Origin of the sequence: Streptomyces sp. NPDC001933 (genome assembly GCF_042890955.1) — a bacterium.
Taxonomy (GTDB): Bacteria; Actinomycetota; Actinomycetes; order Streptomycetales; family Streptomycetaceae; genus Streptomyces.
Genome location: NZ_JBIASS010000006.1, coordinates 249,401 through 363,783, shown reverse-complemented (window position 1 = coordinate 363,783; position 114,383 = coordinate 249,401). Strand labels below are relative to the sequence as shown.

General features: G+C 70.2%; 98 protein-coding genes, 4 tRNA genes and 1 riboswitch (1 of these 103 cut by a window edge). Of the genes, 50 read left to right on the top strand and 52 right to left on the bottom strand.

From position 1 onward, the window contains the following. The 3 genes from ACFYY7_RS18065 to ACFYY7_RS18055 form a co-directional block, all read left to right on the top strand. Positions 1 to 2,348, top strand: partial view of an MFS transporter gene (locus ACFYY7_RS18065; RefSeq protein ID WP_388662515.1) — the 3' portion only. Its footprint begins 142 nt before the window's first position; the window shows 2,348 of its 2,490 coding nt (coding positions 143-2,490); the start codon falls outside the window, past its left edge; the stop codon is at positions 2,346 to 2,348. A 165-nt stretch (positions 2,349 to 2,513) separates the two neighbouring features. Then, positions 2,514 to 3,329 carry a YceI family protein gene (locus tag ACFYY7_RS18060; RefSeq protein WP_388662513.1) on the top strand — a complete coding sequence of 272 codons (816 nt, stop codon included), beginning with the start codon at positions 2,514 to 2,516 and terminating at the stop codon, positions 3,327 to 3,329. A 105-nt stretch (positions 3,330 to 3,434) separates the two neighbouring features. Beyond that, positions 3,435 to 3,905 carry a PPOX class F420-dependent oxidoreductase gene (locus ACFYY7_RS18055; protein ID WP_351260263.1) on the top strand — a complete coding sequence of 157 codons (471 nt, stop codon included), beginning with the start codon at positions 3,435 to 3,437 and terminating at the stop codon, positions 3,903 to 3,905. A gap of 137 nt (positions 3,906 to 4,042) precedes the next feature. On the opposite strand, the gene ACFYY7_RS18050 is transcribed toward ACFYY7_RS18055, so the two are convergent. Beyond that, positions 4,043 to 4,801, bottom strand: coding sequence for a TetR/AcrR family transcriptional regulator (locus ACFYY7_RS18050; RefSeq protein ID WP_388662511.1), 759 nt, complete (start codon positions 4,799 to 4,801; stop codon positions 4,043 to 4,045). Between the two features lie 100 nt (positions 4,802 to 4,901). Continuing rightward, entirely contained in the window at positions 4,902 to 6,431 is a 1,530-nt protein-coding gene (locus ACFYY7_RS18045) for an MFS transporter (protein WP_388662510.1), read from the bottom strand. Positions 6,432 to 6,697: 266 nt separating this feature from the next. On the opposite strand from ACFYY7_RS18045, the gene ACFYY7_RS18040 reads away from it, so the two are divergent. Further along, entirely contained in the window at positions 6,698 to 7,456 is a 759-nt protein-coding gene (locus ACFYY7_RS18040) for an endonuclease/exonuclease/phosphatase family protein (protein ID WP_388662683.1), read from the top strand. A gap of 3 nt (positions 7,457 to 7,459) precedes the next feature. On the opposite strand, the gene ACFYY7_RS18035 is transcribed toward ACFYY7_RS18040, so the two are convergent. The 6 genes from ACFYY7_RS18035 to ACFYY7_RS18010 form a co-directional block, all read right to left on the bottom strand. Then, the gene (locus ACFYY7_RS18035) at positions 7,460 to 9,640 is read right to left on the bottom strand and encodes a glycosyltransferase family 39 protein (RefSeq protein WP_388662508.1); all 2,181 of its coding nucleotides are present in this window, start codon (positions 9,638 to 9,640) and stop codon (positions 7,460 to 7,462) included. Continuing rightward, complete coding sequence (locus ACFYY7_RS18030; RefSeq protein WP_388662506.1) at positions 9,637 to 10,980, bottom strand: glycosyltransferase; 1,344 nt, start codon at positions 10,978 to 10,980, stop codon at positions 9,637 to 9,639. The genes ACFYY7_RS18035 and ACFYY7_RS18030 overlap by 4 nt, the downstream gene beginning before the upstream one ends. 26 nt (positions 10,981 to 11,006) lie before the next feature. Continuing rightward, positions 11,007 to 12,575 carry a sensor histidine kinase gene (locus tag ACFYY7_RS18025; RefSeq protein ID WP_388662505.1) on the bottom strand — a complete coding sequence of 523 codons (1,569 nt, stop codon included), beginning with the start codon at positions 12,573 to 12,575 and terminating at the stop codon, positions 11,007 to 11,009. After that, positions 12,568 to 13,308, bottom strand: a complete 741-nt coding sequence (locus ACFYY7_RS18020; protein ID WP_351260251.1) for a response regulator transcription factor — start codon at positions 13,306 to 13,308, stop codon at positions 12,568 to 12,570. Before ACFYY7_RS18020 ends, ACFYY7_RS18025 begins: the two co-directional genes overlap by 8 nt. A gap of 87 nt (positions 13,309 to 13,395) precedes the next feature. Further along, the gene (locus tag ACFYY7_RS18015; protein WP_388662503.1) at positions 13,396 to 14,274 is read right to left on the bottom strand and encodes an amidohydrolase family protein; all 879 of its coding nucleotides are present in this window, start codon (positions 14,272 to 14,274) and stop codon (positions 13,396 to 13,398) included. A 77-nt stretch (positions 14,275 to 14,351) separates the two neighbouring features. Beyond that, the gene (locus ACFYY7_RS18010) at positions 14,352 to 15,239 is read right to left on the bottom strand and encodes a DUF2797 domain-containing protein (protein WP_388662501.1); all 888 of its coding nucleotides are present in this window, start codon (positions 15,237 to 15,239) and stop codon (positions 14,352 to 14,354) included. Between the two features lie 134 nt (positions 15,240 to 15,373). Here ACFYY7_RS18010 and ACFYY7_RS18005 point away from each other — a divergent pair, with 134 nt between their 5' ends. From ACFYY7_RS18005 to gap, 3 genes are all read left to right on the top strand, one after another. Beyond that, positions 15,374 to 15,940 (top strand): hypothetical protein, encoded by a 567-nt coding sequence (locus ACFYY7_RS18005; RefSeq protein WP_388662499.1) that lies wholly within the window; start codon positions 15,374 to 15,376, stop codon positions 15,938 to 15,940. Between the two features lie 72 nt (positions 15,941 to 16,012). After that, complete coding sequence (locus ACFYY7_RS18000) at positions 16,013 to 16,966, top strand: GlxA family transcriptional regulator (protein WP_388662498.1); 954 nt, start codon at positions 16,013 to 16,015, stop codon at positions 16,964 to 16,966. A gap of 107 nt (positions 16,967 to 17,073) precedes the next feature. Further along, the gene (gap, locus tag ACFYY7_RS17995; RefSeq protein WP_388662496.1) at positions 17,074 to 18,072 is read left to right on the top strand and encodes a type I glyceraldehyde-3-phosphate dehydrogenase; all 999 of its coding nucleotides are present in this window, start codon (positions 17,074 to 17,076) and stop codon (positions 18,070 to 18,072) included. A gap of 113 nt (positions 18,073 to 18,185) precedes the next feature. Here gap and ACFYY7_RS17990 read toward each other — a convergent pair. Together ACFYY7_RS17990 and ACFYY7_RS17985 are read right to left on the bottom strand one after the other, a co-directional pair. Continuing rightward, a tRNA-Arg gene (locus ACFYY7_RS17990) sits at positions 18,186 to 18,258 on the bottom strand. A gap of 228 nt (positions 18,259 to 18,486) precedes the next feature. Next, positions 18,487 to 18,577: transfer RNA gene (locus tag ACFYY7_RS17985), tRNA-Ser, on the bottom strand. Positions 18,578 to 18,809: 232 nt separating this feature from the next. On the opposite strand from ACFYY7_RS17985, the gene ACFYY7_RS17980 reads away from it, so the two are divergent. Both ACFYY7_RS17980 and ACFYY7_RS17975 read left to right on the top strand, forming a co-directional pair. Further along, complete coding sequence (locus ACFYY7_RS17980; protein ID WP_388662681.1) at positions 18,810 to 19,283, top strand: SSI family serine proteinase inhibitor; 474 nt, start codon at positions 18,810 to 18,812, stop codon at positions 19,281 to 19,283. A gap of 180 nt (positions 19,284 to 19,463) precedes the next feature. Next, positions 19,464 to 23,399, top strand: coding sequence for a PAS domain-containing protein (locus ACFYY7_RS17975; protein WP_388662494.1), 3,936 nt, complete (start codon positions 19,464 to 19,466; stop codon positions 23,397 to 23,399). A gap of 78 nt (positions 23,400 to 23,477) precedes the next feature. Here the strand turns inward: ACFYY7_RS17975 and ACFYY7_RS17970 are convergent, their stop codons facing one another. The 8 genes from ACFYY7_RS17970 to ACFYY7_RS17935 all read right to left on the bottom strand — a co-directional run bounded on the left by ACFYY7_RS17970 (position 23,478) and on the right by ACFYY7_RS17935 (position 31,477). Next, positions 23,478 to 25,127: a long-chain fatty acid--CoA ligase gene (locus ACFYY7_RS17970; RefSeq protein ID WP_388662493.1), complete on the bottom strand. Its 1,650-nt coding sequence runs from the start codon at positions 25,125 to 25,127 to the stop codon at positions 23,478 to 23,480. 146 nt (positions 25,128 to 25,273) lie between these two features. Beyond that, positions 25,274 to 25,972, bottom strand: a complete 699-nt coding sequence (locus tag ACFYY7_RS17965) for a SigE family RNA polymerase sigma factor (protein WP_388662491.1) — start codon at positions 25,970 to 25,972, stop codon at positions 25,274 to 25,276. A 196-nt stretch (positions 25,973 to 26,168) separates the two neighbouring features. Next, entirely contained in the window at positions 26,169 to 27,335 is a 1,167-nt protein-coding gene (locus tag ACFYY7_RS17960) for a lipid-transfer protein (RefSeq protein ID WP_388662489.1), read from the bottom strand. Next, the gene (locus tag ACFYY7_RS17955; protein WP_376417827.1) at positions 27,332 to 27,727 is read right to left on the bottom strand and encodes a MaoC family dehydratase; all 396 of its coding nucleotides are present in this window, start codon (positions 27,725 to 27,727) and stop codon (positions 27,332 to 27,334) included. The genes ACFYY7_RS17960 and ACFYY7_RS17955 overlap by 4 nt, the downstream gene beginning before the upstream one ends. Before the next feature lie 2 nt (positions 27,728 to 27,729). Beyond that, positions 27,730 to 28,779, bottom strand: coding sequence for an acyl-CoA dehydrogenase family protein (locus ACFYY7_RS17950; RefSeq protein WP_388662488.1), 1,050 nt, complete (start codon positions 28,777 to 28,779; stop codon positions 27,730 to 27,732). A gap of 1 nt (position 28,780) precedes the next feature. Next, positions 28,781 to 29,743, bottom strand: a complete 963-nt coding sequence (locus ACFYY7_RS17945; protein WP_388662486.1) for a bifunctional MaoC family dehydratase N-terminal/OB-fold nucleic acid binding domain-containing protein — start codon at positions 29,741 to 29,743, stop codon at positions 28,781 to 28,783. Next, the gene (locus tag ACFYY7_RS17940; protein ID WP_388662484.1) at positions 29,740 to 30,939 is read right to left on the bottom strand and encodes an acyl-CoA dehydrogenase family protein; all 1,200 of its coding nucleotides are present in this window, start codon (positions 30,937 to 30,939) and stop codon (positions 29,740 to 29,742) included. Before ACFYY7_RS17940 ends, ACFYY7_RS17945 begins: the two co-directional genes overlap by 4 nt. Before the next feature lie 226 nt (positions 30,940 to 31,165). Then, positions 31,166 to 31,477 (bottom strand): hypothetical protein, encoded by a 312-nt coding sequence (locus ACFYY7_RS17935; protein WP_351260222.1) that lies wholly within the window; start codon positions 31,475 to 31,477, stop codon positions 31,166 to 31,168. A gap of 335 nt (positions 31,478 to 31,812) precedes the next feature. On the opposite strand from ACFYY7_RS17935, the gene ACFYY7_RS17930 reads away from it, so the two are divergent. After that, positions 31,813 to 32,694 (top strand): bifunctional DNA primase/polymerase, encoded by an 882-nt coding sequence (locus ACFYY7_RS17930; protein ID WP_388662482.1) that lies wholly within the window; start codon positions 31,813 to 31,815, stop codon positions 32,692 to 32,694. On the opposite strand, the gene ACFYY7_RS17925 is transcribed toward ACFYY7_RS17930, so the two are convergent. Beyond that, positions 32,691 to 33,275, bottom strand: a complete 585-nt coding sequence (locus ACFYY7_RS17925; RefSeq protein WP_388662480.1) for a DinB family protein — start codon at positions 33,273 to 33,275, stop codon at positions 32,691 to 32,693. The two genes, ACFYY7_RS17930 and ACFYY7_RS17925, sit on opposite strands and share 4 nt — an antisense overlap. 5 nt (positions 33,276 to 33,280) lie before the next feature. Here ACFYY7_RS17925 and ACFYY7_RS17920 point away from each other — a divergent pair, with 5 nt between their 5' ends. After that, entirely contained in the window at positions 33,281 to 33,409 is a 129-nt protein-coding gene (locus ACFYY7_RS17920) for a hypothetical protein (protein ID WP_388662478.1), read from the top strand. A 33-nt stretch (positions 33,410 to 33,442) separates the two neighbouring features. Here ACFYY7_RS17920 and ACFYY7_RS17915 read toward each other — a convergent pair whose 3' ends face one another. The 6 genes from ACFYY7_RS17915 to ACFYY7_RS17890 form a co-directional block, all read right to left on the bottom strand. Then, positions 33,443 to 35,035, bottom strand: a complete 1,593-nt coding sequence (locus ACFYY7_RS17915; protein WP_388662476.1) for an ABC transporter substrate-binding protein — start codon at positions 35,033 to 35,035, stop codon at positions 33,443 to 33,445. 434 nt (positions 35,036 to 35,469) lie between these two features. Next, complete coding sequence (locus tag ACFYY7_RS17910) at positions 35,470 to 35,937, bottom strand: SAM-dependent methyltransferase (RefSeq protein WP_388662474.1); 468 nt, start codon at positions 35,935 to 35,937, stop codon at positions 35,470 to 35,472. Positions 35,938 to 36,001: 64 nt separating this feature from the next. Further along, positions 36,002 to 36,331, bottom strand: coding sequence for an SCO4225 family membrane protein (locus tag ACFYY7_RS17905; RefSeq protein ID WP_388662472.1), 330 nt, complete (start codon positions 36,329 to 36,331; stop codon positions 36,002 to 36,004). A 112-nt stretch (positions 36,332 to 36,443) separates the two neighbouring features. After that, positions 36,444 to 36,884 (bottom strand): hypothetical protein, encoded by a 441-nt coding sequence (locus ACFYY7_RS17900; RefSeq protein WP_388662471.1) that lies wholly within the window; start codon positions 36,882 to 36,884, stop codon positions 36,444 to 36,446. 173 nt (positions 36,885 to 37,057) lie between these two features. Then, a tRNA-Ser gene (locus ACFYY7_RS17895) sits at positions 37,058 to 37,144 on the bottom strand. Positions 37,145 to 37,270: 126 nt separating this feature from the next. Further along, the gene (locus tag ACFYY7_RS17890) at positions 37,271 to 38,719 is read right to left on the bottom strand and encodes a S1C family serine protease (RefSeq protein WP_388662469.1); all 1,449 of its coding nucleotides are present in this window, start codon (positions 38,717 to 38,719) and stop codon (positions 37,271 to 37,273) included. A gap of 245 nt (positions 38,720 to 38,964) precedes the next feature. Between ACFYY7_RS17890 and ACFYY7_RS17885 the strand changes: the two genes are divergently transcribed. The 3 genes from ACFYY7_RS17885 to ACFYY7_RS17875 all read left to right on the top strand — a co-directional run bounded on the left by ACFYY7_RS17885 (position 38,965) and on the right by ACFYY7_RS17875 (position 41,622). Further along, on the top strand, positions 38,965 to 39,798 hold the full coding sequence (locus ACFYY7_RS17885) for a glycerophosphodiester phosphodiesterase (protein WP_388662468.1): 834 nt from the start codon (positions 38,965 to 38,967) through the stop codon (positions 39,796 to 39,798). Between the two features lie 53 nt (positions 39,799 to 39,851). Beyond that, positions 39,852 to 40,532, top strand: a complete 681-nt coding sequence (locus ACFYY7_RS17880) for an ATP-binding protein (RefSeq protein ID WP_388662466.1) — start codon at positions 39,852 to 39,854, stop codon at positions 40,530 to 40,532. 124 nt (positions 40,533 to 40,656) lie between these two features. After that, on the top strand, positions 40,657 to 41,622 hold the full coding sequence (locus ACFYY7_RS17875; protein WP_388662465.1) for a DUF5926 family protein: 966 nt from the start codon (positions 40,657 to 40,659) through the stop codon (positions 41,620 to 41,622). A 724-nt stretch (positions 41,623 to 42,346) separates the two neighbouring features. Here ACFYY7_RS17875 and ACFYY7_RS17870 read toward each other — a convergent pair. Beyond that, the gene (locus tag ACFYY7_RS17870) at positions 42,347 to 43,024 is read right to left on the bottom strand and encodes a bifunctional DNA primase/polymerase (protein ID WP_388662463.1); all 678 of its coding nucleotides are present in this window, start codon (positions 43,022 to 43,024) and stop codon (positions 42,347 to 42,349) included. A gap of 632 nt (positions 43,025 to 43,656) precedes the next feature. On the opposite strand from ACFYY7_RS17870, the gene ACFYY7_RS17865 reads away from it, so the two are divergent. After that, positions 43,657 to 45,048, top strand: coding sequence for a PP2C family protein-serine/threonine phosphatase (locus ACFYY7_RS17865; RefSeq protein ID WP_388662461.1), 1,392 nt, complete (start codon positions 43,657 to 43,659; stop codon positions 45,046 to 45,048). Between the two features lie 139 nt (positions 45,049 to 45,187). After that, a complete protein-coding gene (locus ACFYY7_RS17860; RefSeq protein WP_328512409.1) occupies positions 45,188 to 46,651 on the top strand; it encodes an aminopeptidase P family protein in 1,464 nt (487 codons plus the stop codon). 64 nt (positions 46,652 to 46,715) lie between these two features. Here ACFYY7_RS17860 and ACFYY7_RS17855 read toward each other — a convergent pair whose 3' ends face one another. Then, positions 46,716 to 47,261 carry an ATP-binding protein gene (locus ACFYY7_RS17855; protein ID WP_388662458.1) on the bottom strand — a complete coding sequence of 182 codons (546 nt, stop codon included), beginning with the start codon at positions 47,259 to 47,261 and terminating at the stop codon, positions 46,716 to 46,718. Between the two features lie 307 nt (positions 47,262 to 47,568). On the opposite strand from ACFYY7_RS17855, the gene ACFYY7_RS17850 reads away from it, so the two are divergent. The 9 genes from ACFYY7_RS17850 to ACFYY7_RS17810 all read left to right on the top strand — a co-directional run bounded on the left by ACFYY7_RS17850 (position 47,569) and on the right by ACFYY7_RS17810 (position 57,604). Further along, entirely contained in the window at positions 47,569 to 48,372 is an 804-nt protein-coding gene (locus tag ACFYY7_RS17850; RefSeq protein ID WP_388662457.1) for a hypothetical protein, read from the top strand. 148 nt (positions 48,373 to 48,520) lie between these two features. Beyond that, positions 48,521 to 49,264: a YcnI family protein gene (locus tag ACFYY7_RS17845; RefSeq protein ID WP_351260195.1), complete on the top strand. Its 744-nt coding sequence runs from the start codon at positions 48,521 to 48,523 to the stop codon at positions 49,262 to 49,264. A gap of 45 nt (positions 49,265 to 49,309) precedes the next feature. Continuing rightward, on the top strand, positions 49,310 to 49,963 hold the full coding sequence (locus ACFYY7_RS17840; RefSeq protein ID WP_358940829.1) for an SCO family protein: 654 nt from the start codon (positions 49,310 to 49,312) through the stop codon (positions 49,961 to 49,963). Next, positions 49,960 to 50,409, top strand: a complete 450-nt coding sequence (locus ACFYY7_RS17835) for a copper chaperone PCu(A)C (protein ID WP_388662454.1) — start codon at positions 49,960 to 49,962, stop codon at positions 50,407 to 50,409. The genes ACFYY7_RS17840 and ACFYY7_RS17835 overlap by 4 nt, the downstream gene beginning before the upstream one ends. 14 nt (positions 50,410 to 50,423) lie before the next feature. Next, positions 50,424 to 52,439, top strand: a complete 2,016-nt coding sequence (locus ACFYY7_RS17830) for a copper resistance CopC/CopD family protein (RefSeq protein WP_388662452.1) — start codon at positions 50,424 to 50,426, stop codon at positions 52,437 to 52,439. 44 nt (positions 52,440 to 52,483) lie between these two features. Next, positions 52,484 to 53,797, top strand: coding sequence for an iron uptake transporter deferrochelatase/peroxidase subunit (gene efeB / locus ACFYY7_RS17825; protein ID WP_388662679.1), 1,314 nt, complete (start codon positions 52,484 to 52,486; stop codon positions 53,795 to 53,797). Positions 53,798 to 53,824: 27 nt separating this feature from the next. After that, positions 53,825 to 54,760, top strand: coding sequence for a prephenate dehydratase (gene pheA / locus ACFYY7_RS17820; RefSeq protein ID WP_351260187.1), 936 nt, complete (start codon positions 53,825 to 53,827; stop codon positions 54,758 to 54,760). Between the two features lie 754 nt (positions 54,761 to 55,514). Next, complete coding sequence (gene serS, locus ACFYY7_RS17815) at positions 55,515 to 56,804, top strand: serine--tRNA ligase (protein ID WP_388662450.1); 1,290 nt, start codon at positions 55,515 to 55,517, stop codon at positions 56,802 to 56,804. Beyond that, positions 56,801 to 57,604: an HAD family hydrolase gene (locus ACFYY7_RS17810; protein ID WP_266731258.1), complete on the top strand. Its 804-nt coding sequence runs from the start codon at positions 56,801 to 56,803 to the stop codon at positions 57,602 to 57,604. The genes serS and ACFYY7_RS17810 overlap by 4 nt, the downstream gene beginning before the upstream one ends. A gap of 88 nt (positions 57,605 to 57,692) precedes the next feature. Here the strand turns inward: ACFYY7_RS17810 and ACFYY7_RS17805 are convergent. The 6 genes from ACFYY7_RS17805 to ACFYY7_RS17780 form a co-directional block, all read right to left on the bottom strand. Then, positions 57,693 to 57,780: transfer RNA gene (locus ACFYY7_RS17805), tRNA-Ser, on the bottom strand. 364 nt (positions 57,781 to 58,144) lie between these two features. After that, complete coding sequence (locus tag ACFYY7_RS17800; RefSeq protein WP_388662448.1) at positions 58,145 to 58,843, bottom strand: hypothetical protein; 699 nt, start codon at positions 58,841 to 58,843, stop codon at positions 58,145 to 58,147. A gap of 292 nt (positions 58,844 to 59,135) precedes the next feature. Then, positions 59,136 to 59,855: an ABC transporter permease gene (locus ACFYY7_RS17795; RefSeq protein ID WP_388662446.1), complete on the bottom strand. Its 720-nt coding sequence runs from the start codon at positions 59,853 to 59,855 to the stop codon at positions 59,136 to 59,138. A gap of 30 nt (positions 59,856 to 59,885) precedes the next feature. Further along, a complete protein-coding gene (locus ACFYY7_RS17790; protein WP_388662444.1) occupies positions 59,886 to 60,797 on the bottom strand; it encodes an ABC transporter ATP-binding protein in 912 nt (303 codons plus the stop codon). Then, positions 60,794 to 61,702, bottom strand: coding sequence for an ABC transporter permease (locus ACFYY7_RS17785; protein ID WP_388662442.1), 909 nt, complete (start codon positions 61,700 to 61,702; stop codon positions 60,794 to 60,796). The genes ACFYY7_RS17790 and ACFYY7_RS17785 overlap by 4 nt, the downstream gene beginning before the upstream one ends. Beyond that, the gene (locus ACFYY7_RS17780) at positions 61,692 to 62,720 is read right to left on the bottom strand and encodes an ABC transporter ATP-binding protein (RefSeq protein ID WP_388662677.1); all 1,029 of its coding nucleotides are present in this window, start codon (positions 62,718 to 62,720) and stop codon (positions 61,692 to 61,694) included. Before ACFYY7_RS17780 ends, ACFYY7_RS17785 begins: the two co-directional genes overlap by 11 nt. Before the next feature lie 276 nt (positions 62,721 to 62,996). Here ACFYY7_RS17780 and ACFYY7_RS17775 point away from each other — a divergent pair, with 276 nt between their 5' ends. The 6 genes from ACFYY7_RS17775 to ACFYY7_RS17750 all read left to right on the top strand — a co-directional run bounded on the left by ACFYY7_RS17775 (position 62,997) and on the right by ACFYY7_RS17750 (position 69,306). Continuing rightward, entirely contained in the window at positions 62,997 to 63,848 is an 852-nt protein-coding gene (locus tag ACFYY7_RS17775; RefSeq protein ID WP_388662440.1) for a M24 family metallopeptidase, read from the top strand. Continuing rightward, positions 63,845 to 65,626, top strand: coding sequence for an SDR family oxidoreductase (locus ACFYY7_RS17770; protein WP_388662438.1), 1,782 nt, complete (start codon positions 63,845 to 63,847; stop codon positions 65,624 to 65,626). The genes ACFYY7_RS17775 and ACFYY7_RS17770 overlap by 4 nt, the downstream gene beginning before the upstream one ends. Next, entirely contained in the window at positions 65,623 to 66,600 is a 978-nt protein-coding gene (locus ACFYY7_RS17765) for a MerR family transcriptional regulator (protein WP_388662436.1), read from the top strand. The genes ACFYY7_RS17770 and ACFYY7_RS17765 overlap by 4 nt, the downstream gene beginning before the upstream one ends. A 169-nt stretch (positions 66,601 to 66,769) precedes the next feature. Further along, a complete protein-coding gene (locus ACFYY7_RS17760) occupies positions 66,770 to 67,312 on the top strand; it encodes an RNA 2'-phosphotransferase (RefSeq protein WP_388662434.1) in 543 nt (180 codons plus the stop codon). A gap of 55 nt (positions 67,313 to 67,367) precedes the next feature. Then, a complete protein-coding gene (locus tag ACFYY7_RS17755) occupies positions 67,368 to 68,279 on the top strand; it encodes an LLM class flavin-dependent oxidoreductase (RefSeq protein ID WP_388662433.1) in 912 nt (303 codons plus the stop codon). A gap of 160 nt (positions 68,280 to 68,439) precedes the next feature. Next, complete coding sequence (locus ACFYY7_RS17750; RefSeq protein WP_388662431.1) at positions 68,440 to 69,306, top strand: Cof-type HAD-IIB family hydrolase; 867 nt, start codon at positions 68,440 to 68,442, stop codon at positions 69,304 to 69,306. Between the two features lie 77 nt (positions 69,307 to 69,383). On the opposite strand, the gene ACFYY7_RS17745 is transcribed toward ACFYY7_RS17750, so the two are convergent. The 5 genes from ACFYY7_RS17745 to hisC all read right to left on the bottom strand — a co-directional run bounded on the left by ACFYY7_RS17745 (position 69,384) and on the right by hisC (position 78,801). After that, the gene (locus ACFYY7_RS17745) at positions 69,384 to 71,087 is read right to left on the bottom strand and encodes a GAF domain-containing sensor histidine kinase (protein ID WP_388662429.1); all 1,704 of its coding nucleotides are present in this window, start codon (positions 71,085 to 71,087) and stop codon (positions 69,384 to 69,386) included. Positions 71,088 to 71,180: 93 nt separating this feature from the next. Beyond that, positions 71,181 to 74,804 (bottom strand): thiol reductant ABC exporter subunit CydD, encoded by a 3,624-nt coding sequence (gene cydD / locus ACFYY7_RS17740; protein ID WP_388662427.1) that lies wholly within the window; start codon positions 74,802 to 74,804, stop codon positions 71,181 to 71,183. A gap of 107 nt (positions 74,805 to 74,911) precedes the next feature. Beyond that, entirely contained in the window at positions 74,912 to 75,913 is a 1,002-nt protein-coding gene (cydB, locus tag ACFYY7_RS17735) for a cytochrome d ubiquinol oxidase subunit II (protein ID WP_388662426.1), read from the bottom strand. 18 nt (positions 75,914 to 75,931) lie between these two features. Beyond that, a complete protein-coding gene (locus ACFYY7_RS17730) occupies positions 75,932 to 77,440 on the bottom strand; it encodes a cytochrome ubiquinol oxidase subunit I (protein ID WP_388662424.1) in 1,509 nt (502 codons plus the stop codon). 281 nt (positions 77,441 to 77,721) lie between these two features. After that, positions 77,722 to 78,801 carry a histidinol-phosphate transaminase gene (gene hisC / locus ACFYY7_RS17725; protein WP_358940812.1) on the bottom strand — a complete coding sequence of 360 codons (1,080 nt, stop codon included), beginning with the start codon at positions 78,799 to 78,801 and terminating at the stop codon, positions 77,722 to 77,724. A gap of 370 nt (positions 78,802 to 79,171) precedes the next feature. On the opposite strand from hisC, the gene ACFYY7_RS17720 reads away from it, so the two are divergent. The 3 genes from ACFYY7_RS17720 (at position 79,172) to ACFYY7_RS17710 (ending at position 82,522) form a co-directional block, all read left to right on the top strand. Next, the gene (locus ACFYY7_RS17720; RefSeq protein WP_266731277.1) at positions 79,172 to 80,284 is read left to right on the top strand and encodes a LacI family DNA-binding transcriptional regulator; all 1,113 of its coding nucleotides are present in this window, start codon (positions 79,172 to 79,174) and stop codon (positions 80,282 to 80,284) included. Between the two features lie 173 nt (positions 80,285 to 80,457). Beyond that, complete coding sequence (locus ACFYY7_RS17715) at positions 80,458 to 81,516, top strand: metallophosphoesterase (protein WP_356081934.1); 1,059 nt, start codon at positions 80,458 to 80,460, stop codon at positions 81,514 to 81,516. Positions 81,517 to 81,697: 181 nt separating this feature from the next. Then, positions 81,698 to 82,522 (top strand): hypothetical protein, encoded by an 825-nt coding sequence (locus tag ACFYY7_RS17710; RefSeq protein WP_388662422.1) that lies wholly within the window; start codon positions 81,698 to 81,700, stop codon positions 82,520 to 82,522. A 123-nt stretch (positions 82,523 to 82,645) separates the two neighbouring features. Here ACFYY7_RS17710 and thiC read toward each other — a convergent pair whose 3' ends face one another. Next, entirely contained in the window at positions 82,646 to 84,421 is a 1,776-nt protein-coding gene (gene thiC / locus ACFYY7_RS17705; protein ID WP_388662420.1) for a phosphomethylpyrimidine synthase ThiC, read from the bottom strand. Then, positions 84,414 to 84,547: riboswitch (TPP riboswitch) on the bottom strand. Its footprint overlaps the gene before it by 8 nt. Positions 84,548 to 84,578: 31 nt before the next feature. On the opposite strand from thiC, the gene ACFYY7_RS17700 reads away from it, so the two are divergent. Further along, on the top strand, positions 84,579 to 85,940 hold the full coding sequence (locus ACFYY7_RS17700) for a YibE/F family protein (RefSeq protein ID WP_388662418.1): 1,362 nt from the start codon (positions 84,579 to 84,581) through the stop codon (positions 85,938 to 85,940). A gap of 79 nt (positions 85,941 to 86,019) precedes the next feature. Here the strand turns inward: ACFYY7_RS17700 and ACFYY7_RS17695 are convergent, their stop codons facing one another. The 4 genes from ACFYY7_RS17695 to ACFYY7_RS17680 all read right to left on the bottom strand — a co-directional run bounded on the left by ACFYY7_RS17695 (position 86,020) and on the right by ACFYY7_RS17680 (position 88,251). Next, positions 86,020 to 86,457 carry an SsgA family sporulation/cell division regulator gene (locus ACFYY7_RS17695; RefSeq protein WP_072488197.1) on the bottom strand — a complete coding sequence of 146 codons (438 nt, stop codon included), beginning with the start codon at positions 86,455 to 86,457 and terminating at the stop codon, positions 86,020 to 86,022. A 101-nt stretch (positions 86,458 to 86,558) separates the two neighbouring features. Further along, on the bottom strand, positions 86,559 to 87,329 hold the full coding sequence (locus tag ACFYY7_RS17690; protein WP_388662416.1) for an IclR family transcriptional regulator: 771 nt from the start codon (positions 87,327 to 87,329) through the stop codon (positions 86,559 to 86,561). A gap of 243 nt (positions 87,330 to 87,572) precedes the next feature. After that, the gene (locus tag ACFYY7_RS17685; protein WP_266731284.1) at positions 87,573 to 87,785 is read right to left on the bottom strand and encodes a DUF5326 family protein; all 213 of its coding nucleotides are present in this window, start codon (positions 87,783 to 87,785) and stop codon (positions 87,573 to 87,575) included. Between the two features lie 148 nt (positions 87,786 to 87,933). Next, entirely contained in the window at positions 87,934 to 88,251 is a 318-nt protein-coding gene (locus ACFYY7_RS17680; RefSeq protein WP_326766660.1) for a cupin domain-containing protein, read from the bottom strand. Between the two features lie 68 nt (positions 88,252 to 88,319). Between ACFYY7_RS17680 and ACFYY7_RS17675 the strand changes: the two genes are divergently transcribed. From ACFYY7_RS17675 to ACFYY7_RS17660, 4 genes are all read left to right on the top strand, one after another. Next, positions 88,320 to 88,697 (top strand): phage holin family protein, encoded by a 378-nt coding sequence (locus tag ACFYY7_RS17675; RefSeq protein ID WP_124719910.1) that lies wholly within the window; start codon positions 88,320 to 88,322, stop codon positions 88,695 to 88,697. Between the two features lie 82 nt (positions 88,698 to 88,779). Then, positions 88,780 to 89,910, top strand: a complete 1,131-nt coding sequence (locus ACFYY7_RS17670) for a cystathionine gamma-lyase (protein WP_388662414.1) — start codon at positions 88,780 to 88,782, stop codon at positions 89,908 to 89,910. A 190-nt stretch (positions 89,911 to 90,100) separates the two neighbouring features. Beyond that, a complete protein-coding gene (locus ACFYY7_RS17665; RefSeq protein WP_388662412.1) occupies positions 90,101 to 90,997 on the top strand; it encodes a LysR family transcriptional regulator in 897 nt (298 codons plus the stop codon). Between the two features lie 63 nt (positions 90,998 to 91,060). After that, positions 91,061 to 91,540, top strand: a complete 480-nt coding sequence (locus tag ACFYY7_RS17660; RefSeq protein WP_266731296.1) for an NUDIX domain-containing protein — start codon at positions 91,061 to 91,063, stop codon at positions 91,538 to 91,540. A gap of 80 nt (positions 91,541 to 91,620) precedes the next feature. Here the strand turns inward: ACFYY7_RS17660 and ACFYY7_RS17655 are convergent, their stop codons facing one another. Next, on the bottom strand, positions 91,621 to 92,802 hold the full coding sequence (locus ACFYY7_RS17655) for a globin domain-containing protein (protein ID WP_388662410.1): 1,182 nt from the start codon (positions 92,800 to 92,802) through the stop codon (positions 91,621 to 91,623). Positions 92,803 to 93,127: 325 nt separating this feature from the next. On the opposite strand from ACFYY7_RS17655, the gene ACFYY7_RS17650 reads away from it, so the two are divergent. The 4 genes from ACFYY7_RS17650 to ACFYY7_RS17635 all read left to right on the top strand — a co-directional run bounded on the left by ACFYY7_RS17650 (position 93,128) and on the right by ACFYY7_RS17635 (position 96,403). After that, complete coding sequence (locus ACFYY7_RS17650; RefSeq protein ID WP_376626110.1) at positions 93,128 to 93,655, top strand: DUF2269 domain-containing protein; 528 nt, start codon at positions 93,128 to 93,130, stop codon at positions 93,653 to 93,655. Positions 93,656 to 93,660: 5 nt separating this feature from the next. Continuing rightward, complete coding sequence (locus ACFYY7_RS17645; protein ID WP_388662409.1) at positions 93,661 to 94,530, top strand: GNAT family N-acetyltransferase; 870 nt, start codon at positions 93,661 to 93,663, stop codon at positions 94,528 to 94,530. Positions 94,531 to 94,755: 225 nt separating this feature from the next. Further along, entirely contained in the window at positions 94,756 to 95,208 is a 453-nt protein-coding gene (locus tag ACFYY7_RS17640) for a GNAT family N-acetyltransferase (protein WP_388662407.1), read from the top strand. A gap of 31 nt (positions 95,209 to 95,239) precedes the next feature. Next, positions 95,240 to 96,403: a winged helix DNA-binding domain-containing protein gene (locus tag ACFYY7_RS17635; RefSeq protein WP_388662405.1), complete on the top strand. Its 1,164-nt coding sequence runs from the start codon at positions 95,240 to 95,242 to the stop codon at positions 96,401 to 96,403. A 42-nt stretch (positions 96,404 to 96,445) separates the two neighbouring features. Here the strand turns inward: ACFYY7_RS17635 and ACFYY7_RS17630 are convergent, their stop codons facing one another. Both ACFYY7_RS17630 and dnaB read right to left on the bottom strand, forming a co-directional pair. Further along, a complete protein-coding gene (locus tag ACFYY7_RS17630; RefSeq protein ID WP_388662403.1) occupies positions 96,446 to 97,828 on the bottom strand; it encodes a serine hydrolase domain-containing protein in 1,383 nt (460 codons plus the stop codon). Positions 97,829 to 97,933: 105 nt separating this feature from the next. Then, the gene (gene dnaB / locus ACFYY7_RS17625; RefSeq protein WP_206433546.1) at positions 97,934 to 99,394 is read right to left on the bottom strand and encodes a replicative DNA helicase; all 1,461 of its coding nucleotides are present in this window, start codon (positions 99,392 to 99,394) and stop codon (positions 97,934 to 97,936) included. Between the two features lie 477 nt (positions 99,395 to 99,871). On the opposite strand from dnaB, the gene ACFYY7_RS17620 reads away from it, so the two are divergent. After that, positions 99,872 to 101,209: an MATE family efflux transporter gene (locus ACFYY7_RS17620; protein ID WP_388662401.1), complete on the top strand. Its 1,338-nt coding sequence runs from the start codon at positions 99,872 to 99,874 to the stop codon at positions 101,207 to 101,209. Between the two features lie 163 nt (positions 101,210 to 101,372). Here ACFYY7_RS17620 and rplI read toward each other — a convergent pair whose 3' ends face one another. The 4 genes from rplI to rpsF form a co-directional block, all read right to left on the bottom strand. Continuing rightward, positions 101,373 to 101,819, bottom strand: coding sequence for a 50S ribosomal protein L9 (gene rplI, locus ACFYY7_RS17615; protein WP_266731309.1), 447 nt, complete (start codon positions 101,817 to 101,819; stop codon positions 101,373 to 101,375). An 18-nt stretch (positions 101,820 to 101,837) separates the two neighbouring features. Beyond that, the gene (gene rpsR, locus ACFYY7_RS17610) at positions 101,838 to 102,074 is read right to left on the bottom strand and encodes a 30S ribosomal protein S18 (protein ID WP_003967857.1); all 237 of its coding nucleotides are present in this window, start codon (positions 102,072 to 102,074) and stop codon (positions 101,838 to 101,840) included. 43 nt (positions 102,075 to 102,117) lie between these two features. After that, a complete protein-coding gene (locus ACFYY7_RS17605; RefSeq protein WP_329820054.1) occupies positions 102,118 to 102,720 on the bottom strand; it encodes a single-stranded DNA-binding protein in 603 nt (200 codons plus the stop codon). Between the two features lie 74 nt (positions 102,721 to 102,794). Next, positions 102,795 to 103,085, bottom strand: a complete 291-nt coding sequence (gene rpsF, locus ACFYY7_RS17600; RefSeq protein WP_072487610.1) for a 30S ribosomal protein S6 — start codon at positions 103,083 to 103,085, stop codon at positions 102,795 to 102,797. A 276-nt stretch (positions 103,086 to 103,361) separates the two neighbouring features. Between rpsF and ACFYY7_RS17595 the strand changes: the two genes are divergently transcribed. The 3 genes from ACFYY7_RS17595 to ACFYY7_RS17585 all read left to right on the top strand — a co-directional run bounded on the left by ACFYY7_RS17595 (position 103,362) and on the right by ACFYY7_RS17585 (position 106,191). Then, positions 103,362 to 103,676, top strand: a complete 315-nt coding sequence (locus tag ACFYY7_RS17595) for a hypothetical protein (RefSeq protein WP_388662400.1) — start codon at positions 103,362 to 103,364, stop codon at positions 103,674 to 103,676. A gap of 217 nt (positions 103,677 to 103,893) precedes the next feature. Next, the gene (locus ACFYY7_RS17590; protein ID WP_388662398.1) at positions 103,894 to 105,012 is read left to right on the top strand and encodes a lipid II:glycine glycyltransferase FemX; all 1,119 of its coding nucleotides are present in this window, start codon (positions 103,894 to 103,896) and stop codon (positions 105,010 to 105,012) included. Positions 105,013 to 105,159: 147 nt separating this feature from the next. Next, positions 105,160 to 106,191: an alanine racemase gene (locus tag ACFYY7_RS17585; RefSeq protein WP_124719891.1), complete on the top strand. Its 1,032-nt coding sequence runs from the start codon at positions 105,160 to 105,162 to the stop codon at positions 106,189 to 106,191. Positions 106,192 to 106,255: 64 nt separating this feature from the next. Here the strand turns inward: ACFYY7_RS17585 and ACFYY7_RS17580 are convergent, their stop codons facing one another. Both ACFYY7_RS17580 and ACFYY7_RS17575 read right to left on the bottom strand, forming a co-directional pair. Further along, entirely contained in the window at positions 106,256 to 107,755 is a 1,500-nt protein-coding gene (locus ACFYY7_RS17580; protein WP_388662396.1) for a glycosyltransferase family 87 protein, read from the bottom strand. Positions 107,756 to 107,858: 103 nt separating this feature from the next. Then, a complete protein-coding gene (locus ACFYY7_RS17575) occupies positions 107,859 to 110,570 on the bottom strand; it encodes a transglycosylase domain-containing protein (protein ID WP_388662394.1) in 2,712 nt (903 codons plus the stop codon). A gap of 388 nt (positions 110,571 to 110,958) precedes the next feature. Here ACFYY7_RS17575 and ACFYY7_RS17570 point away from each other — a divergent pair, with 388 nt between their 5' ends. The 3 genes from ACFYY7_RS17570 to ACFYY7_RS17560 all read left to right on the top strand — a co-directional run bounded on the left by ACFYY7_RS17570 (position 110,959) and on the right by ACFYY7_RS17560 (position 114,204). Then, positions 110,959 to 111,666, top strand: a complete 708-nt coding sequence (locus ACFYY7_RS17570) for a helix-turn-helix transcriptional regulator (protein WP_388662392.1) — start codon at positions 110,959 to 110,961, stop codon at positions 111,664 to 111,666. A 62-nt stretch (positions 111,667 to 111,728) separates the two neighbouring features. Next, positions 111,729 to 112,811, top strand: coding sequence for an inositol-3-phosphate synthase (locus ACFYY7_RS17565; RefSeq protein WP_266731319.1), 1,083 nt, complete (start codon positions 111,729 to 111,731; stop codon positions 112,809 to 112,811). 124 nt (positions 112,812 to 112,935) lie between these two features. Continuing rightward, positions 112,936 to 114,204, top strand: coding sequence for an MFS transporter (locus tag ACFYY7_RS17560; RefSeq protein WP_388662390.1), 1,269 nt, complete (start codon positions 112,936 to 112,938; stop codon positions 114,202 to 114,204). Positions 114,205 to 114,383: the final 179 nt, after the last annotated feature.

Here is a 114,383-nt window from a genome sequence, read left to right as displayed (position 1 = left end):
TCCTGTCGTCGACCGTCGTCTCGAACGCACTGCCCGAGATCATCTCCGACCTCGGCGGCGGCCAGAGCGCCTACACCTGGGTGGTCACGGCCTCGCTGCTGGCGATGACCGCCACCACCCCCCTGTGGGGCAAGCTCTCCGACCTGTTCAGCAAGAAGCTGCTGGTCCAGATAGCCCTGATCATCTACGTCGCGGGCTCGGTCGTCGCCGGTATGTCGACCAGCAGCGGCATGCTGATCGCCTGCCGTGTCGTCCAGGGCATCGGCGTCGGCGGTCTCTCCGCCCTCGCGCAGATCGTGATGGCGGCGATGATCGCCCCGCGTGAGCGCGGTCGCTACAGCGGATACATCGGTGCGGTGTTCGCCGTCGCCACCGTCGGTGGACCGCTGCTCGGCGGTGTCATCACCGACACCAGCTGGATGGGCTGGCGCTGGTGCTTCTACGTCGGCGTCCCGTTCGCCGTCATCGCGCTGATCGTGCTCCAGAAGACGCTGAAGCTCCCGGTCGTGAAGCGTGAGGTCAAGGTCGACTGGTGGGGCGCGTTCTTCATCAGCGCCGCCGTGTCGCTGCTGCTCGTCTGGGTGACCTTCGCGGGCGACAAGTACGACTGGCTGTCCTGGCAGACCGCCGCGATGGTCATCGGTTCCCTCGTGCTCACCGGGATCTTCGTCGCCGTCGAGTCCAGGGCCAGCGAGCCGATCATCCCGCTGCGCCTCTTCCGTAACCGCACCATCACGCTGGCCTCGCTGGCCTCGCTGTTCGTCGGTATCGCGATGTTCGCGGGCACCGTCTTCTTCAGCCAGTACTTCCAGCTGGCGCGCGGCAAGTCGCCGACGATGTCGGGCGTCATGACGATCCCCATGATCGCGGGTCTGTTCGTCTCCTCGACCGTCTCCGGCCAGATCATCACCAAGACCGGCCGCTGGAAGGCCTGGCTGGTCAGCGGTGGCTTCCTGGTCACCGCCGGGCTCGGGCTGCTGGGCACCATCCGGTACGACACGGAGTACTGGCACATCGCGGTCTACATGGCCGTCATGGGTCTCGGCATCGGCATGATGATGCAGAACCTGGTGCTCGCCACGCAGAACCAGGTCGCCCCGTCCGACCTCGGTTCGGCCAGCTCCGTCGTGACCTTCTTCCGTTCCCTCGGTGGTGCGATCGGCGTCTCGGCGCTGGGCGCCGTCATGGCGAACCGCGTCACCCACTACGTCAAGGACGGTCTCGCGGAGCTCGGCCCCAAGGGTGCGGCCATGGGCCACGGCGGTACCGGCGGCGGGGGCATCCCCGACCTGGACAAGCTGCCCGCGCCGATCCGTACGGTCGTGGAGAGCGCCTACGGGCACGGTGTCGGCGATGTCTTCCTGTACGCCGCTCCGGCAGCGCTGATCGCCTTCCTGATCACGATCTTCATCAAGGAGGTCGCCCTGAAGACCAACGCTTCGAGCGAGGCCCCGGCCACGGCCGAGACCCCGGCCATCGAGGCGGTCGAGGCTCCGGCCGCCGTCGCGCCGGTCTCCCAGGCGGCCGCCACCGCCACGGCCACCTCGGTCGACACTCTGGAGGCCCCCGTCGCCACCCTGCACGGCACGTCCGTGCGCGGTGTGGTGCGCGGTGCCGAGGGCGCGCCCGTCGCACGGGCCGCCGTCACGCTGATCTCGCTGGCCGGCCGGCAGCTGGGGCGCTCCGTCGCCCAGGCCGACGGCAGCTACGGTCTGGACGCGCCGGGCTCGGGCTCCTACGTCCTGATCGCCTCCGCCGACGGCTTCCAGCCGCAGGCGTCCACGGTGGTCGTCGGTGACGAGCCGCTCGTGTACGACATCCTGCTCTCCGGTACGAGCGGACTGGCCGGCGTCGTGCGCGCCGCGGAGACCGCCGCCCCGGTGGACGGCGCCATGGTCATCGTGACCGATGTGCGCGGCGATGTGCTGGCCACCGGCAAGTCCGGCGAGGCGGGCGAGTTCACCTTCGGCGAGTTGGTCCCCGGTTCGGTGACCGTCGCGGTGAACGCCGCAGGCTTCCGTCCGCTGGCGCTGCCGGTGGAGATCGGCGGCCAGGGCGTCACCCGGATCGAGGCCGCGCTGCAGTCCGGCGCGCTGGTCCAGGGTGTCGTGCGGGCCGGTTCCGCGCGGCGGCCGCTGCCGGACGCCCGGGTCACGCTGGTCGACGCGGCGGGCAATGTGGTCGCCACCTCGACGACCGGGGAGGACGGGGCGTACGCCTTCACCGACCTGGACGCGGGCGAGTACTCGGTCATCGCGACCGGCTACCCGCCGGTGGCGAGCGCGCTGACCGTCGCCGGTCGCGGTGCCGACGGCCACGACATCGAGCTCGCTCACCCCGGCGAGTGATCAGCGAGTAATCACAGACCCCTGGCGGGTCGGCGTTTCGAGCGGAGACGCTGTACCGGCCGGTGGAAATGGGCCCCGGTGGCGGGGACGGCAGGCAGGGGACGGCCTGCCGTCCCCGCCCCGGGGCCCGACTCATTGAGTCATTGAGCAAGGAGAGAGAACGGGATGGGACTTCGCGCACAGGTACGGACGCGGGACGGCTGGGCGGTCCAGCACGCCGTCGTGACGGTCACCGACATGACCGGCACGCAGGTGCTGCGGGCCAGTGCCGACGAGGACGGGGCGGTGCGGACCGACACTCCGCTCCAGGCCGGCGCCTACACGGTGATCGTCACGGCGGTCGGGTACGCCCCCGCCGCCTCCACCGCCCTCGTCACGGCGAGCGGGCGGGTCGAGGCCGGCACGGTGGTGCTGGCCCGCCAGGGCGGCGTGGAGCTGCCGCCGCCGGGCGCCTGGTCGCTGGACCCGGCGCACTCCTCGGTGGCCGCGGTCGCGCAGCACCTGGGGATCTCCAGCGTGCACGGCCGGTTCACCGAGTTCAGCGGCCGGATCGAGATCTCGGAGGAGGTCCACCGGTCCCGGGTCGACGCCGTCATCAGCGCGGAGAGCATCGACACCGGCAACGGCATGCGCGACAAGCACCTGCGGTCGCCCGACTTCCTCGACTCGGACCGCTTCCCCGAGATCACGTTCCGCTCCATCGGGCTCACCCCCGCCGGCCCCGACCGCTGGACCGTCCACGGCCAGCTGTCGATGCACGGGGTCGAACGCCCGGTCGACCTGAACCTGAGCTACCTCGGCACGGGCCCGGACCCGTGGGGCGGGGTGCGTGCGGCCTTCAGCGCCACGGCGGAGCTGCGCCGCGAGGACTTCGCCATGAACTACAACCAGGTGGTGCAGGCGGGCATCTCGGCGATCGGTACGACGCTGCGGGTGGAGCTCGACATCCAGGCCGTGCAGGGCGAGTCCCTGCCGTCGTAGCCGGCGTGCGGGGTGAGTCCCGGCCGCTGCGCTCGCCGCGCGGGGTGATGCCCTGCCGTCCTGGTCGGCGTGCGGGGTGGGTGACTGCCGTCATAGTCTGCGGACATGGCACCCAATATCGCGACGAACACGGCCGTGGAACTCGACGAGTTGCTGGCCTTCGTACGGCCCAGGCACCGGGCGATCCTGCTGACCACCCGGTCCGACGGCCGCCCCCAGGGCTCCCCGCTGACCTGCGGGGTGGACGACGCGGGCCGGATCGTCGTCTCGACGTACCCCGAGCGGGCCAAGACCCGCAACGCGAAGCGGGACGCGCGGGTCAGCGTGATCGTGCTGTCGGACGACTGGAACGGGCCGTGGGTCCAGGTCGACGGGTCGGCCGAGGTGATCGACTCGCCGGAGTCGGTCGAACCTCTCGTCGAGTACTTCCGGAACATCTCGGGTGAGCACCCGGACTGGGACGAGTACCGGGCGGCGATGGTGAAGCAGGGGAAGTCGATCATCCGGATCACTCCGGAGCGGTGGGGGCCGATCGCCACCGGCGGCTTCCCGGCCCGTCTGGCGTCCGACGGCTGACCACGCGGGCAGGAGATCAAGGAGAAGGGGCGGGGGGGGGGGGGGGGGGGGCCCCCCCCCCCCCCCCCCGCCCCTCGGCCGTCCCGCGCGGCCCCTCAGCGATCCCGCGGCGCCACTCAGCGGTCCCGCACCGCCCCTCAGCGGTCCCGCATCGCCTCGATGCCCGCGATCAGCAGGTCCAGGGCGAAGGCGAAGTCCCGGTCGCGCATCTCCTCGACCGTGTCGCCGCCGCGCGCGTCCATCACTTCCTGCGAGGACGCCATGATGTCGCTGAGATGCGGCTGGTCGCGGATCGTGGCCATCGCCTGCTGGTAGTACTGCTCCTGGCTGAGTCCCGCAGCCGCGCTGCGCTGCGCGAAGTGGCCCTCGACCGTGCCGAATCCGTACACGAACTGGAAGACCGCGGAGAGCGCGCCGGTCTGGCGTTCCAGCGGCAGGCCGGTCGCCCGGATCACGTCCTGGACGGCGTACGACATCAGCATCGCGTGCGGGCCGATGTTGAGGAAGTGCCCGGCGAGCATCGACACCCAGACATGCCGGACGAGCAGCTCCCGGTACTCGGTGGCCAGCCCGCGCAGCCGGTCGTGCCAGTGAGCGTCCTCCTTCGGAGGCGTGAACTCGCTGTAGACCGAGTCCAGGGCCAGTTCCAGCAGGTCGTCCTTGGTGTCCACGTACCAGTACAGGGACATCGCGGTGACGTCGAGCTCGGCGGCGAGCCTGCGCATGGAGAACTTGGCGAGCCCCTCGGCGTCCAGCAGCCGGACCGAGGTCGCGGTGATCCTCTCCCGGTCCAGGCCCGCCGCCTGGTCCGGTTTGCGGGTGCGCGACGGTGTCCGCTGATCCAGCCACACGCTGGTCCTGGCGGGGTTCTTCACACGGTCGGCCGCGGACACCATGGCGCACTCTCCTCGTCTTGCCGGCGGGGCGGACCGGCCGCGTACGCGTGAACCGCGCGCGGAACGGATCCGTTACGGTCCGGCGCGCCCCTCCCCGATGCTATGCCGCCGCGTCGGTGCCGGTGGTGTCCGCACGGGTGGATTCCGTCCGCTCCGCACGGCGCAGCAGCACGGCGGCGAGCAGGCCGCCGACCAGCACCGCGACCGCTCCGAAGAGCTGGCTGGTCTCCAGCCCCGAGGCGAAGGCGTCGGTGATCCGGGCCTTCTCCCCGGCGTCGGCCGCCGAGGCGAGCGCGGCGGGCAGCGAGGCCGCCCCGACCGCCGCCGGCACCAGCGCCGCGAACCGCGAGTTGAGCACCGCGCCGAGGACGGCGACCCCCAGGCCGTTGCCGAACTCGGCGAGGGTGCCGTTGACCCCGGCGCCCACCCCCGCCTTCTCCGGCGGAATGGCGCTCATGATCGCGTTGGCCATGGCGGGCATGGCGAGCGCGATGCCCGCGCCCATGACGACCAGGCCGAGCAGCATGCCGCCGTAACCGTCGCCGCCGAGCAGCGCGATCGCGGCCAGGCCCGCGGCCAGCAGGCTCATCCCGGACGCGATGGTGACCGGCGTTCCCAGCTTGGGCACCAGCCTGGCGCCCAGTCCGGTGAGGTTGAGCGCGACGACGCTCAGCGCCAGCGGAGCTGTGCGCAGACCGGCCTCCAGCGGCCCGTAGCCGAGCACGAACTGGAGCTGCTGGGTGAGCAGGAAGAGCGAGCCGCCCATCCCGAAGGCGACCAGGATCGCGCCCGCGACCGCCCCGATGAACTTCTGGTTCCGGAAGAAGTGCATGTCGAGCATCGGGTACGGGATGTGCAGCTCCCACAGCACGAATCCGGTGAGGACGGCGACCCCGACGAAAGCGGTCAGCAGCACCTGCCCCGACGTCCAGCCGTGTCCCGGGCCGGAGATGATCGCGTACACGACGGATGCCATGCCGATGGTGGACAGCAGCGCGCCGAACAGGTCGGGGCGCTCGCCGCCGGCACTCCTGGACTCCGGGACGAGCCGGGCCACGGCGACCAGTCCGACGACCGCGACCGGGATGTTGATCAGGAAGATCGCGCCCCACCAGAAGTGGTCGAGCATCACTCCGCCGATCAGCGGACCGACGGCGAATCCGAGCGAGCTGACGGTCGACCAGATGCCGATCGCCTTGACGCGCTCGGTCTCGTCGAAGATCTGCACGACGACGGCGAGCGTCGTGGTCATGAGCAGCGCACCGCCGATGCCCATGCCCGCGCGGGCGGCGATCAGCTGTGCGGACGTCTGGGCCAGCCCGGCCACCAGCGAGCCGATGCCGAACAGGGCGAGCCCGGCCATCAGCATCTTCTTGCGGCCGTAGCGGTCGGCGGAGCTGCCGGCCGTGAGCAGCAGGCCCGACTGGACCAGCGAATAGGCGTTGATCATCCACTGCACATCGGCGGTGGATGCGTCCAGCTCCCGGGTGAGGGAGGGGATCGCGACGTTGAGAACGGTGTTGTCGAGCAGCACGGTGAGCTGCGCGAGACAGATGACGCCGAGGATCAGCCAGCGTTGCGGATGGCTCGGCGACGAGAGGTGGTTCTGCTCGGCGGCGGTCGCCGTCATACGGACTCCTGATCCCTTATACGGTGTACGGGTAGCAAGCGCTGTACACCGTATAGCTAGTCCTGTACGGCGTACAACACAATTTCGCTTTCCGCTCCGTACGGCCGTGGTGCGGTCGCGGTACGGTGCTCGCCGCTGATCCGACAAGGGCTGGAGTGGTATGACACTGCGTCGCCGTACGGTGGAAGTGCTGGTCGCGGCAGGGCTGTTGGGGGGGCGTCCTCGTGCCGCCCGCGACGGCGGCGGGCCAGGGGCACGGGCAGTCGGTGCCGCTGCGGGTGGCCACGTACAACATCCATGCGGGCGCCGGCATGGACAACGTCTTCGATCTCGACCGGCAGGCCGCCGAGCTGCGCTCGCTGGACGCCGATGTGATCGGGCTCCAGGAGGTCGACGTCCACTGGGGCGATCGCAGTCAGTGGCGCGACCTGGCGGGCGAGCTGGCCGAGCGGCTGGGCATGGCGGTGTCGTTCGCCCCGATCTACCGCCTCGATCCGGCGGCGCCGGGTGCGCCGATGCGGGAGTTCGGCGTCGCGGTGCTGTCCCGGTACCCGATCGTGAGCGCCGAGAACCACGACATCACCCGGCTCTCCACCCAGGACCCGAACCCGGTCCCGGCACCCGCGCCCGGCTTCGGTGAGGTGGTGCTGCGGGTGAAGGGGCTGCCCGTGCACGTGTACGCGACGCACCTCGACTACCGCGGCGACCCGTCCGTCCGGATCGCCCAGGTGGCCGACACCCGCCGGATCATGGCCGAGGACCGGGCGGCGGGACGGAAGCCGGTGCGGCAGATCCTGCTCGGCGACCTCAACGCGGCACCGGCCGCGCCGGAACTCGCCCCGCTGTGGCAGGAGCTCACGGACGTGGAGCCCGGCGGTCCCACGTACCCGGCACTCGATCCGGTGCAGCGGATCGACTACGTGGCGGTGTCGAAGGACACGGTGCGGGTACGCGACGCGGCGGTGGCCGAGACGCTTGCCTCGGACCACCGCCCCGTCGTCGCCGACCTGTCGCTGCGGCGCTGAGCCTCAGCCGTTCTCCTTCGACCGGGTCAGGTCGTAGAAGGTGGCGCTGCCGGCCGTGACCTCCTTGAAGTTCTTCTCCACCCAGGAGGAGATCTGCGAGGAGGTGCCGTTGCCGCCGCCTCCCCCGCCCATGCCGCCCGCGATGAAGTAGTGGATCCTCCCGTCCTCGACGTACTGCTTGAACTGGGCGAGCGTCGGGGACGGGTCGCTCCCGTTGAAGCCGCCGATCGCCATCACGGGGTCGCCGGTGGCGAGTTGGTAGCTGGCGGCGTTCTGCGAGCCGATGGCCGCGGCGGCCCAGGTGTAGTCCCCGGAGTTCTCCTCCAGGAGCTTCTTGGCCTCGGTGCCGACGGACGCGCCGTTGAGCAGCCCGCCCATGCCGCCACCCTGCTCGCCGCCGCCCCCGAAGCCTTCGCCCATGCCGGGCACGGCGGGCACGGCACCGGGCTGCTGCCCGTTCTGCGAGGTGCCGGGCCCGCCCTGCATCCGGCCCTGGCCGGGCGGGGTGCCGGTCGGGGGCTGCCCCATGCCGCCGCCCCGCTGATTGCCCTGCTGGCTCGCCTGCCCCGGGGGCCGCATCCCGCCGCCGGGACCGCCGCGTCCGCCCCCGCCCATGCCGCCGGGGCCGCCCATGCCGCCGCCCGACGGGCCGGCCGTGACGATCGAGCCCTGGTGCCCGGTGTTCAGCGTGCTCACGGCGTACGCGGTCGGCCCGGCCAGCGACGCGGCGAAGCCCAGGCCCACGGCGACGAGCGCCAGCCGCCGCCCCGTCCGGGACGCGAGCAGCAGCCCCAGCGCACCGGCGATCCCGGCGACGAGCACGGCCGTGCGCAGCCACGGCAGGTAGTCCGGGGTCCGCCCCAGCAGCACGTACGCCCAGTACGCCGTCACGGCGACCGTTCCGCCGAGCACGGCACCCGCCCACCAGCGGGACCGCTCCTCCCACAGGACCGTGGCGCCCATGCCGATCAGCGCCGCGAGGTACGGGGCGAGGGCCACCGTGTAGTACTGGTGGAAGATGCCGGCCATGAAGCTGAAGACGACCGCCGTCATCAGCAGCGAGCCGCCCCAGGCGAGGAACGCCGCACGGGCCGTGTCGGTCCGCTTCGCCCGCCAGGTCAGCCAGACGCCCGCGACCAGCAGGATCAGCGCGGCAGGCAGCAGCCAGGAGATCTGGCCGCCGATCTCGGAGTTGAACATCCGGCCGATACCGGTCTCGCCCCACTGGCCCCCGGACCCGCCGCCCGGACCGCCACCGCCGCCGACGCTGCCGGTCTCGTCGCCGTTGATCCGGCCCAGGCCGTTGTAGCCGAAGGTCAGTTCGAGGAAGGAGTTGTTCTGCGAGCCGCCGATGTACGGGCGGGACGAGGCGGGCCACAGTTCGACGATCGCCACCCACCAGCCGCCCGCGACGACCGTCACGAGGGCCGAGAGCCCGAGCTGGCCGAGCCGCCTGCGTACGGAGACGGGCGCGAACACCGCGTACAGCACGGCCAGCGGCGGCAGGATCAAGAACGCCTGCAGGGTCTTCGTCAGGAACGCGAACCCGACCGCCACCCCCGCCCACACCAGCCACTTGGTGCGGCCGCGCTCCATCGCGCGCAGCACGCAGTAGACCGTGACGGTCATCAGCAGCGCCAGCAGCGCGTCCGGGTTGTTGAAGCGGAACATCAGCGCGGTCACCGGCGTGAGCGCGAACACCACCATGGCGATGAGCCCGGCCACGGCGTTGAAACGGCGGCGTACGCCCGCGTACAGCACCCCGGCCGTGGCCACCCCCATCAGCACCTGCGGGAGCAGGATCGCCCAGGAGTTGAGGCCGAGTACCCGCACCGACAGGGCCATCGGCCAGAGGGCGGCCGGGGGCTTGTCGACGGTGATGGCGTTGGCCGCGTCCAGCGAACCGAAGAAGAAGGCCTTCCAGCTCCGGCTGCCCGCCTGCGCGGCGGCGGAGTAGAAGGAGTTGGCGTAGCCGGAGGCGCTGAGGTTCCACAGGTAAGCGCCCGCGATGACCAGCAGCAGCGCGAGAAAGGCCGGCCGCGCCCAGCGCGGGTCCTCGGGCCTGCCCCGCCAAACGCGGTGCGCCAGGGGCCTGTTCGGGCGGCCGTGCGCCTCTGCGGCGGACGGCGCGGGCGCCTGCGCGCCCGGCGGGGCCGGAAGGCGGTCGGGATGCAGCGTGGTCATCGGACGTTCCCCAGTTCGTGGTGAGTGTCATCGCCGTGCCCGGCCGAAGGAGCGGCGGGGGCAACGCCGGCCTCCGGGAGGGCCTCCGCCGCGGCCCGTTCCGGGAAGACCCAGGCACGGAAGAGCAGGAACCGCAGCACCGTCGCCGCGAGGTTGGCCGCGATCAGCACGGCGAGTTCCGTACCGTGCGACGGGGATCCGGAGGCCGCTCCCAGTGCGGCCAGCGATCCGCTGGTCAGCGCGAGGCCGATGGCGAAGACGACCAGGCCCTGCGCCTGGTGGCGTACGGCCCCGCCCCTGCCCCGTACGCCGAAGGTGAGCCTCCGGTTGGCCGCCGTATTGGCGACGGCCGACAGCAGCAGCGCGCCGCCGTTGGCGAGCTGCGGGCCGACGCCCAGCCGGAACAGCGAGTACAGGGCGAGGTAGACGAGCGTGGAGAGCGCGCCGACGACGCAGAACCCGACGAGCTGCCGGGCCAGTCCGCCCGGCACCCCGCTCAGCGCACGGTCGCGCGGATCGTCCCCGAAGGGCCGGGCCAGCCGGTCCAGCGGCAGCGCGCCGACCGCCAGCGCCCGCCCCACCCGCCACACGCCCTTCAGGTCCTCGGTCGCCGTCCGGACGATGTGGACGGTGGAGTCGGGGTCGTCGACCCAGTCGACCGGCACCTCGTGGATGCGCAGCCCGGCGCGTTCGGCGAGCACCAGCAGCTCGGTGTCGAAGAACCACCCCGAGTCCTTCACCATCGGCAGCAGCCGCTCCGCGACATCGCGCCGGATGGCCTTGAACCCGCACTGCGCGTCGCTGAACCGGGCGGCCAGCGACGAGCGGAGGATGAGGTTGTAGGCGCGCGAGATGAACTCCCGCTTCGATCCGCGCACCACCCGCGAACTACGGGCCAGCCGGGAGCCGATGGCCAGGTCGGAGTGGCCCGAGATCAGCGGCGCGACCAGCGGCAGCAGCGCGTTGAGGTCGGTGGACAGATCGACGTCCATGTAGGCCAGGACCGGGGCGTCCGAGCCGGACCAGACGGTGCGCAGCGCCCGCCCCCGGCCCTTCTCCTCCAGCCGGTACGACCGCACCCGGGGCAGCGCCGCCGCGAGCCGGGCCGCCACCTGCGGTGTCCGGTCGGTGGAGGCGTTGTCCGCGACGGTGATCCGGAAGCTGTACGGGAAGGTGCGCGCCAGATGGTCGTGCAGGCGCAGTACGCACGGTTCGAGGTCCTTCTCCTCGTTGTGGACGGGTACCACCACATCGAGTACGGGTGCGCCCGCCGCATCGACCGCTCCGGCGAGGAGGTGGTCCCGGGCCGGCAGAGTGCCCCAGAGAGTGTCGGTTCGCATGGGAGCGACACTCACCAACTCCGCTGTCACGACGGTGTGCTGAGCCTGTCCCCCCGCTGTGAGTACGGACCGGCTGCGGGTTTCACAGGTTCTGCGGGCAGGTGGACGGCGAACACCGTGCGGCCCGGCACCGAGTCCACCTCGGCCCGGCCGCCGTGCGCGGCGACCACGGCCTGCACGATGGCGAGCCCGAGCCCGGTGGAGCCCGCGCTGCGGGAGCGCGAGGCGTCACCGCGCGCGAACCGCTCGAAGACGTGCGGCAGCAGCTCGGACGGAATGCCGGGCCCGTCGTCCTCGACCTCCAGCGTCACCCACGGCCGCCCGGCCGCGCCCCGCACCCGGACCGCGACGGTCGTGCCGGGCGGGGTGTGGGTACGGGCGTTCGCCAGCAGGTTGACCAGCACCTGATGGAGCCGGGTCGGATCGCCGTGCACGGTCGCGGGCTCGTCCGGCAGTTCCAGGCGCCAGTGGTGGCCGCTCTCCCCGGCGGCGCGGGCATCGCTCACCGCGTCGACGACGACCGGGGAGAGGTCGGTGCTCTCCAGGCCGAGCGGGCGTCCGGCGTCCAGCCGGGCGAGCAGCAGCAGATCCTCCACCATGCCCGTCATCCGCTCCGCCTCGGACTCGATCCGCCCCAGGGCGTGCCGGGTGTCGGGGCCGGTCTCCTCGCGGCCGCGCCGGGTCAGTTCGGCGTAGCCGCGGATCGAGGCGAGCGGGGTGCGCAGCTCGTGGCTGGCGTCCGCGACGAACTGCCGTACCCGTGTCTCGCTCTCCTGCCGGGCCTCCAGCGCCGAACCGACGTGGCCCAGCATCCGGTTGAGCGCCGCGCCCACCTGGCCGACCTCGGTACGCGGATCGGCCTGGGCCTGCGGGACCCGCTCCAGGAGGGCCACCTCGCCGCTGTGCAGCGGGAGTTCGGAGACCAGGGTCGCGGTCGCGGCGACCCGGCGCAGCGGGCGCAGCGCGACACCGACGATGGTGGCGCCCGCGAGCCCGGCCGCGATCAGGCCGGCGGCGGTGACGCAGACCTCGACGACGATCAGGGCGGTGAGCGCCGAGCCCACCTCGTCGGCGGGGATGCCGACGAGGACGGTCGTCCCGTGCGGGTCCGTGACCGCCTCCACCCGGCTGGCGCCGAGCCCCGGCAGGTCGACGGTGCGCGGGTCCTGCCCGACGGAGATGTCCGCCGCCGCCAGCGCCCTGCTCTGGGCCGCGGTCATCGGCTGCCCGACGTCCTCGGCCCCGGACCCCGGGGTGGTGGTCTCCACGACCACGCGCGACGAAGTGACCGCGCCGTCCGCCACCACGGCGCCGAAGGCGCCGACGGGCAGCCCGCGCGCGTCCACGAAGGCCAGCGGGTCGAGGCTCCGCGGCACACCGGCGCCGGGCATCGGGCCCCCGCCGGGCGGTTTCGCGGCCCGTACGGCGATGGCGTCCAGCTGGTCGTCGAGCTTGCCGTACATGTAGCTGTGGAAGGCGATGGTGGTGACCGTCCCGATGACCGCGGCGACGACGGCGATCAGCGTGACCGCCGAGACCACCAGCCGGGTCCGCAGCGTCCACGGCCCCCGCCACCTGCGGGGGTGTCTACTCACCGGGCTTGATGAGGTACCCCGCCCCGCGCCGGGTGTGGATCATCGATGACCGTCCCGCGTCGATCTTCTTGCGCAGGTACGAGATGTACAGCTCGACGACGTTCGCCTGCCCGCCGAAGTCGTAGTTCCAGACCCGGTCGAGGATCTGCGCCTTGCTCAGCACCCGCCGCGGATTGCGCATCAGGAAGCGCAGCAGCTCGAACTCGGTCGCGGTGAGGTGGATGGACGTCCCGCCCCGGCTGACCTCGTGGCTGTCCTCGTCGAGCATCAGATCGCCGACGACGAGCGTCGACTCGCTGCGCACCGCCGCCGTGCCCGAGCGCCGGATCAGCCCGCGCAGCCGCGCCACGACCTCCTCCAGGCTGAACGGCTTGGTGACGTAGTCGTCGCCGCCCGCCGTGAGGCCGGCGATCCGGTCCTCCACCGCGTCGCGCGCGGTCAGGAACAGCACGGGGACCTCGGCGAGCTCCCGCCGCAGCCGGCCGAGCACGGCGAAGCCGTCCGTGTCGGGCAGCATCACGTCGAGGATCACCGCGTCGGGCCGGAAGTCGCGCGCCATCCGGACGGCTCCGGCACCGTCCCCGGCGCTGCGCACCTCCCAGCCCTCGTAACGCAGGGCCATGGACAGCAGCTCGGCAAGCGGAGCCTCGTCGTCCACCACCAGTACACGGACCGGGGTGCGGTCCGCCCTCAGCAGTTCCGTACGCCCCTGGGGCGAGGTCGTCGTCGTCATGCCCCAAACCCTGTGGGGCTCCCCTGAAAGGGCCCTTACCCGAATCTGTGAATTCCCTGAGAAAGCGGCAGCACCGCCGCCGGGCCGTCAGCCGATCCCGAACAAGGCGCTCGCGTTCCCGTGACAGACCGCCCGAAGCCAGTCGTCCCCCAGCTCCAGCCGTTCCAGCGCGTGCAGTTGGTGGGCGTACGGGTACGGGATGTTCGGGAAGTCCGTGCCCAGCAGGATCCGGTCCCCGAGCGCGGCGAGCCGCCCCCGCTCGGTGGGCGGGAACGGGCTGAAGTCCTCCGTGAAGTCCGTGAACGCCATCGTCGTGTCGAGCCGCACCTGCGGGTACATCTCCGCCAGCGCCAGGAACTCCCCGTACTCCGGCATCCCCATGTGCGCCACGATCAACGGCAGCCGGGGATGCCGGGCGAGCAGCCGGCCGACCGGCTCCGGGCCGGTGTGCTTGCCGGGCGCCGGCCCCGAGCCGCAGTGCATCACCACCGGGATCCCGGCCTCCGCGAGCAGCCCCCAGACCGGATCGAGCAGCGGGTCGTTGGCGTCGTACGCGCCGACCTGGAGGTGCGACTTGAAGATCCGAGCCCCCGCCTCGACGGCCTCGCGCACGTACCGCTCCACGCCCTCCTCCGGGTAGAAGGTCGCGGTGTGCAGGCAGTCCGGCACCCGGCGGGCGAAGTCGGCCGCCCAGCCGTTCAGCCAGGCGGCCATCCCCGCCTTGTGCGGGTAGAGCATCGAGGTGAACCGGAGCACACCGAACGAACGCAGCAGCGCGAGGCGTTCGTCCTCGTCGCGGCGGTACTCGATCGGCCACTCCATCCCGGTCAGCGGCCCCGCCGAGTCGAAGTACGCCCAGACCTTGGCCAGCACCCGCTCCGGCATGAAATGCGTATGGACATCGATGATCCCGGGCAGCCCCAGCCGCTCCCGGAACCGCACGACGTCGTCGGCGTCACCACTCATCCCGCGCCCCTCCCACCGTTCCCAACCGCCCGCAACGGTCCGTGCCTCACCGCCCGGACCCGACCGGTCCGACGATCTCAGAACAGCCCGCCCTGCACGCCACCGCCCCCGATGTCCGCCACCGGCACCCCCACCCCGGCCCGCGGGTCCGCCGCCACCAGCTCCCACCCGGTCATCAGCCGGGTGTCCAGCACCACGACCCCGTGCGCCTCCGTCGCCAGATGCAGATCGGGCCCGGCCGCCGCCACCAGCCGCCCCGCGACCGCGCCCCCGGCCACCAGCCCGGTGACGGCCCACGCCACCTCCACCGCGCCGTCGAGCCCGAACAGCCCGGCGTGGTCGACCGCCTCGAACGGCAGCCGCTCCAGCGAGTCCGGCCACCCGGCCCCCTCCAGCGCCACGGCCCGCCCGTAGAGCTCCGCCACCTCGGCCCGGCGCTCCGCCGCCCCCGGCAGCGCCCCGCGCACGGCCCGCTTCCTCGCGTACGGAATCCGGTCCGGCACCCCGAGCGCCGACCGCAGCAGCTCCTCGGTCCGCCGGCACGCCATCAGCGGCCCCCGCCCCAGCCAGCTGAACACCACGGCCCCCTGCTCGCGCAGCCGCGCCGCCTCCCGCTGCTCGGCGGTGATCCCGACCTTCACCATCCCCGGCCCGAACCAGGCGAGATACACGCGGTACGTCCTCGGGTCATCGGCGATCGTGTCGGCGGCCACCGAATGCGCCCGGTCCAGCCGCGCGCACTCCGGGCACCGCGCCCCCGTGCTCCGCCCCGATACCACGGCCCCCGCCGGACACGCGTTCCCGCGCGCCCCGACGCACCGCCGCTCCCCCTCGGCCCGGAACCCGAACTCCGCCCCGTACGCCTGCGCACTCCCCCGTACGGCCCCGCCCCGCCGCCAGCCCAGCACGGGCGGCCCCTGCGCGTCCGGCCACCGCAGCCCGGTGCACTGCCACGCCACAGCCATGAACGACCCCCGGAAAGACATTGAGCGATGTCAGTCGACGTTAATGGACGGCCGCGGCAGCTCCGCGCCGGGACGGAAAAACCGGAGGTCGCCGCAGCGCCGCGCCCAGTATTCTGATCAACTGCTTTTCAAACATGACCGGTTGGAGAATCCACGTGTCCGACTCCGGCGACACCCGCACCACCGGCGACCCGGCCGGAAGGACCGATCGCAGCCAGCGAACGGTGATCATCGCGGCTGTCATCACCGCCTCGGCCACGATCGTCGCCGCCGTGATCGCGACAACGGTGGCGGGCGGCCACTCCCCGAAGGCACCCGCCGCCATCACGGCGCCCCCGGCCCCGCAGCACACCTCGCCCACCCCGCACCCCGTGCAGAGCCTGCCGGCCACACCTTCGGCCCCGGCCCCTTCCCCCACGGCCGCCCGCATCATGGCCGCACCGGACTCGGCCGCCGTAGGAGCCACCGTCACGATCACGGGCTCCGGCTTCGCGGCCGGGGAGCAGGTGCGCATCACATTCAACGGAACGTACGGCTCCACACTCGACCTCCGCGACATCACGGCCGGACCGGACGGCGGCTTCGCCGCAGAGGTCACGGTCCCGGAGGACAGCGTCGATTCGGACCAGCAGCAGTCGTTCGAAGTCCGCGGCCTGGACAGCGACGAGCGCGCCGACACCCCGTTCCACATCACGGGCTGAGCCATGTCCGGAAAGTCCCACCTTGCCCGCGCGTGGGGCGTACCGAAGCCACGCCCCGCGTAACCTCTTACTGTGCCCTCCCGTCTGCATCGCGTCGCCGTCCTCGTACTCGAAGGCGCGAAGCCGCTCGATGTGGGAATTCCCGCGCAGGTCTTCACGACCCGCGCGAGCATGCCGTACGAGGTGCGGGTGTGCGGGGCCACACCCGGTCCCGTGGCCGGCGGCGAAGGTCTCGCGTACTACGTCGCCCACGGCCTCGACGCGCTCGCGTGGGCCGACATCGTCTTCGTCCCCGGCTACCGGTTCCCGGACCGCGAAGACCCGCCGCAGGCCGTCGTCGACGCACTGATCGCCGCCCACGACCGGGGCGCGCGGCTCGCCGCCATCTCGACGGGCGCCTTCGCGCTCGCCGCCACGGGCCTGCTCGACGGCAGGCGCGCCACGACGCACTGGCACTACACGCGGGCGCTCATGGCCAGGCATCCGCTCGTCCAGGTCGACGAGAACGTGCTGTTCGTCGACGAGGGCAGCGTGCTCACCTCGGCCGGCGCCGCCTCCGGCATCGACCTGTGCCTGCACATACTGCGCGGCGACCTCGGAGTGGCCGCGTCCAACCACGCGGCCCGGCGCCTGGTCGCCGCCCCCTACCGCAGCGGCGGCCAGGCCCAGTACGTTCCGCGCAGCGTCCCCGAGCCACTCGGCGAGCGGTTCGCCGCCACCCGCGAATGGGCGCTGCACCGGCTCGGCGAGCCCCTCACCCTGGACACACTGGCGCGGCAGGCCGAGGTCTCGCCGCGCACGTTCTCCCGGCGCTTCGTCGAGGACACCGGCTACACGCCGATGCAGTGGGTGATGCGCGCCCGCATCGACCTGGCCCGCGAACTGCTGGAGCGCTCGCAGCGCAGCGTCGAACAGATCGCCGCCGACGTCGGACTCGGCACCGGCGCGAACCTGCGCCTGCACTTCCAGCGCATCCTCGGCACCACCCCGAGCGAGTACCGGCGCACCTTCACCCGGGGGGAGTGACCCGCCCGGCACCGCGTGGCGGGATCCTTTTGAACCATGGCGATCCCGCCACTGTCAGCGGCGCGCGCCTCGGGCGAGCCTGGTGGCGAAGGAAAGGGACATCACTCATGACTCGCATCGCCATCAACGGATTCGGCCGCATCGGACGCAATGTGCTGCGCGCACTCCTGGAGCGCGACAGCGCCCTCGAGATCGTCGCCGTCAACGACCTGACGGAGCCCGCCACTCTCGCCCGGCTGCTCGCCTACGACAGCACGGCCGGCCGGCTCGGACGCCCGGTGTCCGTCGACGGGGACGTCCTCGTCGTGGACGGCCACCGGATCAAGGTGCTGGCCGAGCGCGAACCGGCGCAGCTGCCGTGGGCCGAACTCGGCGTCGACATCGTCCTGGAGGCCACCGGCCGCTTCACCTCGGCCAAGGCCGCCCGCGCCCACCTCGACGCGGGTGCGAAGAAGGTGCTCGTCAGCGCGCCGTCGGACGGCGCCGACGTCACGCTCGCGTTCGGGGTCAACACCGACGCCTACGACCCGGCCGTGCACACGATCGTCTCGAACGCCTCCTGCACCACCAACGCGCTCGCGCCGCTGGCCGCGGTCCTCGACGAACTCGCCGGTATCGAGCACGGGTTCATGACGACGGTGCACGCCTACACGCAGGAGCAGAACCTGCAGGACGGTCCGCACCGCGACGCCCGCCGCGCGCGGGCCGCCGGCGTCAACATCGTGCCGACCACGACCGGCGCCGCCAAGGCGATCGGCCTGGTCCTGCCGAACCTCGAAGGCAAGCTGTCGGGCGACTCGATCCGCGTACCGGTGCCGGTGGGCTCGATCGTGGAACTCAACACGACCGTCGCCCGCGACGTGACGCGCGACGAGGTGCTGGCGGCATACCGCGCCGCGGCAGAGGGGCCGCTCGCCGGCGTCCTCGAGTACTCGGACGACCCGCTCGTGTCGTCCGACATCACGGGCAACCCCGCCTCGTCGATCTTCGACTCGGCCCTCACCCGCGTCGACGGCCGCCACATCAAGGTGGTCGCCTGGTACGACAACGAGTGGGGCTTCTCGAACCGCGTCATCGACACGCTGGAACTCCTCGCCACCCGCTGACCGGACGCCGGGGCGGCACGGCAACGAGCCGTGCCGCCCCGGCCGCGCGCTGCTGCTGTACGGAATAACGCCGAAGGCCCTCAGGATTTCTCCTGAGGGCCTTCGGCTTGCTGTGCACTCGGCAGGATTCGAACCTGCAACCTTCTGATCCGTAGTCAGATGCTCTATCCGTTAAGCTACGAGTGCTTGTGCTTCCCGGTTTTTTCTCCCCGGTCGGCGTTGCGAGAACAACATTACATGACCTGCGCCGTGACGCGAAATCCTTTAGCTCCACCAGCCCTGACCTGCGGAAATACCCTGCGCGACGGTGTCACGCGAACGCTGCCGGGGTCGTTCGGGGCAGCACGGGCGGAGCGTCCGGGTCCGGATACGACCGAAGCCCCGTGCCAGTGGCACGGGGCTTCGGTGATGAAGCGGAGGCGGAGGGATTTGAACCCTCGATGGGCTTTAAGACCCAAACCGCATTAGCAGTGCGGCGCCATAGACCGGACTAGGCGACGCCTCCAGCACACCCCGCGCGAGCGCGAGTGGTGCGTGCAGATGATGACACAGTAGAGCGGTGCGTCACCAATCGATGCCTACGGTACTAGGCAGTCGGCCACGAGGGCAAAGCGTCTGCGGTTGCGCAACGCCGTGGCGTGCGGAGCGTTAGTGAAGACGGGGGCATCGCCCTCCCGTCCTTCCGTCCGTTCCACCGGCACTCCCGCCGCAGTGCACGAGCACAGGAGCCCGCAATGTTGTTGCGCCGCCTCGCCCTCACCGCCGTCGTCTCCCTCGCCGTGCTGTCCGCCGTCGCGCCGGCCGCGACCGCGGACAGCGGCACCCTTCCGCTGCCGCTGCCCCGGCCGCTTCCCCTGCCCCTGCCCGTGCTCCAGGGCGAAGCCCCTGCCCGGCTGACGATCACCGTCTCGGGCGCGGAGAACGCCGCCGCCGACGGGACCTTCGAGCTTCGGTGCGCGCCGGCGGGCGGCAGCCACCCGGTGGCGGAGCAGGCCTGCGGCCGGCTGGACGAGCTGGCGGGCGAGGGGAAGGACCCGTTCGCCCCGGTGCCCGGGGACGCGCTGTGCACCCTGCAGCACGGGGGTCCGGCCACCGCCCGGATCACCGGGACCTGGCAGGGGCGGCACATCGACACGGTCTTCAGCCGGACCGACGGCTGCGAGATCTCCCGCTGGAACAACCTCGGACCGGTACTCCCGAACGTCGGCTGACCGGCCCGGCCCGAATGGAGTCGTACACCGTATGCACAGAACCTTGGTGAGAGCTCCCCCTCATCCGCAGCCCCTCGCCCCTCCGCTGCCTTTAGACTCCTCCAGTGACAGCCCGCGGCCCGAGGGGCAAGATGGGGCCCGCTGTCGGCAAGGTGCGGTAACCAGGGAGGAAGCGTCGTCGTGAGCAGCAGGCCATCCCGAGGCGCTGCTCGCCTCGCAGCCATACTCGATGCACTCCCCGACGGGCTGCTGCTCGTCAACTGCAACGGCACGGTCGTCAACGCCAACACCATCGCGCTCGAAATGTTCGAGACGCCGGGCACCGCGCTGGTCGGGCGCGGGCTCCTGGACCTGCTGCCCGAGTTCGACTCCAAGCTGATCCCGGGGTCGATGCGCCGCGCCGACGCCGCCGACGACCGCGGCCGCACGAAGCCGACCCGGATGACCGCCCGGCGGACCGACGGCACCGAGTACCCGGTCGAGGTCACCAGCGCCAGCCTGGAGGACGGGCAGGCCGCGTACAACGACTTCCAGAGCACCTACAGCGGCAGTTACACGGGCGACGAGCTGCTGATGCTCGTCGTGCGGGACCTGTCGGGCACCGTGGACACCGAGGCCGAACTGGCCCGTTCGCAGCGGCAGACGGAGATGATCCTGCGGGCCGCGTCCGAGGGCGTCGTCGGTACGGACACCGACGGCCGGGTCGTCCTGGTCAACCCCGCCGCCGCGCAGATCCTCGGCTTCCGCGCCAGCGACCTGGGCGGCCAGGAGCTGCATCCGCTGATCCTGCACTCGCGGGCGGAGGGCGAGCCGTTCCCGTACGAGGAGTCGCCGCTCGCCGACACCCTCAGGTCCGGGCGGAAGCACCGGGTGCGCGGGCAGGTCCTGTGGTCCAAGAGCGGCGCGCAGGTGCCGGTCGACCTGACCACCGCGCCGGTCCGGGACGGTGACCAGCTGGTCGGCGCCGTCATGACGTTCACCGACCGCAGGCCGTACGAGGAGCTCGGCGAGCAGCACCGGGCCGAGCTCGCCGAACTGACCGGCAACCACACCGCCGAGGTCGCCGAGCTGACGGAGCGGCACAGCACGGAACTTGCCGACCGGACCGAGCGGTACGCGGCCGAGCTGGAGGCGCAGGCCGATCTGCTGGCGGCGCTGACCGCCCGGCACACCCAGCTCACCGCCGTGCTCGGCGAATCGCTGCGCGGCCCGCTGGAGGAACTGCGCGGCGAGCTCTCGACGCTCGCCGCCGACCCGGCGGGGCAGCTGTGGCCCGAGGCCAACCAGATCCTGCACCACCTGGCGGCGGGCTACGCCCGGATGACCACCCTCGTCGACAACGTCCTCGGCTACCAGCTCCTGGACGCCGGCGCCGAGAAGCTGGCCAAGACGAACGTGCTGCTCGACTCGGTCGTGACGGCCGGCATCGACGCGGCCGTCGAGCTGATCGGTCCCGGGCGCGCCCAGTTCGCCGTGCACGCGCCGCCGATCGAGGCCGAGGTGGACGCGGCCCGGCTGGTGACCGCGCTGGCCCATCTGGTCGCGGATGTCGCCGGGGTCGACTCGACCGGCAAGACCCGGGTGGTGCCGGGCGGCGGGTACGTCGACTCGACGGTCGTCGTCGCGGCGGCGCAGCGCGGTGAGGTCGTACGGATCGAGGTGCGCGGACCGTTCGCCGGGGGAGACCCGGTGCACGAGCCGATCGTGCGCGGGATCGTGCGGGCGCACGGCGGTGTGCTCCAGACGCACGAGGTGCCGGGGATGAGCGGCAGCGCGTATGTGCTCGAAGTGCCGTTGGGCGCCGGTTCGGGGACGCTGACGGCGCCCGCGTCCGAGCCGGAGCCCGAGACCGGTGCGCAGCCCGCTCCCGGGCCCGAGGCGGCACAGCAGCCGGGCGGCGGGCGGCGGCGCGCGCGGCGGGCGTCCACGGACGCGTTCCTGGAGAGCCCCGTGGGCGGTTCCGGGGCGGGTGCCGGGTCCGACGGTGACACGGCGGCGGCCGAGCCGACGGGGCGGCGCCGGGCGCGTCGTGAGCCCGTGACGCAGGACGCGCACGGCGCGGAGAGCGCGCGCACCGAGGGTTCGGGGCGCAGGCGGGGGCGGCCGAGCCCGGCCGAGACCGGCGCTCAGCACTCGCTGCCCGAGCTGCCCGGGGCGCCTGAGGCACCCGGGTCGCCGGAGACGCCGGAGCAGGGGCAGGGGGCCGGGCAGGCGTTGGCGCTGCCCGCGGCCTCCGCGGCCCCGGCCGCCCCGTCCGCCCCGTCCGAAGGTTCCGTGGTGACGGCGGCCGAGGGTGCGCAGGGCGGCGGCAGCCGGCCGCAGCTCGGTCAGACCGTGCCGCCGCAGGGCGTGCCGGCCGAGGGGCAGATGGCGGTGCCGGTGCCCGCGGGTGGGCACCGTGCGCGTCAGGGTGCCGCGGGCCAGGGCCAGGGGCAGGGACAGGGGCTGGGGCAGCTGGCTCTGCCCGCCTCCACTTCGGATTCGGACGCTGCGCCGGACTCGGACGCTGCTCCGGATTCGGCTGCCGTCCCCGCTCCGGCCGTGCCGTCGCAGGCGCCTCAGCCGGCCGGGCGGCGGGCCCGGCGGGCGCTGGCGGCCGCCCAGGAGCGGACCGCCCAGGCCGAGCCCGCAGGGCCCCGTACCGCGTTCGCGCTGCCGCCTGCGGAGGCCGACCGGTCCCCGGCCACGGCCGCCGACGCGGACGCCTCGCTGCCGGGGCGCCACGACGCCGTACAGATCGCGCCGGGCGACGACCACACCCCGCCCCAGCCGCATCCCGTACCGACCGGCCGTCGGCGCGCCCGCCCCTCCGAGACCCCGCACCAGGCCGAACAGGGCGAGCAGGGCGACGGGCTGCCCGGCGAAGGCACGGAGCCGCCCGCGGCCGGGCAGACCACGCATGCCACGGGCACCACGGCCGTCACGGCTCCCGCAGCGGGCTCCGCGGAGGGCCCGCAGGGCATCTCTCCCGTACCGGACGCGCGCAGGCAGCCGCTGCCCGCGGAGGCTCCGATGCCGGGCGGTTCGTCGGACTCGACGCAGGGGCGCGCGTTCAGTGTGCGGACGCTCGGGCAGGGCGTGCCCTTCGCCCAGCACATCGCTCACCAGCAGAACCAGACGCTCGGCGGTGCCGGACGGCGCCGCAAGCTCGCCGCGCCGCCGGAGGGCGAGCGCACCCCGCAGGCCGCCGCGCCGACGCCGTCCCCGTCCGTCCCCGCACCGGGCTCGGGTCCGGGGCAGGGCCCGCTGCGCCCGGTCCCGGAGGCCGAGGGGCGCGCGTACGCGATAGGCGCCCCCGACGAGGGCGCCGAGGGGCCGGAGCCGCTGGACGGCCCGGGTGGCGCGGTCGAGGTCGCCAACCGCCCGTCGCCGCAGCCGGTCGACGACGAGCTGCCCCCGGAGCCGCTGGACAACCCGCGCCGGCTGCTCGTCTGGCCGGCGCCCGACGTCTCCACCCAGCAGGCGCTGAGCGACCGCGGCTACCGGCCGGTGATCGTGCACTCTCGCGAGGAGGTCGACGCCCAGATCGCGGCGTTCCCCGCCGCGCTCTTCGTCGATCCGCTGACCGGCCCCATCACCCGCAAGGCCCTCCAGTCGCTGCGTCAGGCGGCGGTGGCGGCCGAGGTCCCGGTGCTGGTGACGGCGGGCCTGGGACAGGCCTCGCGGGACGCAGCGTACGGTGCCGACCCCGCTGTGCTCCTCAAGGCGCTCGCCCCGCGCGACAGCGAACAGCATCCGCCCCGGGTGCTGTTGATCGAGGAGCACGAGGAGATCGCGCTGGCGCTGACGGAGACCCTGGAGCGCCGCGGCATGCAGGTGGCGCGGGCCTCCACCGACAGCGAGGCGGTGTCGCTCGCCACCCGGATGCGGCCCAACCTGGTGGTGATGGACCTGATGCAGGTGCGCCGCCGCCGGGCCGGCATCGTCGACTGGCTGCGCGCCAACGGCCAGTTGAACCGGACCCCGCTGGTCGTCTACACCTCCGCCGACATGACCGGTTCGGAGCTGCCGAAGCTCGGCTCGGGCGAGACCGTGCTCTTCCTGGCCGAGCGGTCCACGAGCGAAGAGGTCCAGGCACGCATCGTCGATCTGCTCGCGAAGATCGGTACGAACTGAGACGCGGGAAGTGAGACACGGCGAGGGCGGTACGGGAATCGTTCCCGTACCGCCCTCGGCGTTTCCGCGGCGCCCGGTTCAGAGCTGGGTGATGTCCAGCTCGCCCGCCGCGTACTGCCTGCGGATCACCTTCTTGTCGAACTTGCCGACGCTGGTCTTCGGCACGGCGGCGATGACCGTCCAGCGCTCCGGCAGCTGCCACTTGGCGATGCCGGACGTGGCGAGGAAGTCCTTCAGCACCTCGTAGCCGACGCTCGCGCCGTTCTTGAGGACCACGGTCGCCAGCGGGCGCTCGCCCCACCTCTCGTCCGGGACGGCGACGACCGCCGCCTCGGCCACATCGGGGTGCGCCATCAGGGCGTTCTCCAGTTCGACGCTGGAGATCCACTCGCCGCCGGACTTGATGACGTCCTTGGCCCGGTCGGTGAGCGTGAGGAAGCCGTCCTCGCTGATCACTCCGACGTCACCGGTCTTCAGCCAGCCGTCCTCGCTGAACTTGTCCTCGGGGCGCAGCGGCTCACCGTCCACACCTCCGTAGTAGGCCCCGGCGATCCAGGGGCCGCGCACCTCCAGCTCACCGGCCGACTCGTTGTCCCACGGCAGGTGCTCGCCGCCAGGGCCGACCAGCCGTGCCTCCACCCCGGCCGGGAAGCGGCCCTGCGTTATGCGGTAGGGCCATGCTTCCTCCTCGGTCAGTCCGGCGGGCGGGTTGGCCATGGTGCCGAGCGGCGAGGTCTCCGTCATGCCCCAGGCCTGGCAGAGGCGGACGCCGAGCTTGTCGTACGCGGCCATGAGGGAGGGCGGACAGGCGGCGCCGCCGATGGTGACGCGGGCCATGGAGCTGAGATCGCGCGGGTTGGCGGTGACCTCGGCGAGCAGGCCCTGCCAGATGGTGGGGACGGCGGCGGCGTGGGTCGGCCGCTCGCGCTCGATCATCTCGGCGAGCGGGGCGGGCTGCAGGAACCGGTCGGGCATGAGCACGTTGATGCCGGACATGAACGTCGCGTGCGGCAGCCCCCAGGCGTTCACATGGAACTGGGGGACGACCACCAGCGTGGTGTCCTTGTCGGTCAGGCCCATCGACTCGGCCATGTTGACCTGCATGGAGTGCAGGTAGACGGAGCGGTGCGAGTAGACGACGCCCTTGGGGTCGCCGGTGGTGCCGGAGGTGTAGCACATGGCGGCGGCCTGGCGTTCGTCCAGCTCGGGCCAGTCGTAGTGGGTGGAGCGGCCGGCGATCAGCTCCTCGTACTCGTGCACCCGGGGCGTCGCCCCGTCGAGGAGCGAACGGTCGCCCGGACCGGTGACGATCACGTGCTCGACCGACGTCAGCTGGGGGAGGAGCGGCGCGAGCAGCGGCAGCAGGGAGCCGTTGACGATGAGGACCCTGTCGTCCGCGTGCCCGACGATCCAGACCAGCTGTTCGGCCGGGAGCCGGAGGTTGAGCGTGTGGAGGACCGCGCCCATCGAGGGGACCGCGAGATACGCCTCCATGTGCTCGGCGTTGTTCCACATGAGGGTGGCCACCCGCTGGTCGCCCTCGACGCCGAGTTCGTCGCGCAGCGCGCCGGCGAGCTGCGTGGCCCGTCGGCCGATCTCGGCGAAGCTGCGCCGTTGCGGCTCGGGTTCGCCGGTCCAGGTCGTGACCTGTGACTTCCCATGAATGGTCATCCCGTGGTTCAGGATGCGGGTGACAGTCAGCGGTACGTCCTGCATGGTGCTCAGCACGGCGTCCTCCCGGTGGGCGCTACGCGGCAGTAAGGTTGGCCTGATTCTGCCCACATACCGCTCGGTATGTCACTAGTCCCGAGAGTACGAATCGGTGTCGTTCGGCAAAATCAGGCGCGGTCGCCGGTGCACCGCCGCCCCCGGGGTCACCGCACCGGAGCCAGTTCCGGGTCCTGCCTGAGCTTGCCGAGCGCCCGCGACACCGCGCTCTTCACGGTGCCGACGGAGACCCCGAGCACCTCGGCCGTCTGGGCTTCGCTCAGGTCCTCGTAGTAGCGCAGGACCACCATCGCCCGCTGCCGGTCCGGCAGCCTCAGCACTGCACGCCACATGGCGTCGTGCAGCGTCTGCTGCTCGGCCGGGTCGGGGGCCGGGGCGGCCTCCTGCTCGGGCAGCTCGTCGCAGGCGAACTCGTCGACCTTGCGCTTGCGCCACTGCGAGGTCCGGGTGTTCAGCAGGGCCCGGCGGACGTAGCCGTCGAGCGCCCGGTGGTCCTCGATCCGCTCCCAGGCCACGTACGTCTTGGTGAGCGCGGTCTGCAGCAGGTCCTCGGCGTCGCTCGGGTTGGCGGTGAGCGAGCGCGCGGCCCGCAGCAGCACGGGCCCCCTCGCGCGGACGAAGGAGGAGAACGATGGGTAGGGGGCGTAGGGGGCGTACGGGGCATACGGCGCGTTCGGGGCGTACGGGGTCCGCGAGGGGTACGCGGGGTGTGCGGTGCGCGCTCCGTGCTGGCTGGGTGCGCCGTGTCCGGTGATGTGCGGGGTGTGCGACATGTGTCCCGGGTACGGCGCGTGTCCGGTGGTGGCGGCTCCCCCGGAGCTGCCCGTGCAGACTGGCGTGGTCATGGCTCCACGCTAGAAGCGGGCACCGCACCGGGGGATCGGCCCCAGGTCCCGAAAGCACGTCCGCCTCAGGGTGTAGGGGTAGGGCCTCCTCCACCTCCTGTAGGTGGAGTCGTCGTCCCCAGGGATCAGGGGCGCGCCCCTGAGGCGGCCCCTGACGGCCGCACGGCCGCGGGCGCCCGCCCCGGGCCGGACGGGCTCAGTCGTCCGTGCCGAGGATCAGCCCCGAGGTGGGTACGCCGGTGCCTGCCGTGACCAGGGTCCTGGCCGCCCCGGGGACCTGGTTCACCGACGAGCCGCGGATCTGCCGGACCGCCTCCGCGATGCCGTTCATGCCGTGCAGATACGCCTCCCCCAGCTGGCCCCCGTGCGTGTTCAGGGGCAGCGCGTCCGCCTCGACGAAGCCGGCCGCCTCGCCCGGCGCACAGAAGCCGAACTCCTCCAGCTGCATCAGGACGAAGGGGGTGAAGTGGTCGTAGAGGATGCCCACGTCGATGTCGGAGGGGGAGAGACCGGAGCTGCGCCAGAGCTGCCGGGCGACCACTCCCATCTCCGGCAGGCCGGTCAGACCGTCGCGGTAGAAGCTCGTCATCTGCTCCTGCGCCCGCCCGGCGCCCTGCGCCGCGGCCACGATCACGGCGGGCGGCCGCCGCAGGTCCCGGGCCCGCTCGGCGCTGGTGACGACGATCGCCTGCCCGCCGTCGGTCTCCTGGCAGCAGTCGAGCAGCCGCAGCGGCTCGACGATCCACCGCGACGCCGCGTGGTCGGCCAGGGTGATCGGCTTCCCGTAGAAGTACGCCGCAGGGTTCCGGGCGGCATGACGGCGGTCGGTCACCGCGACATGGCCGAAGACGTCCGGCGTCAGCCCGTAGGCGTGCAGATAGCGCTGGGCGGCCATGGCGACCCAGGAGGCCGGGGTGAGCAGCCCGAAGGGCAGGTTCCAGCCGAGCGCCGCGCCTTCCGCGGTGGGCTCCCGCTGCTGCACGCCGGAGCCGAATCTGCGCCCCGAGCGCTCGTTGAACGCGCGGTAGCAGACCACCACGTCGGCCACCCCGGTCGCCACCGCCATCGCCGCCTGCTGGACGGTGGCGCAGGCCGCCCCGCCGCCGTAGTGGATGCGGGAGAAGAACGACAGCTCACCGATCCCGGCCGCCTGGGCGACGGTGATCTCGGGGCTGGTGTCCATGGTGAAGGTGACCAGCCCGTCCACGTCGTCGGGGGTCAGCCCGGCGTCGTCGAGGGCGGCCCGCACCGCCTCGACGGCCAGCTTCAGCTCGCTGCGCCCGGAGTCCTTGGAGAACTCGGTCGCGCCGATCCCCACGACCGCAGCCCTGCCGCCGAGCGAATCGGCCCCGCGCACGCTCATGCCGCCCCCCGCGGTACGCCGACGGTCACCGTGCCAGTGACGTGTCTGCCCAGGCCGTTGGAGCCGATGATCTTCACCTCGGCCGTCCCGTCGTCCGCGACGGAGGTGACCGTGCCGCTCAGGACCATGGTGTCCCCGGGGTAGTTGGGCGCGCCCAGCCGGATCGCGACCTTGCGGAGCACGGCCGACGGGCCGAGGCGGTCGGTGACGTACCTGCCGACCAGGCCGTTGGTCGTCAGGATGTTCATGAAGATGTCCGGGGAGCCCTTCTCCCGGGCGAGCTCCGCGTCATGGTGCACGTCCTGGTAGTCGCGGGAGGCGATCGCGCCCGCCACGATCAGGGTGCGGGTCACCTCGATCTCCAGCGGCGCCAGTTCGTCACCGGCCTTCACCTTCACTCCGTGCCCTCCTTCACCAGCGAATCGCCGAGTTCCTGAAGCACTTCGCCGCCGCATCCCAGGTAGGCGTCGAGCTGCCGGCCCCAGAGGAAGTGGCGGTGCACGGGGTGGTCGAGGTCCGCGCCGGTGCCTCCGTGCAGGTGCTGCCCGGCGTGCACCACCCGCTTTCCGGCCTCCGATGCCCACCAGGCGGCGGTCAGCGCCTGCGGTCCGTACGGCAGACCCGTGTCGTACCGCCAGGCCGCCTCGTACGCGGTGACCCGGATCGCCTCGGTGTCCATATGGGCGTCGGCGGCGCGCAGCAGCACCCCCTGCTTGGTGGAGAGGGGGCGCCCGAACTGTTCCCGGGTGTTGACGTGCGCGACGGCGCGGGCCAGCGAACCGGCGCACACCCCGGCCTGCAGTCCCGCGAACGCCGTCCGGGCCGCCGCCAGCACCGCCTCGTACGCCCCGGCGCCGCCGAGCCGCTCCCCGCGTGCCCCGTCCAGGACGAGCCGCGCCGCCGACCACGGCGCCGTGGTCTCCACCGGCTCGGTCAGCACACCGGGATCACCCGTCCGGACGATCCACAGCCGGTGCTCCCGGTCCGGTACGAGGACGAGGTCGGCGTCCCGCAGCCACGGCACGTACGGCACGCTGCCGCTCAGCCGTCCCGCGTCGTCGGTGCCGGTACCGTCCGCCCGTATCCCGCCGCGCGCCGGGAAGGCCCCGGTGGCGACGGCCGTACCGTCCCTCAGCGCGGGCAGCAGCCGCTCCCGCTGTTCGTCCGTGCCGTGCCTGGCGACGGACAGCAGCCCGTACACACAGCTCGCCGCGAACGGCACCTGCGCCGTCGTGCGCCCCTGCTCCTCCAGCAGGAGCACCAGGCCGAGCAGCCCGGTCTCCTCGACGGCCGCGGTCAGCCCGGCCGCGCAGAGCTCCTTCCACAGCTCGGCATCGGTCGCCGGGCCGGCCACGGCCAGCCGCTCGGGCGTCGACAGATCGCCGAAGATCCGCGCCGCGAGCCCCTGTGCCGCCGACTGCTCCTCGGTGGGTGCGAAATCCATCTCAGCCCTCGCCTCCCCGGAAGACCGGAAGCTCCAACTCGGGGTCCGTACGCAGGAATTCCAGCCGCACGGGCATTCCCGGCCGCACCTTGTCGTACGGCACGCCGACGACATTGCTGACCATCCGTACCCCCTCGACCAGCTCGATCAGTGCCACCGCGTACGGTCCGCCCGCCCCGTCGGCGGCGAACGCGGGGAAGGGCGGGTGGTGCATCACCACATGGCTGAAGACGGTGCCCTCGCCGCTCGCCTCGACCGTGTCCCACTCCTGGCAGCCGCACGCGTTGCAGCCGGGCAGCCAGGGGAAGCGCAGCGTGGCGCACTCGCCGCACCGCTGGATCAGCAGCCGGTGCTCGGCGACGCCCTGCCAGAACCCGGCGTTGTCCCGGTTGATCACCGGCCTCGGGCGCCGGCTCCTCGCGTCGCCGCGCGTCGCCCGTTTCGCCTTCGCCGGGGTGTACTTGAGGATCCGGAAGCGGTGCGTCCCGGCGGGTTCGCCGTCCGCCCCGACGTCCATGCGCGTGGTGACGAAGTACCCCGTCCCGAGCTTGGTGGTCTTGCGCTCGGAGACCGATTCGATGACCGCGTCGAAGGTGATCCGGTCCCCGGGCCGCAGCGGCCGCAGATACTCCTGCTCGCAGTCGGTGGCGACCACCGAGGTGTATCCCGCGCCGTCGAGCAGCCCGAAGAGTTCCTCGTACGCCGCGGAGCGGTCGGTGTGCCCCGACAGGCCGCCCATCGTCCACGCCTGGAGCATCGTCGGCGGAGCGACCGCGTCCGGTCCCGCGTACGCCGGGTTCGTGTCCCCCATCGCCTCGCACCAGTGCCTGATCATCGCCTCGTTGACCGGGTCCTTGCCGGTGCCCGCGGTCGCGGCCGCCCGCCCCTCGAACTCCTTGAGCCGCCCGTGGAGCTCGTCCGGCCCCTCGTCCGGCCCCTTGGGCGCTCCCGTCCCGGCCGTCACCGCCTGCCCCGCTTCATGCCGAGACGCATCGTCGCGACGATCTCCCGCTGCACCTCGCTCACCCCGCCCCCGAAGGTGTTGATCTGCGCCGCCCGGTTCATCCGCTCCAGTTCCCCGTCCCCGAAGGCGCCGGGCGAACCGCCCCGCACCATGCCCGTCTCTCCGGTGATCTCCTGGCACATCCGGTACACCTCGACGGCGCTCTCGGTCCCCGCGAACTTCACGCCGCTCGCCTCGCCCGGGGCCGGTGAACCCGCCCCGACGTCCCCCACCAGGCGCCAGTTGAGCAGCCGCGTCGCCGCCAGCCGGGCATACGCCTCGGCCAGCCGGGCGCGCACCCACGGCTCGTCGGCCGGACGCCCGCCCGTCACGGGGTCGGGGGTGCGGGCGTGCGCGAGGGCCGCCTCGTAGAAGTCCTCGGCCTGCATCCCGATCGCGGCGAGGGCCACCCGTTCATGGTTCAGCTGATTGGTGATCAGCCCCCAGCCGCCGTTCTCCGGGCCCACCAGGTTGGTGGCCGGCACCCGTATCCCGTCGTAGTAGGTGGCCGTCGTGGTGAGCCCGCCCACGGTCTCGATCGGCGTCCAGGAGAACCCGGGGGAGTCGGTCGGCACGAGGATGATCGAGATGCCCTGATGCTTGGGCGCGTCGGGATCCGTACGGCAGGCGAGCCAGATCCAGTCCGCGTTCTGGGCGTTGCTGGTGAAGATCTTCTGCCCGTCGATCACCCAGTGGCCGCCGTCGGGGCCGGTGGCGTCCCCGCGGTCCCGCACCGCCCTGGTGCGCATCGAGGCGAGGTCGGTACCGGCCTCGGGCTCGCTGTAGCCGATGGCGAAGACGAGGTCGCCGCTGAGGATCCTGGGCAGGAAGTACGCCTTCTGCTCATCGGTCCCGTACTTCATCAGCGTCGGGCCGACGGTGTTGAGGGTGACCATCGAGACGGGTGCCCCGGCCCGGTACGCCTCGTCGAAGAAGACGAACTGCTCGTCGGCGCCGCGCCCCTGGCCGCCGTACTCGACGGGCCAGCCGAGTCCGAGCATCCCGTCGGCGCCGATCCTGCGCAGCACCCGCCGCTGTTCGGCCGGGTCCTCGGCCCCCGGGGCCGTACCCGCGTCCCTCCCGGGCATCACCTCGCGGAAGTACGTGCGGAGTTCGGCGCGCAGCTGTTGCTGGCGTTCCGTCTGGGCGAGGTGCACGGCGGGCTGCCTCCCGGACACGGGGCGTACGGATCAGGGTTTCTGACTGTCCGTCAGATCCAGGTCCGCTGTCAAGGTCGGCGACACCCCTCGGAGATACGCCCGCCCCGGTGATGCACTTCCTCCGGAAACGCGAAACGGCCCGCGCGAGGGCGCCTGAGCACCCTCGCGCAGACCGTGTTGCATGTGCGGCCGACCCTGGCCCGACCCCCCGACCGGCCACGGCTCACCAGAGGTTGGTGAAGTTCACCGCGACGTTGTCGTTGTCCTGGTCGACCACGGTGAACCCCGAGCCGTTCACCTGCGCGGAGTTGCTCGAGTTCGACGCTCCGGAGCCGACGGCCTGCTGCTGGGACGTGGACGAGTTGCCGGAGTTGTTGCCGCCGACACCGCTGCCGACGACCGTCGCAACGGCCGCGTTGGATCCGTCGTTCGCGAACGAGCCGCTGTCGGCCTGGGCCACACCGCTGAAGAGCGCGGCGGCGAGAGGCAGGGCGGCAACAGCGGCGAGGGCACGAGCGGTACGGATGCTTGCCATTTCAAATCCTCCAGGAACCGGAAATACGGCTTGTTCCGAGGCAGTTGGCCGACCGCCCCGGTCTTGGTCACGACGTCGCGAGACCAGAGTTGCCCACCGGATCCCCGGCGAACCGCCTGCACGAGCCGATTCCCCCGCAGGCGTGAGGAAGCTCCGATAAACCTTTGCGCGCCCCAAAAGCCCCAGGTCACCCCTGCCCGCGCCCCGCCGGGGAATCACCGGGAAACGGCAGGGCGGCCCGGTCCGTACCCCCCAAGGGGAGAAGCGTTCCGGCGGCCGGCCCGTCGGCGCCACACTCCCTTCCCTTTTTCGAACACCTGAACGAAAATAGAGCCATGGCCATCACCGACCGGCAGACCGCCACCCTGGCCCTCGCCCACGCGCTCTCCGCCGCCGAGCGCGGGCTCCCCGTCATCCCGCTGACCGCCCGCAAGCTTCCCGCGCTGCCCTCTCCGCACCGGAACGACGACCGCCGGTCCACCTGCCGGGGCGCCTGCGGCCTCCCCGGGCACGGTGTCCACGACGCCACCACGGACCCGGCCGCCGTACGGGCCCTCTTCGCCGCCGCCCCCTGGGCCACCGGCTACGGCATCGCCTGCGGCCGGCCCCCGCACCACCTCATCGGCATCGACCTGGACGTCGACACCCCGGGCGGCGAGGACTCCGCCGTATCGCTCCGGCGGCTGGCCCTGCACCACCTGTTCACGATCCCGCCGACCGTCACGGTCCTCACCCCGAGCGGCGGGCGGCACCTCTGGCTGACCGGCCCGCCCGGCATCCCCGTACCGAACTCCGCGAGCCGTCTGGCCCCCGGCATCGACATCCGGGGCACCGGCGGCTACCTGGTGGGCCCCGGCTCGGTCACTCCGCACGGCCGCTACCGACTGGCCCCGGGCACCGCCGGCCTGCCTCCGGCCCCCTGCCCCCGCGCACTGCTGCGCCTGCTCATGCCCCCGGCGCGCCGCCGGACCGGCACAAAGTCCTCGGACCGGGGCCGGGGACTGGTCCGCTTCGTCCTCGCGGCACGCGAGGGCCAGCGCAACACACGGCTCTTCTGGGCGGCCTGCCGCGCCTACGAACACGGCTACGGCGACGCCCTGGCGGACGCCCTCACCCACGCCGCCGTCCGCACCGGCCTCACCGAACGCGAGGCCCGCGCCACCATCGAATCGGCGGCCCGCCTCACCACGGCCGCACCCGGAGCGACGGACGACTAAGCCTTGATTGGTGCGGCCGTCCTGGCGGCCTGCTCGATCTTCGCGCAGTAGGCCGCACGGGCTTCCTCGTCGATCTGCATCTCGTGTTCGGGGCGCACCCCGGTCCGGCCGTCGAGGCCCTCGCGCAGGATGTCGGCGTGCCCGGCATGCCGGTTGGTCTCGCCGAGGACATGGACCAAGACGGCGAACAGGTTCGTGTTGGGACAAGGCTCCGGCCACCACGGCACGTGGCCGGGGGCGTCGAGGGGAAGCTCGTTGATCGTCGCGTCAGAGTGTTCGCACGTGCGCCGGTAGAACCCGATGATCTGATCGCGGGTCTCGTCCTCGGTCGCCCACAGATCGCTGCCGTTGTAGTCCTGCCACCGGGGCAGCGGTTCCGGGGAAGGGCGGTCGAAGACCTCGCCGAAGTACCTGGCCTCGACGGTGGCCACGTGCTTGACCAGGCCGAGGAGGTTGGTCCCGGTCGCTGTCAAAGGCCGGCGGGCGTCGTATTCGGACAAGCCGTCGAGTTTCCAGAGCAGCGCCTTGCGGTCCCGCCGCAGTCTCCCGTGCAGGTTGTCCTTCGCGAATTCATCGATCATGCGGCATGAACCTTCCATGGGCTGCTCGCGGTCTCAAGATCCCGTACGTGGACCGCAACGACCGGCAGAGCCCAGGCCTGGTCATGGCCGCCGCCCTGACCTGCTACAAGAAGCTCGCGAAACTTGCCACGTGAGACGACCTCTGAGGGCTGTCCCGTGGCAGAGCGTCAGGGCGCCATGCTGAGTTCCCAGAACCGGAAGACGGTGGACGTGTCCAGACAGTTCTGCAGACCCCGGACGTTCTCGTTGGCGACCGCGTACTGCTTTCCCTGCCAGAGCGGCAGGAGCGGCAGCTGACGCGCCACGATGTCCTGGAGCTTGATGAACGCCGACCGGGTGTTCGAGCGGTCGGTCATGGACGAGGTCTCCGGGATGATCTTCTTGGTGATCTCGCTGTTCTCGTAATTGTTCGACAGGACGTTTCCGTCACCGAAGAACGGCTGGGTGAAGTTGTCGGGGTCGGGATAGTCAGGAACCCAGCCCTTGACGTAGACGCCGAACTTGCCCTCGGCGATGCCCTTTTCGTACTGGTCGACCGGAACGGACTTCATCCCGGCCTCGAACAGTCCGCTCTTGTTCAACTGATCTGCGATGGTCCGGAGTTCGTCGTCGGTGGCCGGTCCGTAACGGCTCGGCGTCGACCAGAGGGTGAGTTTCACCTTCTCGGTGATCCCGGATTCCCTCAGCACGTCCTTCGCCTTCTGCGGCTGCGGGCTGTCGCCGTAGGTGTTGAAGAAGGAGTTGCCGTGCCCGGTGATACCGACCGGGACGATCGAGTAGAGCGGCGTCGCCGTGGACTGGTAGACCTGGCTGACCAGGGCGTATCGGTCGACGAGATAGGCGATGGCCTTGCGTACGGCGAGCTTGCCGACCACAGGGTCGGAAACGTTGAAAACCATGTGCTGGACTTCCGCGCTGCTTCCCTGGACGACGTCGATGCTGTCCTTCTCCGCGCTGGGCGAAGTGTCCAGGGCGGCAACCGTCTTGGCGGTGAGACCGCGGTACGCGATGTCGACCTCGTCCTCCTCCAGCGCGGTCTTGAGCGCGTTCTGGTCGCCCTGGAATAGCTTCATCGTCACGCCGGAGTTCTTCACCTCGGCGGTTCCGTGATAGCCGGAATAGACCGAGAATTCGGCCTTCGTCTTGTCTATGGAGTCCAGCTTGTAAGGACCGGAACCGACCGTCTCGCCGCCTTCGAGCAGCTTGTCCTCGGGATAGACCCGGCGGTCCACGATGGAGCCGGCACCCGATGCGATCTTGCTCGGGAACGTGGCGTCGGGCACCTTGAGGCGGAATACGACGGTCTTGTCGTCCGGGGTCCTGATCGACGAGATGCCGGAGAGCAGCGGCGCCGGTCCCGCCGGGTCGTTGATCTTGATCGCCCGGTCGAAGGAGTACTTGACGTCCGCCGAGGTGAGGCTGTGGCCGTTGCTGAACTTCAGATCGTCGCGCAGGGTGCAGGTGTAGGTCCTGCTGCCGTCCGAGAAGGCGCACTCGTCGGCGGCCTCGGGCACCGGTATGGAGCTCCCGGGCGGGAAACTCAGCAGCGACTGGAAGACGTTGTTGAACAGCAGCCAGGACCCGGGGTCGTACCCCGCGGCAGGATCGGTCGCCAGGATGTCGTCGGACATGCCGACGACCATCGTGTCCTTGCTCTCGAACGGCCAGATCTGGTCCTCCGAGCCGCAACCCGCCAGTACCAGCACCACCGCCACTCCCCCTGAGATCAGAGTGGCCGACCGCCTCGTACGAACCTTCACAGAACGCGCCTCATACTCTCGGCCGGGAACGTGGGGCTCCCCGGACAACCGGATCAGGTCAGGATCTACTGCGAACGTCGCGACCGTCCAGCACTGTCAGCCCGGCCGTGCGCGGTGGTGCGAACCGAAAGCCTGCCTGGACATGGTGTTCACCAGGGTTCTTCGTGGTGACCGACTGCCGAATGACAGCTGATGAACGATGGAAGGCAGACCATGATCGGCCTCGTGGTGCGATGACAATCTAGTAGTACGCAGCGCTGTGTGGTGGCACATCATGCGACAAAAATCTTCACCCTCAGCCGTGCCACAGACGTAAATGGCTGGTATCCAACCGTGCCGCCCCACCACCAGCCCCGGCCACCGCGGCTACGCCCCTGATCAGCGAACTCTCTGCGGACAAACATCACTTGCCCCACCCGTCCCGACGGTCCAACCTACGGCTGGAAGTACTCCGACATCAGGCCGCTGACCCACTCCGGCTGTTTGACGTCCACGGGGCTGAACTCCACCATCGCCGGCTTCAGGTCGATGACCGGGGTACCCGAGACGGCGTCGAGGCCCACCACCGTCAGTTCGCGGCCGTCGACGGATTCGACGGCGCAGCACGTCACCCCGATGCGGTTCGGCCTGCGGGGTCCGCGGCCGGCGAACACTCCGACGGGCGGAAGGTCCGACCGGCCGCGGTAGGGGCGTGGTTCGCGGTAGTCGTCGCGCTCCGGGAGCTGGTCGAAGACGAAGAGGACCTCCACGTGGGAGAACCCCTCCAGGCCCTGGAGTGCCGCCTCGCCGAAGCGCTCGTCGACGGTGATCGTGCTGCGGACTGCACCCCAGTTGTCCGTGTGCTGGACATCCGTCCGGTCGTTCCGGACCGTACCAATCGGTGTGATCTCGAAGCTCGCCATGGCTGGAGGCTATCCCCGCCGCGCGTGCTCCAGCAGTGGCCTGCCGAGCAAGGAACGGAACAGTTCAGCCGCGGCTCGGACGGGGGAGCCCCTGGCGACGGCCGCGCAGAACCGCCAGAAGCGCCCCCAGGGCGAACGACTGGACCAGAGCGCTGATGACGACCCCGCCGACCAGGTACCCGACGGGCGCCTCCGTACCCCAGACCGCCTCGACCGCCCCTGCCGCCAGCAAGGAAGTGGGGGCGGTGAGAAGGAACGTCCATATCCCGACGATTCCGGGATCCTCGAACAGCACGGCAGCCACTTCCAACACGACGGTCGCACCGACGAGCCCCAGATAGACAGCGGAAGCAGCATTGGCGAAGGTCAGACGCAGCAGGGTGCGAGCACTCATCGATTCCCCCAGAAGATGTGGTGCTGCCCATGCTCCTGGCGAGACCATGACACCGGCGTGAGTAGCCGTGCTCAATTCGCCCCTGCCCCGGCACTCCGGCCCCCGCAGGCGGTCAGCCCGCGGAAGCCCGGGTCGGCTCAGTCGCCGGAGTAGCCCCAGAGGTAGATCTCCCGCGGCTCCCCCACGTCGTCATGGAGCACGGCGCACTGCCCGTACCAACGCCAGTGTCGAACTCCTCGAACCTCGACAAGTGCGCCCGGGTGAGCTTCCGCGCGCCCAGGACCCGCAGCGCCTCCTCCTCGGTCACCTGCTTGACCGTGCCGTGGTCCGGCTCCTCGTCGGGCCCGGTGATCCGGAAGATGTCGAGGATCGAGTGCGTCCCGTCGTGCTGCACGAGCTCGTGCTCCCACAGCTCCTCCTCGGTCTCGGGCCACGGCAGCCGCTCCTGCTCGGGCCACCAGTCGGCGCCCGGACCCCAGTAGTACTCCCGCTCCTCGAAGACCTTCCGTCGCAACCCCTGGAACGCCCCGACGAGATCTTCCTGATACGGCACGGAGTAGTCCCACCCCGAAGCACCTGTCCGCCGTCCCCTCCCCACACAGCTCCGCCAGAACGGCCGGACGCTGACAGCGGCCACTGACACCACCGGACGGACCGTGGTCCACGACGAAGGGGCGCCCCGTTCCCGGGACGCCCCTTCTCATCGGCGTGTTCGCCGAACTGCTGCGGTGGGTGTGGGATTTGAACCCACGGTGACATCGCTGCCACGACGGTTTTCAAGACCGTTCCCTTAGGCCGCTCGGGCAACCCACCCCTGCTCCGCCGGCCTGTGGCGGAGCGCCTACAGCGTACCGGTAGTCGGCCGTCGTCCGGATGCGCGGGAGGGCCCCGCGGATGCGGGGCCCTCCTGGCGTCGGGCGCTGTGGCCGATCGGCCGGGTCAGCTGTCGCCGCTGCGCTCCCCGAGGGTGACCTCGGTCGTCGCCGTCCGGCCGTCGCGCTCGTAGGTCAGCGTCACGTGGTCGCCGGGCTTGTGGGTCCAGATCTCGCCGATCAGGGTCGGGCCGCTGTCGATCGCGGTGTCGTTGAACTTCGTGATGACATCGCCCGCCTTGAGGCCCGCCCGGTCCGCGGGGCCGTCCTTGGACACGGCCTCCGTGCCGCCCGCCCCCTGGTCGGAGATGACCGCGCCGCCGCTCTTCTCGTTCATGGTGACCGTGGCGCCGATCACCGGGTAGACCGGCTTGCCGGTCTTGATCAGCTGCTGGGCGACGTTGGTCGCCTGGTTGATCGGGATCGCGAAGCCGAGGCCGATGGAGCCCGCCTGGGTCTGGCCGACGCTGCTGCCGGTCGACTGGATCGCCGAGTTGATGCCGATGACCGCGCCGCGGGCGTCGAGCAACGGGCCACCGGAGTTGCCCGGGTTGATCGAGGCGTCGGTCTGCAGGGCGCTCATGTACGAGTTGCTGCCGCCGGAGCCGTCACCGGAGGCGACCGGGCGGTTCTTGGCGCTGATGATGCCCGTGGTGACCGTGTTGGACAGGCCGAACGGGGCGCCGATCGCGATCGTGGAATCGCCGACCGCGACCTGGTCCGAATTGCCGAGGGAGAGCGGGGTGAGCCCGGACGGCGGGTTCTTCAGTTTCAGCACGGCGACGTCGTAGCCCTGCGCCCGGCCGATCACCTCGGCACCGTACTTCTTGCCGTTGGAGAACGTCACCGTGAGCTGGCCGCTGTCCGCCGCGGAGGCCACCACGTGGTTGTTCGTGAGGATGTGGCCCTCCTTGTCGTACACGAAGCCGGTGCCCGTACCGCCCTCGCCGTCGCCGCCCTGCGCGTCGATGGTGACCACGCTGGGCAGCGCCTTGGCCGCCACGCCCGCGACCGTGGCGGGATCGCGCTTGAGGTCCTGCGGATTGGCGGAGGCCGAGACCGTGGTCGAGCCGGAGCCGTTGCGGTCGGCCGCCCAGTAGCCGAAGGCGCCGCCGATGCCGCCGGCGATCAGCGCCGCGGCTGCCACCGCCGCCACCAGGCCGCCCATGCCGCGCTTGCGCGGGCCTTCGGGGGCGTACGGCTGGGGCTGCGCCCCCCAGACCGGACCGCCGCCGCCCGCACCGTGGGAGGCGTACGCGGGCACGGCGGGCGGGGCCGGGGGCGGCCAGTCGGCTTCGGCGGCCGACTGCGCCTGCGGCGGGTAAGGGGTGGCGTGGGGCTGGGGCTGGGGCGCGTGGGGAGGTGCGGTGGGCGGCTCGGCCGCCTGGGCAGGGGTGGACTCGGGCCGGCTCCCGGGCGACTCCTGAGGAGCATCGGCCGGCACTGGAGGTACGGACGGAACGGACGGAACGGCCTCGCCCGCAGTGCCCTCGTTGCCCTCGTTCTCTGTGCTCACAGCTTTTTACTCCTCGGGTTCCACATCAATTTCGGCAAGAGATCCGCTGTGTACGTGTCCGGTAACAGCTTTTCCCAAGGCACGTCAGGCCACTGTAAGCAGGACCTGTGCATCCGCACACCAATCTTTACATCGGTCAAAACGGTCCCCCGGTGCAAGACGCACCGCAGGGTGCGCCCCGGAGGTGCGCGCTTGCGCCGTGCAACGTGCGCCCAGCGGTCGCCCGACGGTGACACGATGACGCCGTGACCCACGCACGGCAGCAATCCACGCACCACTCCATCCAGGTCATCGCGCACCGGGGCGCGTCCGACGACGCCCCCGAGCACACCCTGGCCGCGTACCGGAAGGCGATCGAGGACGGCGCCGACGCCCTGGAGTGCGACGTACGGCTCACCGCCGACGGCCACCTCGTGTGTGTGCACGACCGCCGGGTGAACCGCACGTCCAACGGGCGCGGTGCCGTCTCCGCCCTGGAGCTCGCCGAACTCGCCGCCCTCGACTTCGGCTCCTGGAAGGACCGCGAGGAGTCGGAGTCCCCGGACTGGGATCCGGTGCCCGGGGAGCTCACCTCCGTACTCACCCTGGAACGGCTGCTCGAACTCGTCGTCGAGACCCGGGCCGCCGGCCGTCCGCTCCAGCTGGCCATCGAGACCAAGCACCCCACCCGCTGGGCGGGCCAGGTCGAGGAGCGGCTGCTGCAGCTGCTGAAGCACTTCGAACTCGACGCGCCCCCGGCCGACGGCCCGTCCCCGGTGCGCATCATGAGTTTCTCGGCGCGCTCGCTGTACCGCATCCAGGCCGCGGCCCCCACGCTGCCCACCGTGTACCTGATGCAGTTCGTCTCGCCGCGGCTGCGCGACGGGCGGCTGCCGGCCGGGGCCCGTATCGCCGGTCCGGGGATGCGGATCGTACGCAACCACCCCGGATACATCGACCGGCTGCACCGCGCGGGGCACCGCGTGCACGTCTGGACGGTGAACGAGCCGGCGGACGTCGAACTCTGCGTCGGTCTCGGCATCGAGGCAATCATCACGAACCGCCCGAAACAGGTTCTGTCACAACTGGGACGCTCTTAACACCAGTTACACGGAGTGCACCGGCGCATTCGAACCGTATTCGATCGTTACGAGTGCGTCACTGGCAGTCCATTGGCCGGTTTCCGGTCCAGCCCAGGGGGGCATCCACTCCGTGGCGTGGGGCAAAGGAGGTCTCGGGGGTGGCGTTGGTGGTGGCACAGGAAGTGCCCACGTCGTCGAGCATGGCCGTACCCCATGGCCCTGCGGGCGTGGGCCAGGCGCGGCACCGGATGCGCGAGCAGTTGCGCAGTCACGGGGTGTCGGATTCGGTCGTCGACGATGCAGTACTGATTCTTTCCGAACTGCTCAGCAATGCCTGCCGGCACGGCAGGCCACTGGGTCGGCACACGGATGTGGGTGACGGCGACGTCCGCGCCGCGTGGCGCGTCGACAGAACGGGTGGGCTGACCGTCGAAGTGACGGACGGCGGCGGTCCCACCCGTCCGGTTCCGGCCACCCCTTCGGTGACGGCGCGAGGCGGCCGCGGGCTCAACATCATCAGCGCGCTGGCCGACGAGTGGGGTGTACGCGACAGCTCGTCCGGTGAAGTGACCGTCTGGGTCCTGGTCAACGAGGGACACGGACAGCAGTCCGGGGTGCCGGGTGCGACCGGGCCGGGCATGCCGGGGACCGGCGTTTCGGGGCACGGCGCTGCGGGGCCCGGCATGCCGGGGGCGGGCGTTCCGGGGCTCGACGCGCTGGGTTTCGCGGACGCCTTCGACGACGTGAGCTGACGTTCCGGCACGGATGCCGGTTACCGGCGCACGCGTGGGCGCGTGGCACGTGTGTCCCTGACGCGACGGGGACGGCTAGGCTCGCGGGCCAGACCGCACTGTCGCAATCGGGAGAAAGCCCACCATGGCCAAGAAGCGCCCTCAGACCAAGGCCGGGAAGCAGCAACTCAAGGACGGCGAGATCCCGGTGGTCGGGGCTCGCGAACCCTGCCCGTGCGGTTCGGGCCGCCGCTACAAGGCGTGTCACGGCCGCGCCGCCGCCCAGGCCGTGACCGAGCTCGTCCACCGTCCCTTCGAGGGTCTGGCCGGGGAGTGCGACTGGGTCGCCCTGCGCGAACTGGTGCCGGCCGCCACGGTGGCGCTGACGCCGAAGGACGGGCTGCCCGAGGGCGTGCCCGCGGTGACGCTCGCGACCGTGCTGCCGATGGCCTGGCCGGCGCTCCGCCGCGACGACGGTTCGGTGCTGCTCGCCCTGCAGAACGACACCCCGTCCGGCGACCTCAGCCGTGACCTCGCGGACACCCTGCTGCGGGCGCTGGCCGCCGAGCCCGGTTCGCCCGTGGCGGCGCAGCGCGTGCCGGCCGACGGTCCCCGGCTGCAGGACGTGCTCGACCCGGATGCGGCGTTCGAGCCCGCCATCCACTCCGGCTTCGAATTCTGGGTGCCGGACGCGGAGAACGCCACGCCCGAGGTGTCCGCCTCCCTGGAGCGCGCGAACGAGGCGGCGATCCCGACGACCCGGCTCGCCGGTGTGGACGCCGCCTACTGGTGCGAGACCCCGGAGAAGAACCACCTTCGCTGGGTCATGCCGCACGCCGAGGAGCGGCTGCTCGACGCGCTCGCCCGGCTGCACGCCGCCGGCACCTCCTCGCTGGGCGAGGGCACCAGGCTGGTCGGCTCCTTCCGGGCGCACGGGCTGATGGTCCCGGTCTGGGACCTGCCGAGCGCGATGGGTGCCGAGGAGTGCGAGAAGCCCGCGGCGGAGTTCGCGGAGCGACTGGCCGAGGCGCTCGCCTCGGACGCGCCGCTCACCGCGGAGGAGAGGCGGGCCCGCGGCGGTCTCACCAACCGCCAGGTGACGCTCAGCTGACAGTGACGAACCCCGGGCCCACCGGGCCCGTCGGGTGACTCGCGTCACAACTCGCCGTACTCGCAGGTAAATCCCTGTCCGAATACGCGAGATCGAATTTGCGAACGGCAGATCTCTTGTTACCGTTCTAGAAGCCCGGTCGCTGGTGCATCCCCCGTCGCCAGCGATCGGGCATCCTCATTTCCGGATGCGGCGCACAGCGCGCGACACGGCGCACGAGCCCGCGCGCAAACCTCTCGTCGATACGCCCCGGCTCATCGGACACCACGGATCGCGCCCCCAGCACTCCTCTGTTCCGCCCCTGGCTCTCACCTTGCCCGCGGCGCCCCGAACCGCGTACGGACCGATCAATCTCGGACAGATACCTGGCCGGGCGCCGGATGCCGGGTCCCTGATGCCGGGTTCCGGATGCCGGGTTCCGGATGCCAGGGGCTGGACGATCTTCGTTACTCGAATAAACATTCGAGTAACCCGTCCGCCGCGTTCCGGAAAGGTCATCAGAAAGCCTTCCGCCGCCGCACTTTGCAGCGGCGGAAGCAGCGGACTTTGCATTTGCGCGGCATGAACCGAGATCGGAACCGAGCCGTATGCGACATGCGGAAACCGATCACCGGATATTGACGAGCCTCATTAGTCGGCTTCACATGAGTATCTGACGGTCCGCCGGATATTCCGACGGAATACCGGGCCGACGCGATTCACCCCGGCACTCCGCCGGTATCCGTCAGTACGCGAGCCGGCTGCCGCCGTCCGGTGCGCCGCTGCTCGCCTCGACCAGCGCGTCCAGCACCGCCCCCACATCCGGCAGCCACGGCGCGTCCGGCGCCGGGGCCCGCTCCCAGCGCACCTGCCCCGCCCCCACCTCGGACGGCGGGAGGACGAGATAGCCGCCCTCGCCATGGAAACGCAGCGAACTGGGCACCCAGTCCTGGGCGTGCAGCAGCTCACCGAGCCGTTCGAGGCTGTACGGGGCGACCAGCAACGACCACCGCGTCGGCGTCGCGACCACGGGGCCGAGCCGCACATGCATCCCGTCCAGCTCCACCAGCGCGCGGGCGGCGGCCACGGCCGGCAGGCTCAGCGCGCACGGGGCGCGCCCGCCGGTGGCCAGGAGGATCGGGGCGGTGGGCCGGTTGGTCCACCACCAGCGCACCATGCGCTCGTCGGTGGTCGCCGCGAGGAGACCGGGATCGAAGGGGTGTGCGCCGGGCACGGCGCACTCGGGGTCGGGACAGGCACAGCCGCGGCCACGGTCTCCGCGGGCACCGGCCGCCTGCAGTCCCACTCCGGGAAGCACGGGCCACTGCCATGCGGTGGCACAGGTCAGGGCCGCGTCGAGCTGGGCGGGCCCTCCCCTGCGCCGGAGCCGGAGCCTGCGTCGCCTTCCGAGGATCTCGCGCATGAGCGCTCGTTCCTTTCCGTTGAACGCCGAGGGTCCACATCGCACCACGTGCGAGTTGCCGTACGTGTGCATCACTTCACTGTGCGTACATGCTCTTCGAATCTGCGGTACGGGTGGGTCTTCGGTACCGAGCATGGGCCGTGCCGAGTCGAGCAGGTGCGAGACGGGTCCGGACCGACGGGTCCGGACGAGCGCGGCGAGGGGCAGCGCGCATGTCGCGCCTGCCGTACCAGGGTGCAAACCCCGCCACTCGGGGGTGGGTGCGTGGCCGTCACTGGAGAGGACGTCCGGGCCCGCTGCCGGGTTCCGGGGCGATCAGAACTGCCCCTGGCCTTCATCGATTACGTACCCAGCATGCCCGAAATGACGCTCCTCCGGGACTTCACCCCGAGAACACCCCCTGTTCGAGCACACCCAGTCGACCGTAAATAGTTACCCACGGGTGCGATTTTTGGCCAACTTGACGGCCAATCTGACACCATAAATCCCGTGGTGACAATGCTGGACATCGCCTCACTTGTGCGTGTACATGTGGTGCACGTGTACATGCGGATGCCCTGATAGCGACGCAGAATGACATGGGGGTTTGCGATGCTATTCGACGAAACGCACTGGTCGGAAAGTCGGCAGCCATGAGCGCCCCACACCTCCCGAAAGTGGCTGGAATCGATCCCACAGTTCCGGTTTCAGCGCACACTGCCGGGTCTCTGTCCGAAGTGCCCTCCGCCCCCGGGGCCTTCATCCAGGACCGGCTCGCCGGCTGGATCTCCGACCTGACCACGTTGCACGAACTCACCGAGCGGCTGGCCAGAACCAGCACGCTCGACGATGCGCTCCACGAACTCCTGGACGCCGGGGCAGCCCTGGTCGGCGCCCGCCGCGGCCTGGTCGTCTTCGAACCGTCCGACCGCCGCGGCCCCGTGTCCACCATCGGCCTCGGGCTCGCCCATGCCGAGCTCGGGCAGATCGAGACGGTTCCGCGCACCGCCACCTCCTACGGCCGGATCCTGGAAGGCCTCCCGGAGACCGAAGGAGCGCTGACCACCCCCGATCTGCTCGGCGACCCCGGCCTGGACCCCCGCCGCCGCGAAGTCGCCGCCCGGCTCGGATACGCCGCCAGCTACGCCGTACCGATCACCGCCGAGGCGACCGGCAGGCTCGGTGCCGCCGTCTGGCTGTACGACGAACCCGCCGAACCGCTGGAGCGCCAGCGCCATCTCGTCGGCCTCTACGCCGGACACGCCGGTGAGCACCTGGCCAGGCTGCTGGAGCTGGAGCGGGCCAGGGCCGATGTCTCGACCGTCATGGAGGAGCTGCTGTCCAGCCGGCTGCCCCGGGTCCCCGGCGTACAGCTGGCCGCCCGCCACCGCAGGGCGGCGCAGGGCGGCGGCGACTGGTACGACGCGCTGGCGCTGCCGGAGGACACGCTCGGTCTCGCGGTGGGCTCGGTGAACGGCTCCGGGCCGAGCGCCCTGGCCGCCATGGGACGGCTGCGGGCGGGTCTGCGGGCGTACGCGGTGATGGAGGGCGAGGATCCGGTCGCCGTGCTCTCGGACCTGGAACTGCTGCTGCGGCTCACCGAACCGGCCCGTACGGCGACCGCGCTGTTCGCGTACTGCGAACCGGCCGAGCGCAAGATCCTGCTGGCCGGCGCGGGCCACGCCCCGCCGCTCCTGATCGGCGACCGGCGCACCGAATTCATCGAGACCTCGGTCTCGGCGCCGCTGGGCATGCTCGCCTGCTGGGAGGCGCCCAGCGTGGAGATCGTCCCGGCGCCCGGCGAGACCGTACTGCTCTACACCGACGGGCTGCTGCGCCGCACCGGCGTCTCGACGGACCGGGCGTTCGCGCGGCTCCACTCGGCGGCCGCGTCCGTACCGAAGGCGATGCGCCACGACGCCGGAGCCGTCGCCGACCATGTGCTGCGCACCGTGCTGCCGGACGGGCTCGACCGGAGCGGCCACGCTCCCGATCCCGGTGACAGCGCCGAGGACATGGTCGTACTGGCCGCGCGTTTCGACTGAGCGACACCAGGTCTCACGGGGTTCCCCGCCCCGTCCGCCTGCCCGGTCCGGCCGTGTAACAGGTCTTCCGGCCCTGTGCCCCCTTCCGTACGCCCGTACGATGGACGGGGTCCAGTGTCGTATCAAGGAGAGACAAATCGTGGCTGAGGAGCTCACCCCGGAGAACCCGGAGACCGAGGAAGAAGAGACGGTCAAGCAGCGGAAGAACGGCCTGTACCCGGGCGTCTCCGATGAACTCGCCGCGAACATGAAGTCCGGTTGGGCCGATACCGAACTGCACGGCCTCGAACCGATCGCCCAGGCCGTGCACACGGCCGCCCGCCGCGCCGCGCTCTCCGCGCGCTTCCCCGGTGAGCGGCTGGTCATTCCCGCGGGCAACCTGAAGACCCGCTCCAATGACACCGAGTACGCCTTCCGTGCCTCCACCGAGTACGCGTACCTCACCGGCGACCAGACCCAGGACGGCGTCCTCGTGCTGGAGCCGACCGAGGACGGTCACGAGGCGACCATCCACCTGCTGCCGCGCTCCGACCGCGAGAACGGCGAGTTCTGGCTCGACGGCCAGGGCGAGCTGTGGGTCGGCCGCCGCCACTCCCTCGCCGAGGCCGAGCAGCTGCTGGGCATCCCGGCGAAGGACGTGCGCAAGCTCCCCGCCGCACTGACCGAGGCCACCGGCCCGGTCCGCAACGTCCGCGGCCACGACGCCGGCATCGAGGCCGCGCTTACCGACAAGGTCACCGCGGAGCGGGACGAGGAGCTGCGCGTCTTCCTGTCCGAGGCCCGGCTGGTCAAGGACGCCTTCGAGATCGCCGAACTGGAGAAGGCCTGCGACGCCACCGCGCGCGGCTTCGAGGACGTCGTCAAGGTCCTCGACAAGGCCGAGGCGACGAGCGAGCGCTACATCGAGGGCACCTTCTTCCTGCGTGCCCGCATCGAGGGCAACGACATCGGCTACGGCTCGATCTGCGCGGCCGGCCCGCACGCCACCACCCTGCACTGGGTGCGCAACGACGGACCGGTGCGCTCCGGCGAGCTGCTGCTGCTCGACGCCGGCGTGGAGACCAACGACCTCTACACCGCCGACGTGACCCGCACCCTTCCGATCAACGGCACGTTCACGCCGGTGCAGCGGAAGATCTACGACGCCGTGTACGAGGCGCAGGAGGCGGGCATCGCCGCCGTCAAGCCCGGCGCCGCCTACCGCGACTTCCACGACGCCGCACAGCGGGTGCTCACCGAGAAGCTCGTCGAGTGGGGCCTGCTGGGCGACCTGACCGTGGACAAGGTCCTGGAGCTGGGGCTCCAGCGCCGCTGGACGCTGCACGGCACCGGTCACATGCTCGGCATGGACGTCCACGACTGCGCCGCCGCGCGCACCGAGGCGTACGTCGACGGAACGCTGGAGCCGGGCGTCTGCCTCACGGTCGAGCCCGGTCTGTACTTCCAGACCGACGACCTGACCGTGCCGGAGGAGTACCGGGGCATCGGAGTCCGGATCGAGGACGACATCCTCGTCACCGAGGACGGCAACCGGAACCTCTCCGACAAGCTGCCGCGCCGGTCCGACGAGGTCGAGGAGTGGATGGCCCGGCTCAAGGGCTGATCCGGAACATCCGGCCCGGCCTTCCTGGCCGGAAGGCCGCAGAACCCGGCGAAGGACGCTCTGCTCAGGACACCATGAGCAGGGCGTCCTTCCGCCATTTCAGGACCTTGTCGAAGCTGACGACGGCGCCGCGGCCGGGGCGGTTGCCGAAGTGCACGTGGTCGGCGAGCTGCTCGATCAGACACAGCCCCCGGCCGTCCTCGGCACTGAGCGGCGGGTACTGCCGGGGTTCGTAGTTCTGCGCCGTCGTACGAAGGGGGCTCCGGGCGGGGAAGCCGGGCCCCGAATCGGCGACCTCGATACGGCACTTCTCGCCGTCCAGATAGGCGGTGACCCGGTACTGCGCCGAGGCAGCGCCGGGCAGCTCGTCCCACACGTCCCACGGATCCCGGCTGCCGAACTGGTCGCCCCGGCCCTCCGGGTCCTCATGGACGCCGTGGTCACCGCCGTGCTCGACGGCGTTCGCGCAGGCCTCGCTGAGTGCGAGCGACAGGTCGAAGGAGATGTCGGGGTCCACGCCCGCGGTCTCCATGGTGCCCAGCAGGAAGCGGCGGGCGAGCGGAACGCTCGCAGCCTCGCGCCGCAGATGGAGGGACCACCAGATGCTCATGCTCCAGCCTCCTGGCTGCGGCTCGACATACCGATACCTATTGCCGCGCAGCGCCGTTCGTAAGCGCAGACCTGATGTGAGACCGCTCATTCGGCGGATACCAGCTCCACGTGCGCCCGTGTATGCCCGCCGTACACCGCGCGAGTCCGATCCGACCGGCATGCTCCACCCGGCATGTTCCACGTGGAACGTTCCCGCTTGCACGTTCCACCGGTACGTACCCACCGGCTCGTTCCAATCGGACGGAAGCCGACCTTCCGGACCTGCCGTGTGGAACCCGGGGGCCCGGTGCGATGATGACCCCGCCATGTCTATGCCGGTCGCACGCGCCGGAGCCGGTCTGCGGCTCCTGAGGACCGCGGTGTTCGCCGCGGTCTGTGTCGCGCTGTCCGCGGCCGGTCACACGCTGGCCTCCTGTGCGCCCGTCCCCTGGTGGACCCTGCTCGCGGGATTCCTGGGGATGTCCGCGGTGGCGGCACCGCTCGCCGGACGCGAGCGTTCACTGCCGTCCATCGCCGCCGCGCTGGCGGGTGGACAGATCGCCCTGCACGCCCTGTTCGGCATGGGCACGCACGGCACCCCGTCGAACACCGCGGCGGGCGACGACTCGTTGATCCGGTTCGCGGCGAGCCTCGTGTGCGGGGCCGGTCCGGCGCAGCTGAGCGCCGCCGAGGCGCGCCGCATCGTCACCACCGCGGGCATCGACCCGGCGTCGGTGGCGGGCGGCGGCCATCAGCACCTGGCCGCCTCGTCCGGTGCGGATCCGACCGCGCTCACCGCCCTGCTGCCCGACCTGCCCATGCTGCTCGGCCACTTGCTGGCCGCGGTGGCCACGGGCTGGCTGCTGCGCCGCGGCGAGATCGCCCTGTTCCGGCTGGTCCGGCTGTCCGCGCACGGCGCCCAGCAGATCGCGGCCGGGGCCCGGCTGCGCGCGCTGCGCGCCGCGCTCGCCCTGGTCGACGCCCTGCGCGCCGGGCTTCCCGGCGGCCCGACGACCGGGCCGCGCATCCTCCGTACGGCGGTCGACGCCCCGGCCCCCACCACCGGGGACCCGTTGCAGCACCAGGTGATCAGGCGCGGTCCGCCACTCGCGTACGCACTCGCAGCCTGACGCGACACCTCCACCCGGCACACGGACCGATCGGTTCCGTACCCGGTCGGCGCATACCCGCCGTTCGAAGGGGAGAGGTGTCGTGATGCCGGTGTGCACCCGCGCGCCGCACCACCTTCCTTCGTGCTTCCGTGGAGTGATAACTGCCATGAACGTTTCCCGTATCGCCCTCGCCGGCGGCGTCGCCGCGTCCACCGTCCTGATTCTCGCCGGGACCGCCTCCGCGCACGTCAGCGTGCAGCCGCAGGGCGAAGCCGCCAAGGGCGGCTACGCCACCGTCAACTTCAAGGTCCCCAACGAGCGCGACGACGCCGCGACGACCAAGGTCGAGGTCAACTTCCCGACCGACCACCCGCTGGCCTCCGTCCAGCCGCAGGCCGTCCCCGGCTGGGACATCGAGGTCACCCGGAGCAAGCTGGCCAAGCCGATGGAGATGCACGGCCAGAAGATCAACGAGGCCGTCTCCAAGGTCACCTGGACCGCCACGGGCGACAAGGACGAGCGCGGCATCCGCCCCGGCCGGTTCCAGCAGTTCCCGCTCTCCATCGGCCAGCTCCCCGAGGACGCCGACCAGCTGGTGTTCAAGGCCATCCAGACGTACGACAACAAGGAAGTCGTCCGCTGGATCGAGGAGCAGAAGAAGGGCGCCGAGGAGCCCGAGAGCCCGGCGCCGGTCCTCGCCCTGACCGCACCCGCCACCGGCGAGCACGGTGCGGCCGCCGACGCCAAGAGCGCCGACGCCGGTGCTCAGGCTGCGGACAAGGAGACGACGGCCGCTTCGGACGCGTCCGACAGCGACACCACGGCCCGTGTCCTCGGCATCGTCGGCATCGTCATCGGCGTGGCCGGAGTGGCCTTCGGAGTCCTCGCCGGCCGCCGCCGCGCCGCCTGATCCACCGCACCACCCGTAACACCGACCCTCAGGAACCAGTGCTCCATGACTAAGAAAACGGTGCTGGCCGCGGCGTTCGTCGCCGCGGCCGCGCTCACCCTGTCCGCCTGCGGCAGCAACGACGACAACGCCAAGAAGCCCATCGCCGACGTATCGGTCGAGGCCAAGACCAAGGCCGCGACCGTCCTGGACCAGCCGTTCACCAAGCCGAACCTCGTCCTCACCGACACCCACGGCAAGAAGTACGACCTCCGGGAGCAGACCAAGGGCAAGCCGACCCTGATCTACTTCGGCTACACCAACTGCCCCGACGTCTGCCCGCTCATCATGAGCAATATCGCCATCGCCAAGAAGGCGCTGCCCAAGGCCGACCAGGACAAGCTCCAGGTCGTCTTCGTGACCACCGACCCCGAGCGGGACACCCCGTCCTCGCTCGGCACCTGGCTCAAGTCCCAGGACGCCTCCTTCATCGGCCTCACCGGCGACTTCCCCACCATCCAGGCGGGCGCACGCCAGATCGGCATCGGCATCGACGCTCCGAAGAAGGAGAAGGACGGCACGGTCGTCTCGATGCACGGGTCCCAGGTCATCGCGTTCTCGCCGAAGACCGACAAGGGCTACCTCGTCTACAGCGAGGACACCTCGCCCGACGACTACACCAAGGACCTCCCCAAGATCGTCAAGGGGGAGACCCCGTGAACCGCCGCACCGCCCTCGTCGGCGTCGCCGCCCTCACCGCGGGGCTGACTCTGGCAGGTTGCTCGTCCTCGGACGGCAAGCCGGAGCTGAAGGTGACCGGCGCGTTCATGCCGCAGCCCGTCAGCGACATGGCGGCCGGATTCCTCGTCGTGAAGAACAGCGGCGGGGAGTCCGACCGGCTCACCTCGGTCACCAGCTCGCTCTCCGACGACATCACGATCCACGAGACGAAGAACCAGACCATGCGCATGGTGACGTCCTTCGACGTGCCCGCGGGCGGCGAGCTGGATCTGCAGCGCGGCGGAAACCACATCATGTTCATGAAACTCAAGCAGCGGCCCGAGCAGGGCGACACGGTGTCCGTGGAGCTGCACTTCGAGAAGGCCGACCCGATAAAGGTCACCCTTCCCGTGAAGGAGACCACCTACAACCCGAAGAAGCCGTGAGGGACTGACTCGTCATGACAGCCACCGCCCCGCACTTCGGACCGACCCCGTCCACCCCAGCGATGCGCCGGCCACTGGCCGCGGCCGCGCTCCTCGCCGCCCTCGTCGGCATGGTGTTCGCCCTGTTGCTGGGAGGCGCGGGTCCCGCGTCCGCGCATGCCGCACTGACCGGGAGCGATCCGCAGGACGGGGCGGTGGTCGCCACCGCCCCCAAGGAGGTCACGCTCACCTTCTCCGAGCAGGTCGCCGTCGACGAGGACTCCATCCGGATCCTGGACCCCGACGGCAAACGCGCCGACACCGCTGCCGTCCCGCGCGATCTGGGGGGCGGTTCCCTCGCGAAGTACGGCGTCTCACTGCACAGCGGACTGCCCGACGGCACGTACACCGTCGCCTGGCAGGCCGTGTCCGCCGACAGCCACCCCGTGTCCGGCGCCTTCACCTTCTCCGTCGGAGCCCCCTCGGAGACCACCGTGGCGCTCCCGACGGACCAGGCCGGGGGCGGCCTCGTCGGCGCCCTCTACGGCATCGCGCGCTACGCCGCGTACGCCGGCTTCATCCTGCTGGCCGGCGGCTCCGCCTTCGTGCTGGCCTGCTGGCAACGCGGTGCGGGGGCCCGGCCGTTGCAGCGCCTGGTCGTACGCGGCTGGATGACCCTCACCGTCGCCACCCTGGCAATGCTGCTCCTGCGCAACCCGTACACCGGGTCCGGGAAGCTCGCGGACGCCTTCGACCTCGACGGCCTGAAGGCCGTGCTCGACACCAAGCCCGGCGCCGCACTCGTCTCACGGCTGCTGCTGCTCGGCGCCTCCGCGCTCTTCATCGCCGTGCTCTTCGGCGCCTACGCCAAGCGCGAGGACGAGCGCGAGAAGAAGGACCTCACCTTCGGTCTGGCCATCGGCGGCACGGTGATCGCCGCCGGGATCGCCGGTACGTGGGCGCTCGCCGAGCACGCCTCGACCGGGCTCCAGCCCGGCATCGCCATGCCGGTCGATGTGCTCCACCTGCTGGCCGTCGCCGCCTGGCTCGGCGGTCTCACGGCGCTGCTGGTCGCGCTCTACCGGACCCCCGGCATCGGCGCGACGGCCGTACGGCGCTTCTCCCGCATCGCGTTCGGCAGCGTCATCGTGCTCACCGCGACCGGGATCTACCAGTCCTGGCGCCAGGTCGGTACCTGGTCCGCGCTCACCGACACCGCATACGGGCAGCTGCTGCTCGTGAAGGTGGGGCTCGTCGTCCTCCTCGTCGGGATCGCCTGGATCTCGCGGCGGTGGACGGCCCGCCTGATCACGGGCGGGGGCGGCGCGGCGACGGAGGCGACGGAGGCCGAGAAGTCCTCTTCGGCCCAGGCGTCCGAAAGCACCGAGGACCCGGACGCTCCCGGGGCCGCGGACGCTTCTGAGGCCACGGACTCTTCCGGGGCCACGGGCGCTTCCGGGACCACGGCCGAGGACCCCGCGCGGGCGGCTCAGCTCGCCCGGCAGCAGGCCGCCGTCGCCACCGCCGAGAAGAAGCGGATCCGCGACGCCGACCCCGACCGGTCCGGGCTGCGCCGGTCGGTGCTGGCCGAAGTGGGCGTCGCCGTGGCACTGCTGGCGGTGACGACCGTGCTGACCTCGACCGAGCCGGCGCGTACCGAGGAAGAGGCGGCCCGCGCATCGACTTCGACGGCCGCCCCGGCAGCCGCGGGCCCGGTCGAGATGAAGCTGCCCTTCGACACGGGCGGCACCAATGGCAAGGGAACGCTGCGGATGGAGATCACTCCGGCCGGTACCGGCGCCAATGAGCTCCACCTCTGGATCGACGGCAGCGACGGAAAGCCCATGGACGTCCCCGAGGTGAAGGTCGCCCTCACCCTGAAGTCCAAGGACATCGGCCCGCTCCCCGTCGTCCCCGCCCGGCTGACCGAGGGCCACTGGACCGCCGGCGACGTCCAGATCCCGATGGCTGGCAATTGGAAGGTCGCCGTGACCGTGCGTACGTCGGACATCGATCAGACGACCATCGACAAGAACGTGAAGATCGGCTGAGCAGGATCGTGAGCGTAGACAACAGCAGGAAAGTATCCCGCAGCGTGGACGGCGGCGCCCGTGGCAGCGGCGCCCGTGGCGACGTTGCCCGTACCGGCGGTGGCATCTCCCGGCGTCGGCTGATCGGCAGCGCGGGCGCGGCCGGTGCGGCCGGGCTGGTGCTGGGCGCGGCGGGCGGTGCCACCGGCTATGCCGCGACCCGCCCCGACGAACCCACCGCACTGACCGCGGTCGGCTCCACCCAGGTGATGTTTCACGGGAAACATCAACCGGGGATCACCACTCCGCTTCAGGCGAGCGGCCATCTCGTCGCCTTCGACCTGGTGCCCGGTGCCGGCCGGAAGGAGGCCGCCGCCCTGATGCGCCGGTGGTCGGCGACGGCCGAACGGCTGATGGCCGGCGAGCCGGCCGGGAACGGCACGGCGGACGGACCGGACCACGACACCGGGATCGCGCTGGACGCCGGACCGTCCTCGCTGACCGTCACCTTCGGCTTCGGCCGGACCTTCTTCGAACGCACGGGCCTGACCGACCGCCGCCCGCCGGGGCTCGACCCGCTGCCGCCCTTCTCTTCCGACCACATCGACACCGCGCGCTCCAACGGTGACCTCTGGGTCCAGATCGGCGCGGACGACGCCCTGGTCGCCTTCCACGCGCTGCGGGCCGTGCAGAAGGATGCCGCCCCGGCCGCCAGGGTCCGCTGGCAGATGAACGGCTTCAACCGCGCCCCCGGCGCCACGGCCCGGCCGATGACCGCCCGCAATCTGATGGGCCAGGTCGACGGCACCAACAACCCGAAACCGGCCGACAGCGACTTCGACCGCCGCATCTTCGTACCGGCCGCCCGGAACGGAAGCGATGCGAAGTACGACTGGCTCGCGGGCGGCTCGTACGTGGTCGTGCGCCGGATCAGGATGCTGCTCGACGACTGGGAGAAACTCCCGGTGGAGCGGCAGGAGCAGGTCATAGGGCGCCGGAAGAAGGACGGCGCCCCACTGAGCGGCGGCACCGAGACCAGCGCGATGGACCTCGACCGGGCGGGCCCCGACGGCAAGCTCCTGATCCCGGAGAACGCCCACGCCCGGATCTCCACCCCCGAGAAGAACAGCGGCGCGGCCATGCTGCGGCGCCCCTTCTCGTACCACGACGGCATATCGGCGGACGGCACTCCGGACGCCGGTCTGCTCTTCATCTGCTGGCAGGCGGATCCGCTGCGCGGGTTCGTCCCGGTACAGCGGAAACTGGACCGGGGCGACGCCCTGTCGCCCTTCATCCGGCACGAGGCGAGCGGCCTGTTCGCGGTGCCGGGCGGTGCGGCGGACGGCGAGTACGTGGGGCAGCGGCTGCTGGAGTCCTGAGCCACCGGGGCGCATTAGGGTGACGGTATGTCCGCCACGCGCTACGCATATCTCGGCCCCGAAGGCACCTTCACCGAGGTCGCCCTCCGTACGCTCCCGGAAGCCGCCACCCGCGAACTCGTCCCGATGGTCTCCGTACCGGCGGCCCTGGACGCGGTACGCAGCGGGGCCGCCGCGGCGGCGCTCGTACCGATCGAGAACTCCGTCGAGGGCGGCATCACCGCGACGCTCGATGAGCTGACCACCGGCGAACCTCTGATGATCTACCGCGAGGTGCTGCTCTCCATCACCTTCGCCCTGCTGGTGCGGCCGGGTACCAAGCTGTCCGACATCAAGTCGGTCACCGCGCACCCGGCCGCCCAGCCGCAGGTGCGCAACTGGATGGCTGCCCATCTCCCGGACGCCGTGTGGGAGTCGGCGGCGTCCAACGCGGACGGTGCCCGGCTGGTGCAGGAGGGCCGGTACGACGCCGCCTTCGCCGGTGAGTTCGCGGCGGCGACCTACGGTCTGGAACCGCTGGTGACCGAGATCCACGACGCGGAGAACGCGCAGACCCGCTTCGTCCTGGTGGGCCGCCCGGCCCGGCCGGCGGCGCCGACGGGCGCGGACAAGACGTCGGTGGTCATCTGGCTCGGCGAGGACCACCCCGGTGCGCTGCTCGAACTGCTCCAGGAGTTCGCGGTGCGCGGGGTGAACCTGATGCTGATCCAGTCGCGGCCGACGGGGGCGGGCATCGGGAACTACTGCTTCGCGGTGGACGCCGAGGGGCACATCGCGGACCGCCGGGTCGGCGAGGCGCTGATGGGGCTGAAGCGGATCTGCCCCAAGGTGCGGTTCCTGGGTTCGTACCCGCGGGCCGGTGTGGCGGTGCAGGACGTACGGCCGTTGCGGGCGGGGACGTCGGACGCGGAATTCACGGAGGCCTCCGACTGGCTGGCCAGAAACCTCGACGGCCGGGGCTGACGGACGGGGCCGAGGGCCGGGACTGAGGGCCGACACTGAGGGCCGGAGCTGACGGCCGGAGCTGACGGACGGGGCTGAGGGCCGGAGCTGCAAAACGGGCTGACGGACGAGACCGGGGAGACCGGGCCTGCCGCAGGCTTCCACGCCTCGGCACGCCTCCATCCTCGCCTCCCCCTCGCCTCCACCCCCGGTGCTATCTGCCGATTTTCGGCATCCACAGAGTTATCCACAGGGCCGGTTCTCGACCTGGGGACAAGTCGACACCCCAACGCGACATGGTCGACATATTGCCCCAGTCGCCCCAGATGCATCCACAGGCCGCCGGACCGCCCAGGTCACCCCGTGTCAGCCCCTGTCGCCTCAATTCCGTTGATCAACTCATCAGAAGGGGGAATTCCCACCCGAACGAGCGTCTGAAGTGGGTTTGAACGGGAAATCCGCGAGCCATCACACAGCCTCCGGAATGCCGACCTCCGGCATCCACAGACCTTCTTCACAGCCTGTGGATAACTTTCGGAAGGCCGAGAACCTGTGGACAAGTAACGATCAACTGCCCTTCCAGGCAAGGGGGATACGTCAAGACGAGTGAAGCCTTCTGCCCCATTTAGGGGAGTAGGCTCTTTTTATTGACGGTCGAGATCGACTTCAGCCGCACAATCTCCCCCAGCATTACCAATTCAGGCAATTAGGGCAAAGTGACACGCTCGGCAATATCGGTTCGAGCAGGGCAAGTACAGGCCGGTAGCCTGGAGGGGTGATTGACCTTCGCCTGCTCCGTGAGGACCCCGACCGTGTTCGCGCCTCCCAGCGCGCCCGTGGAGAGGACGTCGAACTCGTCGACGCCCTTCTCTCCGCCGACGAGCGGCGCAGGTCGTCCGGTGTCCGCTTCGACGAACTCCGCTCCGAGCAGAAAGCGCTCGGCAAACTCATCCCCAAGGCCTCGCCCGACGAGCGCGCCGAGCTCCTCAAGAAGGCCGAGCAGCTGAAGGCCGACGTCAAGGCCGCCGACGCGGCACAGGACGAGGCCGATGCCGAGGCCAAGAGCCTGATGCTCAAGATCGGCAACATCGTCCACGAGGACGTGCCGGTCGGCGGCGAAGAAGACTTCGTCGTAATGGAGACGCACGGCACGATCCGTGACTTCGGGGCCGAGGGCTTCGAGCCCAAGGACCACCTGGAGCTCGGCGAGAAGCTCGGCGCCATCGACATGGAACGTGGCGCCAAGGTCTCCGGTTCGCGCTTCTACTACCTGACGGGCGTCGGCGCGCTGCTGGAGCTCGCCCTCGTCAACGCCGCGATCGCGCAGGCCACCGAGGCCGGTTTCGTACCGATGCTGACGCCGGCGCTGGTCCGTCCGCGCGCCATGGAAGGCACCGGATTCCTCGGCCAGGCCGCGGAGAACGTGTACCACCTGGAGAAGGACGACTACTACCTGGTCGGCACCTCCGAGGTCCCGCTCGCCGCGTACCACATGGACGAGATCATCGACGCCGAGAAGCTGCCGCTGCGCTACGCGGGCTTCTCGCCGTGCTACCGCCGCGAGGCCGGTACGTACGGCAAGGACACCCGGGGCATCTTCCGGGTGCACCAGTTCGACAAGGTCGAGATGTTCTCGTACGTCGACCCGGAGGACGCCGAGGCGGAGCACCGCAGGCTCCTCGACTGGGAGAAGCAGTGGCTCACCGCTCTTGAGCTGCCCTTCCAGGTGATCGACGTCGCCACCGGCGACCTGGGCGCCTCGGCCTCCCGGAAGTTCGACTGCGAGGCGTGGATCCCGACGCAGGGCAAGTACCGCGAGCTGACCTCCGCGTCGAACTGCAACGGCTTCCAGGCCCGCCGCCTGTCCGTCCGGATGCGCGACACCCGCGACGGCAAGAAGGTCCTCCAGCCGCTCGCCACGCTGAACGGCACGCTCTGCGCCGTACCGCGCACGATCGTGGCGATCCTGGAGAACCACCAGCTGGCCGACGGCTCGGTCCGGGTGCCCGAGGTGCTCCGGCCGTATCTGGGCGGGCGCGAGGTCCTGGAGCCGGTCGCCAAGTGACCTTCCCGTACAAGCTCGTCGCGACCGATCTCGACGGCACGCTGCTGCGTGACGACGACACGGTCTCCGGGCGCACCCGTGAGGCGTTGGCCGCGGTCGCCGCGGCCGGTGCCGCGCACATCATCGTCACCGGCCGCGCGGTCCCCTGGACGCGTCACATCCTGGACGACCTGGGCTACGAGGGTCTCGCCGTCTGCGGCCAGGGCGCGCAGGTCTACCACGCGGGCGAACGCAAGCTGCTGACCTCGCTGACGCTGGACCGGCAGCTCGCCGGGCTCGCGCTGTCCAAGGTCGAGGCCGAGGTCGGTCCGCTGGCACTGGCGGCGAGCCGTGACGGGCTCGACGGCGAAGTCATGGTCGGTCCCGGCTACCGGGTACAGGAAGGACCGCTTCCGGCGGTCTTCGTGAAGGACCCCGCCGAGCTGTGGTCCGCGCCCCTGAACAAGGTCTACATACAGCATCCCGAGCTGGACGACGACGAGCTGGCGAAGGCCGCACGCGCGGCCGTCGGCAACCTCGTGGACGTGGTCATGGCCGGTCCGGGAGTGGTGGAGATCCTGCCGCTGGGGCTGAGCAAGGCGACCGGGCTCTCGCTGGCCGCGCGCCGGCTGGGCGTGAAGGCCGCGGACACCCTGGCCTTCGGCGACATGCCGAACGACATCCCGATGTTCGCGTGGGCGCGGCGGGGCGTGGCGATGGCCAACGCGCACGAGGACCTGAAGGCCGTGGCCCAGGAGATCACCGCGTCCAACGAGGACGACGGCATCGCCGTGGTGCTGGAACGCCTGCTCCAGTCGTAGGTGTGCGGGCGCAGGCTTCGCGTACGAGTACGAGTACGGGTACGGGTACGGGCTCAGGGTCGCGCGCGGGTGCGCGGCCCTGCTGCGGCGGAGGATGCGCGGATCGAACGCGCGCGGGGTTCACAGCCCCGACGACGGCTTAGCAAGCCGCTGCCTTACCACTCGGCCAATCCTCCGGGTGGGCGGCCGCGCGATGCGCAGACAAGGCCGCCCCGGGCGTTCTGCTCCGAGCGGCGCGGCGGAGTCGTCGGTGACTACTCCGGTGCCGGCTCGGGTCCGCCCTGCGGGGAACTCGACGGACTCGGACTCTCGGTCATCGTCGCGCTCCTCTCCCGGTCTGTGACGTGCTTGTCGGCGTAGTGCTGTTCTGACCGCGTGTGCCGTCCATGTCGACGTGTGCCGTTCATGTCGACGTGTGCCGTTCATGTCGGCAGGTGCCGTTCGTGGCGGCGTGTGCGGTACCGATCACTGTGCCGGGTACGGCCCTTCGACGCCACCCGTTTTCCGGGTGGGGCCGAAGGGCCGCGAACTCCTGCCGGATCAGCGCTGCTTGTTGCTGCGGCGGCTCAGATCCTTCAGGTTGCGGGCGAGTTCATCCATCCTGCCGTCGATACGGACGATGTCCTCGGACATGTGGCCCAGCCGCACGCTCATGGCGCCGACGACCTGATGGGTGACGTCCAGCCGCCGGTCGAGGCTGTCGAGCCGGTGCGACATCCGGTTGAGGACGGGCACGAGCTCCTGGAGCGCGGTACCGACTCCGGCCAGGCAGCTCTCCACCCGGGTGACGCGGTGTTCGAGCGAGGCGTAGCCCGCCCGCAGGTCCTGCTCGGCGTCGAGCAGATACGTACGGACGCATCGGGCGATGTCGCTGTCGCGAAGAAGCATCGCGACGTTGAGGACGGTCCTGCGGGTGTGGACCCTGAGCTGGGTCGCCGCCTGTGGATAACTTTCCGGCACCTCCCCGCCCCATAGCGACAACATGTCGCCATGGAAGGAGCGCAGGTCAGCGCCGCGCAGAACACGCATCCCGTTCTGCATCAGCTCGGCCTGGTGCCGGTCGGTGAGCCTCTTCACAGCGGCTGTGGATACTTCGAAGTACCGAGCCACATCCTCTGTGCGAAGGTGAATTCCGTCCGGGAGCATGACAAGGCTCTTGACCTTGTCGAGGACATCGACGCGGTCCATCTGCTCCACGCGCAGCGCGCGCGATTCGAGCAGGGCGACTTCTGTGGGCATGGGCAGGCCTTCCGATCAAGGAACGACGATTCGCGAAACCGTCGATGGGCAGCCCTGTCCCGGGCCTGAGGGGCGGAGGACGCTCACGGTTGCCACTCACTCGATGACCGATCCGGCGGGCACTGCCTCGCCGGATCGGCAATCCCTGTTTTCACGAAAGCCACGACGCCACGGATTCCAGTTGCCTCCACGCAGCCTGCTCAACGAACCGATAACCGTACAGTTACGTGTACGACTGTCCGAAAATGCGTCAACCCCCGCCCGGAAGGCGAGGGTTGACGGGTGGGGCGAGTCACTCCTCGCCGGCCAGCTTCAGCGTGCGCAGTTTCTGGCCCGCGTACCAGGTCGCCACGACCGTGACCGCCGCCAGCAGGACCGTCGCGGTCGTCAGCCCGACGTCGGAGGTGATCGCGCCCGAACCGCCGACCTTCTCGGCGACCGCCAGGGACCACTGCTGAACGCTGAGCGTGCGTGCCCCCGGCACCAGGGAACCGAACAGCGCCTCCCACACCAGCGCGTAGACGAGGCCGAAGACGACCGCGTGCCGGCTGACGGTGCCCAGCAGCAGGAACAGCGCGCTGTACGCGATCGAGGCGACCAGTGCCGCGATGGTGTAGGCCACCGCGATCTGCTGGCCGTTGCCGTTGAGGATCAGGCCCGCGATCATCGTCGGCAGCGCGGAGAAGACCATGGTCACGGCGATGGCCACGATCAGCTTGGTGAAGATGATCGTCGGCCGCTTCACCGGCTTGGACAGCAGATAGACGATGGATCCGTCGTCGATCTCGGGGCCGATGGCCCCGGTTCCGGCGATCACGCCGATCAGCGGCACCATCGTGGCGATGGCGAAGCCGCCCAGCACGTCCGAGGTCACCTGGTCGTCGGACCCGGCGAACGTCCGTACCGCCACGGCGATGACCACCAGCAGCACCGGCAGGACGAACAGGATGGCGGCCCGGCGCCGGCCGAGCAGGGCCCGGTAGGTGAGCCGGGCGACTGTGGGGTCGTACATGACGATTCACAGCTCCTTTCAGGCCACTACTCAGGCCGCTACGAGATAGGAAAAGACCGATTCGAGGGACTCGTCGGACGGCGAAACGGTCAGCAGACGGATCCCGTGTTCCCGCGCGACCTTCGGCAGCAGCTCGGTGAAGCGTCCGAAGTCGACCGCCTGGATCCGCAGGGCCCGTTCGCCCAGGTCCACCTCGATACCGGCCGTCGACGGGTCGGCGATCAGCGCGGCGGCGAGGGCACGGTCGTCGCTGGAACGTACGAGATAGCGGTGCGGGCGGTCCGTCATCAGCCGGCGGATCTTGCGGAAGTCGCCGGACGCCGCGTGCCGTCCGGCCACGATCACCTCGATGTGGGAGGCGAGTTGCTCGACCTCTTCGAGGATGTGGGAGGAGAAGAGCACCGTACGGCCCTCTGCCCCCGTCCGTCGCAGCAGTTCCATCAGCTGCATCCGCTGGCGCGGGTCCATGCCGTTGAACGGCTCGTCGAGCAGCAGCACCGAAGGCTCGTGGACCAGGGCGGACGCCATCTTCACGCGCTGGCGCATGCCCTTGCTGTACGTCGAGATCTTGCGGTCCTGCGCGTACTCCATCTCGACCGTGGCCAGCGCCTTCTGCGCCTCCGTGTCGCCGAGCCCCTGGAGCTCCGCGTTGGCGACGACGAACTCGCGGCCGGTCAGGAAGTCGTACATGGCCTCCCGCTCCGGCACGATGCCGATCTCCTTGTACACGGCTTCGTTCCGCCAGATCGGCCTGCCGTCCAGCGTGACCGTGCCGGTCGACGGGGCGAGAAATCCGGCCATCATGTTGATCAGCGTGGACTTTCCCGCGCCGTTCGGCCCGAGCAGCCCGGTGACGCCCGGTCCCACCGTCATGCTCACGTCGTTGACGGCGACCACATTGCCGAACCAGCGCGAGGTGTGGTCGATCTCGATGGTGGTCACAGCCCGACCCTCCGGTAGCGGCGCATCAGTACGGCGTACGAGCCGGCGACGAGCGCGAGAACAACGATCAGATAGACCATGCCGACCCCGGCGTCCGGGCCCGACCCGCCGGGGAAGGCCGAGCTTGCTCCGAGGAACGCGGTCTGCACGCCGCCGATCAGCGTGATGGGGGAGAAGAGCCCCAGCCACTCGACGGCCCCGGTGGAGCCCGTCTGCCAGGCGATGGCCTGGACCGTGGAGACCGCGCCGTAGGTGATGGTCAGCACGGCGATCACCGCGGCGACGCCGAAGCCGCGGCGCGGTGTCAGCGCGGCCATCACCAGGCCCAGCGCGGCGAAGAGCACGGAGAGCAGCCCCACCGAGACCAGCCCCTGCCCGAATCCCTTGGTCTGGTCGGCGAAGTCGAACTTCCCGAGCAGCGCGCCCGCATAGAGGATGACGAGCGGCACGCCGGTGAGGATGAAGAGCGCGGAAGCCATGGCGGCCAGCTTGGCCACGACGTAGTCGACCCGTTCGATCGGCCGCGAGAAGTACAGCGGCACGCTCTTGAAGCGCAGGTCCCTGGAGACCGACTGGGGCGCCTGTGCGGCGAGGAAGAGGCCGATAACGGCCTGGAGATAGATCGCGAACGCGGTGTACTTGATCGGCAGGGCGGTCGCCGTCGGGTTGGCGATGGCGACGGCGTCGATGATCGCCGCGATCATGCACATCACGCCGAAGAGCAGCATCGGCAGCACCTTGGACTTGGCGGAACGGCCGAGTCCGAACGCACCGCGCAGCGACTGCGAGTAGAGCGAGCGCCGCGCATAGCCGCGGCCCAGCCGCGGGCCGTCGTAGGAGCGGTACCCGATGTTGTGGATGCGGGAGGTATCGCTCCCGGCCACGGTCCCGGTCTCAGTGCTCATCGCGACCGCTCCCCTTCTGCTGTGCGGCGTGCTGCTGTACGGCGGGCTGCTGTACGGCTCCGGCGGCCGCAGGCGCGGACGCGGATACGGACGCAGGCGCCCCTTCGGTACGGAAGACCTCGGCGATGTGGTGGCGCCGCTGCTCCATCCGTACGAGGCCGAGTCCGAGCCCGGCGACGCTGTCGCGCACGATGTCGTACGTCTCCTCGCCGACCGCCTCGACCAGCAGGATGTGGCCCGCACCGGGCAGCCCCTGCGCGTCGAGACCGTCCTGGCCGATGAGCTTCACGCCGGCCCGGGTGAGGACCTGGCGCAGCGCGTCGGTGCCGTCCGGGTGGGTGTCGCTGTCGGTGACCTCGACCGCGAGGGTCGCGGTGGTCTGGGTGAAGTCGCTGGTGGAGCTGGAGCGCAGGAGCTTGCCGCCGTCGATGACGACGACGTGGTCGCAGGTGCGTTCCAGCTCGCCCAGGAGGTGCGAGGTGACCAGGACCGAGATGCCGAAGTCGGTGTGGACGCGGCGGATCAGTCCGAGCATCTCGTCGCGGCCGACCGGGTCGAGGCCGTTGGTCGGCTCGTCGAGCAGGACCAGCTGCGGGTCGTGGACCAGCGCCTGCGCCAGCTTCACCCGCTGTTTCATGCCGGTCGAGTAGCCGCCGATGGGGCGGTAGCGCTCCTCGTACAGGCCCACGTGCCGGAGCGTGTCGGCAGTGCGCTCACGGGCCGCCGTCGGCGGCAGTCCGGACATCCGTGCCATGTGGACGACGAACTCGGTGGCCGAGACGTCCGGTGGCAGGCAGTCGTGCTCGGGCATGTAGCCGACCCGTTCCCGGATGGCGGCGCCACTGGTGGCGACGTCGAGCCCGAGCACCGAGGCCCGGCCTTCGGTGGCGGGGGACAGACCCAGCAGGATCTTGATCAATGTGGACTTGCCGGCTCCGTTGGATCCCACCAGGCCGGTCACACCGGGGCCGATGTCCAAGGAGAGCCGGTCAAGCGCGGTCACCCGGGGGAACCGCATGCTGAGGCTTTCGGTCGCGATCACAGTCACATTCCGAAGGTAGTGGCGCGGGCCACACCGGTCGTCAGCCCTGGCGGCTGGATCGGCATCCGACTCCAGACGTACGGGCCCGTAGGGGGCCACCACGGAGGAGGAGGGGCCCGGTCGGGGGCGGCGGCCCGGCCGAGTTGTCCACAGGTCTCCGCACACCCCCTTGACGTAGTCGCCGGACATTGTCACATTCATCAGTGTCACGTTACGGGCACGTACCGCACACGGCAGGGAACGGACGGTGGCATGGCCTCGGCAGTGAAGGACGAAAAGGCCCCGGAGCTGCGGGGGTTCAGAGAAGTCCAAAGCCTTGCGTACGCCTGCGCGGAGGCGGTCGCGGCCCGGCTCGAGCCGGGCGTGACCGAGCGCGAGGCGGCTCGCATGCAGCGCGACTGGCTGCGCGAGCGCGGGGTGCGTGACTGGTTCCACCTCCCCTTCGCCTGGTTCGGGGACCGCACGGCGTTCGCCGGCTTCAAGGTGCCCCTGCAGTTCTTCCCGACCAACCGGAAGCTGGAGCCGGGGATGCCCTTCATCCTCGACATGGCCCCGGTGTACAAGGGCTACACGGCCGACATCGGCTACTCCGGCTGTCTCGGGCTCAACCCCTTGCACGACAAGCTGCTGGCCGATCTGGAGGACCACCGCGAGCTGATACTGCGCGAGGCGCGTGAGCGGCGTTCGCTGCGCGATATATACGAGGACGTCGAACGCCTCATGATCAAGCAGGGGTACGCCAACCGGCATCGCGCCTACCCCTTCGGTGTCATAGCCCACAAGGTCGACCGCGTCGCCGAGCGTTGCTGGTCCCCGCATGTGTTCGGCTTCGGCACCCAGTCCCTCAAGGGGCTGATGAGCGACGCGCTGCACGGGCACCGGGACGGCTGGTCACCGCTGTGGAGTCCGTACCGCTTCTCCGACCATCCACCGCAGCCCGGTCTGTGGGCGGTTGAGCCGCATCTCGGATTCCGCGGTACGGGCGCCAAGTTCGAGGAGATCCTGGTGGTCACCGACTCCAAGGACCCCGAGCAGAGCGCCTTCTGGCTGGACGACGATCTGCCGCATGTGCGGCGCTGGGCCGAGGAAAGGGTGGCGGCATGAATCTCGGGAGCCTGCCGGGAGCGCGCGAGCGAAGGGTGCGTACGGGCGGAATCGAGCTGTGCGTGGTCGAGTTGGGCGACGAGGAGCGGCCCACGGTCGTCCTCGTGCACGGCTACCCGGACAGCAAGGAAGTCTGGACGGAGGTGGCGAAGCAGCTGGCCGACCAGTGGCATGTCGTGCTGTACGACGTGCGCGGGCACGGCCGGTCCACGGCCCCGAAGCCACTGCGCGGCGGCTTCACGCTGGAGAAGCTCACCGATGACTTCCTGGCCGTCGCCGACGCGGTGAGCCCCGACCGGCCGGTGCATCTGGTCGGGCACGACTGGGGGTCGGTCCAGTCCTGGGAGTTCGTCACGGTCAAGCGGACCGAGGGCCGGATCGCCTCGTTCACCTCGATGTCCGGCCCTTCGCTGGACCACTTCGGGCACTGGATCAAGCAGCGGATGACCCGGCCCACCCCGCGCCGGGTCGGCCAGCTGCTCGGCCAGGGCGCCAAGTCCTGGTACGTCTACATGCTGCATACGCCGGTCCTGCCGGAGCTCGCCTGGCGCGGCCCGCTCAGCAAGCGGTGGCCGAAGATGCTGGAGCGCCTGGAGAAGATCCCGGCGGGCGACTACCCGACCCCTTCGCTGCCCGACGACGCGGCGCACGGCGCCTGGCTCTACCGCGACAACGTCCGCGCCCGGCTGAGCCGGCCGCGCACCGACGCCTACGCCCATGTGCCGGTCCAGCTGATCACCCCGACCGGCGACATTTTCCTCTCGGAGAAGCTGTACGACCAACTGGAGCTGTGGGCCCCGCAGTTGGTACGCAGGACTCTCGACGCCAAGCACTGGGTGCCGCGCACCAGGCCGGACCAGCTCGCCGCCTGGATCAGCGAGTTCGTCGCCGCGAACGAGGCCGCCAAGGAGGACGGCCGTCCGGTGCAGGACACCGCGCCGACCGGGGCGTACGCGGACCGGTTCGGCGGCCGGCTGGTTCTCGTGACGGGCGCGGCGGGCGGCATCGGCAGGGCCACGGCTTTCGCGTTCGCCGAGGCGGGCGCCCGGGTGGTGGCCGTGGACCGCGACGCGGAGGGTGCGGCCAGAACGGCCGAGATGGCCCGGCTCATAGGAGCCCCGGCGGCCTGGGGCGAAGCGGTCGACGTCAGCGACGAGCAGGCGATGGAGAAGCTCGCCGAGAAGGTCGCCGCCGAGTACGGAATCGTCGACGTCCTGGTCAACAACGCCGGGATCGGTCTCTCCGGCTCCTTCCTGGACACCACGAGCGAGGACTGGAAGAACGTCCTGGACGTCAATCTGTGGGGCGTCATCCACGGTTGCCGGATCTTCGGCAGGCAGATGGCCGAGCGGGGCCAGGGCGGCCATATCGTCAACACGGCTTCCGCCGCCGCCTATCAGCCGTCCCGGGCGCTGCCCGCGTACAGCACCTCCAAGGCCGCCGTGCTGATGCTCAGCGAATGCCTGCGGGCCGAGCTCGCCGAGCGGTCGATCGGGGTCAGCGCCATCTGTCCCGGCATCGTCAACACGAACATCACCGCGACGACGCACTTCGCCGGTGCCGACGCGGCGGAGGAGAAGCGGCTGCGGAAGCGGACCAGCCGGCTCTACGGGCTCCGCAACTACCCGCCGGAGCGGGTGGCCGACGCGATCCTCAAGGCGGTGGTGCGCAACCAGGCCGTCGTGCCGGTGACCCCGGAGGCCCGCGGCGCCCGCCTCCTGTCCCGGTTCAGCCCCGGCGCGCTGCGCGGGATCGCCCGGCTGAAGCCGCCGCTGTGAACGGCCCCGGACGGCCGTCGGCGGCGGACCGGCAGTCCGCCGCCGAGTACCGGATCGAGGACCTGGCACACGCGAGCGGGGCCACGGTCCGCACGATCCGCGCCTACCAGGACCGCGGCCTGCTGCCGACACCGGAGCGGCGCGGCCGGGCCAATGTGTACCGGGACACCCATCTCGCCCGGCTCCGGCAGATCGCCGATCTGCTGGACCGCGGTTACACGCTGGCCAGCATCAAGGAGCTCCTGGACGCCTGGGACACCGGCCGCGGTCTGGGCGGGGTGCTCGGGCTCGTGGCCGAGGTGCACGGCCCCTGGACGGACGAACAGGCCGACCGGATCACCCTGGACGAGCTGATCCGAAAGTTCGGCGGCGCTCCGGACGACGAGGCGGTCGCCGAAGCGGTGGAGCTCGGCGTGCTCGAACCGATCCCGGGCAGGGACGACGAGTTTCTGGTACCCAGCCCCCAAGAGCTGGCCGTAGCGGTCGAGTTGCACGCGGCGGGTGTCCCACTCAGCGCAATCTCCGGGCATTTGCGGGAACTTCGCGGCCAGGTCGAGCAGATCGCCTCGCGCTTCCTGGAGTTCACCACCGAGCACGTTTTCGCCCGCTATCTCGGCCATCGGCCCCCGACCGACGCGGACGCGGCCGAGGCGGCCGCCATGGTACGCAGGCTGCGTCCGCTCGCCCAACAGACGGTCGACGCCGAACTCGCCCGTGCGATGCGGACGTTCGCGACCCGCCATCTGCATCATCACCTCGCCTCGGACACACCTCTCGGATCCGATACCCCGCACCTCGCGACGCGTCGCGTGGATCTCCCCTCCGAGACAATCCGGTCCGTCCAACAGCTGGTTGGCGCGGAGAACGTCTCCGCCTTCATCACGGCTTCCACGGAACGTGAGGTGCAATCAAGGACATTGGACGCACTCGCTCCACTTATCCATAAACCAGAGCAAATTAACCAAAACGGTTGATTCTACCTACACTTGTCCACAGAATCGCCAATTAGCCTGTGGATAACTCAAGTTGACTGTGGATCAAACCTGTGGACGAAACTTTCCTCAGCGCGGCCGAGAATTGTTCCAGCACATCGTGAGCGAAACCCGGATGCGCCGACGAGACGATCACCGGCACCCTGGCGACATGGACGAAAGACGCACCGTCAAGGTGTCCAAGTACCTCTCGAAGCATCTGCGCCATCAGCCGGAGCGGATCGGCATCACGCTCGACGCGAACGGCTGGGTGCCGATCGACACGCTGCTGCGTGCCATGGCACGCAACAACGTCCCCCTCACCCGGGCCGAGCTCGACCATGTCGTGGCCACGAACGACAAGCAGCGTTTTGCCGTGGAGAACGGCCGGATCCGCGCGAGCCAGGGCCATACCGTCCCGGTGGACCTCGACCTGCCACCGGCCGAGCCGCCCGCGTACCTGTACCACGGCACGGTGGGCCATGCGCTGGACTCGATCCGGAACGAGGGCCTGCGGCCCATGGCCCGCATGCACGTCCACCTCTCGCCCGACCGCGAGACGGCGACCAGGGTCGGCGCCCGGCGGGGCCGGCCCGTCGTCCTGTCCGTGGACGCGGGCGCGATGCACCGCGCGGGCCACATCTTCCACGTCAGTGCCAACGGCGTCTGGCTCACCGCTTCCGTACCGCCCGAATTCCTGCGGTTCTGCGACTGACCAGCGGCTCAGCCGCGTGCCCGCACGGAGCAGACCCGTCCGTTTCCGGGCCCGTATGGTCGTATCCATGCGTCTGAGCACTGTGATCCTCCCCATCCACCGCTGGAGCGAAGGCCGGAAGGTCTGGCAGCGTGCCGAGGAACTGGGGTTCCACGCCGCCTACACCTACGACCACCTGGCCTGGCGGACCTTCCGCGACGGCCCCTGGTTCGGCGCGGTGCCGACTCTCACCGCCGCGGCCGCCGCCACCGACCGGCTCCGCCTGGGCACCCTGGTCACCTCCCCCAACTTCCGGCACCCCGTCACGCTCGCCAAGGACCTCATCACGCTCGACGACGTCTCCGACGGGCGCCTCACCCTCGGCATCGGCGCCGGCGGCAACGGCTTCGACGCCACGACACTGCGCCGGAGCGACGAGGAGCCGTGGACGCCGCGCGAACGGGCCGACCACTTCGACGAGTTCGTACCGCTGCTCGACCAGCTGCTGCGTGAGCCCGCGGTGACGTACGAGGGCACGTTCTACGCGGCGAACGAGGCCCGGAACATTCCCGGCTGTGCGCAGCGGCCCCGGCTGCCGTTCGCGGTGGCCGCCACCGGCCCGCGCGGAATGAAGCTCGCCGCCCGGTACGGCCAGGCCTGGGTCACCACGGGCGACCCGAAGCTTTACGAGACGGGCACCCCGGAGCAGTCCGTGGAGGCCATCCGCGGGCAGCTCACCAGGCTGGGCACCGCCTGCGAGTCCATCGGCCGGGACGCCGCCGAGCTGGACAAGATCCTTCTCACCGGTTTCACCCCGGACCGCCCGCTCCAGTCGCTCGATGCCTTCGTGGACTTCGCGGGCACCCACTTCGCGCTCGGTTTCACCGAGATCGTCATCCACAACCCGATCCCCGACTCCGACTTCGCGGCGGACGAGAAGGTCTTCGAGCGCATCGCCACCGAGGGCCTGGCCCAGCTCGGCCGCTGAGCCGGCCGCCGCCGGAACCGGCCCGCCGGAACCGGCCCACAGAACCGGCCCACAGAACCTCTGGCATATGCACCGGGCATGTTCACCTGGTCAGGGGCGTGCATCCTCAGATGTGCGCCCCTCCGCACGCCCGTGCACCCTCGTACGTGAGAATGGACGGGTGACCTCAGCTACCGACTCGCCTTCGCCTGCCACAATCCGGCTGATCGCCACCGACCTGGACGGCACCCTGCTCCGCGACGACAAGACGGTCTCCGACCGCACCGTCGCCGCGCTGGCCGCTGCCGAGGAGGCCGGTATCGAGGTCTTCTTCGTCACCGGACGCCCGGCCCGCTGGATGGACGTCGTCAGCGACCACGTGCACGGCCACGGCCTGGCGATCTGCGCCAACGGCGCGGCGGTCGCCGATCTGCACGCCGGCGGCGAGCTGGTCAAGGTCCGGCCGCTGGAGCGCGCCATCGCCCTCGATGTCGTCCGCTCGATGCGCGCCGCCGCGCCCGGCACCACCTTCGCCGTCGAGCTGGCCACCGGAATCCACTACGAGCCGGACTATCCGCCGTTCCACCTGGACCCGGGCGCCACGGTCGCCGTCGCCGAGAAACTGCTGCACGAGGAGACGCCCGGCACCGGTGTCCCCGTGCTGAAGCTCCTCGCCCACCACGCCACGCTGACCCCGGACGACTTCCTCGCCCTGGCCCGTACGACGGCCGGCGACCGGGCCTCCATCACCCGGTCCAGCCCGACGGCCCTGCTGGAGGTCAGCGGTCCGGGGGTCTCCAAGGCCAGCACGCTGGAGCTCTGCTGCACCGAGCGCGGCATCTCGCCCGCCGAGGTCGTCGCCTTCGGGGACATGCCCAACGACGTGGAGATGCTGAGCTGGGCGGGCACCTCGTACGCGATGGGCAACGCCCACCCCGCCGCGCTCGCCGCCGCCACCGGCCGGACCGTCACCAACGGCGAGGACGGCGTCGCGGTCGTCATCGAGCGGATCATCGCAGAGCGCCGGGCAGCCGCCACCGGGCGCTGAGCCCGGACAGCCGGGCCCCGCATGCGTGGACAGGCGCTTCGGACAGGCGCCTCAGGCGGGCGTCTCGGAGGGGCGCCTCAGAGGGGCGCCTCCCACACCACCGTCGTACCGCCCCCGTCCTCCCCGATCCCGGGTCCGAACCAGCTCGCGCCGCCGAGCGACTCCGCCCGGCGCGCCAGGTTCCGCAGTCCGCTGCGCCGGCCGCCCGCGGAGATGCCCACCCCGTCGTCGGCGACCGACAGCCGCACCGCGCCCCTCCCGTCGGGCAGCGTGGCGGTCGCGTCGACGACCACGTCGATCAACGACGCCTCGGCGTGCCGGAAGGCATTGGACAGCGCCTCCCTCAGCGCCGCGATCAGGTTCTTGCCGGTGAGCTCGCCGACCAGCGCGTCGACCGGACCCAGGAACCGGTGCGAGGGCTTGAAGCCCAGCGGGACCGCCGCCATGTTGATCTCGCGCAGGACCCGGGTCCGCAGCCCCGACGGCGCCTCGGCGGGTTCCTGCTGGAGCGCGAAGATCGCGGTACGGATCTCCTGGATGGTCACGTCCAGTTCGTCGACCGCCCGGCCGACCCCGGTCTGCACCTCGGGCACGTCCGACCTGCGCTGGGCGCTCTCCAGCATCATCCCGGTGGCGAACAGCCGCTGGATGACCAGATCGTGCAGATCGCGGGCGATCCGGTCCCGGTCCTCGTAGACCGCAAGCCGCTCCCGGTCCCGCTGTGCCTCGGCCATCATCAGCGCGAGCGCGGCCTGCGAGGCGAACTGGGTGGCGAGGGTCCGCTCCGTCTCCGTGAACGGCCGGCCGTCCCGGGCACGGGGCGTGGCGAGCGCGCCGAGCACCCGCCCGCCGCTGTGCAGCGGCAGCAGCATGCTCGGGCCGTACTGGTGGGCCAGCCTGGTGACCATGCGGGCGTCACTGGCGGAATCGTCCACGAAGACCGCCTCGCCGCCCAGCAGCTTCGCCGCCACCGGGCTCTCGGGCCCGATGATCACCCCGAGCGAGGAGGTGGGGTCGTCCGAGGAGACGGCGACGATCTCCAGACCGCCGTCCTCGGTGGGCAGCAGCACGACCCCGGCGGCGGAGTCGGCGAGGCGGCGGGCCTGCTCGGCGACGACGGAGAGCGCGTCGTCGGCGTCCCCGCCCGAGAGCAGCGCGGTGGTCACGGCCACCGATCCGTCGATCCAGCGCTCGCGCTGGCGTGCCGCCTCGTACAGCCGGGCGTTGCCGATGGCGATCCCGGCCTCGGTGGCGAGCACCCGCACCATGTGCAGGTCGTAGTCGTTGAACTCGCCGCCTTCCTTCTCGGCCAGGTAGAGATTTCCGAAGATCTCCCCCTGCACGCGGATCGGGACGCCGAGGAAGGTCCGCATCGGGGGGTGGCCGGGCGGGAAGCCGGCGAACCTCGGATCGGCCGTCAGATCGGCGAGCCGCACCGGTGCCGGGTCGTGGATCAGTGCGCCCAGCAGCCCCCGGTGCCCGTCGGGGCGGTGACCGATCTCGTCCGCCACCTCGTCCGGTACTCCGTAGGTGACGAAGTCGGAGAGCCCCTCGCCGTCCGCATTGACGACGCCGATGGCGGCGTAGCGGGAGCGAGCGAGTTCGGCGGCCGTCTCGCAGATCCGGTCGAGGGTGGAGTGCAGTTCCAGGCCGGCGCCGACGGAGCGCATGGCCTCCAGCAGCTGCGGGATACGGGCGGTGATCTCGGTGGACAGGCCCTGCAGGCTGCGGGTCGCCTGGGTAGCCGCTTCGAGTGAGTCCTTCGGGTCCTGCTCCGGCATACCCCGAGAGTAGTTAGTCCCGATTGGTGAGGAAAGTCGGGTGCTGTGCCGCTCGGCTCACGCGAGCGCGAGTCCGCTGTCGCACCGCCCGGCTCACACGTGCGCGCCCACGGCTTCCCCGGACGCCGCCCGTGCTTCCTCCCGTACACCCACAGATCCGCCGGGTACCCGTGCGGTCTCCCGCTCGCGCTCCAGCATCCGGCGCAGGGGGCCTTCCCCGGCGGCGAGATCGGCGTACGGGCCGCGCTGCACGACCCGGCCCCCGTCGAGCACCAGCACCTCGTCGACGGCTTCGAGTCCCTCCAGGCGATGGGTGATCAGGACGGTCGTACGCCCCTCGGTGGCGGCCAGCAGGTCGGTGGTCAGGGCGTCCGCGGTCGCCAGGTCGAGATGCTCGGCGGGTTCGTCCAGGACCAGTACGGGGAAGTCGGCGAGGATCGCCCTGGCCAGGGCGAGGCGTTGGCGCTGGCCGCCGGAGAGGCGTGCGCCGTGTTCGCCGACCAGGGTGTCGAGCCCGTCGGGCAGCGCGTCGGCCCAGTCGAGCAGCCGCGCCCGGCCGAGGGCGTCCCGCAGTTCCTCGTCCGTCGCACCGGTCCGGGCCAGCCGCAGGTTCTCCCGGATGGTGCTGTCGAAGACATGGGCGTCCTGGGCGCACAGCCCGACGAACCGCCGGACCGCGTCCCCCTCCAGCGCACCGGCCTCGACGCCGCCGATCCGGTACGTCCCCGCCCGTGCGTCCAGGAAGCGGACCAGGACCTGGGCGAGGGTCGTCTTCCCGGAGCCGGAGGGCCCGACGACGGCGATCCGCCGGCCGGCCGTCAACGTCAGGTCGACGCCGTCGAGGGCGTCCCGAGCCGCTCCGGCGTACCGCGCCGACAGCCCCCGTACCTCCAGCGGGAAGGGCGACGCGGGCGCCTCGGCCGGGCTCTCGGGTTCGTGTACGGGCAGCGGGGCGTCCAGCACCTCGTAAACCCGCTCCGCACTGCGCTCGACCCTCCGGCGGTACTGCACGGCGAGCGGCAGGCCGGCCACGGCCTCGAAGGCGGCCAGCGGGGTGAGCACCACCACCGCGAGTTCCACGCCCGAGAGCCGGCCGTCGTGCACGGCGGGAAGGGCGACGAGTGCGGTGGCGACGACGGTGAGGCCGGTGACCAGGGCGATGAGTCCGCCGCCGAGTGCGTTGGCGGTCGCCGCGCGGGCGGCGATCCGGGTCAGTACGCCGTCGGCGTCCCGGGTCCGTTCCGCACGGGCGGGCAGGGCACCCGCGACGGTCAGTTCGGCGGTCCCGCCGAGCAGGTCCGTGATCCGGGTGGCCAGATCGGCGCGTGCGGGGGCGAGCCGGCGTTCCGTGTGACGGGAGCAGGCGCTGCTGACCAGCGGCACGCCCACCCCGGCCAGCAGCAGTCCGGCGGCCAGCACGACGCCTGCCGCGGGCAGCAGCCAGCCGATGAATCCGGCGGCCGCCGTGCCGACGACCACGGCGGTCCCGGCGGGCAGCAGCCAGCGCAGCCAGTAGTCCTGCAGTGCGTCGACATCGGCGACGAGCCGGGAGAGCAGGTCGCCGCGCCGGGTGCGGCGGAGTCCGGCGGGCGCGATGCGCTCCAGCCCCCGGTAGACCGAGACGCGCAGTTCGGCGAGCATCTTGAGCACCGCGTCGTGCGACACCAGGCGCTCGGCGTAGCGGAAGACCGCCCGGCCGAGCCCGAAGGCGCGGGTCGCGGTCACGGCGACCATCAGATAGAGGACCGGGGGCTGTTCGGAGGCGCGGGAGATCAGCCAGCCGGAGACGGCCATGAGCCCGACGGCCGAGGCCAGGGCGAGGCTGCCCAGCAGCAGCGCGAGCGCCAGCCGGCCGCGCTGTGCACCGGCGGCCTCTCTGACCCGGGCCAGGACCCGTCCGGAGCGGGCCGCGGTCTCCCGCAGCACCTCGGGCTCCGGCATCTCTTCCTCGCGCTCCTCGCGGGCAGAGGGCGCGCTCGTCGGCCGCGGCACGGCCACGGATGTCACGGCCGCCCCGGACGTCACGGACTTCCCGGGTGTCACGGCCGTCACAGCCGTCCCGGTCCTCGCCGGCCGCTCGGTCGCGCCCGGGTCCAGGGTCACCACCCGGTCGGCCACCGGGAGCAGCGCCGGGCGGTGCACGACCAGCAGCACGGTCCGGCCCACGGCCAGTCGCCGTACCGCCTCGACGATCCCCGCCTCCGTCTCGCCGTCCAGGCTCGCGGTCGGCTCGTCGAGCAGCAGCAGCGGGCGGTCGGCGAGGAAGGCCCGCGCGAGGGCGAGCCGCTGGCGCTGTCCGGCGGAGAGGCCCGCGCCGTCCTCACCGATGAGTGTCTGTGCCCCGTCCGGCAGTTCCGCGACGAAGTCGAACGCCCCGGCGTCCCGCAGTGCGGCCGTCACCGCGCGGTCGTCGGCGTCCGGCCGGGCCAGCCTTACGTTCTCCGCGATGGTGCCCGCGAAGAGATGGGGGCGCTGCGGCACCCAGGCGATCCGTTCCCGCCACCGCTCGGGCGAGAGCGTCGCAAGATCGGCGCCGCCGATCCGTACCCGCCCCTCGTCGGGTGCCGTGAAGCCGAGGACCACGTCGAGCAGAGTGGACTTCCCGACGCCGCTGGGGCCGACCAGGGCCACGGTCTCCCCCTCGTCCACCACCAGTGAGGCCGCGTTCAGCGAGGGTTCGGTACGTCCCTCGTGCCGTACGGTCACCCCCTCCAGCTCCAGCCGGAGGGAACCGGGTACATCCGCCGTGCCGGCCTGCCGGGGCTCGGTCTCCAGGACCGCGAAGATCTCCTCGGCGGCGGAGAGTCCTTCGGCGGCCGCGTGGTACTGCGCGCCGACCTGGCGGATCGGCAGATAGGCCTCGGGCGCCAGGATCAGCACCACCAGGCCGGTGTAGAGGTCGAGTCCGCCGTGCACCAGCCGCATGCCGATGGTGACGGCCACCAGGGCCACCGACAGCGTCGCCAGCAGCTCCAGGGCGAAGGACGACAGGAACGCGATCCGCAGGGTCCGCAGCGTGGCCCGGCGGTACTGCGAGGTGATCGTACGGATGGACTCGGCCTGCGCCTTGGCGCGGCCGAAGACCTTCAGCGTCGGCAGCCCGGCGACCACGTCGAGGAAGTGTCCGGAGAGCCGGGACAGCAGCCGCCACTGGCGGTCCATCCGTGACTGGGTGGCCCAGCCGATCAGGATCATGAAGAGCGGGATGAGGGGCAGCGTGACCACGATGATCGCCGCCGAGACCCAGTCCTCGGTGACGATCCGGGCCAGGACCGCCACCGGCACGACCACGGCGAGTCCGAGCTGCGGCAGATAGCGCGCGAAGTAGTCGTCGAGCGCGTCTACACCACGGGTGGCGAGCGCCACCAGGGAGCCGGTGCGCTGGCCGCTCAGCCAGCCGGGACCGAGCGAAGCCGCCCGCGCCAGCAGCCGGCCGCGGAGTTCGGACTTGACCGCCGCGCTGGCCCGGTACGCGGCCAGTTCGGTCAGCCAGGAGACCAGGCCCCGGCCGAGCGCGACCGCGGCGAGCAAAATCAGTGGGGTCCGCAGCCCGGAGACCGTCAGTCCGCCCTCGAACCCGCCCACCACCACTTCGGCGACGAGCATGGCCTGGGCGATGACCAGCGCCGCCCCGACAACTCCGAGCGCCACCACGGCTGCCAGGAAGAGGCGGGTGGCACGGGCGTGGCGGAGCAGACGCGGGTCGATCGGTTTCACGTGAAACAGCCCCTAGCGGTCTCGGTCGTTCGATCGGGGTCCGCCCGGCGGATCAGGGTCGGCGTCGCGACCCCGGCCGTGATCCGCCGGTCGGGCCCCAGCTGCGTTCAGTGCGCTTCGGCGATGTGCTGCGTACCGATGCGCTTGCGGAACACCCAGTACGTCCAGCCCTGGTACAGCAGGACGATGGGTGTGGCGATCCCCGCGCACCACGTCATGATCTTCAGCGTGTACGGGGTGGACGAGGCGTTGGTGACCGTGAGGCTCCAGGCGTCGTTCAGCGAGGACGGCATGACGTTCGGGAAGAGCGTCAGGAAGAGCATCGCGACCACCGCCGCGACGGTCACGCCGGAGAACGCGAACGCCCAGCCCTCACGTCCCGCCGCGATCAGGGCGACCGCGGCAACCAGCGCCACCACGGCGACGATCATCGCCAGCAGGCTCCAGCCGTCCCCGTTGTCGAGCTGGGTCCAGATCAGGAAGCCGAGCGCGAGCACCGCGGTGACGATCCCCAGCTTCAGCGCCAGCCTGCCCGCCCGCTCCCGGATGTCCCCGACCGTCTTGAGCCCCGCGAACACGGCGCCGTGGAAGGTGAAGAGGAAGAGCGTGACCAGTCCGCCGAGAATGGCGTACGGGTTGAGCAGGTCCCAGAAGTTGCCCACGTACTCCATGTCGGCGTCGATCTTCACGCCGCGCACGATGTTCCCGAAGGCCACGCCCCAGAGCAAGGCCGGGATCAACGAGGTCCAGAAGATGGCGTGTTCCCAGTTGGCCTGCCACTTCTCGCCGGACCGCTTGGCCCGGTACTCGAAGGCGACCCCGCGCACGATCAGGCAGACCAGGATGATCAGCAGCGGCAGGTAGAAGCCGGAGAACAGCGTGGCGTACCACTCGGGGAAGGCGGCGAAGGTCGCGCCGCCCGCGGTGAGCAGCCACACCTCGTTGCCGTCCCAGACGGGCCCGATCGTGTTGATCAGGACCCGTCGTTCCTTGCGGTCGCGGGCCAGCAGCTTGGTGAGGACGCCGATCCCGAAGTCGAATCCCTCCAGGAAGAAGTAGCCGGTCCAGAGGACGGCGATGAGCACGAACCAGACGTCGTGGAGTTCCATCTCTCAGCTCCTCTGCTCTCAGTAGGAGAAGGCCATCGGCCGGTCGGCGTCTTCGTGGTCGCCGCCGATCCTGGTGGGCGGGTTGAGGTCGGCCTCCGTGAGCTCCGGCGGGCCTGCCTTGATGTACTTCACGAGCAGCTTGACCTCGACGACCGCGAGCACGGCGTAGAGCAGGGTGAAGCCGATCATCGAGGTGAGCACCTCGCCCTGTGAGACGCCGGGGGAGACCGCGTCGCGGGTCTGGAACACGCCGTAGACGACCCAGGGCTGGCGGCCCATCTCGGTGAAGATCCAGCCCCAGGAGTTGGCGATCAGCGGGAAGAGCAGGGTCCAGAGCGCGACGATCCAGTAGCACTTGGTGAGCTTCGGGCTGAGTGCCTTGCTCTTGAAGAGGACCAGGTTCGGCACTTCGTCCTCACCGGTCCGCAGCGCCGGCGGCAGCATGAACTTCTTCCGGGTCAGCCACAGTCCGAGGATGCCGAGGCCGAAGGACGCCATCCCGAAGCCGATCATCCAGCGGAAGCTCCAGAACGCGACCGGGATGTTGGGCCGGTAGTCGCCGGGGCCGAACTTCTCCTGCTCCGCCTTGTTGACGTCGTTGATGCCGGGGACGTACGAGGTGAAGCTGTCGTCCGCGAGGAAGGACAGTATCCCCGGGATGGAGATCTCCACGGTGTTGTGGCCCTTGGCCACGTCACCGACGGCGAAGAGCGAGAACGGCGCACCCTTCTCGCCCTCCCAGAGGGCCTCGGCGGCGGCCATCTTCATCGGCTGCTGCTTGAACATGACCTTGCCGAGCGTGTCGCCGCTGATGGCGGTGAACAGTCCGGCGACGACCACGGTGACCAGGCCGAGCCGCAGCGAGGTCCGCATCACCGGGATGTGCTTCTTGCGCGCCAGGTGGAAGGCGGCGATTCCGACCATGAACGCGCCGCCGACCAGGAAGGCCGCGGTGATGGTGTGGAAGAACTGGGCGAGCGCGGTGTTCTGGGTGAGCACGTGCCAGAAGTCGGTGAGCTCGGCCCGGCCGCGTTCCTCGTTGATCCGGTAGCCGACCGGGTGCTGCATCCAGGAGTTGGCCGCCAGGATGAAGTACGCGGACAGGATCGTCCCGATGGAGACCATCCATATGCAGGCGAGGTGGATCTTCTTCGGCAGCTTGTCCCAGCCGAAGATCCACAGCCCGATGAAGGTGGACTCGAAGAAGAACGCGATCAGTGCCTCGAACGCGAGCGGGGCACCGAAGATGTCACCGACGAACCGCGAGTAGTCGGACCAGTTCATGCCGAACTGGAACTCCTGGACGATGCCGGTGACGACACCCATGGCGATGTTGATCAGGAAGAGCTTCCCCCAGAACTTCGTCGCCCTGAGGTACTTCTCGTTGTTCGTCCGGACCCAGGCGGTCTGCAGGCCGGCGGTGAGCGCGGCGAGCGAGATCGTCAGGGGAACGAACAGGAAGTGATAGACGGTGGTGATACCGAACTGCCATCGCGCCAGCGTCTCCGGCGCCAGAGCTAGCTCCACGTCGTCTTCTCCTTACGTCGCCGTAATCACACCGGCAGTTTGCCCTTTAAATCCGACTAATCACGGGAGGAACAGGACACGCTTGTGAACGCGTTCACATTCACAAGCATTATGACGCACAGACTTTCGGGACGTTCGGGCGGGGTACCCCTCTTGGGACGTTCCGATCAATCAGCCCGAACCAGACGCCCCGGCCCTCAATGACGAGAAGGCCCCATACCTCGTCGAAACGAGGTACGGGGCCGGGGCCCTTCGTCGCGCGGGCGGCCTGCGCCGCCGCTCTACAGCTGCTCGCGGAACGACTCCGCCACCTTCAGGAACAGGTCGTTCGCCTCGTCCTCCCCGATCGTGACCCGCACGCCCTCACCCACGAACGGCCTGACCACCACTCCGGCCCGCTCGCACGCCGCGGCGAAGTCGGCGGTACGGTCCCCGAGCCGCATCCAGACGAAGTTCGCCTGGGAATCCGGCACGGTCCACCCCTGCCCGGCCAGCGTCCGCTGCACCCGCTGGCGCTCGGACACCAAGGAGCCCACCCGCCCCAGGAGTTCGTCCTCGGCGCGCAGCGATGCGACCGCCGCGTCCTGCGCGAGCTGGCTGACCCCGAAGGGCACCGCCGTCTTGCGCAGCGCGGCCGCCACCGGCTCGTGGGCCACGGCGAAACCGACCCGCAGACCCGCCAGGCCGTACGCCTTGGAGAAGGTCCGCAGCACCGCCACATTGGGCCGGTCCCGGTAGATCTCGATGCCGTCCGGCACCTCGACGTCGCGGATGAACTCCCGGTACGCCTCGTCGAGCACCACCAGGACATCGCCCGGCACCCGGTCCAGGAACCGCTCCAGCTCGGCCCGGCGCACCACGGTGCCGGTCGGGTTGTTCGGGTTGCAGACGAAGATCAGCCGAGTGCGGTCCGTGATCGCGTCCGCCATCGCGTCGAGGTCGTGCACCTCCCCCTCATTCAGCGGAACCTTCACCGAGGTCGCACCGCTGACCTGCGTGATGATCGGGTACGCCTCGAAGGAGCGCCAGGCGTAGATGACCTCGTCGCCCGGGCCCGACGTGGCCTGGAGCAGCTGCTGCGCCACCCCGACCGAGCCGGTTCCGGTGGCGAGGTGCGAGAGGGGCACACCGAAACGGTCGGCCAGCTCGTTCATCAGGCCGGTACATGCCATGTCCGGGTAGCGGTTGAAGTTCGCGGCCGCCGCCAGGGCGGATTCCATCACTCCGGGCAGCGGCGGATACGGATTCTCGTTGGAGGACAGCTTGAACGCGACCGGTCCACCGGCGGCGGCCGGCTTGCCCGGTACATAGGCAGGGACGCCGTCCAGCTCGGCACGCAGCTTGGGGCTCGTCTCGCTCACCGCAGGTCCTCCTCGATCGTCTGTACACATCAATACTGCTCACCTTATGAGGATTGGGCGCCGCTGCGAATGGCCGGAGAGTCCAATCGTCCGGTGCGACCAGGAATGGGGGGAGCGCTCGTCACTCCGTCGCGCGCCGGTGGCTCACTCCGTGGCGCGCGTCCCCCGAAGAGGTGAGATGAGACCTCTTCGAGACATCGACCATTTAGTAGGCCCTTCGAGCTCAACGCATGACACACTACGGTCAAGCCCTTCAACACCCTTGGTTTACAAGGCATTTGATCTTTAATGATCATGCAAAAACGTGCCTGCCAACGAGTGAATATGCGACCAGGCCAACCGCCCCTCCGAGCCCTACTATCGGCTCGCCATGACAGCAGCAGGGAAGCACCAGGTGAGCCGGACGGACACACCCCGGCGCGGCGGCCGGCAGGGACGAGCGGGAATCCGGGACGTGGCCGCCGCCGCCGGAGTCTCCATCACGACCGTCTCCGACGCGCTCAACGGCAAGGGCAGGCTCCCGGACGCCACCCGCCGCCATGTCCGCGAGGTCGCAGAGCGCCTGGGCTATCGCCCTTCCGCCGCGGCCCGAACCCTCCGTACCGGCAAGTCCGGCCTCATCGGCCTGACCGTGACGACCTACGGGGACGAACCCTTCACCTTCACCGAATTCGCGTACTTCGCGGAGATGGCCAGAGCCGCCACCTCGGCCGCGCTCGCCCGCGGCTACGCCCTCGTCATCCTGCCCGCCACCTCGCGACACGACGTCTGGTCGAACGTCGCCCTCGACGGCACCGTCGTGATCGACCCCTCCGACCAGGACCCGGTCGTCACGGAACTCGTGCGCCAGGGGCTGCCCGTCGTCTCGGACGGGCGCCCGGCCGGAACGCTCCCGGTCACCGCCTGGGTCGACAACGACCACCGGGCCGCCGTCCTCGACCTGCTCGACCATCTCGCCGCCGCCGGCGCCCGCCGCATCGGCCTGCTCACCGGCACCACCACCGACACGTACACCCGCCTCTCCACCACCGCGTACCTCCACTGGTGCGAGCGCGTGGGCCAGGACCCGGTGTACGAGTCGTACCCCGCCCACGACCCGTGCGCGGGCGCGGTCGCCGCCGACCGGCTGCTCGCCCGCCCCGACCGGCCCGACGCCGTCTACGGGCTCTTCGACCCCAACGGCACCGATCTGCTGGCGGCGGCCCGCCGGTACGGCCTGCGCGTCCCCGAGGACCTGCTGCTGGTCTGCTGCAGCGAGTCCACCGTGTACGCGACGACCGAGCCGCCCATCACCACCCTCTCGCTCAAGCCGCGCAGGATCGGCACCGCGGTCGTCCAGCTCCTGATCGACGCCATCGAGGGTGTGGACCAGGACCGGCCGGTGGAGCAGGTCATACCGACCGAACTCATCGTGCGGACCTCCTCGCAACGCCGTCCACCCCGCACCACGGTCAGCGCACCCCGCTCTCCGGCAGGGGATTGATCAGGCGATTTCGGACCAATCGGCCGGTGAACCCGACGTGCGTCCGGATTCACCACCCCTGGTGCGTCACACAGCACGATCCGCATTCCTATGATGGGCGCACGACACCGCGGACCGCCCCGACCAGCAGGGCCCGTCAGGTGTACGGCGGCGCGACGGTGGTGGAGGGGTCGATGACACAGGGGGCCGGTCAGGAACCCGTGGTGCGGACGGCGACGTTGCGCGACTTCCGCGTACCGCCCTATGCCCAGAGCCCGGTGCCGCCTGCGTCACCGCACCCGGGCAACGCCGTCCCCGGTGACATGCCGCCGGACGGATACACCCCCACCGCGCGCGATCTTCCCGTGATCAACCGCGGTGACACCCTGCAGGTGCCGACCGTCCCCGACCCGCGCCCCGTCCCGGAGCAAGGTCGCGGACCGCTGTACGTCGTCGGCGACGTCCACGGCTATCTGGACGAGCTCCACGCCGCCCTCGCCGAGCAGGGCCTCATCGACGCCGACGGCAAATGGTCGGCGGGCAACGCCCGGCTCTGGTTCCTCGGCGACTTCACCGACCGGGGCCCGGACGGCATCGGGGTCATCGACCTCGTGATGCGCCTGTCCGCCGAGGCCGCGGCCGCCGGCGGCTACTGCAAGGCCCTGATGGGCAATCACGAGCTGCTGCTCCTGGGCGCCAAGCGGTTCAGCGACACCCCGGTCAACTCCGGCGCGGGCACCGCCACCTTCCAGGCGGCCTGGCTGCTCAACGGCGGCCAGAAGAACGACATGGAGCGCCTCCAGGACGTCCACCTCCAGTGGATGTCCCGGCTCGACGCGATCGTCGAGGAGGACGGGCATCTGCTGATGCACTCCGACACGACGGCGTACCTCGAATACGGCACCACCATCGAGGACGTCAACGACACCGTGCACGCCATTCTCACGCGTAACGACGCCGATGAGTGCTGGGACCTCTTCCGCAAGCTCACCAAGCGGTTCGCCTTCCGCGACGAGTCGGGTCCGCAGGCCGTCCGGGAGCTGATGTCGGCATACGGCGGACAGCGCATCGTCCATGGTCACAGCCCCATTCCGTACCTCCTCGGCGAGGTCGGCTCGGAGGACGGCGAGGACGGCTCCGGCCCCGTGGTCGACGGTCCGCACGTGTACGCGGACGGGCTCGCCATCGCCATGGACGGCGGAGTGACCATGGCCGGAAAGCTACTGGTCGTCCAGCTGCCTCTGCATGACTGACGCGCTTCCGGGAAGACGCTCCACGACCTGACCACGCCGACCACTGGGCCTATTTCCGGAAACCCCCTGTCACCCCGTGCCGTGGGCGCTCTACCATCGGCGTATCAGTAGCAGGCTCTCCTCCGTTTCCGCCCAACTGCCCGTCTCCAACGGGCACTCAGGCCCGACGGAGCATCGGGGGATGCACATGAACAGCGCTCCGCACCTGCTGGCCGAGGACCGCCCCGAGTACGAGCGGATCCTCGATGACGCACTGCGTCATGCCCATGAACGGCCGGATCTGGCCGCGGTCGGCGAACGGCTCAACGCCGTCCAGCTGCGCACCATGGCGCTGGACGCCACGGAGCTGATCACCGCGACCGCCGCCACCGAGTACAAGCACTACGTGCAGGCCCGCGAGGAACTGCGCGGCCCTGCCGAAGGGACGGACCAGGACGCGCTCCCCGGCTCCGGCACGGGCCGTCCGCACCAGTCGGGCGCCGGCATAGGAGCCGTCGTCACGGTCCTGGCGCCGGTGCTCGCCGGTACCGCCGCGTTCATATTCCTGCTGGCGGGCTACCTGCTGAGGCTGCTCGACCCGGCACCGTCCTTCGCCTCGACCATGGTCTCCGCGGGCTGGTTCTTCGCCGCGGTCACGGCCGCCGCCATCCTGGCCGCCGCCGTCGGGCTGCTCATCACGGCACTGCGCAACGGCTCGGAGTCGCAGCCCGTCGAGGACGACGAGGAGGAGTTGCCGGAGGACGTGGCACGGGCCAGGGAGGCCTGGCGCCACGCCCTGCTGGAGCGCGGCATCCTGCCGTTCCTGCGGGACGCGCTCGCCGATCCCGAGGCCGGGCCCGCCTCCCGCACACCGGTCCGCTCGGCGAACCGCATCCCGAAGGTCGGCTACAGCCCACCGGACTTCTCCAGCCCGGGCGACGGCCCGACGGCGGGCCCCCGGCCGTCGTTCACCTCACCGGACTTCACCAGCCCCGACTTCGGCGGCCCCGAACACAAACTGGACTGACCGGGCCCGCACACCGGCCGGACGGCAGGAGCGGTCCGACCGGGTCCTCACACCTGCCGGACGGTAGGAGCGGTCGCCCCGAAGGCGGAGGCCTCCGGGGCGGTACCTCGTCCCGGGTCCGGTTCAGTCCGCGATCGGCAGATAGACCCGGTTGCCGGCCGCCGCGAACTCCTTGGACTTCTCCGCCATGCCCGCCTCGATCTCCGACTGCGAACCGCCGTGCTCGCGCCGGATGTCCTGGGAGATCTTCATCGAACAGAACTTCGGGCCGCACATCGAGCAGAAGTGCGCCGTCTTGGCCGGCTCGGCGGGCAGCGTCTCGTCGTGGAACTCCCGTGCGGTGTCCGGGTCGAGGGCCAGGTTGAACTGGTCCTCCCAGCGGAACTCGAACCGGGCGTCGGAGAGCGCGTCGTCCCAGTCCTGCGCCCCGGGGTGCCCCTTGGCGAGGTCCGCCGCGTGCGCCGCGATCTTGTAGGTGATGACGCCGGTCTTCACATCGTCCCGGTTGGGCAGGCCGAGGTGCTCCTTCGGCGTGACGTAGCAGAGCATCGCCGTCCCCCACCACGCGATCATCGCCGCGCCGATGCCGGAGGTGATGTGGTCGTACGCCGGCGCGACATCGGTGGTCAGCGGGCCGAGCGTGTAGAACGGCGCCTCCTCGCAGATCTCCTGCTGGAGGTCGATGTTCTCCTTGATCTTGTGCATCGGGACATGTCCCGGCCCCTCGATCATGGTCTGGACGCCGAACCGCTTGGCGACCGTGTTCAGCTCGCCGAGCGTGCGCAGTTCGGCGAACTGCGCCTCGTCATTGGCGTCGGCGATCGAGCCGGGTCGCAGCCCGTCGCCCAGCGAGTACGTCACGTCGTAGGTTGCGAGAATCTCGCAGAGCTCCTCGAAGTGTTCGTACAGGAACGACTCCTTGTGGTGCGCGAGGCACCACGCCGCCATGATCGAGCCGCCGCGCGAGACGATGCCCGTCTTGCGGCGGGCGGTCAGCGGCACGTACGGCAGGCGCACGCCGGCGTGGACCGTCATGTAGTCGACGCCCTGCTCGGCCTGCTCGATGACGGTGTCCTTGTAGATCTCCCAGGTCAGTTCCTCCGCCCGGCCGTCGACCTTTTCGAGCGCCTGGTAGAGCGGGACAGTTCCGATCGGAACGGGTGAATTGCGCAGAACCCACTCACGGGTGGTGTGAATGTTGCGGCCGGTGGACAGATCCATGACGGTGTCGGCGCCCCAACGCGTCGCCCACGTCATCTTCTCCACCTCCTCCTCGATGGAGGACGTCACCGCGGAGTTACCGATGTTGGCATTGACCTTCACCAGGAATCGCTTGCCGATGATCATCGGCTCGATCTCGGGGTGGTTGACGTTGGCCGGCAGCACGGCCCGGCCGGCCGCGATCTCCTCGCGCACCACCTCGGGCTCGACGTTCTCCCGGATCGCCACGTACTCCATCTCCGGGGTGATCTCGCCCCGGCGGGCGTACGCGAGCTGGGTCACCGGCTGCCCGTCCCGGCTGCGGCGCGGCAGCCGCGGGCGGCCGGGGAAGACCGCGTCGAGGTTGCGCAGCCCGCCGCGCGGAGAGGTGTGCTTGAGCCCGTCGTCCTCGGGGCGGGCGGGGCGGCCCGGGTACTCCTCGGTGTCGCCGCGGGCGGTGATCCAGTTCTCCCGCAGCGGTACGAGCCCGCGGCGGACATCGGTCTCGACGGTGGGATCGGTGTACGGACCCGACGTGTCGTACAGCGTCACGTCCTTGCCGTTGGTGAGGTGCACCTGACGGACCGGCACCCGGAGGTCCGGGCGCGAGCCCTGGACGTACCCCTTGTGCCAGCCGATGGACTTCCCGGCCTCGTCGCTCTGGTTCGAGGCAGGCGTGCGTGCGTCCGATGTGGTCATGAGACCTACTCCCTACGCCGGCATTACCCGGTAACAGGTTCGGCGGTCGGCGCAGCCTGTCCCGTACGGACGTACGGAGATCAGCGCCCTCTCAGCCCGGTGCTCCGAGCTCCCGCGTGTGCAAAGGTTCCCCCACGCTAGCGCCCCGTCCGGCCTGATGAACAGTGGGCCCGTCTCCTCTTGCGATGATCGGCCGGTGACGTCCCCTCCTATCGACCTCGAAACGCAGGGCCATCAGCACGGTCACTCGCACAGCCATGGCCCCGCCGCACCCGTCTCCAGACATCTACGCAAAGTCATCGCAGCCGTACTGATCCCGTTCGCCACCGCCGTCCTCGTCGGTCTGGTGGCGCTCTGGCCGGGCGGTGCGCCGTCGCACGAGCGGACCGGCATCGGGTTCGACCGGCAGACCCAGCAGGGAAAGGTGGTGAATGTCGACATGGTGGACTGCAAGGAGGTGAACGCGGTCCAGACGCCCATGGACGGGGCCACCACACCACCCCCGGGGAGCGCGAGGGGGCTGTGCAAGAAGGCCACGATCGAGGTGACGACCGGTCATGACAAGGGCCGGACCTTCACCGAGATCGTCCAGCCCGACGCAACGCGTCAGCTGCGCGACGGTCAGGGCGTGGTCGTGGCGTACGCCCCCGACGCGCCCCGTGACCTGCAGTACTCGGTGACGGATGTGAACCGGAAGTTCCCGCTGACCCTGCTGGCCGGGATCTTCGCCCTGGTCGTGGTCGCGGTGGGCCGCATGCGCGGGGTGATGGCGCTGGTCGCGCTCGCCGTCTCGTTCGCCGTGCTGACCCTGTTCATCCTCCCGGCCATACTCCAGGGCTCCAATCCGCTGCTCGTCGCGGTGGTCGGGGCCAGTGCGATCATGCTGATCGCGCTCTACATGTGCCACGGCCTGAGCGCCCGCACCTCGGTGGCGGTGATCGGCACACTGATCTCGCTGCTGCTGATCGGACTGCTCGGATCGCTCTTCATCGGGTGGGCGAGCCTGACCGGCAACACCGACGACAACACCGGCCTCATCCATGGCCTGTACCCGCACATCGACATGAGCGGTCTGCTGCTGGCCGGTGTCATCATCGGTTCGCTCGGGGTCCTCGACGATGTGACCGTGACCCAGACGTCGGCGGTCTGGGAACTCCACCAGGCGAACCCGACGTTGGGTGTGCGGGGGCTCTACCGGGCAGGGATCAGGATCGGACGCGACCACATCGCCTCGGTCGTCAATACGCTGGTGCTCGCCTACGCGGGCGCCGCACTGCCGTTGCTGCTGCTGTTCTCCATCGCGCAGAGCAGCGTGGGGACGGTGGCCAACAGCGAGCTGGTGGCGGAGGAGATCGTACGAACGCTGGTCGGCTCGATCGGACTGGTCGCCTCGGTGCCGGTGACGACGGTGCTCGCTGCGCTGGTCGTCTCCGCAGACCGCACAGGGCCCGGCGCGGAAGCCGGAGCTTCGGCGCCCGTACGGACCGGGAAGGGCCGTCGTCGCAGGGCGAGGCCTTGAGCTTCTCCACGCTGAGCAATTCACCCATTCGGCAGGTGCCGTGTTCGACCGGCGAGCCGGTCGGCGGCGCCCTTTCCACTCAGCCGGCGTTCTGTTCCTCGGCAAGGATCCGGCCCAGGGCGTCTTCCAGGTTGCCCTCGAAGTCACCCAGCGTGCACTCCTGCCCGAGTGGCACGAGCTTGTCGGTCCGGTCGAGAAACGCCACAAGTGGTGCCGTACCGGCCCTGAAGAGGGCCCGGTCCTCGCCGACCTGGAGCCGGATATGTACGTCGGACAACCCCTCGGGTTCAGTGGGACCGATATGCACATCGCCGTCGCCACTGGGGCTGTTGAGGCCGTCGAGCAGCAGCTCACGGCCGAATGCCCAGGTGACGGGGGCGTCACCGGGCAGATGGAAGGTCATCCGGATCGCATACGGATCGCAGACCTCGTACCGGAGCTCCACCGGGATCCGGAAAGAGAGCTCCTCGGAGACGAGGAAGCTCATCATGACCTCAGCTTGAACCGACTCGCGCATCGTTCAACCCCGCAGTAGATGAATCTGGCCAGGAATGATCCCCCGTGGCCCTATTGACGCCATCGTGGTGCACGCGATAGCAGATCACAAGGAGTGATTTTTCAGATACTGATAGAGAACACGAACGAACGCAAGAGGTTGGCCACTTCGCCACGTAGTTGTTCGACTGCGGGGAGCAACCGACTTTCCTGCTCCAGGGGTACGGAAATCGCCATCGCGGCAGCGGTGAATCCGGCCGTGATCGGGATGGCCGCGCAGACCGTTCCCAGGGCGTACTCCTGTCGCTCGATGACAGGTTCCGTCCGCTCCAGCGACCGCAGTCGCTCAAGGAGCGTGGCCCGGTCCTTGACCGAGTAGCGGGTCAGTGGACGCACAGGGTGGCGGTCGAGGTGGTCCTCGCGGGCCTTCTCGTCGAGCTGGCTCAGCAGACACTGGCCGATCGCGTGGGCATGCCCGGTCTCCCGGAAGGAGGCCCATTCGTCGACGGCGGGGATGGCGGGGGTGTCGGCGACCGCGATGAGTTCGATCTCGCCCTCGCGGTAGACGGCGCAGTACACGGGTGCGCCGATGATGTCGCGCCAGCGGCCCAGCGACTCGGCCATTCTGCCGCGACGATTCTGCAACGCCCCTTCGTCGACCAGGCGTTCGGCCGAGGTTCCGATGAGGAAGACGCCGTTCTCCCGGCGCAGATAGCCCTCATGTGTCAGGGTGCGCAGCAGATGGTAGGCCGTGGGAAGGGGAAGACCTGCTTCCCTGGCCAGTTGTTTCGCGGGTGCCCCGTCGCGATGGGCCACCACGGCTTCCAGCAGCCTCAGCGCTCGCTGAACCGAACCGATCAGCGTCGGGGCAGCAGTGCTCGATGCCGTGGTCAACAGTCACCCCCAGGCATGGTGACGGGTGGTCAGCCCGCCCGTGGGGGCCGCCCCCACGCACTGCCGCATGGCTGGGGTCCGGACGACGAACGCCGTACTGGCCACTGGTCAGCGTGGTGACGGACTGTTGATTCCCAGGTGGTGGCAGCGAACTGCCACCCTATCCGCCGGGTCCGCGAGGGGCGTCGTTTCGTCTTCCGCTTAGCTCAGCTGGGCTAATGCCCCGGCCGGCTTCCGATCGTCCTACCAGTCGCCGCGCGACGAGGACGACGACATGAACTTGCGTACGACGAAGATGAGCCCGCCGACCAGGATCACGAAGATCAGGACCTTGAAGAGCAGTCCGATCACGAACCCGATCACGCTGGCGATGAGGCCGCCGAACACGACGATCGCGATGACCGGCACCGCGATCCACTTCACCCACCAGGGCATCCCCGCGAATATCTCCCGCACCGCCATCGTCCTTACCTCGTCTCCATGAGTTCCTGCTTCGATGCTAGAGGCGCGGAGGGGGCCGGCGGTGGGTACGCAGCCCTTGAAGTCCCCTGATCGACCCCTGAGGGATCCCTGAGACCGGACCCCCGTCCTCCGGGAGATCGGCTCAGCTCTCCGGGGGTGAGAAGACCACCATCACCCGCAGGTCCTCGGTGATGTGGTGGAACTTGTGGGCGACACCGGCCGGTACGTACACCACGCTCCCTCTGCCCACCTGCGTGGTCTCCATGCCGACCGTGATGGCCGCGCGGCCGCTGACGACGAGGTAGACCTCGTCCTGATTGTGCGGCTGCTGCGGGTCGAGCTCACCGGCATCCAGTGCGTACAGGCCGACGGACATGTTCCGTTCCTTCACGAACTGCAGATACGCGCCGTCGTTGGCGGCCCGTTCCGCCTCCAGCTCGTCCAGTCTGAATGCCTTCATGCCCTGTCCGCCCCTTGCCTCTGCGCTGCCGGTGTCCGCCACCGATCAGGTCTGCCACGATCAGACACATGAAGAATTTCGTAGTCAAGACGATCGCCAACGCAGGTGCGCTGGCCGTGGCCATCTGGTTGATCCAGGACATCACGCTGACCGGCGGCAGCACCGGACGCAAGGCGCTCACCCTGATCGTGGTGGCCCTGCTCTTCGGTCTGGTGAACTTCGTCGTCAAGCCGGTCGTGAAGCTGCTGACCCTGCCGCTCTTCATCCTCACGCTCGGGCTGATCACGCTGGTGGTCAACGCGCTCATGCTGCTGCTGACCTCGTGGCTGGCCGGCCTGTTCGATCTGAGCTTCCATGTCGAAGGTTTCTGGACCGCCGTGCTCGGCGGACTGATCATCTCCATCGTGTCGTGGGCACTGAACGTGATCCTGCCCGACGAGGACTGACCCGAAGCCTCCTGAGACAGTGCAGTTCAGGTCCATGGCACACCGGAGAGAGAAGCGCCGGTGAGAGGAGCGAGGAAGCGGTATGAGCACCCTGGGTGACGGAACACGAGCGGTACGGGCCGGGCTGCCCGAACCGGAGCAGTTCGAGCCCACCCTCCCCGGGCCGGTCTTCGCCGCGCACTTCCATCTCTCCGGTGAGCCGACCGGTCCGTACACCTACGGCCGGGACACCAATCCGACCTGGACCCATCTGGAACGGGCCATCGGTGAGCTGGAGGCACCGGGGGAGCCCGTCGAGACCACGGCCTTCGCCTCCGGGATGGCGGCGATCTCGGCCGTGCTGCTGTCCCAGGTACGCACCGGCGACGTGGTCGTGCTGCCCGACGACGGCTATCAGGCCCTGCCGCTGGTGCGCGAGCAGCTGGAGGCGTACGGCGTCGAGGTGCGGACCGCGCCGACCGGTGGCGATGCCCAGCTGGCGGTCCTCGAAGGCGCCAAGCTGCTGTGGATCGAGACCCCGTCCAATCCGGGGCTCGACGTCTGCGATGTGCGCCGGCTCGTCGAGGCGGCGCACTCGGCCGGCACGCTGGTGGCCGTCGACAACACCCTCGCCACACCGCTCGGCCAGCGCCCGCTGGAGCTGGGGGCCGACTTCTCGGTGGCCAGTGACACCAAGGGCATGACCGGACACGGGGACATCCTGCTCGGCCATGTGACCTGCCGTGATCCCGAGCTGGCAGCGGGAGTACGGCGCTGGCGCAAGGTGGTCGGCGCCATCCCCGGCCCCATGGAGGCCTGGCTCGCGCACCGGTCGCTGGCCACGCTGGAACTGCGGATCGACCGGCAGTGCGCCACCGCCCTGACGCTGGCGCAGGCGCTCGGCAAGCGGCCCGAGGTGACCGGGCTGCGCTACCCCGGACTCCCCTCCGACCCGTCGTATCCCAAGGCCGTGCGGCAGATGCGGCGCTTCGGCTCCGTGGTGTCGTTCGTGCTGCCCGACCGCGAACGGGCCGAGCGCTTCCTGACCGGGCTGCGGCTGGTCGACGACGCGACGAGCTTCGGCGGAGTGCGCTCCACCGCCGAACGCCGGGCGCGCTGGGGCGGTGACGCCGTGCCCGAGGGCTTCATCCGCTTCTCGGTCGGCGCGGAGAGCCCGGCGGACCTGGTGGCGGATGTGGAACGGGCGCTCGACGCGGCGATGGGCGGGCGCTGACCGACCGGTGGTACGGCGGTCCGAGCCTCCCCCCTCGTGGCTCGGACCGCCCCGGTTCCTCCTGCGAAGAACCGCCCGAACAAGGCTAGTTGACTCTCCGTCAGTGTCCAATCACAGTAGCGACAGCGACCTATCGACATATTTATAGTTGTACGGGTCCGAAGCGTCGCGAAGGTGGGAAGGACAGGACATGGACCTGACCCTGCTGCGCACGTTCGTCACGGTGCACCGGGCCGGTTCCTTCACCAGGGCCGCCGCCCTGCTCGGCCTCTCCCAGCCCGCGGTCACCTCGCAGATCCGGAACCTGGAGCGACAGCTCGGCCGCCCGCTCTTCCTGCGCAGGGCCCGCGGCGTGACCCCGACGACCATCGGCGACGAACTCGCGCACCGGGCGGCGCCCCATCTGGACGCACTGGTCGAGATCGCCGAGGCGGAGCTCGACGAGGAGTCGGGCGTACGGACGCTGCACCTGGCCGGGCCGCCCGAATTCTCTTCGATGCGCGCCCTGCCCGCGCTCACCCCGCTCGTCGCCCAGGGTCTGGCCCTGCGCAGCTCCTTCTTCACCGGCGCGGAAGAAGCACTGGAGGGGCTGGCCGCCGGACACCATGACCTGGCCATCGCGACCGCCCGTCCGCGCGGTGGGCTGCTCACCGCGTCCGCGCTCTGCGACGAAGAACATGTCCTGGTCGCCGCGCCGCGCTGGGCCGGGCGCCTCGGCCCCGGGACCCTACGCCACAAGGGGCCCGTGGTCCTGGAGCAGCTGCCCGTCGTGGAGGTCCATGAGAGCCTGCCGCTCGTCTCCCGGTACTGGGCCGCCGTCTTCGAGAGCCGGCCCGCCCTCGCGGGAACCGTCATCGTGCCCGACCTCCGGGCGGTCCTGGAGTGCACCGCGGCGGGCGCCGGACTCGCCGTGCTGCCGCGCTACCTGTGTGAGAGGGCGCTGGAGCGGGGCGAGGTCGTGGCCCTCCTGGACCCGCCGGTTCCTCCCCTGCGCACCTATTTCCTGGCGGTGCGGACCGGCACACTCGCGCTGCCCCACATCGCGCGGGCGCACGAGTGGCTGCTGCGTGCTGCCGCCGACTGGTGAGCTCAGGGCCGCCCAGCACCGGTCCGGTGTTTCAGAACCGGTTCTGCGGGCCACTCTCTTGCCATGACCGAACGTCCCGTGGTCAAGCGCACCGCACGCGCCATCCTGCTCGACGGCAACGACCTGATCCTCATCAAGCGCACCAAGCCCGGAGTGGATCCCTACTGGCTCACGCCCGGCGGCGGGGTCGAGCCAGAGGACGCGACCGTGGTCGACGCATTGCACCGCGAGGTGGACGAGGAGCTCGGCGCCAAGATCACCGATGTGGTCCCCTGCTTCGTCGACACCGTGGAGCACATCGAGGGCGGCGGGGTGAAGGGCGTGAAGGTCCAGCACTTCTTCGTCTGCCGACTGGACTCGATGGACCTGTCCCGGCGGCACGGCCCCGAGATCGACGATCCCTGTGGGGAGTACGACGTCGTACGGGTGCCGTTCAGCCGGATGGGGATCGCCGCCGTCCACCTCGTACCGCTGTCGCTGCGGCACTATCTGGACGGGAACATCGAGGGCGTGCGCGCGATGCACGCGCCCGATCTGGGCTGACCGCCGCCGGTCCGGGGCAGGCGGCGGCCGGTGCTCCGGGAAGGGCGGCCGGTGCTCCGGCGTGACGGCGGCTGTCGCGGTCAGGCGGGGCCGGTGTCGGCCGGTTCGTCGAGGAAGTCGTGGCGGATGCGCCCGGCCGGCATCCCGATGCCCCGGAGCATGTCCACGCTGCTGCGGATCATGCCGGGCGGGCCCGAGAGATAGGCGTCGTACTCGTGCCACGGGCCGTGCTGCCGCACCGCCTCGGGGAGCAGTCCCCTCATCAGGCCGCTTCCCGTTCCCGGACCGATGGCGACCACGGGCCGCACCGCGAGCCAGGGAAAGGTGTCCTGGAGCCGCATCATCGTGTCGATGTCGTACAGGTCGTGATCGCTGCGTGCCCCGTAGAAGACCTCCACCGGACGCCGGTCGCCGTGCTCCGCGACATCCTCGACGAGCGCCTTGATGGGCGCGATGCCCGTGCCTCCGCCCAGACAGAGCAGACCGTTGTGGGTGGAGTGGTCGACCGTCATCGAGCCCGTGGGCGGGCCGAGGCGCAGGATGTCCCCGGGCCGGGCCCGGTGCACCAGGGCGTTGGAGACCCAGCCGGCCGGGACCGCCTTGATGTGGAAGGTGAGCAGGCCATCGGGGCGGGGTGCCGTAGCAAAGGAGTAGTGCCGCCAGTTCCGGGGCCACCACGGGGTCTCCACGGCCGTGTACTGGCCGGCGATGAAAGGGTAGGCCTGGTCGGGCCGGAGCGTGAGCACCGCTATGTCACGGGTTCTGCGGTCGTGCGACACGATCTCCGCGTGCCACCAGGCGGGGGCCCGCTGCTCGTCCGCGGCGGCCGCGTCGATCATGATCTGCGATATCGCGGTGTAGGCACGCACCCACGCCGCTTCGGTCTCCCCGTCCCAGGTGGTGGTCGCGTAGCGGCTCAGGGCGCCCATGAGCGCCTCCCCCACCGCGGGATAGTGCATGGGCGACGTGCCGTACTTGCGGTGGCCCCGCCCCAGTTCGCCGAGATACTCGGCCAGTGCGCGTGAGTCGTCCAGGCGGTCGGCCGCGGTGAGGATCGCACGGAGGAGACGGTCGCGCTGGACGTCCATGGCGACCGGGAACAGGTTCCTCAGTTCCGGGTGGCGTACGAAGAGCAGCGCGTAGAAGTACGAGGTCGCCTGATCCGCGACGGGCGATATCTCGGCCAGGGTGCGGTGGATCAGGGTCGCGTCGGTGGATCTGCCCGTTCCGTCGTCGGTCCACCCGGTGGCCGGAGCATCCATACTGTGCCTCGCCTCGTACGTCTCGTGGTCGCCTTACGCACCAGCACGGCCCGCAATCCCCCCAGCTTGCGGACACAGTCGGGCCCCGCTGACGGCCATCGTTCGGCCACTGTCCGCGATCCCTCGGCCCAGCATGCCTTGTGACGGACACGGACGGGTCGTGGACCCATGACAGCCGCCCAAGAACGCATCAGCACCGGGCAGGACGGCGACTCACCCGGCAGAGAGGAGCGCAGAGGAACGCGTGCCGTACGCCGAGGCTAGTACGCGCGATTACTCCCGCTGTCAGACGCCCGATCGCCCCGATCCCGGCACCGTGTTTCACGTGAAACCACTCAAACGCCCCGCCCGCCGCAGCCTCCTGGTGGCACATGTCTCGGTATCCGTGAGCTGGCTGGGACTGACCGTCGGACTGCTGGCGCTCGGAATCGCGGCCTTCTCCACCGGGGACCCCGCCACGGCGCAGGCCGCCACCCGTGCCATGAAGATCTTCGGGGACTGGCTGATCGTGCCGGTCGCCCTGTTCTCTCTCTTCAGCGGCCTCGTTCTGGCCCTCGGCACCCCGTGGGGGCTGGCCAGGCACCGGTGGGTCTGGACGAAGTTCTGGCTCACCCTGATCACCGTGGCACTGTCCGTCTTCTCCCTGCGGCCCGGCATCGACGAGGCCGCTGCACGTGGCGCCGTCGACATCGACCTGGTGGTCGCGCCGTCGGTGGCAACGGCGACGTACCTCTTCGTCACAGCGATATCGGTGCTGAAGCCCTGGGGACCGACCCGGCGCGGCCGCCGGCTGCGTCACTCGTCCGGAACAGGTAAAGGGGTGGACGGGCGAACATCGGGTCGGACAGCCTGACCTTCATGCCTAGCTCACTGCCCCGTCCGATCACCGAACTGCATGTCCGGCGCCTCACCCCGGGCGACCTGGTCGCCTGCGCCGATCTCAGCGAAGACCGTGGCTGGCCACGCGATGAGCACAGGTGGGGCCTGCTCCTCGCCGCCGGAACCGGCTACGGCGTGGATGACCCCGACGGCAAGGGCCTGATGGCCGGCTGTGTGGTGACCTCGTACGGCACCGGGCTGGCAGCCATCGGCATGGTGCTCGTCGCGGAGCGGTATGCGCGGCAGGGAATCGCACGGCAGCTGATGCACCATGTGATCGCCGAGTCCGGGAACATCCCGCTCAGCCTCTACGCGACGGCCGCAGGGCAACCGCTCTACGAGCAGCTCGGCTTCTCGGTCGTGGGCCACTCCCAGCGGGTCGCCGGATTCTTCCGGCCGACCGACGGCAGGCCCCCTGCCGTCTCCGTCCGCCCGGCCACGGCGGAGGACCTGCGAGCCATGGTCCTGCTGGACGCGGATGTCTTCGGCGCCGACCGGACCCATGTCCTCGCCCGGCTCCCCGCGTACGCCGATCACATCCGGGTCGCGGAGGACGGGGGACATCTCATCGGTTACGCGGCGGTCTGGCCCAGCGACCGGGCCCATGCGATCGGCCCGCTGGTCGCGCGCGACACCGCCACGGCTGAGGCGCTTGTCGCCTCGCTCGCGGAGGCGACGGATCTGCCGCTGCGCGCGGACATCGACGCGCGCCATACCGAGCTGCTCGACTGGTTCGAGGAGCACGGTCTGCGGCCCGGCTCCACGACGGCGGTGATGACACATGGAGCCGCGGATGTGCCGGGCGACTGGACCCGTCGCTACGCCCCGCTGACCGTGGCCATGGGCTGACCGCCGACGCCCGCACGGCCCGGAGCCGTCCTCGGCTGCGGGCCGGTGGAACGCTTCGGACGAGCGACTGCACGGTGGCCGTCGCGAAGCCGTGATCCCCGTCGCCGCGGCATCTGCACCATGTCACCGAGGCCGGCCTGGCCGGTCGCGTGAGTCGCACGGGACCGGCCCGCCGAACGGACCGGCCCCGTGCGCCGCCCGTCCGGTCTGCGTACCCTGCCGATCATGAGCGATCTGCAGATACGCCCCGCCGCCCTCGCCGACATCCAGGCGATCGTGGCCATGCTCGCCGACGATCCACTGGGTGCCCGGCGTGAGTCGCCGGACGACCTCGCCCCGTACCGCGCCGCGTTCCAACGGCTCGCGGACGATCCGAACCAGCACCTGGTGGTCGCCGTCCGCGAAGGCCGCGTCGTCGGAACCCTGCAACTGACCATGATTCCTGGGCTTTCCCGGCGCGGCTCGACCCGCTCGGTCATCGAGGGTGTACGCATCCACGCCGACGAGCGCGGCAGCGGCCTCGGCACCCTGCTGATCGAGTGGGCTGTGGACGAATCGCGGCGACAGGACTGCCAGTTGGTCCAGCTGACGTCGGATGCGGCCCGGACCGATGCCCATCGCTTCTACGAGCGGCTCGGATTCACCGCCAGCCATGTGGGCTTCAAGCTCGCACTCTGATCGCGCTTCGGAATCCGGGAGGGGGTGGTCCATGCACCGCATCAGTGACGAACAGCGCAGGATCAGGCTCGGACGACGCCATCTCCTGGCCCCGTCCGTACGGACCGCCTCACCGGTCTCCGTGGCCGACGCGCTTGTCGCGCTGCACGCCACCGACGCCGCCACCGTCTTCCTCTCGGCGTGTGCCCGCATGACCGAGGCGGGCGTCGCCCCGGTGGAAGAGGCTCTCTACGGTGAGGTCTCGCTGGTCCGGCAGCTCTCCATGCGGAACACCCTCTTCGTCGTGTCGCGGGATCTCGCCCCCTGTGTCGACGCGTCGAACGCGCGGACCGTGGCTGCCAAGGAGCGCCGGACCTTCCTCAAGCACTTGGCGGACGACGGCAACGGCCTGGACGAGTGCTGGCTCGCCGACGCGGAACGGCAGACACTCGCCGCTCTCGCCGACCGCGGCACCGCGACCGGCACGGAGCTCTCCGCCGCCGTGGCTGCTCTGCGTACAAAGATCACCTTCTTCCCCGGCAAGAGGGCCGAGACCGTGCAGGGCGTCGCCTCCCGGGTCATCCGGATCCTGGCCGCCGAAAACCGCATCCGCCGGGACCGGCCACGCGGGTCCTGGACCTCCAGCCAGTTCCGCTGGACGGTGTCCGAGCCCTGGCCGTTCGAGGAGCCCGCGCAGGCACAGGCCGAGCTGGCCAGGCGCTGGCTCCGTTCCTACGGCCCGGCGACCGAAGCCGACCTCAAGTGGTGGACGGGCTGGGGAGTGGGCCAGGTCCGTAGGGCACTGGCGGCCGTCGGGGCCGAGCCGGTCCGGCTCGACGGCGGCGCCACGGGATGGGTACTGCCAGAGGACATGGCGCCGGAGCCTGCTCCGGAACCCTGGGCGGCGCTGCTTCCGGCCCTCGACCCCAGCGCCATGGGGTGGGCCGATCGTGGTTTCCATCTCCCGGCCGGGCATCGGGAGGCTCTCTTCGACCGGTCCGGCAACATCGGCCCGACCGTGTGGTGGAACGGCCGGATCGTGGGCGGCTGGGCCCAGCGAGCCGATGGTGAGCCGGTCTGGCGGCTGCTGTCCGACACGGGCCGGGATGCCTCCGCCGCGATCGAGGCAGAAGCATCCCGGTTCTCGCAATGGGTGGGCCTGGCACGGATCACTCCGCGCTTCCGCACCCCGCTGGAACGGGAGTTGACGGCCTGAGCCAGCCCACTCCCTCCCACTGTTTCACGTGAAACGTGACGCTCAGCCTTCCAGACCCCGCCATCCGCCCTCGTCCACTCCACCGGGAACGGCTGCCGCAGGGTCGTACGGCTCCCGCGTGAAGACGAACGACCCCAGGTCGAGGTGGTTCACGCTGCCGTCGCTGTTACGGACCACGCGCAGCGTCTCCCCCGCGTAGTAGCCGTCGAGACCGATCCAGGTGCCATCGGGCTGTGCGGTGAACCTGGCGCCGCGGCCGGCGCCCTGCAGAGGTCCAAGCTCCAGCCCGCCGTCCGCGGCCATCCGCAGGACGTTCGAGCGCGTGCCCCAGTACCAGGGACCGGTCAGCGCCAGCAGTTCGGCATCCGCCTCCGGCAACGGGCGCCAGGGCTCCGGAATACGGGGCTCGGACTCGGCCACGATGTCCACGAGGTCGGCTGCGACACCGCCGACCATCAGCCCCGCCGTCGTGTTGGTGAGCGCTACGGCTGCCACATCGTCCTCGACGCTGATCCACAGGGCAGCCAGGAATCCGGGCAGCGAGCCCGTATGACCGATGAGGGTGCGGCTGCCGCTCCGCACCACCTGAAGACCCAGACCGTAATTGACCTGCCACTCACCGGGCTCGGCCGGTGCAGACGGTACGCGCATCTGCTTCACGGAGACGGCACGGAGCACCCGGTCGTCCCCCTCGGCCAGGAAGGCCGCGAAGCGCAGGAGGTCATCGGTCGTGGACCAGAGCTGGCCGGCCGGGGCCATCAGCCCGAGATCCTCCGCCGGTTCGGGCAGCATGACATCGGCCCAGGGATGCACGGCCCAGCCGCCCGCGTGCGGCGACTGCGGGTGAGTGCCGGTGCGGTGCATGGAGAGCGGCTCCAGAATCTCGCGCCGCAGCACCTCCGCCCAGCTCGCCCCGCGCACCTTCTCGACCAGCGCACCCAGCAGCGTGTAGCCGGGGTTCGAGTAGTGGTGACGTTGCCCCGGGCTGTGCATCCGGGTCTGCTCGCCGAGCACATCGGCCAAATCGGGCCGCAGCGTGCCCGGGGTCCTCTCCCACCAGGGCGCGGGCGCCTCGGCACCGAGTCCCGCGCTGTGCCCCAGCAGTTGATGGATCGTCACGTCACCGACGCCGGTGCCGGGCAGATGCTTCCCCAGCGGATCCTCCAGGTCCAGGAGGCCCTCGTCGCGCAGGCGCAGCACCAGCACCGCGGTGAAGGTCTTGGTGAGGGAGCCGATCCTGAACTGCGTGTCGCCGTCGGGGGCGTGGCCGTCCACACAACTGCGGGCACCGCTCCAGACGGTCCGCCCCTGTCTCCGCACCGCGGCGACGAGCGAGGGCGCCCGGCCCTCCGACTGAGCGGTGGCGATGCGGTGCAGCAGGGCACGCTGCGTCCCCGGTAGCAACTGTTCGGGTGAGTAGGTCATGCTCAAACAACTACCCGCAGAACCAAGCGGTGGCGAGCCCATTTCCCGGCACCCGGCCCGCGCCGCACCGTGCCGGACGGCACCCGGGGCCTCCGACAGTGCCGGTCAGGTCTGTGCCATGTCCACGAAGCGCGAGTAGTGGCCCTGGAAGGCCACTGTGATCGTTGCCGTCGGACCGTTACGGTGCTTGGCCACGATCAGGTCGGCCTCACCGGCGCGGGGGGACTCCTTCTCGTACGCGTCCTCGCGGTGCAGCAGGATCACCATGTCGGCGTCCTGCTCGATCGATCCGGATTCACGCAGGTCGGAGACCATCGGCTTCTTGTCGGTGCGCTGTTCGGGACCACGGTTCAGCTGGGAGAGCGCGATGACCGGAAGCTGAAGTTCCTTGGCCAGCAGTTTGAGGTTTCGGGACATGTCCGAAACTTCCTGCTGGCGGCTCTCGGCACGCTTGGAACCGCCGGACTGCATCAGCTGCAGATAGTCGATGACCACGAGCTTGAGGTCATTGCGCTGCTTGAGACGGCGGCACTTGGCCCGGATCTCCATCATGGAGAGGTTCGGGGAGTCGTCGATGTAGAGCGGGGCGGCCGAGACATCGGGCATCCGGCGGGCCAGCCGCGTCCAGTCCTCGTCGGTCATGGTGCCGGAACGCATGTGGTGCAGCGCCACCCGGGCCTCGGCGGAGAGCAGACGCATCGCGATCTCGTTGCGCCCCATTTCGAGGGAGAAGATCACGCTGGGCAGGTTGCTCTTGATCGAACAAGCCCGTGCGAAGTCGAGGGCCAGCGTGGACTTACCCATGGCGGGACGGGCCGCGATGACGACCATCTGGCCCGGGTGCAGACCGTTCGTCAGGGCATCGAGGTCGGTGAAACCGGTCGGCACACCGGTCATCTCACCGCTGCGCGAACCGATCGCCTCGATCTCGTCGAGCGCGCCCTCCATGATGTCGCCGAGCGGCAGGTAGTCCTCGCTGGTGCGCTGCTCGGTGACCGCGTAGATCTCGGCCTGCGCGGAGTTCACGATGTCATCGACATCGCCGTCCGCCGCGTATCCCATCTGCGTGATCTTCGTGCCGGCTTCGACGAGTCGCCTCAGAACCGCCCGCTCATGGACGATCTCCGCGTAGTACGAAGCGTTGGCCGCGGTCGGCACGGACTGGACGAGGGTGTGCAGATACGGCGCCCCGCCCACCTTGGTGATCTCACCGCGCTTGACCAGTTCGGCCGCCACCGTGATCGGGTCGGCCGGCTCGCCCTTCGCGTAGAGGTCGAGGATCGCCTGGTAGACGGTCTCATGCGCGGGCCGGTAGAAGTCGTGGCCCTTGATGATCTCCACGACATCGGCGATGGCGTCCTTGGACAGGAGCATGCCACCGAGGACGGACTGCTCGGCATCGAGGTCCTGGGGCGGAACCCGCTCGAAACCGGGTGAGCCACCCTCCCAGCCGCCGCTCTCCCTGCCGCGTTCGTGCTGCTCGCCGCGGTCCCTGCCTTCACCGCGGCGCTGCCGGGAAACGGGCAGACGGTCGCTGGGACCGGTCTCGGCCCAGGGGTCGTCCAAAGGCTCGGGAATGCTCACCGGGCCACCTCCTCCCGTCCGCTCCGCGGACCTCGCCATGCCACTCTTTCTTACGGCACAGCACCGACAAACAAGACGCCCGACTCCGGTTCCGGCGCGTCGAGTTCTGAGTGGTTCCGAGTCCGGAACGGGGTGTGGGCGCCGGTCCACGGTAGGCCGCTCGACACCGTCAGCCAATCTGGTTATCCACAGGGCATGTGGACGACCGAGCAGATGCTGTGGAGAACTCTGCGGAACCTGTGCACGGAGCGGGGGACAGCACTGTGGACAAACTCATAGCGCCCACACCACCAGCGCTCTGACCTGGCATTTCCCCATCCACGGCCTGTGGGGGAGAAAAACTTTCCGAGTCAGCACAAGATCACGACAAACGGCACACGGGAGAACGCTGGGCGTGAGCAAATGTAAGGGATGCTAAGCCATTGCATCCATTACCTGTGGAAGATTAGATTGACCCCCATGATCCAGGCCCCGGCGTCCCCGCCACCCAGTCGTCGACGGCACGACCGCGAGATCATCTCGCTCGCCGTTCCTGCCTTCGGCGCGCTCGTCGCCGAGCCGCTCTTCGTGATGGTCGACAGTGCCATCGTCGGCCATCTCGGCACCCCTCAGCTGGCCGGCCTGGCCGTCGCCGCCGCCCTGTTGACCACCGCCGTCAGCATCTTCGTCTTTCTCGCCTACGCCACCACCGCGGCAGTGGCACGACGGGTCGGAGCGGGCGATCTGGCCTCCGCGATCCGGCAAGGCATGGACGGCATCTGGCTGGCGGTCCTGCTGGGCGTCGCCGTCATCGCCATCGCTCTGCCCACGGCCCCCTGGCTGGTGGAGGTATTCGGCGCCTCCGACACGGCAGCCCCCTATGCGACCACGTATCTGCGGATCTCCAGCCTCGGCATCCCGGCCATGCTCGTGGTGATGGCCGCGACCGGCGTTCTCCGCGGCCTGCAGGACACCAGAACCCCGCTCTACGTCGCCATAGGAGGCTTCGCGGCCAACGGAGCCCTCAACGCGGGACTGGTCTACGGCGCCGGACTCGGGATCGCCGGATCGGCCTGGGGCACCGTGATCGCACAGGTCTCGATGGCCGTCGCCTATCTGGTCGTGGTGGTACGGGGAGCCCGACGGCACGGCGCCTCGCTGCGCCCCGACGCGGCAGGCATCAGGGCCAGCGCCCAGGCCGGCGTTCCACTGCTGGTCCGTACGCTGTCGCTCCGTGCCGTGCTGCTGATCGCCACCGCCGTCGCCGCCCGTCTCGGCGACACCGAGATCGCCGCGCACCAGATCATCCTTTCCCTCTGGAGCCTGATGGCCTTCGCTCTCGACGCCATCGCCATCGCCGGTCAGGCGATCATCGGCCGCTACCTGGGGGCCGAGGACGCAAAGGGCGCACGCGAGGCATGCCGTCGCATGGTGCAGTGGGGCATCGTCTCCGGGGTGGTGTTCGGGGCACTGATCATCCTTGCCCGGCCACTGTTCGTTCCCCTGTTCACCAGCGACCGGGCCGTGCAGGACACCCTGCTCCCGGCGCTACTGGTGGTGGCGCTGTCCCAGCCGATCGCGGGTGTGGTCTTCGTCCTGGACGGAGTACTGATGGGCGCCGGTGACGGGCGATACCTGGCGTGGGCCATGCTCGTCACGCTCGCGGTCTTCGCTCCGGTCGCCCTGCTGGTCCCGGTGATCGGCGGCGGCCTGACGGCGCTGTGGTGGGCGATGGCGCTGATGATGACCGTCCGTATGGTGACGCTCTGGCTGCGCACCCGCTCCGGCAAGTGGGTCATCACCGGGGCCACCCGCTGAGCCACCGGCCATGGTCCCGTTTCACGTGAAACCGCGAGACCGCGAGGTCGTGAGACCGCGAGGTCGGGGAACCGTGAGGCCGAAAGACCGAAAGAACGAAAGCACGACGAAGGGCCGCACCCCGAGGGGTGCGGCCCTTCAGCTGCTCAGGTGAGCTGTGCCCTTAGGCAGCAACGACCTCGACGCCGAGGTTCGCAGCAACCTCGGGGTGCAGACGCACGGACACCTGGTGTCCGCCGAGCGTCTTGATCGGCGAGCCGAGCTCGACGCGACGCTTGTCGACGTCGGGGCCACCGGCGGCCTTGATCGCCGAGGCGATGTCGGCCGGGGTCACGGAGCCGAAGAGACGGCCGGCGTCGCCGGAGCGAACGGCCAGACGGACCTTCACGGCCTCGAGCTTGGCCTTGATCTCGTTGGCCTGCTCGATCGTGGCGATCTCGTGGATCTTGCGGGCGCGGCGGATCTGCGCCACGTCCTTCTCGCCGCCCTTGGTCCAGCGGATGGCAAAGCCACGCGGAACCAGGTAGTTACGGGCGTACCCGTCCTTGACGTCGACGACGTCGCCCGCAGCACCGAGGCCGGAGACCTCGTGGGTGAGGATGATCTTCATGATTCGGTCACCCTTCCCTTATCGCGCGGTGGACGTGTAGGGCAGCAGCGCCATCTCACGGCTGTTCTTGACTGCCGTGGCGACGTCACGCTGGTGCTGCGTGCAGTTGCCGGTGACGCGGCGGGCACGGATCTTGCCGCGGTCGGAAATGAACTTCCGCAGCATGTTCGTGTCCTTGTAGTCCACGTACTGGGTCTTGTCCTTGCAGAAAGCGCAGACCTTCTTCTTAGGCTTGCGCACAGGCGGCTTCGCCATGGTGTTTCTCCTGTGTGATCAAGAAGTGGGGGTACGAGCTGCCCTAGAAGGGAGGCTCGTCCGAGTAGCCGCCGCCGGAGCCGCCGGAGCTTCCGCCCCAGCCGCCTCCGCCGCCCTGCTGGCCCCCGCCCTGCTGGCCGCCCGAGGGCGCGCTCGTGGCCCACGGGTCGTCGGCGGGAGCGCCGCCACCACCCTGCTGGCCACCACCGGGACCGCCGCCCCAGTTGCCGCCGCCCTGCTGGCCGCCGCCGTATCCACCCTGGCCGCCCTGACCACCTCGACCGGTGGTCTTGGTGACCTTGGCCGTGGCGTTCTTCAGGCTGGGGCCGACTTCCTCGACATCCAGCTCGTAGACCGTGCGCTTGACGCCCTCGCGGTCTTCGTACGACCGCTGCTTCAGCCGGCCCTGCACGACAACGCGCATGCCTCGCTGGAGCGACTCGGCGACGTTCTCCGCCGCCTGCCGCCAGACCGAGCAGGTGAGGAACAGGCCTTCGCCGTCCTTCCACTCATTGGTCTGCCGGTCGAAGATGCGGGGAGTGGACGCGACACGGAACTTCGCGACCGCCGCACCGGACGGGGTGAAGCGCAGCTCGGGGTCGTCGACGAGATTGCCGACGACCGTGATGACGGTCTCGCCTGCCATGGATGAACCTCTCGGCGGGGATTGCTTCTGGCTGCTTGCTGCTACTCGAACCCGATGACCACTGAGCTAGACGCTCAGTGGGACTCGGGACGGAGGACCTTGGTCCGGAGGACCGACTCGTTCAGGTTCATCTGGCGGTCGAGCTCCTTGACGACCGCAGGCTCGGCCTGCAGGTCGATGACCGAGTAGATGCCCTCGGGCTTCTTCTTGATCTCGTAAGCGAGACGACGACGGCCCCAGGTGTCGACCTTCTCGACCTTTCCGTTGCCCTCACGGACGACGGAGAGGAAGTTCTCGATCAGCGGGGAGACAGCGCGCTCCTCGAGATCGGGGTCGAGGATGACCATCACCTCGTAGTGACGCATGTGGAACCCACCTCCTTTGGACTCAGCGGCCACGGTCGTTCCGTGGCAGGAGGGTCGTGATGCGTGAGCATCGATGTCTCCGAGTAAAACAGCCGCCACTGACAACGCCCTCCATGGAGAGGGGCTGCCGTGCTGGCCTGGGCAGACACCGGTGCAGACCGTACAGAGTACCCGCAGACCGGCCTCCGGTTGAAATCCGGTGGTCAGGAGACGCAATCTGGACACATCGGGTGTGAGCGGCGCCACCACGCGCCCCATTCGGCCAGGAGGTACTCCATGGCACAGGCAATACGATCCCGTCCCCCCGTTTCCTTGCTCGCCACGGACGGCAAGCCCCATCCGCTCCAGCAGACCCTGGTGGCGGTGACGCTGGTCCTCGGCGTACTCGCCTTCGTGACGGCGATGTTCCACAATCTGCATCTGATCAGTTCGTGGGCCGGACTCGTCGGGATCCTCACAGGCGCGTACGGCCAGTACATCTCGGTGACCACGCGCGAGCGGTTCCCGCTGATCATCGGCATGGGCGCGGCCGCTATCGGCTTCTTCCTGGGCATGGCACACGGCGGCCTCTTCGGCGGCGTGGTGGGCTGACCCGGCACAGTCGCAACCGGAAGGCGGAACGGCGCGGGAACCACACAAGGTCCTCGCGCCGTTCCCCGTGCAAGGAACCACGCAACCCGGGTCGCGACGGTGGCGGAACGGCTGGTCCCCATAGGGCCAGACGGCGTACTCGTCGGCCACAGTAGGCTTCGGCGCGAGAGCCGGAGCCCCTGACCGATGGGGACACACCTGCCGAGGAGCGCCCCGCATGAGCCTGACCCTGAGGACCATCAGCCGAGAGCAGCATCTGGCATACATCCAGAGCCTGCCTGCGGCGAGTCACATGCAGGTCCCGGCATGGGCGGACGTGAAGGCCGAGTGGCGCTCGGAGAGCCTCGGCTGGTTCGACAAGACCGGACAGCTCGTCGGCGCCGGACTGGTGCTCTACCGGCAGCTGCCCAAGATCAAGCGCTACCTCGCCTATCTGCCCGAGGGCCCGGTCATCAACTGGTACGCCCCGAACCTGGACGACTGGCTGCGTCCGATGCTGGCGCACCTCAAGCAGCAGGGTGCCTTCTCCGTGAAGATGGGCCCGCCGGTCATCATCCGCCGCTGGGACGCGGCCGCCATCAAGTCGGGCATCCAGGACCCGGAAGTGAAGCGTCTGCGCGACGTCGAGGCCACCCACATCGAGCCGCGCGCCTTCGAAGTGGCGGACCGGCTGCGGAAGATGGGCTGGCAGCAGGGCGATGACGGCGGCGCCGGATTCGGTGACGTACAGCCCCGCTACGTCTTCCAGGTGCCGCTGGCCAATCGCTCGCTCGAAGACGTCCACAAGGGCTTCAACCAGCTGTGGCGACGGAACATCAAGAAGGCCGAGAAGGCCGGCGTCGAGGTCGTCCAGGGCAGCTACGCCGAGCTCGACGAGTGGCAGCGGCTGTACGAGATCACGGCGGAGCGCGACCACTTCCGGCCGCGTCCGCTGGGCTACTTCCAGCGCATGTGGACGGCCCTCAACAACGAGGACCCCAACCGGATGCGGCTGTACTTCGCCCGGCACGAGGGCGAGAACGTCGCGGCCGCGACCATGCTGATCGTCGGCGGGCACGTCTGGTACTCCTACGGTGCGTCCGCCAACCACAAGCGCGAGGTCCGGCCCTCGAACGCGATGCAGTGGCGGATGCTGCGCGACGCGTACGCCATGGGTGCCACCGTCTACGACCTGCGCGGCATCTCCGACTCGCTGGACGAGACCGACCACCTCTTCGGTCTGATCCAGTTCAAGGTGGGCACCGGCGGCCAGGCGGCCGAGTACCTCGGCGAGTGGGACTTCCCGCTCAACAAGCTGCTGCACAAGGCGCTCGACATCTACATGTCGCGCCGCTGACCCACGCCGCCGGCCCGCGTCGCGCCGTACACGTCGACCCGCTGATACGCGTCGCCCCGCTGACGAATCCGGCTTCATTGGTTTGAATGGGGCTTCGGCTTCACACACCTCCCACACAGCAGTCACCAGAAGGGTTCCGGACCGGCCATGGCGCTCTCCCTCTACGTCGACACCGCGCGCTGGCGGGCGCACCAGAAATCCGTCCTCGACCAGTTCCCCGGCCTCGTACCGGTCTGCAAGGGCAACGGATACGGCTTCGGCCACGAACGGCTGGCCGACGAGGCCATCCGCTTCGGCTCCGACATGCTCGCCGTCGGAACCACCTACGAGGCTGCCCGCATCAAGGACTGGTTCAGCGGTGACCTGCTGGTCCTCACCCCGTTCCGCCGGGGCGAGGAGCCGGTGCCGCTGCCCGACCGCGTGATCCGGTCCGTGTCCTCCGTGGACGGCGTGCACGCCCTGGTGGGCGCACGGGTCGTCATCGAGTGCATGAGCTCGATGAAGCGCCACGGCGTCAAGGAGGAGGAGCTCGGGCAGCTGCACGCCGCCATCGAGGACGTACGGCTCGAAGGCTTCGCCCTGCACCTGCCGCTGGACCGCACGGACGGCTCGGACGCGGTCGAGGAGGTCATCGGCTGGATGGACCGGCTGCGCGCGGCCCGGCTGCCGCTGCACACCATGTTCGTCAGCCATCTGCGCGCCGAGGAGCTGGGCCGGCTCCAGCAGCAGTTCCCGCAGACCCGTTTCCGCGCCCGCATCGGTACCCGGCTGTGGCTCGGCGACCACGAGGCGACGGAGTACCGGGGTGCCGTCCTGGACGTCACGCGCGTCGCCAAGGGCGACCGCTTCGGCTACCGCCAGCAGAAGGCCGCCTCGGACGGCTGGCTGGTGGTCGTCGCCGGCGGTACGTCGCACGGCGTGGGCCTGGAGGCCCCGAAGGCCCTGCACGGTGTGATGCCGCGCGCCAAGGGCGTCGCCCGCGCGGGCCTGGCCACGGTCAACCGCAACCTGTCGCCGTTCGTCTGGGCGGGCAAGCAGCGCTGGTTCGCCGAGCCGCCGCACATGCAGGTCTCGATCCTGTTCGTCCCGTCGGACGCCCAGGAACCGAAAGTCGGCGACGAGCTGGTGGCCCATCTGCGCCACACGACCACCCAGTTCGACCGCCTCGTCGACCGTTAGGAAGCAGCCGGGTTCCTCCGGACGGGGGAGACCCGGCTCTCGGAGCCTGTCGGGCGACAGGCTCTCAGTCGGCGACCGGTCCGCGCGCCGCGCCCCATTCCACCCGTGGCCCTTCCACCGCCGGGTGGGCATGGCGCTCCGGATGCGCCGCCCGCCTCAGCACGAACGCGTCCGGGGCCCTGTCGAGCACCCCGCCGGACGGATCGTCCGACCCGTCGCGCCGTACGACGTCCCGCTCCGGCATGAGGATGTCCCGTACGACCACGGCACAGAGGTACAACGTGCCCAGCAGATGCAGGGCGATAGCCAGCTGGTACCCCTCCGTGGGCAGCCCCTGGTGCTTGTCCCCGCTCGTCGTGTACGCGAGGTACATCCAGATCCCCAGGAAGTACATGACCTCGCACGCCTGCCAGATCAGGAAGTCGCGCCAGCGCGGCCGGGCCAGGGCGGCCAGGGGGATCAGCCACAGCACGTACTGCGGCGAGTAGACCTTGTTGACGAGGATGAACGCCGCGACGACGAGAAAGGCCAGCTGCGCGAAGCGCGGCCGACGCGGCGCCATCAGGGTCAGTGCACCGATCGCCGCGCACAGCAGGGCCATCAGCAGTTCGGAGACGTGGTTGACGGTCGTTGTCTCGATGGCCGTGCCGGTGCGCTGGGTGATGATCAGCCAGAAGGAGCCGAAGTCGATGCCCCGCTCCTCGCTGAACGCGTAGAACTTGCTCCATCCCTCGGGAGCGAAGATCATCACCGGCAGGTTCACCACCAGCCAGGAGCCTGCCGCCCCGAGCGTCGCCATGCCGAACTCCCGCCATTTGCCCGCCCGCCAGCACAGGACGAACACCGGCCCCAGCAGGAACACGGGATAGAGCTTGGCGGCCGTGGCGAGCCCGATGAGGATGCCGAACGCCAGCACCCGTCCCCGGGACCACATGAGCATCGCCGCGGCCGTCAGCGCGACGGCCAGCAGGTCCCAGTTGATCGTCGCGGTGAGCGCGAAGGCCGGCGCGAGGGCGACCAGCAGTCCGTCCCAGGGGCGGCGCCGGTGCGTACGGGCGACGCAGACGGCGATGATCACGGCGCAGATCATCAGCATGCCCGCGTTGACCATCCAGTACATCTGCTCGCGGTGCTGAATGGATCCGCCCGGCGTCAGCCAGGCGGCGACCTGCATGAACACACCCGTCAGGACGGGGTACTCCAGGAACTGCATGTCGCCGGGCAGCCGGTCGAAGTACGGCACCAGCCCGTCGGAGAAGCCCCGGGCGGCGAAGAGATGTGGAATGTCCGAGTAACAGGCGTGCGTGTACTGCGAACCCGCGCCCCGGAACCACGCCCAGTTGTAACAGGGCAGCTTCTGCACCATGCCCAGCGCGAACATCCCGAGAGCCACCAGCGCGATGGCGCCCACGGGCGTGAGCGCCGTGCTGCCGAGCCGTGTCCAGAGTCCCGACCGCCCGCCGATCAGTTCGCTTCCGGCCGCGGCCACCTCGTCCTGGTGGGTGGGCCGTACGACCGACCGTTCCTCGGGCTGGTGCACACTCGTGTCTTCTGCGCTTGGCATGACGCTCATCCTGCCGTACCGGACTGTGGAAACGACGAGGGCCGCCGCACCATGTGGTGCGGCGGCCCTCATGACCGGTTGCGGCCCATCGGCCGCGCGGACGCTATCCGGTCCCGCCGAAGATCCCGCCGTTTCCGTTCCCGCCGTTGCCGTTCCCGCCGCCGTTCCCGTTCCCCCCGGTCGGCGGATCGGGTGTCGTCGTCGGACTGGTGCTGCCGCCACCGGGGCCGCCGCCGTTCGCGCCGCTGTTGGTCCCGCCGTTGTTGTGCTGGCAATCCCAGTCCCACGTACCGCAGGTCTGGCTGGGGTCGGGCGCCGACGGGGACACGCTCGTCGAGGGCGACTCGGTCACCGACATGGTCGGCGAGGGCGTCACCGGCGCCGTGGGCGTCGGCGTGGGGCTCTGCGCACCGCCGCCGTAGACCTTGTCACCGATCGGACCCGGCTCCGGGAAGGTCAGGACCGGCTTCCCCTTCAGCGCGCCCACCATGTAGTCGTGCCAGATCTGGGCCGGGAACGAAGCACCGTGGATCGTCTGCTCGCCACCCGTGCCGTACATCTTCTCGAACTTGCGGTTCTTGTTCGTCGCGTCGTCGTCGAGTCGGTACATGCTGATGGCCGTGGACAGCTGCGGCGTGTAACCGACGAACCAGGCCGACTTGTTGTCGTCCGTCGTACCCGTCTTGCCCGCCACGTCCCGGCCGGGGATCTGCGCGGGGGTACCGGTCCCCTTCTCGACGACGTTCTTCAGGACGTCGGTGACGTTGTCGGCGATCGCGGCGTCGAAGGCACGCTTGGGGGCGCCCTTGTGCCGGTAGATGGTCTTGCCGTCGAACTTCGCCTCGGAGACCGAGAAGGGCTCGCGCTGCTGGCCACTGTCGGCGAAGGTCGCGTACGCGCCGGCCATCCGGATCGCACTGGGCGAGGACGTACCGATGGAGAACGACGGCACGTGCGAATCCGCCATCTGTTCGTCGTCCTTGAGCCCCGCGGCCATGGCGACTTCCTTCACCTTGTCGGTGCCGACGTCCATGCCGAGCTGCACGTACGGGGAGTTGGCGGACCACTGCATCGCCTCGCGAAGGGTGATGTTGCCCCTCGACTCATGGCCGTCGTTGGCCTGCAGCCACTCCTTGCCGTTCTCGTCGGTCCAGATCTCGCCGTTGTACTTCTTGATCTTCAGCTTGTCGTCGGCGTTGTAGACGCTGAGCGGCGAGACCTTGGTGCGCTCCGACGCGCCCTGGTTTTCCGGGAGCGCGGGGTTCCGCTTGCCGTACTCCATCGCCGCCGCCAGCACGAACGGCTTGAAGGTCGAACCGACCTGCGCACCGGTGGGGTTGGCGTTGTTGGTGAAGTGCTTGGTCGCGTCCTGACCGCCGTAGATCGCCACGATGGCCCCGGTCTTGGGATCCACCGAGCCGCCGCCGAACTGGACGTGGGTGTCCGTCTTCGGGCGCTGCTTCGGCTTGATCTTGCTGTCGTAGACCTTCTGGACCGCGTTCTCGAGCTCGTTGACCTTGTTCTTGTTGAAGGTGGTGTGGATCTGGTAGCCGCCGCGGGACAGCATCTCCGCCGTGACGTCGCCGTTGTTGCTGAGGAAGTACTGCCTGGCGAGTTCGACCAGGTAACCGGTCTGGCCTTCCAGCTGGGCGTTCTTCTTCGGCGGGTCCGGCATCGGGAACTCGGTGTACTTGTCGCGCTCCGCCTTCGAGAGACGCCCGTCCTTGACCTCTTCGTCGAGGATCCACTTCCAGCGCTTCTCGGCCCGGTCGGTGTTCAGCTTCGGCGTCGCCTGCACGGGGTCGACGTCGGTGGCACCCGCCGGGTCGTAGTAGGACGCGCCCTTGAGCAGCGTGGCCAGGAACGCGCACTCGCTCGGATCCAGGTCGACGGCGTCCTTGCCGTAGTACGTACGGGCCGCCGCCTGGATTCCCGAAGCACCTCGTCCGTAGTACGAGACGTTGAGGTAGCCCTCCATGATCTCGTTCTTCTTCATGTCGTTGCTGACCTTGAGCGTGATGAAAAGTTCCTGGAACTTCCGGCTCAGGGTCTGCTCCTGGGACAGACGCGAGTTCTTCACGTACTGCTGGGTGATCGTCGAGCCACCCTGCGTCTCACCGCCCGTGGCCATGTTGAACAGGGCTCGCGCGATGCCCATGGGGTCAATGCCCCGGTCATGCTCGAAGGACTTGTTCTCGGCCGAGATGACGGCATTCCGCATCGCTTCGGGAATCTGCTCGTAGCCGATGATCTGGCGGTTGACCGCACCGCCCGTGGCGACCATCTGCGAGCCGTCGTCCCAGAGGTAGACGTTGTTCTGCGCCTCCGCGGCCTCGTTCACCTTGGGCTTCTCGACCATCGCGTACGCGATACCGGCGACGCCCATGAGCAGGCCGAGGAAGCCGACGCAGAGGCTGGAGACCAGCTTCCAGGACGGTACCCAGCGCCGGAAGCCGTACTTGCCGGCGCGCGGGTAGTCGATGAACCGCTTCTTGGCAGGGCGCTGGGGGCCTCGGCCCCGCCCCCTGCCCGGCCCCTCGTGCCCGCCGTCGCCGCCACGACGGCGTCCGCCGCCCCCGCGACCCGCTCCGCCGCCCTCGGCGGCACGACGGCTCCCGCCGCCCCGCTGGGCGGCACGTCTGGCCTCGGCGCGTCCGCCGTACGGGCTGTCACCGCCGCTCGGACCGGAAGGTGACTCAGAAGTTACTCCACGTGACGGAGCAGCGCGGCGTCCTGAGGACTGCTGGGCGGCTCGTCTGGCCGCTGCACGCCCGCCACCTTGCGGTTGCGGCGTTTTGCGACGGTGCTCGCTCATCGAACGACTACTCCTCGGGCAGGCGAGAGCGCCTGGAAGCGGCAGTTGAGATCCGGTCCCCCGAATTACGGACAAGCCCTGAGACGGGCTCGTCCGCCATGCTTCCGGCTGGCCCACGGAGAGTGACGCGCGGGCGCGTCGCGCGGTTACCGGTGGTCTGCATGCCGCACAGACTACGCACGGTCAAAACCCCCCTAGGGCCGAACTTCACCCCAAACAACGCAAGTCGGTGCCTATGAATTCGCGATGTGACGCCGTTCACGATGGCTCCCCTTGTCGCATCGCGACTCCCGATCTATCGTCGGGATGTATCGAGTCGATACATCAGCTCGGTACATCGGCCCGGCACCGGGCTCCGCAGGAGCACTCGGAGAAGGAGGAGGCGAAGTTGAGCAGACGCTCCGGCATCCTCGAATTCGCCGTTCTCGGCCTGCTCCGCGAGTCCCCGATGCACGGCTACGAGCTGCGCAAGCGCCTCAACACCTCGTTGGGGATCTTCCGTGCCTTCAGCTACGGCACCCTCTACCCCTGCCTCAAGACGCTGGTCGCCAACGGCTGGTTGATCGAGGAGCCGGGTGCCACCCCCGTCGACCAGCCGCCCGCCACCGGCCGTGCGGTCGCCCCCGCCTCCTCACTGACCGGGCGCCGCGCCAAGATCGTCTACCGGCTGACGGCGGAAGGTAAGGAGCACTTCGAGGAGCTGCTCTCGCACACCGGCCCCGACTCCTGGGAGGACGAGCACTTCGCAGCCCGCTTCGCCTTCTTCGGACAGACGGAGCACGACGTGCGGATGCGCGTGCTGGAAGGCCGGCGCAGTCGGCTCGAGGAGCGGCTGGAGAAGATGCGGGCCTCACTGGCCCGCACCCGGGAGCGCCTCGACGACTACACACTTGAGCTGCAGCGACACGGCATGGAGTCCGTGGAGCGCGAAGTGCGCTGGCTGAACGAGCTCATCGAGAGCGAGCGGTCGGGACGGGATCAGCGACGATCCTCGCCCGGGAGCGAAGCTCAGCAGAACACCGCAGGAGAGACGGACGGCCTGCCCCGGCGCCGGGGTGACACCCCGCCGGATCCGTCCGACGACACCGCAGAGTGAGGTCCCCACAGATCCGCGGGGCCTTCATCGGAATCATCCAAAACACACAGGGAGCAACCGGAATGGGTTCGGTTCGCGTAGCCATCGTCGGCGTGGGCAACTGCGCCGCCTCGCTGGTCCAGGGCGTCGAGTACTACAAGGACGCCGATCCGGCCGGCAAGGTGCCCGGTCTGATGCACGTCCAGTTCGGCGACTACCACGTGCGGGACGTCGAGTTCGTCGCCGCCTTCGACGTCGACGCGAAGAAGGTCGGTCTCGACCTCGCGGACGCCATCGGTGCCAGCGAGAACAACACCATCAAGCTCTGCGACGTGCCGAACGCCGGCGTCACCGTCCAGCGCGGCCACACCCACGACGGTCTCGGCAAGTACTACCGCCAGACCATCGAGGAGTCGGCCGAGGCCCCGGTCGACATCGTCCAGGTCCTCAAGGACCGCAAGGTCGACGTCCTCGTCTGCTACCTGCCCGTCGGCTCCGAGGTCGCTGCGAAGTTCTACGCGCAGTGCGCCATCGACGCCAAGGTCGCGTTCGTCAACGCTCTCCCGGTCTTCATCGCCGGCACCAAGGAGTGGGCGGACAAGTTCACCGAGGCCGGTGTCCCGATCGTCGGCGACGACATCAAGTCGCAGGTCGGCGCCACCATCACGCACCGAGTGATGGCGAAGCTCTTCGAGGACCGGGGTGTCATCCTGGACCGCACGATGCAGCTGAACGTCGGCGGCAACATGGACTTCAAGAACATGCTCGAGCGTGAGCGCCTGGAGTCCAAGAAGATCTCCAAGACGCAGGCCGTCACCTCCCAGATCCGGGACCGCGAGCTCGGTGCGGACAACGTCCACATCGGCCCGTCGGACTACGTGGCCTGGCTGGACGACCGCAAGTGGGCGTACGTGCGCCTCGAGGGCCGTGCCTTCGGTGACGTTCCGCTGAACCTGGAGTACAAGCTCGAGGTCTGGGACTCCCCGAACTCCGCCGGTGTCATCATCGACGCCGTCCGCGCCGCGAAGATCGCCAAGGACCGCGGCATCGGCGGCCCGATCCTCTCCGCGTCCTCCTACTTCATGAAGTCCCCGCCGGTCCAGTACTTCGACGACGAGGCCCGCGAGAACGTCGAGAAGTTCATCCGCGGCGAGGTCTCCAACTGACGCAGCCGGACACGGCACGTCCACACGGCCGGGTGCTGAGCGGCAACGCTCATTCCTTTCCGTGCTGTTGAGGGTCCCCGGGCAATCTGCCCGGGGACCCTCAACGTATGTGACTCTTGATCACATGGCCGTCGTGGGTGATCTGCGCGTTCTTCTGCGCCTTCGGAACTTCCGTCGTCTGCTGGCCGTACGACTTCTCTCCCAGTCGGCCGACGGCGTCTTCCAGGTGGCACTGGCGGCTCATGTCGTCTTCTCGCCGGAGAAACAGGCTTCGGCGGGCGCAATCGCCTCCGCCATGGCGGTGCTGCTGCTGCCGTACTCGCTCATCGGCCCCTTCGCCGGCGTTCTGCTGGACCGCTGGCCGCGCCGCCAGGTCCTTCTGTACGGAAACCTGCTGCGCGCCGCGCTCGCCTGCTGCACGGCGCTCCTCATCCTCGGCTCCGCGCCCGACTGGCTCTTCTACGCCTCGGCGCTGTGCGTCACCGCGGTCAACCGCTTCGTCCTGGCCGGGCTCTCGGCAGCGCTGCCGCGCGTCGTCGACAGCGACCGGCTGGTGCTGGCCAACTCTCTCTCGCCGACCGCCGGGACGCTCGCGGCCACGGCGGGCGGGGGCCTCGCCTTCGCCGTGAAGCTGCTGGCCTCGGACTCCGATGCCGCGGTGGTACTGCTGGGCGCGGCGCTCTACCTCACGTCGGCACTGGCCTCCCTGACCCTTGCCACCGGGCTCCTCGGACCGGATCAGGACGGACACCGGATCGGGCTGGGGGAGGCCCTGAGCAACACCACTCAGGGGCTGGTCGACGGCTTGCGTCATCTGGCGCAGCGGAAGCAGGCCACCCGGGTGCTGGCCGCCATGACCGTGATGCGTTTCTGCTACGGAGCGCTGACCGTCACGGTGCTGATGCTGTGCCGGTACGCCTGGACCGACAGCGAATCCGAGGGCCTGGCTCTTCTGGGGCTGGCCGTGGGGGCCTCCGGTGCGGGGTTCTTCGCGGCGGCCGTGCTGACGCCCTGGGCGGCGGGACGGCTCGGCCGAATCCGCTGGCTGACGGTGTGCGCGGCAGGGGCCGCTGTCCTCGAACCCGCGCTGGGGCTGTGGTTCGTCCCCGTACCCATGCTGGTCGCGGCGTTCATTCTCGGGCTGGCCACCCAGGGGGCGAAGATCGCGACCGACACCGTGGTGCAGACCGCGGTGGAGGACGCCTTCCGCGGCCGGGTCTTCTCCCTCTACGACGTGCTGTTCAACGTCGCTTTCGTGGGAGCCGCCGCGGTCTCCGCCCTGATGCTGCCTCCTGATGGGCGATCGGCCGTGGTGGTGGTCGGGGTGGCCGTTCTCTACGCGGTCGTCGCGGTGCTGATGTTCCGGTGGAGCCGCACCGAAGATGCCGCCTGAGCACCGGGGTGGAGCATGGCGAGGGGCGCTGTTTCACGTGAAACAGCGCCCCTCGGGCACCAGAGCGGTGGGGGGGGGGTGTTGGTTTAGCATAAACACGGCGCCCCCCCGCGCCCCCCCGCGGCGCCCCCCCCCCCCCGAGCGGGCGCCCCCCCCCCCCCAGGCCCACACGGGCCGGG

What these genes read in the sequence shown, in the direction of transcription:
- ACFYY7_RS17845 (WP_351260195.1), top strand. Translation starts at nt 48,521, where the DNA reads ATGAACGTTTCCCGTATCGCCCTCGCCGGCGGCGTCGCCGCGTCCACC.
- ACFYY7_RS17700 (WP_388662418.1), top strand. Translation starts at nt 84,579, where the DNA reads ATGAACAGTGGGCCCGTCTCCTCTTGCGATGATCGGCCGGTGACGTCC.
- ACFYY7_RS17780 (WP_388662677.1), bottom strand. Translation starts at nt 62,720, where the DNA reads ATGCGGTTCCCCCGGGTGACCGCGCTTGACCGGCTCTCCTTGGACATC.
- ACFYY7_RS18005 (WP_388662499.1), top strand. Translation starts at nt 15,374, where the DNA reads ATGACCGGTTGGAGAATCCACGTGTCCGACTCCGGCGACACCCGCACC.
- ACFYY7_RS17840 (WP_358940829.1), top strand. Translation starts at nt 49,310, where the DNA reads ATGACTAAGAAAACGGTGCTGGCCGCGGCGTTCGTCGCCGCGGCCGCG.
- ACFYY7_RS17785 (WP_388662442.1), bottom strand. Translation starts at nt 61,702, where the DNA reads ATGAGCACTGAGACCGGGACCGTGGCCGGGAGCGATACCTCCCGCATC.
- rpsR (WP_003967857.1), bottom strand. Translation starts at nt 102,074, where the DNA reads ATGGCGAAGCCGCCTGTGCGCAAGCCTAAGAAGAAGGTCTGCGCTTTC.
- ACFYY7_RS17620 (WP_388662401.1), top strand. Translation starts at nt 99,872, where the DNA reads ATGATCCAGGCCCCGGCGTCCCCGCCACCCAGTCGTCGACGGCACGAC.
- ACFYY7_RS17680 (WP_326766660.1), bottom strand. Translation starts at nt 88,251, where the DNA reads ATGAAGGCATTCAGACTGGACGAGCTGGAGGCGGAACGGGCCGCCAAC.
- ACFYY7_RS17645 (WP_388662409.1), top strand. Translation starts at nt 93,661, where the DNA reads ATGCCTAGCTCACTGCCCCGTCCGATCACCGAACTGCATGTCCGGCGC.
- ACFYY7_RS17910 (WP_388662474.1), bottom strand. Translation starts at nt 35,937, where the DNA reads ATGGCGAGCTTCGAGATCACACCGATTGGTACGGTCCGGAACGACCGG.
- cydB (WP_388662426.1), bottom strand. Translation starts at nt 75,913, where the DNA reads ATGGAACTCCACGACGTCTGGTTCGTGCTCATCGCCGTCCTCTGGACC.
- ACFYY7_RS17965 (WP_388662491.1), bottom strand. Translation starts at nt 25,972, where the DNA reads ATGACCACGCCAGTCTGCACGGGCAGCTCCGGGGGAGCCGCCACCACC.
- ACFYY7_RS18055 (WP_351260263.1), top strand. Translation starts at nt 3,435, where the DNA reads ATGGCACCCAATATCGCGACGAACACGGCCGTGGAACTCGACGAGTTG.
- ACFYY7_RS17865 (WP_388662461.1), top strand. Translation starts at nt 43,657, where the DNA reads ATGAGCGCCCCACACCTCCCGAAAGTGGCTGGAATCGATCCCACAGTT.
- ACFYY7_RS17630 (WP_388662403.1), bottom strand. Translation starts at nt 97,828, where the DNA reads ATGACCTACTCACCCGAACAGTTGCTACCGGGGACGCAGCGTGCCCTG.
- ACFYY7_RS17920 (WP_388662478.1), top strand. Translation starts at nt 33,281, where the DNA reads ATGAACCTTCCATGGGCTGCTCGCGGTCTCAAGATCCCGTACGTGGAC.
- ACFYY7_RS17935 (WP_351260222.1), bottom strand. Translation starts at nt 31,477, where the DNA reads ATGGCAAGCATCCGTACCGCTCGTGCCCTCGCCGCTGTTGCCGCCCTG.
- ACFYY7_RS17930 (WP_388662482.1), top strand. Translation starts at nt 31,813, where the DNA reads ATGGCCATCACCGACCGGCAGACCGCCACCCTGGCCCTCGCCCACGCG.
- rplI (WP_266731309.1), bottom strand. Translation starts at nt 101,819, where the DNA reads ATGAAGATCATCCTCACCCACGAGGTCTCCGGCCTCGGTGCTGCGGGC.
- ACFYY7_RS18035 (WP_388662508.1), bottom strand. Translation starts at nt 9,640, where the DNA reads ATGACCACGCTGCATCCCGACCGCCTTCCGGCCCCGCCGGGCGCGCAG.
- ACFYY7_RS17755 (WP_388662433.1), top strand. Translation starts at nt 67,368, where the DNA reads ATGGTCGTATCCATGCGTCTGAGCACTGTGATCCTCCCCATCCACCGC.
- ACFYY7_RS18020 (WP_351260251.1), bottom strand. Translation starts at nt 13,308, where the DNA reads ATGACGACGACGACCTCGCCCCAGGGGCGTACGGAACTGCTGAGGGCG.
- rpsF (WP_072487610.1), bottom strand. Translation starts at nt 103,085, where the DNA reads ATGCGTCACTACGAGGTGATGGTCATCCTCGACCCCGATCTCGAGGAG.
- ACFYY7_RS17665 (WP_388662412.1), top strand. Translation starts at nt 90,101, where the DNA reads ATGGACCTGACCCTGCTGCGCACGTTCGTCACGGTGCACCGGGCCGGT.
- ACFYY7_RS17670 (WP_388662414.1), top strand. Translation starts at nt 88,780, where the DNA reads ATGAGCACCCTGGGTGACGGAACACGAGCGGTACGGGCCGGGCTGCCC.
- ACFYY7_RS17855 (WP_388662458.1), bottom strand. Translation starts at nt 47,261, where the DNA reads ATGAGCATCTGGTGGTCCCTCCATCTGCGGCGCGAGGCTGCGAGCGTT.
- ACFYY7_RS17710 (WP_388662422.1), top strand. Translation starts at nt 81,698, where the DNA reads ATGCACATGAACAGCGCTCCGCACCTGCTGGCCGAGGACCGCCCCGAG.
- ACFYY7_RS17715 (WP_356081934.1), top strand. Translation starts at nt 80,458, where the DNA reads ATGACACAGGGGGCCGGTCAGGAACCCGTGGTGCGGACGGCGACGTTG.
- ACFYY7_RS17960 (WP_388662489.1), bottom strand. Translation starts at nt 27,335, where the DNA reads ATGAGCGTGCGCGGGGCCGATTCGCTCGGCGGCAGGGCTGCGGTCGTG.
- pheA (WP_351260187.1), top strand. Translation starts at nt 53,825, where the DNA reads ATGTCCGCCACGCGCTACGCATATCTCGGCCCCGAAGGCACCTTCACC.
- ACFYY7_RS17660 (WP_266731296.1), top strand. Translation starts at nt 91,061, where the DNA reads ATGACCGAACGTCCCGTGGTCAAGCGCACCGCACGCGCCATCCTGCTC.
- ACFYY7_RS17640 (WP_388662407.1), top strand. Translation starts at nt 94,756, where the DNA reads ATGAGCGATCTGCAGATACGCCCCGCCGCCCTCGCCGACATCCAGGCG.
- ACFYY7_RS18060 (WP_388662513.1), top strand. Translation starts at nt 2,514, where the DNA reads ATGGGACTTCGCGCACAGGTACGGACGCGGGACGGCTGGGCGGTCCAG.
- ACFYY7_RS17870 (WP_388662463.1), bottom strand. Translation starts at nt 43,024, where the DNA reads ATGCGCGAGATCCTCGGAAGGCGACGCAGGCTCCGGCTCCGGCGCAGG.
- ACFYY7_RS17875 (WP_388662465.1), top strand. Translation starts at nt 40,657, where the DNA reads ATGGCCAAGAAGCGCCCTCAGACCAAGGCCGGGAAGCAGCAACTCAAG.
- ACFYY7_RS18015 (WP_388662503.1), bottom strand. Translation starts at nt 14,274, where the DNA reads ATGAGTGGTGACGCCGACGACGTCGTGCGGTTCCGGGAGCGGCTGGGG.
- ACFYY7_RS17605 (WP_329820054.1), bottom strand. Translation starts at nt 102,720, where the DNA reads ATGGCAGGCGAGACCGTCATCACGGTCGTCGGCAATCTCGTCGACGAC.
- ACFYY7_RS17950 (WP_388662488.1), bottom strand. Translation starts at nt 28,779, where the DNA reads ATGGATTTCGCACCCACCGAGGAGCAGTCGGCGGCACAGGGGCTCGCG.
- gap (WP_388662496.1), top strand. Translation starts at nt 17,074, where the DNA reads ATGACTCGCATCGCCATCAACGGATTCGGCCGCATCGGACGCAATGTG.
- ACFYY7_RS17925 (WP_388662480.1), bottom strand. Translation starts at nt 33,275, where the DNA reads ATGATCGATGAATTCGCGAAGGACAACCTGCACGGGAGACTGCGGCGG.
- ACFYY7_RS17585 (WP_124719891.1), top strand. Translation starts at nt 105,160, where the DNA reads ATGGCGCTCTCCCTCTACGTCGACACCGCGCGCTGGCGGGCGCACCAG.
- ACFYY7_RS17590 (WP_388662398.1), top strand. Translation starts at nt 103,894, where the DNA reads ATGAGCCTGACCCTGAGGACCATCAGCCGAGAGCAGCATCTGGCATAC.
- ACFYY7_RS17775 (WP_388662440.1), top strand. Translation starts at nt 62,997, where the DNA reads ATGGCCTCGGCAGTGAAGGACGAAAAGGCCCCGGAGCTGCGGGGGTTC.
- thiC (WP_388662420.1), bottom strand. Translation starts at nt 84,421, where the DNA reads ATGACCACATCGGACGCACGCACGCCTGCCTCGAACCAGAGCGACGAG.
- ACFYY7_RS17675 (WP_124719910.1), top strand. Translation starts at nt 88,320, where the DNA reads ATGAAGAATTTCGTAGTCAAGACGATCGCCAACGCAGGTGCGCTGGCC.
- ACFYY7_RS17800 (WP_388662448.1), bottom strand. Translation starts at nt 58,843, where the DNA reads ATGCCCACAGAAGTCGCCCTGCTCGAATCGCGCGCGCTGCGCGTGGAG.
- ACFYY7_RS17595 (WP_388662400.1), top strand. Translation starts at nt 103,362, where the DNA reads ATGGCACAGGCAATACGATCCCGTCCCCCCGTTTCCTTGCTCGCCACG.
- ACFYY7_RS17695 (WP_072488197.1), bottom strand. Translation starts at nt 86,457, where the DNA reads ATGCGCGAGTCGGTTCAAGCTGAGGTCATGATGAGCTTCCTCGTCTCC.
- ACFYY7_RS17720 (WP_266731277.1), top strand. Translation starts at nt 79,172, where the DNA reads ATGACAGCAGCAGGGAAGCACCAGGTGAGCCGGACGGACACACCCCGG.
- ACFYY7_RS17760 (WP_388662434.1), top strand. Translation starts at nt 66,770, where the DNA reads ATGGACGAAAGACGCACCGTCAAGGTGTCCAAGTACCTCTCGAAGCAT.
- ACFYY7_RS17850 (WP_388662457.1), top strand. Translation starts at nt 47,569, where the DNA reads ATGTCTATGCCGGTCGCACGCGCCGGAGCCGGTCTGCGGCTCCTGAGG.
- ACFYY7_RS17580 (WP_388662396.1), bottom strand. Translation starts at nt 107,755, where the DNA reads ATGCCAAGCGCAGAAGACACGAGTGTGCACCAGCCCGAGGAACGGTCG.
- ACFYY7_RS17565 (WP_266731319.1), top strand. Translation starts at nt 111,729, where the DNA reads ATGGGTTCGGTTCGCGTAGCCATCGTCGGCGTGGGCAACTGCGCCGCC.
- ACFYY7_RS18030 (WP_388662506.1), bottom strand. Translation starts at nt 10,980, where the DNA reads ATGCGAACCGACACTCTCTGGGGCACTCTGCCGGCCCGGGACCACCTC.
- ACFYY7_RS17560 (WP_388662390.1), top strand. Translation starts at nt 112,936, where the DNA reads ATGGCCGTCGTGGGTGATCTGCGCGTTCTTCTGCGCCTTCGGAACTTC.
- ACFYY7_RS17905 (WP_388662472.1), bottom strand. Translation starts at nt 36,331, where the DNA reads ATGAGTGCTCGCACCCTGCTGCGTCTGACCTTCGCCAATGCTGCTTCC.
- ACFYY7_RS17635 (WP_388662405.1), top strand. Translation starts at nt 95,240, where the DNA reads ATGCACCGCATCAGTGACGAACAGCGCAGGATCAGGCTCGGACGACGC.
- ACFYY7_RS17655 (WP_388662410.1), bottom strand. Translation starts at nt 92,802, where the DNA reads ATGGATGCTCCGGCCACCGGGTGGACCGACGACGGAACGGGCAGATCC.
- ACFYY7_RS18050 (WP_388662511.1), bottom strand. Translation starts at nt 4,801, where the DNA reads ATGGTGTCCGCGGCCGACCGTGTGAAGAACCCCGCCAGGACCAGCGTG.
- ACFYY7_RS17770 (WP_388662438.1), top strand. Translation starts at nt 63,845, where the DNA reads ATGAATCTCGGGAGCCTGCCGGGAGCGCGCGAGCGAAGGGTGCGTACG.
- ACFYY7_RS17830 (WP_388662452.1), top strand. Translation starts at nt 50,424, where the DNA reads ATGACAGCCACCGCCCCGCACTTCGGACCGACCCCGTCCACCCCAGCG.
- ACFYY7_RS18045 (WP_388662510.1), bottom strand. Translation starts at nt 6,431, where the DNA reads ATGACGGCGACCGCCGCCGAGCAGAACCACCTCTCGTCGCCGAGCCAT.
- ACFYY7_RS18010 (WP_388662501.1), bottom strand. Translation starts at nt 15,239, where the DNA reads ATGGCTGTGGCGTGGCAGTGCACCGGGCTGCGGTGGCCGGACGCGCAG.
- ACFYY7_RS17745 (WP_388662429.1), bottom strand. Translation starts at nt 71,087, where the DNA reads ATGCCGGAGCAGGACCCGAAGGACTCACTCGAAGCGGCTACCCAGGCG.
- ACFYY7_RS17795 (WP_388662446.1), bottom strand. Translation starts at nt 59,855, where the DNA reads ATGTACGACCCCACAGTCGCCCGGCTCACCTACCGGGCCCTGCTCGGC.
- ACFYY7_RS17575 (WP_388662394.1), bottom strand. Translation starts at nt 110,570, where the DNA reads ATGAGCGAGCACCGTCGCAAAACGCCGCAACCGCAAGGTGGCGGGCGT.